This window comes from Flavobacterium aquidurense (genome assembly GCF_002217195.1).
GTDB classification, from domain to species: domain Bacteria; phylum Bacteroidota; class Bacteroidia; order Flavobacteriales; family Flavobacteriaceae; genus Flavobacterium; species Flavobacterium frigidimaris.
Genome location: NZ_MUGR01000024.1, coordinates 1 through 115,343 on the forward strand (window position 1 = coordinate 1; position 115,343 = coordinate 115,343).

A 115,343-nucleotide genomic window follows, 5' to 3' on the forward strand; every position below is an offset into this window, starting at 1 on the left:
CCAAGTTTTGCACTTCATCCGATATAGTCTCAGAGAAAGTGTTGCCGCTATTTAGGTTGTACTACTTAAAATTGTGGCTATCCTGTCACGATTAGAAATCGGGAAGGTTCTAGGTTCTGCTACAAAGACAAAAAAACGTGTTGTAATTTACAAAAGAGGGTTTTATTTCTGCATTTATTCGTTATCCTCTATTTCAGAATAGCAAAAACTGATTAACCGGTTTCTTTTTTCCAACAATAAAAACTTACTTTTGTGCCATCAATTATTAATACAATCATAATTATGTCAGATACAATCGAAAAAATTAAATGCCTAATTATAGGTTCTGGTCCAGCAGGATATACTGCAGCTATTTATGCTGCCAGAGCAAATATGAACCCAGTTTTATATCAGGGAATGCAGCCTGGTGGTCAGTTGACTACAACAAATGAAGTAGAGAATTTCCCGGGTTATGTTGACGGTGTTACAGGACCAGAAATGATGATTCAATTGCAGGAGCAGGCAAAACGTTTTGGTTCCGATATTCGTGATGGATGGGCTACTAAAGTAGATTTTTCAGGAGATATTAAAAAAGTTTGGATTAACGATGCTATCGAATTACACTGCGAAACTGTTATTATTTCGACAGGTGCGTCTGCTAAATATTTAGGATTACCATCAGAACAGCATTATTTACAAATGGGCGGCGGAGTTTCTGCTTGTGCGGTTTGTGACGGATTTTTCTATCGTAATCAGGAAGTTGTAATTGTTGGAGCAGGAGATTCTGCTTGTGAAGAAGCACATTACTTATCTAAGCTTTGTAAAAAAGTAACGATGTTGGTAAGAAGCGAAAAATTCAGAGCTTCTAAAATTATGGAAGAACGCGTTCGTAAAACAGAGAATATTGAAATTTTACTGAACCACGATACTGTTGAAGTATTAGGAGATGAGCAAGTAGTACACGCGATAAAAGCTTTGAACAAAACTACTGGTGAAGTTCTTGAAATTCCGGCAACCGGATTTTTCGTAGCTATAGGTCACAAACCAAATACAGATATTTTTAAAGATTACATCACTCTTGATGAAACCGGTTATATCGTAAATGTACCGGGAACATCTAAAACAAATGTTGACGGTGTATTCGTAGCGGGAGATGCTGCAGATCATGTATATCGTCAGGCAATTACTGCTGCCGGAACAGGATGTATGGCTGCATTAGATGCTGAAAGATATTTGGCATCTAAAGAGTAAATTTAGTTTCAGGTTTCAAGTTAGTGCTGGAAACTTTAGATCAAAAATAAAAATGTCCCATTCTTTTTTAGAGTGGGACATTATTTTTATAATAAACTTTGCGCCTTAGCGTCTTTGCAAGATTTTTTGATGACAAAGAAATTCAATCTTAGCGAATCTTGTGGTAAAATTCAAATTCCAATAACCTGAAACTTGAAACTTTTTTTTACTTTATCTTCTTCAATAATTTTGCTTCTTCAGAAAAACGGGTCAGAGTAATGGCGGGACTTCCTAAGAGAGAAAGTTCTGCTTTGTCGCCAAGTGCAATCGAAACTGTAGTTTCGGCAAGAACAGTTCCTATGGCGTAATTCTCTGCAGTAATGTTAGCGTCTTTCAAAGTGAATTTTGTTCCTGTAAAGATTGAATTGTTGTCTAAACGAATAGTTGCTTTTTCGGCAATACCTTCAATATTGGCAACGGCTTTCTGGTATAAATCACATTTGAATTTTATGGCAGATACCAATGTTTTAATAGACGAGGTTTTGCTTAGTTGTATAGTTGCATCTTCAGATTTCAAATTCAGTTCAGTTTTTGATTTGTCATCAGCAAACAATGTGAATTTTTTTGAATTTACATTCAGGAATAATTTTGAATAATCAAAAGTATTAAAAGTGATATCATCTAACTGAAGTTCCTGAATAGCATAAATTACAGCATCGTTTTTAGCAATTACTTGTTTTAGCGAGCTGGTATAAGTAACGCGAACGATCAGTTTTTTGTAAATGGTACTTTCTTTTGAAGTATATAAACGAAGTACTTTTTCTCTTAAATCCATTCCGATAATATCATGTAAATTATCGTCGGCTTCAATTTTAATTTCGTTTTTTTCTCCTTTTTCCAGGTAAATTTCTAAGTTGTCATCGGCTTCAATACCATCAAATTCTCCTACCTCTTTTATTGACGTAGTTACGATTTTAGATCCTTTTATTTTTTCTCTTCTTTGAGCAAAAGTTAGCGTCGTAACCAATAATAATAGGAGTAAGGCTGTATTTTTTTTCATTAATTCTAGATTTGATTTTCACAAATATAAAAAAATCATCCACTTTCGATGAATGATTTTTTTATATTTAACAGATAAATAGCGTTTATCCCTGGCTGATACTTCCTCCTGAATTCGAAGTTCTCTCGATTGTTTTAGGCGTAGTGTCATAATTAATACTTCCTCCGCTGCTGGCCTCTGCTTTTAAACTTACTATTGGATGCACGCTTATGTTAGCACCGCTTGAAACATCTGCCTGAATATCATTCGCTAATAAGCTTTTGGCATGAACAGTAGATCCGCTTGAAGCTGAAGTTCTGATTTTTAAAGCTTTTCCTTCTAGTTTTATTGAGCTTCCGCTGCTGGATTGACTGGTAATATTGTCATATTCTACATTAAGATTCATTGAGGAAGCACTTGACGTTTCTAAATCAATATCCTGACCCTGAAGAATTCCTGTATTTGATACAGTTGCAGCACTTGAAGCTTCTAACTTGTCAATTTTTGGCATTTTTACCGTTACTTTTTTCTTTGTAACCCTGAACGAATTGTGATTTGATTTTATGATCAGTGTTCCGTTTTCTACTGTTGTGATAATTTCTTTCTGTATATTGTCGTCAGCTTCAACGATAATTTCAGTAGAATCAGATTGTATAATGACTAAATCGATCGCATTACTTACTGATACTTTAGTAAAATCTCCGTTAACGATTCTTTTTTCAGTCGTAACATTTCCGCTTCCTTCAATTGTATTCACGTTAAAGTTACATGAGGCAAACAATAGTGCTGTAATAGTTGCAATAAGGAATTTTGTAATATGAATGATTATTTTTATCATGGCTTAGTTAATTTTGATTATAACTCCGTTTTTGTCAGTGGTTAATCTGCCGTTGGTTTTTTTTCCGTTTAAAATTTCTTTTCCATTAATTTTAACCGATACTTCATTTATACTGTCATTTTCAATAACATTTTCTTCGTCTTGATCATTATCGTCGTTTTCTTCTGATGGGCAGTTCAGGCATTTAATTTTTGAACCTTCAACTTTGTAGTTGTAATTGCCGCTAAAGTGTAAGTTGAAAAAATCATTTTCTGAGTCGTCATAATCCTGTACAGATGCATCTGGTTTGAATAATTGACCTTCCGGCAGGTATAAATACACATCAACTTCCTGGCCTCTGAATTTGTTTTTTACATCTGTAAGGAAATAATTATCCAAAACTAAATGATTTCCGTTAAGCTGAAATTTGTAATTGATCTTCTCTGCTCTTTGTTTTGCTGAGATGAATGAATTTCCTCTTGCCGTTTTTTCTATCTGAATATAAGGAGCCGCTTCATCAGTACGCAAAACATGTAAACGAACATCATTTGAATAGATTAACTGATTGTTGGCCGAATCCTGTACAAATTCAAAATCTCTGTGGTGATTCAGGTCTTTTGCATAATAATCGTTGTATCTGAATTTCACAAACAAGGTGTCTTTTGGAGTAATATTAAGTATTTTTTTCTCTACTGTTTTATTATCGTATGAAATTTCAGTTGCTTGTTTGATTCCAATACTGATCGCAATAGCTACTGCAATGATCCAAATGGCTAACAAAGTATATTTCGTGATATTGCCAATTGATTTTAAGTTTGGAGATAACAATTTGAAACCTAAAAGTGTCAAAAAGAAAAACGGAATTCCAATGGCAAAGAACATTAATAAACCAAATGACCAGATTGGATAATCAGTAAAGTTTCCTGCTTCAACAAAGTTTTGCCACGGAAAATCAATAAAGATATTAGTTCCTAAAGTAAAAACTCCAATCAGTAACATGATCAAAATACTTAGTCCTGACATGATTAAGATTACGCCTAAAAATTTAGCGAAGATTTTAAAAACCGTCATAATAAAGTCTCCAAATGAACTACTTATTCTCTCAGCTCCCGACTTTACCTGGTTTCCCATTGCATCATAATCTGCATTTTTGAATTTATCAGACAAAGATTCAATTTCTTCACGAACCTTTTTTTCAATGTTCGAAATTGTAACCGGTTCTCCTGTCATCTCAAGTTTCTCTGAGGTTGTAACCGCTTCCGGAGTTACAATCCAAAGAACAAAATAAGCTAAAATTCCAGTTCCAAAACCTGCAAAAACAAATACTAAGAATAAGATTTTTATCCATACAGCGTCAATTCCAAAATAATGCCCCAAACCGGTTGCTACACCACCAATCATACCTTTTTCTTTGTCGCGGTATAATTTTTTATGTTTTCTTGTTCCGTAGTCATTAAAAGACTGATTTGTTCTTTCTTCGTCTTCAAGGATATAATCTTCAGGTTGTCCCATTACCGTAATCACTTCATCAACATCTTTCAGTCCAACAACATGTTTGTCGCTTTTTTGTTTCTCAATTAATAATTCAGAAACTCGCATTTCGATATCTTTAATGATTTCATCCTGACCGGAAGAATTGTTTAGAGATCGTTTTATAGCGTCAAAATAGCGTGTCAATTTTAAATATGCATCTTCATCAATGTGAAAGACCATACCGCCTAAGTTAATATTTACTGTTTTGTTCATGACTTATTGATTTTGATTGGTGATTAGATTTACGGCGTCAGACAATTCTGTCCAGGTACCGCTAAGTTCGTTTAAAAATGTTTGTCCTATTTCGGTTAATCCATAGTATTTTCGTGGTGGTCCTGAAGTCGATTCTTCCCATCGATAATTAAGCAAACCGTCGTTTTTCAGCCTGGTTAGAAGTGGGTAAACAGTTCCCTCAACAACTAGTAATTTTGCGTTTTTTAAAGTGTCTAATATTTCTGATGTGTATGCGTCTTTTTCTTTTAATACTGATAAGATGCAAAACTCAAGAACACCTTTGCGCATCTGTGCTTTTGTGTTTTCAATGTTCATAATTTCATTTTGTTTTTTTTAGATTGAACAATTCGTTTTTTGATTGATGATGATTGATGATTTTGATTGATGATTGATTCCGAAACGATTCTTGTTGATTGCCTGCAAAGTTTCGGCTATAACTTTTAATTTTTTATGTCACACTGAGCGAGTCAATTGTCAGGCTCAGCGGATTCGAAGTCTTACTTTATAAAAGGAATCGTAAGCGGATATTTATATAATTCTCCGTTTGAAGTTTTTATTGAAGCATAAATGACTAAAAAGAATTCAACAAATTTTAACAATCCAAAAAGTAAAACTGCTGTTGCTCCAATACTTAATAATGCAATGTTTCCTTGAAAATCAAAATTTCTGATGAAGAAATCTTCGTTGTTAAAAACAGCTTCTATTGGAAGATTTTGAAGAAAAACAGCAATAAAAATTGGAATTGCAATTAAAGCCAGAATCAAAGTATAAAGCAAAAGACTTAACTGAAAATTTAAAGTCTGCTTTCCGTTATAATTTACAAATTCTGATTTGTCTTTATAGCTCGTCCAGATTAGAATTGGGAAAATATAATTTCCAAACGGAATAATGTACTGGCTTAAAGTGCTTAAATGCGTGAACGTTGCAATGTTCTTTTCTGATGTTGTTTCCATGATGAGTGGTGTTGTTGTTTCCATGATTAAAAGTATATAGTATTTTCTTATGCAAATATATGGTCAAAAGACAGTATCTTGTTTTGCATAGTACCTAAAATTAACAAAGTTTTAACAAATTTAAAATTTATAAAACAGCTATAATGTATTGAAAACCATTCGGAATAACTGATTTTATTGGTGTTTTAGGAAAGTAATTGCAATATATTGTGCGTGCATAGTTTTTTTGTATTTTTACATAAAAAAATAAATATCATGACAATATCAGTTTCTAAACTCAACAAATTTGTATTATTCAAATTACCATCAGCATATATTTGCGGTGTTCGTGTAAAGGCAATCGACGAAGATAGATGCGTGGTAAGTGTCAAACACAGATGGATCAATCAAAACCCTTTCAACTCCATGTATTTTGCCGTTCAGGCAATGGCCGCAGAGTTAACGACAGGAGCTTTGGTGATTTCGCAAATTCAGCAAAGCGGAAAAAAAATCTCGATGCTGGTTGCCAATAACAAAGGAAACTTTACCAAAAAAGCTACCGGAAGAATATCATTTGTCTGCAACGACGGACATTTAATTGCCGACGCTATTAAACGAACAATAGAAACAGGCGAGGGACAAACCTTCTGGATGAAATCTATCGGAACAAATGAAGAAGGAGTTCAGGTTTCAGAAATGGATTTTGAATGGAGTGTTCGTTTAAAATAGTTTTAAAGTCTTTTGCCGCGAATTTCACGAATCAGCACGAATTAATTTTTTTAAATTGAACTTTAAAATTAGTGTCAATTCGTGAAATTCGTCGCAAAAAAATAGCCATAAAAAAAATGCCTCGAATATTTGAGGCATTTTACTTTTAACACATGTTGCCATTATTTTTTAGAGCAACATTTTTTGTCTTTTTTGTCTCCTGATTTTTTAGAACAGGATTCTTTCTTTTCTTTTTCCTTTTTAGGAGCTGGTTTTGTGTCTTGTGCTTGTACACCAATTGTAAATAAAGCGATGGTTAAAACGGCAAATACTTTTTTCATTTTTTATATAATTTAATTGTTAGGTACTTATTCTTTTTTGATTTTAATATAACGGCCTTTGTGCATTTTGAAAAGACGTATGTTGATAATCTTTTTGTAAAATGTAAAAGTTATTATTCTGAGTAATATTGAGAAACCCATTTTTCAAAATCAGTTTTGTACATTTTTTGTGCATTTTCTAAAATTGAATGTGCTTCATCTGCATTATCTACAGTATTCAGATTAAAGGTTTCTTTAAGCCATAATTTGTATTCCGCCAGACCTTCACTTTCTTCGTAATCTTCATCTTTATAAAAATAAACTTCTTCATGATCAACTGTAATTTCAGTATCAAAAGTTAGTAGCTGCATTAATTCGAAGATGTTTTTTGCTGTAACATGATAACCTCCTTCATCACCAAAAACGACTACTGGCAATTCGTTTAGAGATTTATTTTCGTCATTATTCCATATTGCATACATTGATCCCGAACAGTTTGCCTGTGCAAAAGGCATTAACTTGTCTAAAAAATCAGGATTTTCAGACCACGTCGCTATTCCTGATTTGTCATCTCTGAGTAAACCAAAACCCTGAGAGTAATTTTCGAATCCCAGTTCTTCGTTTATTTCTAGAAAAAGAACTAGCTCATCTGTAATCGAATCATTAAAATTCTTTTTAAATTTTTTTATTTTCATGATTTTGAATTGAAGACTATTAAATTTTAATAATGAATTTCAAATATAAAAGGTTCCATTCTTAAAATGAGCTTATTAAAATTAAAATTATATTAGAATAAGACAAATGTTAGATCTTAATAATTCAAATTGACGCCAAATCCGACTCCCATATCGCTGTCATAATGTGTTGTTATTCCAAAGTTTCTGGCAACGATATATTTTAAACCGGCCATATATTCTTTATCAGTATTCCACATTAAATTCATTCTTAAACGTCTGGAAAGCGGAATGTCTTTTCGTTCAAATTGTATTCTTACATTACCATCAGTATAAACTTCTACCTGAGCTTTTACAAGCATTGGCAAAGTATATTCCATACCGGCGCTAAAAACCGAACGATTGTCTTTGGTATTCTTTTGACCAAAGAGATTTTGTTCCTGCTCGTCCATTCCCATTTTTCTGTAACGCCAGTCGAAACCTATGAAAGGCATGAACCATTGCATTTTTCCAATATAGCGGCCAATATGGGTTTCGGTTTCATAACCATGTTTATCATTATACCCCAATCTCCATTCGGTTCCAATGCTCCAACGCGTGTTACCCAACATTGCTTCACCATCGTTTCCGTTTGTGGCAAAATCATTTTCGGCCATAAAGTGAAACATACGGTCGTCCATTTTTAGCATTTTGTCCGCCATTTTAGGATCATGAATCAACGGATTTGGTGCCGAATTTTCATAAGTAAAAATACGTCCCATTCCCGCCATCATGTGATACAAGATATGACAGTGAAAAAACCAGTCGCCATCTGCATTTGCCTGAAATTCGATCGTATCAGTTTCCATTGGCATAATATCAATGACATTTTTTAGCGGAGAATAATCACCATGTTCGTTCAAAATCCTGAAATCATGTCCGTGCAAATGCATTGGGTGGCGCATCATCGATCCGTTGTACAATACAATCCTGACGTTTTCTCCTTTTTTGATTAAGATTTTATCGGTTTCAGAAATTACTTTGTTGTCCAGACTCCAGACATAACGATTCATATTTCCTGATAATTCGAAACGTAATTCTTTTACAGGAGCGTCTTTTGGAAGCGTTGTTATGGTTGGTGATTTCAGCATTCCATAATTCAGCGTTGTGATTTCTGCAACTTCTGTAGTATCGTTCGACATTTTCATATCGTCCATTTTCATGCCTTCCATATTATGCATCGAATGATCTTCAGTTTTTGTACCTTCTTCTTCTCCGGAAATTTCAGGATACATTACCGCATTCATGTCCATTTTGTTTAGAGACATTTTCATTCCCATGTCATTCATTTCGCCGTTCATCTTCATCATATCATTCATCATTTTCATACCTTCAAAATATTTTAATTTCGGAAGATGTGAAACGGGTTGTTTGGTTCCTTCACCTAAAAATAAAGATGCTGATCCGGTTCGGTCTTCGGCTGTAGCCAGAAAAGCAAATGATTTTTTATCTTCAGGAATCGTAACTACAACATCATACGTTTCAGAAACGGCAATAATTAATCTGTCGACTTCTATAGGTTCAACATCATTACCGTCGCTGGCCACAACGGTTATTTTTCCGCCACCATACGTTAGCCAGAAATAGCTCGAAGCACCGCCGTTTGCAATTCGCAACCGGACTTTATCGCCTGGTTTAAATTGTGAAAGCTGCTCGTCATTTTTCCCGTTAATCAGGAATTTTTCATAATAAACATCACTGACATCCATGGCATTCATGCGTTTCCATTCGTTGGTGACTTTTGTCGAAAACTGACCATGCTTAATAGCTTCAACATAACTTTGAGTGGTTCCTTTTTTTATTGCAAACCAATCATTGGCGTTATGTAACATTCGTTGCACGTTCTCTGGTTTTAGATCTGTCCATTCGCTTAAAATGACAGGAACCGTTGGTAAATCATCAATTCCTTTTCTAAAAGTCGGGTCATCTTTCTTTTTGTTGATAATAAACAATCCATACAAACCAATTTGTTCCTGCAAACCGGAATGACTGTGGTACCAATAGGTTCCGTTCTGGATAATAGGAAAACTATATTTGTGCGTTGTTCCCGGTTTTATGGGCATTTGAGTCAAATACGGAACGCCGTCTTCTTTATTTGGTAAAAATAATCCGTGCCAATGCAGCGCAGTATCTTCTTTTTTTAAATCATTGTGCACGTAAATCTCCGCAATATCGCCTTCGGTAAAAGTCAATGTTGGCATGGGAATTTGTCCGTTAATCGTAAGAGCGCGTTTCTCTTTTCCTGAAAAATTGACAATCGTATCGCGAACATGTAAATCGTAACGAACGACTTTTTGAGCTTTTGCAGTAAAGGCGATCAAAAAGACAATAAGAATAGGATATCGTTTCATATTGATTTATTAAAGGTTTAAGCTTCGCAGTCTCAAAGCATTTACAATTACTGAAACAGAACTAAGGCTCATGGCAAGCGCTGCTAACATTGGCGAAAGCAAAATCCCGAACACAGGATATAAAATTCCAGCTGCAATGGGTACACCCAAAACGTTGTATATAAAGGCAAAAAACAGATTTTGTCTGATGTTTTTCATTACGTTGTAACTTAGTTTTTTAGCTTTTACAATTCCGTTTAAGTCCCCTTTTACAAGTGTTATTTTGGCACTTTCTATGGCAACATCCGTTCCGGTTCCCATTGCGATTCCTATATTGGCTTGCGCCAAAGCTGGCGCATCGTTGATTCCGTCACCGGCCATCGCGACGATTTTACCTTCGGCTTGCAAACGCTGAATTTCCTTTAGTTTATCTTCGGGAAGACAATCGGCTTTAAAAGAACTTAAGTGCAGATGATCTGCAACAGCTTTGGCCGTATTACCATTATCGCCCGTCATCATAATCACTTCAACACCTTGTTCGATTAATTCTTTGATGGCTTTTACGCTGTTTTCTTTGATGGCATCTGTAATCGTTACATAACCCAAAACAACTTTATCTATGGCGATATAAGAAACGGTTTTGCCCAGATTTTGTTCTGCAATAATCTTGTTTTCAATGTCCTCAGCTATCGAAGCGCCAACCTGAATCATTAGTTTTTTATTTCCCAAAGCGACTTTTGAGCTGTTCACCGTTCCTGTAACTCCTTTTCCGGCAACGGCTTCAAAGTCCGGAACATCAAGTATGGTCTGGTTTTTAGCTTTAGCATAATTAACAACGGCTTGCGCCAAAGGATGTTCGCTATGCTGGTTGAGAGAAGCAATATTTTGCAGTAAGAGATTTTCATTTTGATTATCGGCATAGATTTTTTCTACAGAAGGTTTTCCCTCCGTAATCGTTCCGGTTTTATCCGTAATCAAAACATCTATTTTGCTAATGTTTTCCAGTGCTTCGGCATTTTTTATCAGGATTCCGGCTTGCGCTCCTTTACCTACACCCACCATTACAGACATTGGCGTTGCTAATCCTAAAGCACAAGGGCAAGCAATAATCAGTACGGCAATTGCATTTATTAATCCGTAGATATAAGCCGGTTCCGGACCAAATTTTGCCCAGACAATAAAGGTGATAATAGAGATGATTACGACAGTTGGAACAAAATATTTTGCCACACGATCAGCTAATTTCTGAATTGGAGCCCTGGAACGGCTTGCATCATTAACCATCTGTATAATTTGTGAAAGCAAAGTTTCTGAACCCACTTTTTCAGCAATCATTACAAATGATTTTGTTCCGTTTATGGTTCCCGCAATGACAGTATCGCCTGCTTTTTTATCAACCGGAATAGGTTCTCCGGTAATCATGGCTTCGTCGATATTGCTTTCTCCGGTAGTGATTTTTCCGTCTACCGGAATTTTTTCTCCGGGTTTTACACGAAGCAAATCTCCTTTTTTTATGTTATGAATCGAAATTACCTTATCAGTTCCGTCTTCGACCAAAGTGGCTTCTGTTGGAGCAAGTTTTAATAATGCTTTTATGGCTCCATTCGTTTGTCCGTGTGCTTTGGCTTCTAATAACTGGCCTAATAAAACCAATGTGATAATTACCGTTGCCGCTTCAAAATAAAGATGAATGGTGCCGTGATGTGATTTGAATTCAGACGGAAAAAGATCAGGAAAGAACATTCCCGCAATACTAAATAAAAACGCAACACCTGTTCCGATCCCAATTAAAGTGAACATGTTTAAGTTCAAGGTAATAATCGATTTCCAGGCGCGGACAAAAAACATCCATCCGGCATAAAAAAGTACCGGAATCGAAAATAAGAACTGAACCCAATTCCAGTTTTCAATAGACATTATTTTAAAAAGAGGATTATTCGGAATCATTTCTGACATCGAGATAATAAAGATCGGAAGCGTAAATAATACGGCAATCTTCATTTTCTTTAATAAATCAGTGTAGGTTTTATTTTCTTCCGATTCAGAAGCCTGCATTGGCACTAAATCCATGCCGCAAATGGGGCAGTCGCCCGGCTCGTCCGAAATAATTTCCGGATGCATCGGGCAGGTAAATTGCGTATTGTTTATGGCGGCTTGTGGCACAAGATCCATTCCGCAAACCGGACAGTCTCCTGGTTTGTTATAAGTTTTGTCGCCTTCGCAATGCATCGGACAATAATAAATTCCGCTTGTATTCTGTTGATGTGCTACAGGCTGGGCTTTGTTGTGTTGGTCATGATTTTCCTTTTTTTGACTTGAACAACAAGATGAAACAGGAGTTTTTGAAACATTTTTAGATGAAGTCATCTCAATAGTATAGCTTCCGGCCGCAGATAAAACTTCCTGAAGCTTTTCAGTTGCAACATGTTTTAGCATGGTAATCGTTGCCAATGGAGGATCTAATTTTACTTCGGCCTGAATTCCTTCTATCGTATTCAACGTTTTTTCGACTTTTTTACGACAGCCATCGCAAGACATTCCTGAAATTATATAGTGATGAGTCATTGTTTATGTTTTTTAAGTATTACAATGCAAAGTTGAGAAGTAACGATTACTTCGGGTTGTATAATTTTGAGAATGATTTGTAAGATTTATAAATTCTCAATTTTTAAAGTAAAGAAGTAATTGAATTTGAGTGTTATACAAAAATAATGATATTTTTACTTAAAGAATTACGTTGTACTAAAACAGCACGGTTTTTGTGTTTTTGTAGTATAAATAAAAAAGACAGATTGCTATATAGAGTAAAAGAAGAAATTGTAACCGTTGTTGTGATTTCGGCAATGGGACATTACTCAGATAAATAGAAAACGTGCTAAATTTTAGCACGTTTTTTTATAGTAAAAATTTGATTTATAAATTCTCAATCTCAATACGTTTTTTATCTTTCAATTGCTTGAAGTAAGTAGGCGTAAATCCTGTGATTTTCTTGAACTGATTACTTAAGTGTGCTACATTGCTGTAGTTTAGCATATCAGCAATTTCGCTTAACGAAAGTTCATTATAATTAAGAAGCTCTTTTACTCTCTCAATTTTCTGACTGATAAAATACTTTTCGATCGTATTATTTTCAATTTCCGAGAAAAGATTGCTAAGTGTACTATAATCCTGATTGATGTTTTTGACTAAATAATCAGACAAGTTGATTTTAAGCTCGTTGTTTTTATGATGAACCAGATCAACAATCAGATTTTTTATTTTTTCAATGGTTTTACTCTTTTTATCATCAATAAAATCAAAACCCAAATCTTGTAAGTTTTTAAGCAAAACTTCTTTTTGATTGTCTGTAATAGCATCTTGAAGTTCAATTTCTCCCAATTCTACAGAGATAGTCTGAAGTCCGAGTTTATCCAACTCAGACTTCACAACCATTTTACAGCGACCACACACCATATTCTTGATGTAGAGCGTCATATTTATTTGATGGTTTCTACCACGTTTCCGCAAGTCAGCATCGAAGAACCATAATACGGATTCTTAACTGCTTTTTCTTTACTTAACCAGTCTGCATCAGCCATTGGGCAATATTGTTTGTAAACAGCCACATCAGATTTAGAAACCTTAATTAAGTCGTATGTGTTTTTTGAAAGGGATTTGAAAGTCTCTCGTTGCTTTTTAAGATCCGTTGTATTCGAAATACTTTTAGCATCAGCGGTTAGTTTTTTTACCACTTTCATCCATGCAGTGTGTTCAGTAGTTTTTAATTTATCCATTTTTATAGCCGTAATGGCAGCCAGTAAATCTGTGGCTTTCGCCGAAGTTAGCTTGGCATCACTTTTAATCAAAGCATCTTTTACGGTAAAATAAGCATCATAAACAGATTGGAGCTGACTTGAATCCGCAACCTCGATTATAGTTGTTTCTGTTTTGATTGTATTTGCCTGAGCAAAATTTGCAGTAAATACGAATGTAATTGCTGCTGCTATCGTTGAAATTGATTTTTTCATTGTATGTGTTTTTATAGTTATAGAGATTATAAATCTTTCTCTAAGTTAAATAATTCTAATTTAAAGTTTTTATTGTGGAGACAGCTCCGTAAAATTACAGTCCTGAAGTTTTTAGAATATAATTTGTTTTTTTTCTTTGAGCCTTGTTGCCTTTGTGATAAAACCCAATTATGGCTGTCAGAAATCAGAATTATTTTATTTTTGGCGGTAACCAGATCGAAGTAAAACCATCCGAAATAGCAAGGTTTTTATAATAAGGAGTTGCTTTTTCAAAAGAGAAATTGAATAGATTATTATCGAATTCAAATTCATTTAGAGTTACTAGACTATATTGTAATCCAGAAGTGGTGCAGCCGGAATGATCACATTTTCCGTTGCAACCGTGCGGGTCTTTCTTAGAGTCGTGACTTTTTTTGCAACAGTCTTTTTGGCAAGAATCAGCAGTATCCTTTTTTGAAATTGATTTCTTTTCACACGAAGTTTTTTCTTTGACTTTTCCACATGCATAACCCGTATTTGACATCATAAAGAAGCCAAGGGTTAAAAAGAGAAATAATATGTGGATTTTTTTAGTCAATGAAAAAGCTATTTAACAATACAAATTTAAAGTTTTTTTTTAACAGCCGCTATTTATTTAAGATTTCGAATGTTATGTTTTTTTGAACTCAGTTGGTTTCATGTTTTTTCTCTTTTTAAAATAATTCGATAAGTGACTTTCGTCTGTAAAACCAAACTCATACGCAATTTGTTTAATTGGCAACTGATTGTTATGGATTCTTTTTTCAATCAAAGTCGTTCTCAAATTATGAATATAATCGCGGTAACTAATTGTGAAAGTCCTTTTGAAGTAAGCGCTAAAATACGTTTCGGCAATATTAAAATGATTGGCGATCACCTTTATCTGAACCAGTTTTGGCTGGTAAATATTCTGATGGATATAAGAGGTGATCTGTTCATTATCGATAGAATTTCCTTTCACGACAAGATTCATACCGCGCATGGTTTCTTTAATTAATCCAAAAATCGAAAGAATCTGATAAAATACAATAGGGGAGGTCGAGACATCTGTTTTACAATTATAAGCTGCAATGTTTTCGATCGTGTTTTTTAATATTGTCTTACAGGGATCATCCAGTTTTAAAACTGTTTCTTTGAGTGTTTTATCACGCATGAAACTCTCCGGAGTGTGAATTAAAAATTCATCGCAGGTAAGGTTTTGCTTCGAGTTGAAATAATTGTCAGTAAACTTAATATAGAAAAATCGGGTTGATTTTTTAATATCAAAATAATGCTCGTCTTCCGGTGAAATCACAAAAAGATCACCTGACTTGTAGGGCAATAAGTTGTTGTTCAGATGATGAACTCCGCTGCCTTTTTTGATGTAAATGATTTCATAATAGGTATGCGTGTGTGGCGGAAGGTGAAATTTTTCATCTTCAAATTCATCAATGACCAGAGTTTTGAATTGATTTAATTTCGGCATAACTTAAATTTACAAGTTTATGTCGCAAATGTACAATTTATTTTAAGCACAATCGTCTTAAATTTGCACCATAGAAAATCTATTCCTTTCTTGTAAAAACAAATGAAAAAAAGTCTTATTGCACTCTCATTAGGAGGTTTAACAATCGGTATTACCGAATTTGTTATGATGGGTTTGTTACCGGATATTGCCTCAGATATGAAAGTTTCGATTCCCGTTGCGGGATATTTAATCTCTGCCTATGCACTGGGCGTTGTTATTGGTGCTCCCTTATTAGTGATCTTAGGGAGAAATTTTGCTCCTAAAAAAATGCTTTTGATATTAGCCTTGATGTTAACGGTTTTTAATGCGCTTTCGATTATTGCCCCTACTTATAATTTTTTATTCGCATCTAGATTTCTGTCCGGATTACCACACGGAGCTTTTTTTGGCGTTGGCGCTGTAGTGGCCAGTCGTTTGGCTGATAAAGGAAAAGAAGCTCAGGCAATTGCGATTATGTTTTCCGGTTTAACACTAGCCAATTTAATAGGCGTACCAATAGGTACTTATATAGGACACCATTTTATATGGCGTTATACTTTTATATTAATAGGAGCAGTTGGTTTACTTACGTTTTTGTTTATTTCTTTATGGATGCCCAATCTTGATAAGGGTGAGACTGTAAATATGAAAACACAATTGCAGTTTTTTAAGAAAACCGAGGCCTGGTTAATCATCGGAATCACCGCCATAGGATTTGGAGGTTTATTTGCCTGGATCAGTTATATAGCTCCTTTATTAATAAATGTTTCAAAATTCTCTGCTGAAGATGTTTCGTATATATTGATTCTTGCCGGTTTGGGAATGGTAGTTGGAAACTTTTTAGGAGGTAAACTGGCAGATAAATATTCGCCGGCTCCTACCGTACTGGCCTTATTATTTGTGATGTCGATAGATTTGATTTTGGTTTATCTGTTTTCATCTAATCAATACGTTTCGTTATTTCTGACCTTCCTGACAGGTGCTATTTCTTTCTCTGTTATCGCACCAATTCAGATGTTGATGATTCGAACTGCTAAAGATGCTGAAATGATTGCTTCGGCAGCATTGCAGGGAAGCTTTAATATTGGGAATGCTTTAGGTGCCTTTTTAGGCGGATTGCCTCTGGCTGCAGGATATAGTTATGCTTCACCAAACCTTATTGGGGTTGCAATGGCTATTTTAGGTATGATCATCACTTTTGTATTAATGCAAAAGCATAAAAGTGCTTTACAGTTACAGCGTGCATAATCGCTAACTACTTCTTTAAAAAATAGAAAGCCCTTAAACGATTTTTGTTTAAGGGCTTTTTTATGCCCTGTTCTAACTTTTTTTAGTATAAAGTTTTAAAGACAGACCAATGAAAGAATATTTTGTAGGAATAGTATTGTTTTATTGTGCGCTTTAGGTTCAGTGATTTCCCAAATTATTAAAATTTGCAATAAGATTATTGTAAATTTTCCTATTATTAAATGTTAAAAATACACTTACTAATATTGCAATTACTTTTAGTGTAATCGATTGTTTTTATTCGGAAATCGCAACAATTTTAGAAATATTAAAAATATATTTAATATTTATTTGCAACTTAAATTACACATGTCGTATAAAAAAGTGCTTTTATTTTTGGTTTTTTATTTTTTTTAGGAAATTTTTATGAGTTTTGATTTTTTGTGTCAAAAAAATATTTATGTTTGTGTAATCGATTACAACTTTTTTTAAAAGACAAAAAATAAGTTCATTAAAATGACTTTAATAGCTATAATCCCTTAGCATTGTTGGATAAATGAATTTTTAGCTGTAACAGAAAAGTTGAAAGAGTAAACTTTAAATGATCACAAAAAACCACTTAAACTAAAAACTAATTAATAACTTAAACAATTAACCATGAATTTTAAAGATTTATTTAACAAGGGAGCAAATGGTTGCTTTGCAGTTGTTTTCTTATTGTGTTTACTGACGAGCCATCAAATGAGTGCGCAGAGCGTAACACTTGAGGGAACTGTTAAGGACGCTGCGGGACTGACTTTACCTGGTGTTAATATATTAGAAAAAGGAACCAAAAACGGAACTTCGACAGATTTTGACGGGCATTACAAAATAAAGCTTAGCAGTTCAAAAGCGGTATTGACCTACTCTTTTATAGGTTTTAAAACCAAAGAGATAGCCGTTGACGGAAAAACTAAAGTTGATGTTGTTTTATCTGAAGATTCAAATACACTAAATGAAGTTGTAGTTGTTGGATACGGAACAGTGAAAAAAAGCGACTTAACAGGAGCTGTATCGACTATTTCGGGTAATGATTTGAAAAAGGTTCCGGTAGCGAATGTTGCTGAAGCCTTAACAGGTCGTATTGCAGGTGTACAGGTAAGCTCATCAGAGGGGTCACCGGATGCAGATATAAAAATCAGAGTTCGTGGAGGTGGTTCTCTTACTCAGGATGCTTCGCCTTTGATTATCGTAGATGGATTTCCGGTAAACAGTATGAATGATATTTCTTCATCTGATATTGACTCAATGACAGTTTTAAAAGATGCTGCTTCAACTGCAATATACGGATCACGTGGTGCAAACGGGGTAATTCTTATCACAACAAAACGTGGAAAAGATGGTAAAATGGCAGTAAGTTTTAACATGTTCTATGGTATGAAAACCATGGCGAATCAAATTGATGTTTTGTCACCGGATGATTATACGAAGTGGCAATACGAATATGCTTTACTGTCACAAACAGGGACAAAAGTAGCTTCTGATCCAACTTCTTACACGAAGTATTTTGGAAATTGGCAGGATCAGGATATGTACAAAGGTCTAAAGGGTGATGATTGGCAAAAGCAGATTTTCGGACGCAGAGGAGAGGTGCAAAGCCGTGATTTAGGAATTAGAGGAGGAAGTAATAAGGTTAATTATAATTTTAATTATGCTCATTACGATGAAAAGGCCATTATGATAGGTTCAAACTATAAAAGAAATAACCTTTCCCTGGCTTTAAATAGTAAAATAAGTGATAAGGTTGATGTTGGTTTTACAGTGCGTTATTCAGATACTGAGATTGATGGTGGAGGTGTAAATGAACAAAACGAAAAATCTTCTTCAGATTCACGTATGCGTACGATTGTTGGTTATGCACCAATTCCAGTCTCAGGTTTGACCTCTGAAGATGTTTCCGGAGATGGCTCAGACGTATTGATAAATCCTTTGAGATCAATTTCTGATAATAATCGCCAGCAATTTCGTAAGAACTTTAATATGTTAGGAAGTTTTGGATGGGAGATTATAGACAATTTAAAATTGAAAGTAGATTTAGGTCTTGATAATTTCAATACTTTAGATTATCGTTATTATGGACGTAGCACTTACTATGTGGCAAATGCTCCAATTGGTACATTACAGGGTAAGCCGGCAATGATTATGTCAAATGGTAATGATAAACGTTTTAGAAATGCTAACACGTTAAATTATGATTTCAAAAAAATAATGGGTGCTAACCATCATTTGAATGTTCTTCTTGGACAAGAAAGTATTACATATACTTCAAATACATTAACTAATACCATTCACGGATATCCTAACTTTTTTGATTTTAATCAGGCAAAAACATTAACAACACAAGGAACTCCGCAAGCAGTAGATAATTATTACAGCCCTGAAGATAAATTATTATCATTTTTCGGACGTGCCAATTATGACTACAAAAATCGTTACATATTCTCAGCCACATTTCGTGCAGATGGTTCAAGTAAATTTTCAGAAGACAATCGTTGGGGATATTTCCCGGCTTTTGCAGCAGGTTGGAAAATTTCTGAAGAGAGTTTCCTGAAAGATGCAAGCTGGATAGATCTTCTTAAAGTAAGAGCTAGTTATGGTGAGGCGGGAAATAATAATATACCTGTTGGACAGCAAATTCAAATTTTTCAATCTACACCAACAACCTGGATCAATGGAGTTACCAGTGTTTGGGCACCTTCAAAAACAATGCCTAATCCGGATCTGAAATGGGAAACAACAGTAACTCAGAATGTTGGTTTGGATTTTGGATTTTTCAAAAATCGCTTAAGTGGTAATTTTGATGTGTATAAAAATATTACCAGTGATTTGTTAATTAATTTTCCAGTTGCGGGTTCAGGATATGATTTTCAATACCGTAACATGGGAGAAACACAAAATACAGGTTTCGAGGCTACTATAAATGTTGTAGCTATTGACAAAGCCAAATACGGATTGAACTTTTCATTCAATATGGGAATAAACAAGAATAAAATTAACTCACTAGGTGTGATGAATAATTTTGGACAGGCTACAGGTTGGGCTTCTTCACAAATTGGAGATGATTATCTAATAGCGGTTGGTTCTTCTCTGGGGACTATGTATGGTTATAAGAATGACGGAAGATATGAAGTTTCGGACTTTGATTATGTTGGAGGAAAGTATGTCTTAAAAACCGGGGTAATTCCTACTGCTACTACTTTAGTGGGAGACGGAAGTTCTCTTAAGCCTGGTGACATGAAGCTGAAAGATGTGAATGGAGATGGTAAAGTTGACCTAAACGATAAAACAGTTATTGGTAATGTTAATCCTAAAAGTTCAGGTGGGTTTGTGATCAACGGAAATGCATATGGATTTGATTTAATGGCAGCTTTTAACTGGAGTATTGGTAATGAAATATATAATGCTGATAAAATTGAATTTTCGACAGCTACTGCTTCAGGGCAGTACAAAAATCTAAATTCTACTATGGCTGACGGAAACAGATGGACGAATCTTGATCCTGTTTCAGGTCAGTTAGTAACAGATCCGGTTGCATTAACAGCTCTTAACGCGAATACGACGATGTGGTCTCCTTATATGAGAAGCGCCATATTTACTGATTGGGCAGTTGAGGATGCATCGTTTTTAAGATTGAATACTTTAACATTGGGGTATACAGCCCCTCAGATGTTTACCTCTAAACTTGGAGTTTCTAAATTGAGATTCTATCTGACTGCAAGCAATGTTTTTGTTTGGACTAACTATTCGGGTTCTGATCCGGAAGTTTCAACGAGAAGAAAAAATCCATTGACACCAGGGGTTGATTCTAGTCCTTATCCAAGAAGCAGACAAATGGTTTTTGGAATGAATCTTAATTTCTAATTTTAAATTATCACAAAATGAAACATAAATTAATAATAGCAGGATTGATAATTTCGAGTTTATTCAGTTCTTGCCAGCAATTTGAAGACGACTATTTAGATACAGATGCTCCATCGACATTAGATCCGTCTGTAATTTTCTCTGCAGCTGAACTTGCAAAAGGGGCCGTTGATGGAATTAAAGTACCGTTTGCTGAGACAAACTCTTACAGAGGACGTTTCTTACCTTATTATGGTTTAAATACAGATACAGAGTGGTATAATGCTTCTCAAACAGCAGGAGATAAGGCAGATTTGTGTGTTTATGATGCAAAGCCGGGGAATACGGAGATGAATACTACCACTAATGCTTACGCAATGATGTTTGCGGGTATTGAGCGTGCCAATGTTTGTATTAAGGGTATACGTCAATATGGAAATCCTTTGCCGGGAACAGAAATGGGACAGCTATTAGGAGAAGCTTTGACACTAAGAGCTATTTACTATGCTGATTTAATTAAGGCATGGGGAGATGTTCCGGCTCGTTTTGAACCTATTACTACTGCTACTTTATATTTGCCTAAATCAAGCAGGGATATTCTTTACAAACAATTAATTGCAGATTTAGGAGAAGCAGCAACATTGGTCGCATGGCCTAACGAGACTACTTTTACAAGTACCGTAGAACATATTAATAAGGCTTTTGTAAAAGGATTTAGAGCACGTTTGGCCTTGGCTGCAAGTGGTTATCAACAATATCCTGATGCAGTAAGAAGAAGTAATGATCCGGAACTTTCGGTAGCTAATATGTATGCATTGGCATTAAAAGAATCTCGCGAAGTAATTCAAAGTGGTTCTGCTCGTTTAGAATCTACTTTTGAGGGACTATGGAGAAAATACAATCAGGAAAATACTACTGCCGGAGGAGAATCTCTCTGGGAACTTCCTTTTGCTGATGGTCGTGGGCGTATGTTATTTACCTTTGCAGTAAAGCATACTTCTGTTAGTGATCAATTTCAGGCTAATGGTGCCAATCGTGGTGGTGTAGCTGGTCCATTACCATTTGTTTTTTACGATTATGATCCAACAGATTTACGTAGAGATGTTACGTGCGTACCTTATAAATGGGGTACTGCTGTAGCTGCAGCTCCATTTCCTATTGCTAAACAAGAGTTGGGGACTTTAGATACTTGGTACTTTGGTAAATACCGTTATGAATGGATGACACGCAGAGTTACTTCCGACAATGATGATGGAGTTAATAAAATGTACATGCGTTATGCTGAGGTACTTCTTATTGCCGCAGAAACAGCAAACGAATTAGAAGGACCCGGAGCAGCAATGCCATATTTGAAAGAAATTAGAAGAAGATCATTTCCTGTAGCAGCTCAGACTGAAAAAGTAGAGAACTATGTAAACAATTTAGGTAGTAAAGAAAGAATGTTTAATGCTCTTGTTGAAGAGAATAAATTTGAGTTTACCGGAGAAATGGAGCGCAAGCAAAATTTAATTCGTTGGAATTTGCTGAAAGCAAAATTAGATGAGGCAAAACAAAAAATGACAGAGTTATCAACTCGCTCAGGTCAATATGCCGATGTACCAGCAACTTTGTACTATAAATATAAAGCAGATAATGTGTCTCTTGATATCTACGGATTAAACAGAGGAGAAACAACAAATCCGGGAGTAACCTATACTGCTCTTGCCTGGACATGGACAGGTACAACAGCAGATGCTAAAATTGCATCGCTGTATAAACCGGGAGTTAACCCTGATAACAGACAATTCTGGCCAATATGGCAAGTGTTTATTGATGGAAGTAATGGACAATTAAAAAATGATTTTGGTTATTAAATCTTTAAAAATTAATAATAAATTATAAGTTATTATGATGAAAACAAAATATATATTTATAGGATTAATAGCCACAATACTTCTTGCAATTGGAGTTTCAGGTTGCGAAAGTTATAACGAAGAGCTATTAGACAATATAGGAAATACAAGAGAATTTTCTCCAATTGGCTTTAAAGCCATCATTAGAAACAAAACTGCAGTTGAATTAAATTGGACTTTTAAAGAAGATGAAACTGCAGATCATTATGTAGTAGAATTTAGTGCAGATGATCCGGATTTTAAAGTGATTTATAAAACATTACAAGTTACGGCATCTCAATTGCCATTAACAGTACAGCTAGAAGGAGAAACTACTTATTCTATAAGAGTAAAAGCTGTAAGTGCTGCTGGTATTGCAGATTCTAAATGGTCGGTTACCACAGCTACTACTGCATCTGAACAGATAATGTATGCTATTCAGGATGCTGATATTGATTCAAAAGTGGCTATTTTAAGATGGATTCCAGAGAGCAATGTTACTCAAATTACTGTAGTTCCGGGAAATATTACGCACACGATAACTCCTGCGGAAAAAATTGCCGGAGTTGCTACTATAACAGGACTTACGGGTGATACAGCTTATACGGCTACTTTATTGAATGGAACTAAAACAAGAGGGACAGCAGTATTTACCTCTGCTGTTGATCTAAGTACAGGTACCGTAGTTAATCCTGAAGATAATTTAAATGCAATCATAACTCAGGCAGCGCCAGGTGCAAAACTATACTTAATGCCTGGAAGTTATAAAGCCTATGTTGGTGATATAGTATTAACCAAGCCAGTTACCATTAGAGGAGCTAAAAGATATGCCAGACCATTAGTAAACGTAACTTTTACTGCGGCTGCGGGGGCTTCTGCTGTAAGTTTGATAGATTTAGATTTAGATGGTACAGGAATTACCAATGCATCACTTCTGACTGTTAGCGGAGCTTCAAGTATATACAATGATATTTTGATAAGCGGTTGTAGAGTTCATGATTATTCACGTGCTTTAATCTCTGCAAATGCAAGCAATACAAAAGTAAAATCTTTTGTAGTAGACAATAGTATTGTTACAAATGTGAATACAAATGTAGGTGCAGATTTTGTTGATTTCAGAAATACATATGTTGCTGAAATCATTCTTAAAAACAGCACATTTAATAACTGTTCAACAGCTCGTGATTTTGTTAGGGTTGATGCTGTTTTGCCAGCTAACGGTGGTTTCTCTGGTACAGGTTTAAATACGAATGTATTAATTGATAAATGTACTTTGTACAAAGTGTCTACTACAGCAGCACCAAAAAGAATATTGTACCTTCGTTTTAGTGCTAATACCTCAACAGTAAGCAATACTTTGATTGCTGAGACTACTGCAATTTATACCAATCAGGCGACTACGACAGCACCAGGATTTAGTATGACCTATTATAGCAATGCACCAGGTTTTATGGACGCAACGATTCCTTTAAATAAAGTTGATGCTACGGGAGTTTCTGTAAATCCACAGTTTACAAATGCTGCAGCAGGTGATTTTACAATTGGTAATCAAAATTTAAAAGATAATGCAATTGGAGATCCTCGTTGGATTAAATAAGAAATTTTTATAGAGTTAGTTAAAAAGGGATGCAGTTCAAAAAACTGTATCCCTTTTTTTATACAACTAAATGCTGTTATTGAGTATCAATACTATTCACAACTTCGATAAAGGTTTTAGCAAAAATGAAATCCGTTTAGATCTGTAAAAATCCGTGTGCCATTTTAGCAGAATTCTTATTCAATATTGAAATCAAATTTTTCCAGCAAACCGGCAAGCGCCGCATGCGAAACTTTTGTTCCTTTAATTTTATTTTCTGAAGGATCAAAAGTGTAATTTCTGGAAGAACGAAAATCTGTTTTCTCCAAAATACAATCCTGAAAAGTAGCATTGGCAAGGTCACAGTTTTTAAAAACAGCCAAAGACAAATCACTATTCGAGAAATCGACATCTTTAAGAGAGCAATCAATGAAGTTGGTTTTCTTCAGTTTTTTATAAATAAAAGTGGAGTAATCCAGAAGGCAATCCTGAAAATTCATTGAAAACAAGAAGCTGTTACTGGCACTAAAATCAAGTCCCATTAATTTACAACCCATAAAATTGATGTTTTTTAGGCCTGTACCTTTTAAGACAGAAAGCGAAAGATTGCAGTTTTTGAACGTACAGTCTAAAAAATCGATATAACTGAAATCACTTTTAGAGAAATTACAATTGATGAATTCGCAGTTTATAAATTCGTTGTCAGACAACTTCTGATCAGAATAATCAATAGTGTCAAAAGTTTTGTTCTGGTGCAGTGCAGCTTCCATATTAATAAGTTGAGGTTTGAAAGAAGATTTTTAAGAGCAATTTATTCTAATTCGACACAATCGAAGACTTCGTTTTTTAACACCATTTCGTTTACTTCAGAGTCGCAGTCAATCCTTAAAATATTATCACAATCTTCAAGATCAAAATTCCATAAAGCGTTTGGTAACAATTCGTCAAGTAGTGAACTGGCGAACTCTAATTTCGATTTTGTATCAACGGAAGTTTTAAAAACATAAATCATAATTTGCTATTTTTTACACGGCAAATTTCAACAAATGCTTTTTGAGTTGATAGGATTTTGCAAGCAATAATTAGGACTTATCAATCAATTTTCGGTATTGAATAGGGGTCATGCCTTCATTTTTTTTGAAAAAACGACTAAAGTAAGAATGATCCTCATGTCCTACCTGCATGGCAATTTCGCTTATAGAAAGTGACGTTTGAAAGAGTAAATATTTAGCCTCTAATAAAATGGTTTCGTCAATCCATGAAGCAGCAGTTTTGTTTGTGACAGCCTTAACAGATTTGTTTAAATGATTGGGTGTCACATTGAGTAAAGAGGCATAATAATTAACCTGATGGTAGGTTTTGATATTCTGATGAATTAATTCTCTGAATTTACTGGTAAGAATTTCTGCTGCCGAGAGGTTTTTAGCAGCTTTTACCGTATTTTTATTCATTTCATAAAACAGGGCAATCAAATACGCCTGTACAATATTGAGATTGGCGGTTTCAGTTTCTGAATACTCTGTTTGCAGCCGATTCAAAATCGTGATAATGGATGCTGCATCATTGGCTGATAAACTAACTTTTGGATTTCCGGATATTTTTAAAAAATCAAAATCATTCAATATTTCACGATTGGCATATTTTCCAATTAAAATATCAGGATGAAATTGGCACACATAACCGGTATGGGAGTTATTAATGTTTTTTATTGAAAAAACCTGACCCGCCGGTACCACAATAACTTCATTAGAAACAGTTTGATATTCCTGGTATCCTACTTTCATGGTATGACTGCCAGATGTAATAAAAAGCAAAGTATGGCAACTGTGTTTAGAAGGAGGAACGGGATATTGTAAACCCATTATTTCATCCATTTGTAAACAAAAAAAGTGATCTGAATTGGATTTAAAAAGCAAATGTACAGGATTATCCTCGCCCAAAAATTTCTCCCGGAATCCTTTTGCTTCATAAGTTTTTACCTTTTCGACTGTCTTGCTTTTCATGGTATTAATAATACAATCTAAAATCGAGTAATTTGCATAAAGCATAATGTTTTTGGTACAATTCTTCGACCACTTCGGTAATGTCGTCATTGTCCTGATACAGGCTAAAAAAAGCTTTATCTATAGTGCTGCAGCTTGCAATTTTATTATAGGTAGATCCATAACCTGAGATCGCCCGCGCGCCAGTGATATCCAGAAAATATTGCGCCTCTTCGTTGTTGAGGTCCAGAACTTTTAAATTTGCAAAATGTATAATTTTTCCTTTCATTTTTCCTTCAAAAAGTTCCGCTATTTCTTCTAAACTATAGTAATAATCATGAAGGCATATCGTATTGGCTTCACCCGGCATTACCAGATAAATGATTTCATAATCTTTAAAATTATGATCTTCATAAAGTAGCACATTCAGGCTTTCTTCCAGGCCTTCAATCGTATCGCAGGTTTTATAAATACTGGCAATACCCTGATCAATAGCAATTTCTTCCAGGTTTTTGACTACTAGAGTTTCTCTGTCATCGTCTACGTCTGGAACACCTTCGAGGCAGAAGATGAATTTTTCGTAATCCATACCATTATGTTTTCCGGTTGCTGATAAAACCTTATTTTTCCTTTCTTACAAAAGTATTTTTTATTGTTGAAAAACTGCTATCCGAAAAGTTTTTTAACGCATTTTTGACATTGAAGAAATAATCAGCTATTTGCTTTTACTATAAACACAATCTTTGATAGGAAGGAGTAGGAGTCTTCACAAGTAAAACTGTAAGGAAATTATATTTGGTGTTGATTTAACGCGGGATTGTTTCTTCGTGGTATAAAAAAAGAGGTTGTTGCTAGTGGTGACCTTTAAAAATAAAGTTATTAATTTTTAATCTGCTCTATTTAAAACTAATAATTTTTGCCACCATTTTGGTGCTGTTTTTTTTAAACTTTCAGAATAGTTAATCAGGCTGGTATCTTTTTTATTTCCGCATGCGGCGCAAAAAGAAGCTTTGGGAGTTCGGTAAGGTTTAGAACAATTTTCGCATGCTGATCCGTATAATTCAATTCTGTGATGCATGATAGCATTAGGATTTGTTTCTTCAAATCCTGTTAAATCTTTGTAATAATCAAGTAAGTCTTTGAAACGTTTCTTTCTTGTCATGCTGCATTTTCCCGTTTCAAAACCATTGCGATATAATTTGGATGCTATTTTATATTCCTCTTCATCAAGCATAGGAACTTCCATTTTACAACGCCAACACCAAAGATTTTTCATGATCTATCTTTTTAGGTTTAAAAGGTCTAAAGAATTATTTTGAATTAAATGTCTTGCTAATTTAAAAGAGTGTATTGAGATTGACTTACGGTTTTTCACATTTTGAAAACAAAAATCGTTTTTTTAATAATGATGGTATTGCGTATAAATACCTGATTTTTAATTAAAAGGAAATAAAAAAAAGCGAATTAGTCAGTGCTAATCCGCTTTTTCGTCATTATTTTACTTTAAAATGATAGAGTTTTTTTTATTAGTGAGATACTGCTTTTAAACCTACAATAGAACCAATAAGAGTTGCAATAAAAAACAGACGCCAGAAATTCGTTGGGTCTTTAAAGATTAAAATTCCAATGATTACAGTTCCTACAGCACCAATACCTGTCCATACGGCATAAGCAGTTCCAAGAGGTAAAGTTTGTGTCGCTTTCATTAAAAGTCCCATACTAATAACCAGAGAGACAAGAAAACCCGTATACCACATATACATTTCGTTTCCGGTTGCTTCTTTAGCTTTTCCCAAACACAAAGTAAAGCCAACTTCAAATAAGCCGGCGATAATCAAAATAATCCAGTTCATATCTTTTTTTGACAAAGGTTAGAAAAGGAATTCGTTAGTAATTTTACATTTGTTAAAAAATGAAAATTATTTGATATCAGCGCGAATTCTGCTTAGACTCACTTGAGAAATACCCAGATACGAAGCAATATGCCCTAATTGAACACGCTGAATCAAATGAGGATAATCGTTAAGGAGTTCTGCATAGCGTTCAGTAGCAGTACGAAACTGACGGGAGATAAGCCGTTCTTCTGTTATTACCAGCTCTTTTTCGGCAAACTTTCTTCCCCAATTGGCAATATGGATATCTTCCTCAAATAGCTTTTGCAGCTTTTCAGATTTCAATTCATACAATTCACAGGCTTCCAGAAGTTCAATATCTTCATATCCTTTCTGATGGGCAACATAGCTTTTCATGGATAAAACTGTGTCTCCTTCCTTGCCAAACCAGAAAGTAACTTCATTGTCATCCCGATTAGAATAAGCTCTCGCAATTCCTTTCCGAATAAAATAAATGTTGCTTTCAATTTTATCCGCTTTTAATAAAATATGCCCTTTCGGATAATTTATTTCAGTCACACAGTTTTGAAGTATCAGTTTTGAAGTTTCCGGCAAGAGGTATATTTGATCAAGAATTTGTTCTATTTCCATATACTATTTTATTGAAGTTTTTTTGTTTTTAGAAATGGCATTCAACGAATTGCTATAATAGCATCAAGTGATTGACGTAAAATTTCGATTGCATTTTCCATTTCTGTTTCATCTAAATGCCCAAAACCTAATCGGGTAGCGGTAAGATCTCTGGTTTGATATAAAATGGTCTTCGGTAAAAATAATCCATTTGAGGCACATTGTTTCTGAAGCTTTATCAAATTAAAATTATCCAGCCATTCTACCCAAATAGCCAAACCCCGAAGAGGCACCTTAAACTTAATTTTTCCTCTTAATTTTTCCTTCAGTAATAAAACAAAATAATCCCTGCGCTCTTTGTATATTTTTTTGTTTTTTTTCGAAAGACGATGTACTTCACCTTCCCGGATCCATTCAGTCAGAACTTGTTCTTTGATGACATCGATTCCCGGTTCGAGAATATTCTGATGCTTTTCGAGTTCTTTTATAAAGGCGGATGGAGCAGCAATAAAACCATAACCAAAACCCGCCGGTAATGACCGCCCAAATGATCCGATGTAAACCACTCTTTCGTTTGAATCTAAGGCTGCAAGAGGCAACACGGGATTGTTATCGTAATGAAAATCAAAATCGTAATCGTCTTCTATAATCACAAATCCGTAGCGATTGGCCAGTTCCAGAACTTCCATTCGTCTTTTTGCACTGAGTGAAGTTGTTGTTGGGTAATGATAATTGGATGTCAAATACAAGATCCGGATCTGATGTTCTTCGCAAATTTGTTTTAAATGTTCCGTATTGATGCCGTCTTTGTCAACCGGTATAGTTATAATTTGAGCTCCGCTATCAGACAATGTCATGTTCGAAATATAGTAACCCGGAGAAGCCACGACAACTTTATCTCCTGGTGAAATCAATAATTTTGTTACCAGATATAAGCTTATTTCATGACTGCTCGTCGTAAGTAAATTTGATATTGAAATGCGAATCCCGCGCGTCAGGTTTAAAAAATTAGAAAACTGGGTTTTAAAATTCAAATGAGAATCCGCCTGAATTTGTTCCCATGTTTTAGTGCTCTTTTGTCTTTTTAGTTTAGAAACATAAAGTCGTGCCAGAACATCGGTCTGAACCAATCGTAGATCCGGTAAACCATCATTGAACTGATAAGGCAAATCACTTGTTTCTTTTGGGTTTTCGAGAATGGTAGAATGCTTAAAAGTAAAACCGATAATGGCTTTTGATGAATTTTGACTTGCTATAGAAGTAAATTCAGCTTTATTTTTCAGTTGTTTTTCAGATAGAATAAAAGTTCCCTTATTGGGCAGGATTTCGATCCATCCTTGCAGTTCAAGATCCTGAAAAGCTTTGATGAGTGTATTTCTGTTTACGGCTAATAATTTGCATAATATGCGGGTTCCCGGAAGTTTTGTACCCTCTGGAAGTAAGCCAATCTGAATTGCTTTAATAAATTCAAAAACAATTTGCAGGTATAAAGCAGTAGCTTCCTCAGGCTTAAGCTGAATGAAACTTTTGAAAGGAATTTGAACCGGACTATCCATTTTTATAAAACTGGTACACATTAGTAGTACGGCAAGATACTACTTTTGCAAAAAATTAAAACAAATGACAAAACTTTATTTTGCTGCACTGACCTTATTTAGTGTTAGTTTACAGGCTCAGGTGCAAAAAGATACCATTAATATTGATGAAGTAATCATTCATGAAAACCGATTTAGTACGCCAATATCCAAGAAAAACAGAAATGTATATGTAATTGATAAAGCAACAATTGCAAAACTTCCGGGACGATCTGTTCAGGAAATCCTGCAATATGCCAATGGCGTTGATCTAAGGCAAAGAGGTCCTTTTGGGAGTCAGGCAGATGTAAGTGTCGATGGCGGAAGTTTCGAACAAACCGTTGTGCTTTTAAACGGAACAAAAATTATCGATTCCCAAACGGCCCATAATATGCTGAACCTGCCTATTCCGGTTGAGGTTATCGAGAGAATCGAAATTATTCGTGGTCCGGCAGCGCTTACTTACGGAATTAACAGTCTGACGGGAGCGATCAATATTATTACCAAAAAACCAACGAAGTCAGGATTTCTTGTGAATTCTTATGCAGGTTCTAATTTTGAAAAAGATACGCAGGATACCGGAGATACATTTTATGGTACCGGAATTCAGGTGGGAGGAGTTTTGAGTAAAGAGAAACAACAGCATTCGCTTTTTGCTTCTCATGACAAAAGCAACGGATACCGATACAATACCGCTTTCGAAAATAATAAAATATTCTATCAGGGTAATTATCAGCTCAATGATAAAAACGAGATTTTAAGCTCGTTCGGTTATATAAATAACGGTTTTGGTGCTAACGGATTTTATGCCGCACCGGGCGATAAGAATTCAAGTGAGGTTGTGCAGACTACTTTTGCATCTGTACAATCGAAACATTTATTATCCGAAAAATGGACGTTAATGCCAAGATTGAGTTACCGATATAATTATGATGATTATCGTTACTACGGAATTTCGAACCTCAACGCGGGAAGAAGCCAGCATTATACCAATTCATTTGCTGTAGAAGTTAATTCATCGTATAAGATGGAAAATGGCGAATTAGGATTTGGTGCAGAAGCAAGAAGTGAAGATATCAGTTCATCTAATATTGGAGATCATAATCGAGAGAATTATGGAATTTACCTACAGTACCGAACGACTTTTATCGAGAAACTTGATGTAAATTTAGGAGCCTATGTCAATTATAATTCAGATTATAAGTGGCAGGTTTATCCGGGGCTTGATGCGAGTTATGCCATAACAGATGCCTTTAAGATCATCGGAAATATTGGAACCAGCCAGCGTATTCCTTCTTTTACAGATTTGTACCTGAACCAGCGTCCGGGAAATATCGGAAATCCTAATCTCGAAACTGAAAATGCTTTTCAGAGCGAAGTGGGATTCAAATACATCAAAAGAGAGTTTACTTTTAATGCCAATTATTTCTATAGAAAAATCAACAATTTTATAGACTGGACAAGAAATGTTACTACTGAACCTTATCAAAGTAACAACTATGGCAATCTGAATACAAACGGTTTTAATTTGCGCACCAATTATAGTACGCACTTTTCTGCAAATTCAAGATTAAATATCAATTTGGCATATTCTTATTTAGATTTCAAATTTCAGGATGTTATTCCGGTAGTTTATTCTAAGTATCTGGTTTCGTCATTAGAACACCAGATAACCAATACGATAGATTTTCAGCATAAAAATTTTACGGCATTATTTGCTACCCGTTTTAGTCAGAGAGTTACAGGTCCGTCATATTGGGTAAATGATTTTAGAGTAAGTCAGGCAATCAAAAAAGTAACGGTTTATGTCGATGCGCAAAACATTTTCAATACGACTTATTATGAAGTAGGAGCAGTGCCTCTTCCTTCAAGATGGTTTAGTCTGGGAGTAAAATTTGTGACTTTCTAAGCTTGTTTATTCTTTTAAAATGATAAAATCCCTTTAATCAGTTGATGGTTAAAGGGATTTTGCTTTTTAAAAATAGATTACTTGACAGAGATAATCATTTTAGGATTAATTTTCTAAGTTTGTACAAACCTTATCGTTTAGAATTTACGTGTTATTGATAACTCCAAAAAGTACAATTTGAAAATTCCTGTTTATAATCAGAGTTCAGAAGCAGTTGGTGGTATTTATATCGCCGAATTATCTTTATTGGGAGTAGATTCAGAATCCATAAATAAATTAGGAACGCATCGCGATGATTTTTATATTTTATTTCTATTGACCAAAGGAAAAATGATCATGGAATGTGACATGATAGAGGTAAAAGCAAGTGCGTTAAGTATTGCAATAGTTAAACCTTTTCAGATTCATGCGCCAAAAATGGTTTCACCCGATGCAGCTGGATACTATATTAGTGTCGCCCCATTTTTAATTCCGAATGATTGTGCAGCTGTTTTTGAGAACCTGAAAATTACAGATCAGTTCAATAAAATTGATAAACTCGAGAAGAAGGATCTTTTGCAAACTGTTATGCTATTACATAGTTCTTTCGAAAAAGCGATTTCGAATAAAACCGCTATTGTCAATGGTCTTTTTAATGCTTTGGTTTACCGTTTTGTCAATATTTATTCAGCTTCCAATACTTCGGTATCAGAACTTAAAAATCAATCGATGCTGATTTATTCTAATTTTAAACAATTAATTTCTGATGCTACCTTTTTAGAAAGCCCGTCTTTTTTTGCTAAAAAGCTAAATATTACTACTTCACACTTAAATTATTGTGTTAATGCTTCGACAGGTAAATCCGTTACGTATTGGTTGCAAAATGCGATGATTTTAGAGGCACAGCGATTTTTGTATTATACAGAATATGATGTAAAAGAGATCGCTTTTATGCTAGGCTATGAAGACCATACTTATTTTTCGAGATTATTCAAGAAAATAACCGGCGAAACCCCTTTAGTCTTTAGGTTAAAATTCCGCGAATAGTCCAATCATCCCTATTTCTTCTGCAATCTGTTTTTTAGGTTTTAGTTTCAATTTTGCATTGAAATTAAAACATATCATTATGAATTCGATGCCTAAAATTATTGGAGATTTTATGGAACTTGCCTTTAGCAGTAAAATTTGCAAAGTAAAAGTTACCGATACTAAAATGCTGAGCCAAAATATAAAGAGAATCAGGTTCAAAGGTCATTTTCCGCACATCAATTTTAAAATTGGCCAGGCCATAATTATCAGGATTGATGATACCAATTACCGCAATTATACACCCAGTAAATGGAATAGCGAAAAAGGAACATTTGAAGTTATTTTTCATATTCATAAAAATGGTCCGGGAAGTTATTTCTTCGAAAACCTAAAGCCTGATGATCAAATAACGGTGGGAATGCCGCGAGGTTTTGAGTTTTTTAAAAAAGAAGAAAAATACCAGTTTTTTTATGGAGATGAAACCTGTATTAGTGTTTTTAAAAGTTTTAAGGATGAAATAAATGCTAATGAAAATAATTACCTCGGTATTTTAGAACTGGATCCTGATGATATGGAAGTTGCTGATAAGTTAGGTTTTTCGGTTGATATTGTTCCAAAGTCTGCCAACAAAGCTGAATTTGCAATAGAAACACTGAATAAATTAGATGCTAAAATTTGGGATTTATGGCAACACGGACAATTTTATTTAATGGGAAATGCAAAGTCTATTCAGGCGTTTAGAAAAGTCTTAAAAGAAAAAGGTGTTCTCAATAAAAAAATCTATACCCAGGCTTATTGGGTTGAAGGGAAAATTGGATTATAGTCACATAATCAAATAGTTGTAGTTCTATTGCTGAATTTTGATACAATTTAGAACAACCAATTTCAGATTTTTTGCATCATAAAAGAGTAGTTTTGAGGTGAAACAAATTTAGTTTTTTAACCACAAAAAAAGGCTCAAAATGGTACTTGAAAGAGTGATGGAGAAGTTGTCGATTTTGGCTGATGCTGCGAAATATGATGTTTCATGTTCATCAAGTCAAAGTAATCGAAAAAATAAGGATAACGGATTAGGAAATGCAAAAGGATACGGTATTTGCCATTCGTATACCGAAGATGGGCGTTGTGTTTCGTTGCTGAAAATTTTACTCACCAATCATTGCATTTTTGACTGCGCGTATTGCGTAAGCCGAAAAAGTAATGATGTAAAACGTGCCGCTTTTACCGTGCAGGAAGTGGTCGATCTTACGATTGGTTTTTACAGAAGAAATTATATCGAAGGTTTATTTTTGAGTTCCGGAATCTTTGATAATCCGGATTATACGATGGAACGTTTGGTGAGGATTGCCAAGAAATTACGATTAGAAGAAAATTTTAATGGCTATATACATCTTAAAGCCATTCCCGGAGCAAGCGATGAATTACTGCAACAAGCCGGAATGTACGCCGATCGTTTGAGCGTAAATGTAGAAATGCCAACAGAGAAAAGCCTGAAATTATTAGCGCCCGATAAAAATCATATCGACGTGATCAAACCAATGGAATATCTGAAAAATGAAATCGTTGGTCATAAGGAAGAAAAAAAACACAACTACAAAGCGCCAATTTTTGCTCCGGCAGGGCAAAGTACGCAAATGGTGATTGGTGCAACCCAGGAAAATGATATGGAAATTCTGGGAATGGCCAATTATTTTTATGATCAGATGAACATGCGACGTGTTTATTATTCGGGATATGTTCCCATAAGTTATGACACGAGGCTTCCTGCAATAGGAACTCCGGTTCCTATGATTCGTGAAAACCGTTTGTATCAGGCCGATTGGCTGATTCGGCTGTACGGATTTAATGTAAATGAAATTGTGGGTTTCGATCAGCCTAATCTGGATCTTGATATCGACCCCAAATTAGGATGGGCATTGCGCAATATGAACCAGTTTCCGGTTGATGTCAATACGGCAGATCTTGAACTCATTAAGCGTATTCCGGGTATCGGGTTTTTGAGTGCCAAAAAAATTGTCGCTGCAAGAAAGTTTAAAAAACTGGTTCCTCAGGATTTACAAAAATTAGGAATAGCCTACACGCGTGCCAAATATTTTCTGGCATTTGCAACGCCATTTCAATTACAAAAGGATTTAACTTCTATTCAAATCAAGAATCATATTTTAGATACACAAAAAAGTAAATACAAGAATGACTTTTCGAATCAACTTGCTTTATTTTAGTTAATTAAATGCAATGGGAGTAATTTTTAATGCATAGAAACATAGCCTTTGATTATTAAATAAAGGCGTTTCACTTGATTAGAACGCATATAGCTATGTGAAAGAAATATATTTCTTTTTTTGTATCCTTCTTCATATATAAAATCTATGTTTCTATGTGTTTAATATCGAGCAAACGAATAGACGAAGTAATCACAATTACGGAATAAAATTAGAATGACACAGATAATTTACGATGGAACTTATGAAGGTTGGGTTACGGCCGTATTCGAAATTTATGAATATAAATTGAAGGATATTGTTTTTGCCCAAAACGAAGCTTCTGCCGATTTGCTTTTTTCAACCAATCATATCGTGATTACCGATGAGGTAAAAGTAAAGCGCGTTTTAAGCGGATTACAAAAGCGTCTTTCGAAAAATGGATTTCAGGGTTTGTATAATGCCTTTTTATCTGAAACCAATAAGGTCGAAGAAATCATGTTTCGATATATACAATATGTATTGTTAAGTCCAGTAAATGTAGAGGATGATTTTGGCAATAATGATGTTTTAGAACTTCGAAAAGCCATTCGACTAACAGGAAAAGAAGCACATCGAATGGAGGCATTCGTCAGGTTTCAATTAACAAAAGACCAATTGTATTATGCAATCGTCGAACCGGATTGCAATGTTTTGCCCCTTATAGAAAATCATTTTAAAAGCCGTTACGCTGATCAGCGCTGGTTAATTTATGATGCCAAACGTAAATATGGTATTTATTATGATCTTAAAAGTGTTTCGACTGTAGCATTACAATTTAATACTGAAACTAATTCTTCTAAATTTTTAGCCGAAATAAGCGATGAGGGCGAAGAACTTTTTCAGGATTTATGGCGCAATTATTTCAAGAGTGTCAATATTGAATCCAGAAAAAATACAAAGCTTCATTTGCAGCATATGCCAAAACGATACTGGAAAAACCTGACGGAGAAAATTCCGGATATCAAGGGTCGCGTTTAGTAGTTAACACTTTAATAAATGTCTTTTAAAGGTAACGCAATTTTTCCTCCTCAATATCTAAATAATGCATTTGGCGTCTAATGATGGTTTCATCCAGCGTTTGATCTTCTTTGTTTTTACTGATCAGCCATTGTCTTTGCTTATTTAATAAATCGAGATAAATTACTTTAAGTTCCTGGCCTATTGCTTCATCATCAATGCCATTACTGTATTGTTCCCATTTGTGAATAAGATGTTGTAGCGAAGTATTATTTTCGATCTGATCGCTATAATTGGTTTTAAGATAATCTAAAGCAAATTCGGCTAATTCGTGACGCAGGTTATTATGAACTTCTTCTTTTGGCAGAGGATCATAAACATCTGTAAGATTGATTTTTTTTATGAAATAAGGTAATGTAAGTCCCTGAATGACCAGCGTTAAAAGAATAACAATAAAGGTGATAAACAAAATAAGATTTCGCTGCGGAAAACCGTTTCCATTATCCAAATAAACAGGTATAGATAAGGCAGCGGCCAATGATACTACGCCTCTCATTCCCGTCCATCCTAATATAAACGGAGTTTTGTAGCCGGGATTCCTGCTATCGGCAACAGTAATAAAATTTCGTGCAATAAGCGTCACAAGGACAGCACCGTAAGAAGATAAGATCCTACTGATAATTAAAACAAATGTTATCAGAACGCCATAACCAATTGCCGACGAAATGCTAACAGCCTCGACTTTAAGTCCGTTTGTAATTTGCGGAAGATCCAGGCCAATCAGCATAAACACAAAACCATTGAGGATAAAAGTAAGACTTTGCCAAACATTTACACCTTGTAAACGAGATCTGCTGCTCAAAAATCGGTGTCGGTTATTAGACAATAGTAATCCGCCACATACCACGGCCAATACACCGGAACTATGAACTTCTTCGGCAGCCAGATAAATAATATACGGGGTAAGTAATGACAAAACAATATCTACATTGGCATCCGTAGGCAAATATTTATGCGCTTTCATAAAAAGCCATCCAATTAATAAACCAATTCCAACGCCGCCAATAATCATCCAGCTAAAACTTACTGCAGCTTTATAAAATATAAATTGCTCTGTCGCTACCGCAATCATCGCAAACCTAAAAATAATCAACGAAGAAGCATCATTGAGTAAACTTTCTCCCTCTAAAATCGATGAAATAGTTTTGGGTACTTTTACAAATTTCAAAATAGCACCGGCACTTACTGCATCCGGAGGAGATACAATTCCGCCCAAGACAAAACCCAATGCTAATGAAAATCCGGGTATGATATAATTAGCAACTAATGCTACAGATAGAGCCGAGACAAAAACAACGACAAAGGCAAAACTGGTAATAATGCGTCGCCAGCGCCACATTTCTTTCCAGGAAACTGTCCACGCCGCTTCATACAATAATGGCGGCAGAAAGATAAAGAAGATAAGATCAGGTTCGATTTGTATTAAGGGAACTTTTGGGATAAAACTAATAGCCAATCCCGCCAATACCAATAATATTGGATAGGCTACTTTTATTTTATTGGCCAGCATAATCAGCAATAAAATAACAATTAAAAGGCCTAAATAAAAAGGAAAGTTATCAAGCATTCTTTTGGTTTATAAAATCTGGTTAGTCGATTTTTAGTTTAAATTTCGGTATTCGATAGGTGTGTATCCGGTATTCTTTTTAAACATTCGGTTAAAATGCTGTGGATATTTAAAACCCAGTTCAAATGCGATTTGACTAACAGATTTATCCGCGTCAAAAATGCGTTCTTTAGCTAAGGTAATTAATTTTAACTGAATGTGTTCCTGTGCAGATTTGCCTGTTTCTTTTTTAATTAAATCGCCAAAATAATTAGCAGAAAGATGCAGATGATCTGCAAAATAGCCAACAGAAGGCAATCCCGAATCTTTTGCAATTTCAGATAAAAAATATTCGTTTAGCAAATTTTCAAATTTCGATAAAACATCAGTATTGATATTTTCCCTCGTGATAAATTGTCTGTCATAAAAGCGAACACAATAATTGAGCAACAACTCTATGTTATTACTGATGATGCTTTTGCTATGTTTATCGATAGACTGGCTTAATTCATATTGTAATTTACTGAATAAATCTTTTATAATCTGCTGTTCTTTCAAAGATAAATGCAGCGCTTCATGCGAGTCATAAGAGAAGAAAGAATATTGATTTATGTTTTTTGCCAGTGAAGTCCCTCTTATCAAATCAGGATGAAAAAGTAATGTTAAGCCCGTAGATTTATAATTATCTGTATTATTAACCTCGAGTACTTGTCCCGGTGCTACAAAAACCATTGTACCATCATCATAATCGTAATTGTTACGCCCGTATTTTAGTTCACCGCAATTTCCCGCTTTTAAAAATATAGCATAAAAATTAAAATGTATTCGGGTATGATTCGGCAGTGCTTTACTATTAGAATTATCAAAAACACTTATTAAAGGATGCTGGGTTTCAACATCTTTCAATTGATTGTATTGTGTCACTTTTTCGAGTTTTATAATAGGATCCATGATGCGTCTGTGAAATTATATACACAAATATACTACTCAGATTTTTAATAACTTAGCGTGATTATGCAAATCAGTAAAAATGGTTATAATAGCAGTAATATGTATTATAGGCAACTGAGATTATTGGAGGAAATTTGTAGTATTAAAAATGTTACTAAACACATCAGATCACTATTTTTAAAAATAAAATTATGGAAAAGAGAATATTAGGAACTCAGGGTTTAGAAGTTTCTGCACTGGGATTGGGTTGTATGGGATTAAGTTTTGCTTATGGTGCCCAAATAGAGAAACAGCATGCTATAAAAATAATTAGAGAAGCCTACGAACAGGGAATTACCTTTTTTGATACTGCCGAAGCGTATGGTATTGCCAACGAAGAATTGGTAGGAGAAGCTTTAAGCCCGTTTAGAAAAGAAGTGGTTATCGCTACTAAATTTGGTTTTAAAGACGGACAGGCGTTTAACGGACAAGATAGCCGACCTGAAAATATCAGGGCTGTGGCCGAAGAATCTTTAAGACGTATGAAAACGGATGTTATTGATTTGTTTTATCAACACCGAGTAGATCAAAATGTACCAATTGAAGATGTTGCCGGAACAGTGAAAGATCTGATACAAGAAGGAAAAGTAAAATACTTTGGAATGTCTGAAGCGGGTGTGTCCTCTATTCGAAAAGCGCATGCTGTTCAGCCTGTATCTGCTTTACAAAGTGAATATTCGATTTGGTGGAGAGAACCTGAACTAGAAATTTTACCAACACTCGAAGAATTAGGGATTGGTTTTGTACCCTTTAGCCCTTTAGGAAGAGGATTTCTAACCGGAGCAATTACAGAAAGCACCAGTTTTGAAGCGACCGATTTTAGGAATAACTTACCTCGTTTTAGTGAAGAAAACAGAAAAGCCAATCAAAAATTAGTTGATTTACTATCTGCCATTGCTTCTCAAAAACAAGCAACTCCTGCGCAAATTGCATTAGGTTGGTTATTGGCGCAAAAACCGTGGATTGCACCAATTCCGGGAACAACAAAATCACACCGATTAACAGAAAATATTGGTGGAGCTTCGATTAAATTATCTGTCGAAGATATTAAAAACATTGATGATGCTTTTGCTCAAACCACGATACAAGGAGATCGATATCCTGCACAATTGCAAAAAGCGGTAGACAAGTAAAACAACAAAACCCTTAAATAATAGTATTTAAGGGTTTGCTTTTTTATGTCGTTTTAAAATCTGTTAGTTCCAGATTCCGTTCATTTCGGTCAAAATAATTGGTTTACCGTTCGTAACCACAATCGTATGTTCGTGTTGGGCCATATGGCCGCCTTTATTACCTACCATTGTCCAGCCGTCATTAAGTTCTACGGCAAGAGAAGATGAGGTTGAGATAAAAGTTTCGATGGCTACAACCGAATCCTTTTTAAAACGTCTTTGATCAAATCGGTTTTTATAATTTAATAATTCATCCGGTTGTTCGTGCAGGCTTCTGCCAATACCATGTCCTCCCAGATTTTTGATTACTTTGTAGCCTCTTTTTTTAGCTTCAGTTTCGATAAGATATCCTATTTCAGAAATCTTTACTCCGCCTTTTATATTATCTATTGCTTTTTGTAAAATATCTTTTGATGCATCAACCAATTTTTGATGTCCGTTTACATCTTCACCAATTACAAATGAACCTCCATTATCTGACCAAAAACCGTCAAGTTCTGCCGAAACATCAATGTTGATTAAATCACCTTCGTTAAGAATTCTTTTATCTGACGGAATACCATGACAAAATTCATTGTTTACACTAATGCAAGTCCATCCCGGAAAACCATACGTTAAATAAGGTGCCGATTTTGCGCCTAAATCGTTCAGGATTTTTCCGCCATAATCGTCTAGTTCCTTTGTTGTCATTCCTGCTTTGGCAAAGTTTCTCATTTCTTTCAAAGTAAAAGCTACAGCTTCACTTGCCTTTTGCATTCCTATTAATTCGGATTCTTGTTTTATTGACATGATTTTGTTTTTTCTGATGAATACAAAATTAGTTATTTTCTACCGGTTCAATGTCCATAGTTTTGATCAATCCGTCCTGAAAAGTATAAATATGCTTTACCAGTCCGTCAAAGATTAAACTGCCTTGTAAATCTTTTACATTTTGATGCACCTTAACTTCCAGGCTTCCGTTTTCTCTTTCATCAAAACCAACAGGTTCTACTTTTGGGTTGATTTCCGTCCATTGTCTTGTCCAGTATTCTTTGATTTCATCATGACCGCTTATGTAGCCGCCTTCCCAGGCTTTTGACCATTGCACATCATTTTGCATTGTCGATAAGGCGTTGTCAATGTTTCTTTCGTTAAACGCAGCATAGGCTTTCTTGATGATATCTTCGAATTGATTTGTCATGGTATTAGTTTTAAATCAAACACTATTTTTTATGAGATAAAAAGAGCTGCTTTTTATATGTTTGATCAAAAGTACAATTTTTCGTATAATTTATTGACTAGAAATATAAAAGCTATACCAAATTCTATTTCTCTTCGTCTATACCATCAACTGCAGAAATCTGATCAAGGATATTGGTTTGGTTGGGTGAGATATAGTTTTTTACTTCACTAGGAGTTTCTTTCTTAAAAAGAATGTCCAATGCATTGTAAAGTTTCAATAAAACATCTCTGTCTTCTTTTTCAATTTCTAAAGCAGTATTAAAATTAAAAACATAATTATTCGAATTGCGTACTTCTACTTTTATCGTTTTTGATGTGATTTTAAATTTAACTATATCCATTGTTTCTTCTTTTTTAGATATTTTAGATGTTTTTATGAAGTTTCTTTAAACAAAACTACAATAAAAAAACCCTAATCAATTGATGATTAGGGTTTTGTTTTTATGTAGCGAGGACGGGAGTTGAACCCGTGACCTCAGGGTTATGAATCCTAATATTAGACACGGTAATTATTTGTATCGTGTTTAGTAGTAGGCTTTTTAAAAAGCCTAATTCCGTTTTGATACGTTTTCAGCTGTTTTCGTCACTCCATTTCGTCACTCCTTATTCCTGTAATAATGGTGAAATTTGCTACCAGCAGTGTTGTCTTAGAACATTTATAATTTGAATGGCAAATATATGTAAATGTTCTTTATTTCTAAGGTAAATTAGAAATTCTTTTACTTATTCATGTTAGTGTTTTTGAGTGTTATTTTTTGTAGTAATCAATTTCGTCTCTCATTAATTTTTCAATTACTTTCCATAGGTCACCCATCTTTTTTCCTCTTTCTTCATGGTTAAGACTTTGTAATTGTTCGCCTGTATAATCAATACTATCAGATAAAGATAATTTACTTAAAACAGTTTGAAATTCATCTGTAAAATCATCTACTAAAATTTTATACTCATCAATTTTAGGCAATAATTTTTCACTAGCGACTAATCTCAATTTGTTTAATTCCTGATTCATAATCATCATAGGTTGAAGAGAGCTTTTTGTGAATTCTAGCAAATCTTGATTGAACTTTATTAATGCTCTATTTGTCCTTTCTTCGTCACCTGTTAGTATTTCTGTCATAATTTCAGAAGAAATGCCATAAGTCATTTTTGGGTCATTTCTCATTGACTTACTCATCTCGTCGACCTTATTCATAAAGTTTGAATATACTTCAAATCTTTTATCCAAAGCTTTGTCAGATTTTTGATATTTTCTATTTAGAATGAATTGAGTTATTGCCCAAATCCATCCTAATACGCCCAAAATAATTATAAAGTAATCTTTTATTTCCATTTTAATAAGTTTTGATAGATATGTTGGTGATTAATAATCATCACTTAATATCAATGAATATTCTATTTAAAAATAGCTGTTTGAAAGTCTTCATCATTAATCATTTTGTTGTTTTCAATCATGAAAATAACTAATTCAGCAAGTAAACTAAAAGAGCCGACTAATGCTTTTTCAGTTTCAGTTTCCTTAATATTAGAGCCATGAACAACTTTAGAACGCAAGCCATATAGGCTTTTGATTTCTTTAAATTTTAGTACTCTTTCTTCACCTCTTTCACGTAGTAAGGATGATATACTTAATGATAATCGATAAGTAATTTCTGTTGAAACATCAACTATGCTTTCAATTGCAGCCCAAATAATTGCAATAGCACTTTTAATATCTACACAATACCTCCAAGAATTTATTACTTCTATAGAATACCTGAATTTTTCATATTTATAAGCTAAAGTATTTGCTACTTCAAAATGCTTTTTAATCCAATCGATATCTGTATTTTCAATTTTGATTTCTTGCAGAGTTTTTAGTTGAATCATATTGACATGATAATCACAAAGCCCTGCTTGGATATTTTCAGGGTCTTTTAAATTGTTCCAAGAGCGATTCAGCAATGCAACTGAATTTATCGACGTTTTATTTCGTAAGACAAATAGTGTATTTACTAGCCAAGCTCTGTTTAAAATGTCATAGCCAAAAGTGGATTCATTTTCGGAACTAACGATTTCAAATGTATTTTGTAAATAACAAAAAGGCTCAACTAATGACCATTGTTTAAAACCTTTTGCTCCTAATCCCGCCAATTCAAATACAGATAATTTATTTATTTTTCTTATCTTTAGGTATGGCAGTAATTCTATTTCATTTTCTTCGAAATAGATACCATTTCCTAAAATGTACCATGTTCCTTTTGTTATCATCAATAGAGAATTTTATGTTAGAGGTTCACAGTATTCTTTATTTACGACCTTGTCTCTCAAAACAGCTTTATTACTAAAATTCCTTGTTATGTTTCTTACAATTTCACTATAATTATCATCATCTACCCTTTTGTAATAGAATGGTTTTATAGAGACACAATTTTTATGTTCAAAAAGTGTGCTTAAGAGTGTTCGGTCTGAATTTCCGCAAGAATGTCCAAAAATGAATATTTGGTAATCGCCACTGTTTAAAAACTCTAATAGTTTTTTGTAGTTGTCGGTTTCCAAATATTTAATAGATTTGATATTTTCAAGATAAGTATTGTCATTTAGATTTTCAATTGATTTGTAATCTTCGTCTATTTCGTCTCCAAAGCCGAAGATGACATTATTATTATCTCTACTATCTGTAGTTCCATGAATGTGAATTGTACTTTTCTCTAGTTTTTTATTTACGTTTCGTGGAAGGTCGTACCAACTCATACTATAATATAATCTTTCCGTAAAAGTGTAATTGAAGTTCAAGAATAAAATTTCGTCTGGTTGTAGGTTAATGTAATCTGTAATAGAATCGTTAAGTAGTCTTTTTCTTATGTTTTCTAAAGGGTCATTTTTTCCTATAGGAGAAATTATAGCTTGCTTTTCTTCACTTAAATCTTCGATACGAATGTTTCCAGTTTTAATACCTTTAAGGTCATCTTTTATTTTTTGATATTCTATTTCAACTAACTTGTTGATAGATGCTTCGGTAAAATCTCGTAATTTAAAATCAGAATAAATTTTATATGCAATAGATTTTTTTATATTTTTATCAATGTCACTTTTATCAAAGCTCTCGTTAAAATGGTTTTCAACGTCTTTTAAATAGGATTCTAATAATTTTTGTACCTCAGTAAAATCCGAATTTAGTTGAGAAATTTTATATGTACATTTTTCATCCTTAAATGATTCTTTTAAAAGTAAATAATATTCATTTTCTATATCGACCCAATTTTGAATTTGTTTTTTATCGTTGATGTGTTCTAGAAATTTATTTTTAAATTTTAGTTCACTTCCATGTATGGTTAAAGTAGTATTTAATTCCTCGAATTTAACAATTGAAGAAAAATATACAGGTTTTGGTAATCGAGTTAACTTAATTTCTGAATTTTCAAATGATTCCTCTTTATTTAACTTGATATCTGCTATTACTTTAAACCAATAATAAGAGATGAAGTCATTGTAGCTTGTTTTCATTCCATGAGCTAAATCAAATCCGTTTCCAATAAGTATAATTCTATTCATGATTTTGTTTTAATCAAATATATAGAATATTTTTTCTTACAATATTGAATGCTGAATTTATTTACAATAACATTTTTCTAATCTTGAGAATAGTGTTATTTGATAAATTCGTAATCGATGCCAGTTTTCTAATTGAATAATTTTTATCTTTTATTAATTCCAAATGAGATTGATTGTACTTTGATAAAAATTGTTGAGGTGTTTCACTAGTGTTTAATTGTCTCCCTTTATAAGTTCCTTTTGCTTTAGCAATTAAGATACCTTCTTTTTGTCTTTCTAGTAAAGATACTCTTTCCATTTCTGCCACATTACTTAAAACATCAGTTATCATTTTAAAGATAGGATTGGATTTGTTGTCAATCATTGAGTATAAACCAATGTTCTCTACATATACATTAATGTTAAGATTACTTAAGGTATTTAATGTTGTTTGAATGTCAAATGCATTTCTTCCTAATCTGTCGATTGAATGAACTACTAGCGTATCAATTTTTTGATTGGATATATCATTTAATAACTTGATTGCGTTAGGACGTTCGTTGAAGGGAATCGAACCACTACACTTATCAATATATTGTTTATGGTCAGATGTTAATTGTCTGTCAATATTCTGTTCTGTTGTACTAACTCTAATATATTTTGCAGTTTTCATGTTCTTTGCTTTTGTTGAAACAAAGATAATGAATTTTGTTTTATTGTATCAATTTTAGAGTTGTTATTTTTGATACATTTTAAAGTCAGTAAAACTGTTCATGTTTTAGTTGAAATTGTATGACCACTAGAGTATAATGTAAAAAAGTTACAGTTTTAATGTTCATTGAAACCTGTGAAGAATTCTTCTAGTGTAACATTCATCAACTTTAGAATTCTTATAAGTGTATTTAATTGAATATTTGCACCAGCTTCATACTTTCCATATTGAGGTCTACTTATATTGTTTTCGTATGCAAAGTACTCAGAGTTAGTGTAACCTGCTTTTTTTCTGAAATACTTTAATCTTTCGCCTACTTTTTTTAAGTAGATTATTTCTTCATTTTTTGTTTCTTTCGTAATCTCTTCGTTATTTTTTGAAGCCATTTTTTCTCTCTTTTTATAGAGCAAATCAAAAGAATGTCTTTAAATTATGTAACTCTTTATACGGATACTCTATATAAAGAGATTTATTCATATATTTGCCTGCATTTTAAATCAACCAAAAACACAAAAAATGAATAATCCATTAAAATTTATCGTAAGGGGTTCTGCTCTTGTATTTGCAATTCTTTGCTTTGGAGGCTACATGTACAGTCTTCGTATCGAAAATGAATACAGGCAAGAGCATCCAAAAACGAAGAGTCTAGAGGAGCTAAAAACATGGGCGCAGACAGAAATCATCCAAGACTATTGCGAAAGATATTCTTACGTAAAAACTATTAACAACGAAACAAACCAACAGAGAGAACTAAGTCGTGTAAATAACAGCAGATATATGTATGTACCGCAATTAGTTCGAAATGTCATTGAGGATAATGATTTACCTGACAGTTACGCTGACGAATTATTTCACTTCGTTAACAAAGAAATAGATAAATGCCAATAATCTAATCATTCTTACGGAGGTTAGAAGTATTGATAAAACCAACTTTAAACTCTTAATATTAAATTTTAAACAAATTCTATGAAAAAAAATCTACTTATAGTATCAATGGTTTTGCTTACTGCTTCACTATTTATTGGATGTTCAAGTGATTCTGCCGATTTAGATACAAATCCAGATAATTCTTTCAACACACCGACCAATCCAACCAATCCGACAACTCCAGATAATTCCAAATTATTAGCTGGTGAAATGGCATGGGGATGGGTGCTGAAAAGCAGGACTAATGATGATAATTATGATAGTAAAGATTATTTGGGAGTCAATTACTTTTTATCAGGTGGTGTATTCAAATTTTATAGCCGCTACGGCTTAGGGTCTATTAGTTCTGGTACATGGGAAATGGACAAAAATACATTAACAATTACAAAGAAAGTATACCTGCCTTATGTTCCAATCTCTTATACAATAAAATCCATTAACGACACAGAGTTGGTATTGGTGCAAAACAGTACGGGAGATACAAGTACCTACTCTAGATATTTTCCTGAGTAAGTACAGTGAAGTAAAAGCCACAATTAGTGGCTTTTTTATTTTTATTCTTCGTTGTAAATAACACTTATTGTTGCTCCTTTCGTTGATAATGATTTGCAACAAGGAGGTATTCCTATTCTATCTATTAACATTCGCATCTGTGATGGTTTAAGTAAGATTCTTTTTTTCATAGCTTCTTTTACTTATAAATATCTGTTCCTGATTTTTTTTAGAAAAATATGTGAAAGTGTTTTTAACCTATCAATGATAATGTCGATTTTTAATATAGAAAGCTAGATTTGACTAGTTGGTCTTATGAATAGATAACGGATAATGTTTTTCACTTTAGGAACCAAAAAGAACATTTAAACGATTAAGAGACTTTTTTTTCAAAAAAAAACGAAAAATATTTTTTCGAAAAATAAACTTAAAAAGTCCCTCCGAGAAAATTTGCATATTCATTGCCTCAATATGCCATCTCATTATAAAAGGAAATCTAATGGGCGGGTAACATACACATATTTAAATTATGAGAGGAGGGGATGGCTTTCTGTCGGGAGCAGGGACACCCTCCTTTGATTGGAATTTTTAAACTTGGCTCATTTTGTTGATTTTTGCAAGAATTTCATCTGTAATTATAATCCCCTTATAGTCATTTTGTTTTTTTTCGCTATGAAGTCTTTTAGTGATAGCGATGAATTTTTGAAAATCCATTGAAGTGGAATTTGCTTTACTAATAAAATCTAGTACATCATATGGTTCTTCATACCCTAATTGGCCTAAAACATCATAAACTGAAATTATGTCACCCAATTGATGTTTAGTTAGTGTACAATCATTTGATTTACTTGTATTGGTTTTTACGTTGTAATTGCTAACTTCTTCATTTGCATCCTCGTTTTGAATATAAGTCGTTGATGGAATAGTTTGACTAACTTCTCGTTTAGTTGAATCGAAGCCTTGAGTCGATGTTTCATGAGCTAAAAAGGTATAAAGTTTATCAATGTTGACAGTGATTTCATGTCCTGAAGTTCTACTTTTTTCATTGTAATCTTTGCTTACGGATTTGAAAAAGTCAAATTTGTTTAAAGATGATAAGACTGACCTTATACCACCATATTCTTTGCCAAATTTAGTAGCTAAGGTTCTATTGGTTTCAAAACAAATTTTACCAGTTCTCTGCCATCCAATTATGTAGGATACGAATAATTTTTGAGTTGAATTTAGTTTTTTTGTTGCAAGTAAATTATAATCTACTTGTAGAAATGTTTGGTCTTGATTTTGGTTCATCTTTATTTTTTTTAAGTTATTTATTTGTTGTTGTTTTTCAGCAGGCTGGTGCTGTTTTTGCAATAGGGTACGTTGTTTTTTAAACACCCTCCCGTTGCTGAATAAGCATATTATGTTGATGTAGAAGCAGGAGGATGCTGAATTAAGCTCTTTCTATTATATCATTATTAAGCTAAATAAGAATAGAAATAAGAAAAAGAACTATTACAATTATTATATAATAACAGAAAAGTTTTATTTGTTTTCTGATAATCAATTATTAAAAAGAATAATTACATTCATTTTTTATTTTCAGTATTTCAAAGAACAAACTTCAACGAGGGAGATTTTTTTTTTTTTTTAATATTTGAGTTAGGGCAGTGTTCTTCCTGTCCATTTTTATGGATACATTTTTAAATAATAAAGGTATTGATTGACCTAGCTAAGAATCATCCCAACTATTAGTTCTACCATCATGAATTTTTTATGTATTCAGATGTTGTAGAGACTATTTGCTCATTAAGTAAATAATTCTTTAATTTTTCTTTATTTGAAAGTACTTGCTCAATTTTAGACTCTGGGTTTGGGTTGAACAAATCATAACTAACTATTATTTCGTCATTTGGTTCTATTTCCAATAGATTAATTGTATCATTTACCGTTCGATGTCCCATGTGTTTAGATGCTGTAATGAAGGCTTTTTTTGTGCAGTTGTATTTTGTCACAAAATCTCTTGCCCAAGCAATTTCCATTGTATTTGATTTTAATGGTCTTAGTTTGAGTTTTAAAAGTGTATTCTTTAAAATATATTCTTCAAATTCGCTATACAGTTTATTTAATTCTCTATTTAAGCTGGTTGTCGAAAGTGCTTTTTTGGTTTTGGTGTTGATATAGATATGTGAGTCTGTTTCTAAATTGTATTTTTCGTGATTGTTTGTGAAAAAATCTTCAGTACTGTATCGTGTAAACCAACTTAAACGTAATATTTGCTTTGAGTTTTTTTTAGAATCTTCTATAATTAACTCACTATAGCAACAATCAATATTTCCATCATTAAAAAGTTCAAAATTAATAAAGTCATTCCATTTTAATTTTAGTAAGCTTCCGATTTTGAGACCTAGACATGAGCCATGAATGCACAGGAATCCGTATCCATAATCTCCTTTGTTTATTAACCAGGTTCCGAACAAAACAAGATTTTCTGTTGACCAAATTAATTCTTTATCATTTTTCATAAGTTGCTGTATTTTCATGATTACGGTGCAAAGATAGCTAAATATTTTAGATATCCTAATGTATTTTCACTTTTTTTACGAAAATACAGAATATTTATTTTAATGTTTATTGTAACTTGTTTGTTTTTAGCTGTTTATATTTTTTTATTGTTGTATTTTCATAAAAAAAGCGTAAATAGCTTTTTTACAACACAATAATTTGCTATATTTGCACTATAATTGTGAAAATACAGAAATTAATTAAATTTTAAATAATTATGATAATTATGCTTCTTATGTGCCTTCCGACTTTAACAATTGCTGAGGTTGGGAAAAAAATTAATTTAAAAGATGATGATGCAATCAGAAAGTGGTTAATATCAAAAGGTGTTACTATTCATAAAACAGGCAAATTCCGATTTGTTTTTGAAGTGGATGTGGATTGTGAGATTGATAAAATGAGAGTCTTAGAGTTGAAGAAACAGTATCCAAATGACTGGGTTGAATTATATAAAAGTATATGCAAAGACAATGCTGTTTGTGAGATGGTTGTTCGTGACCTTGGAGGTAAAATAATTAGCAAGCCAACAACTAAGGTTAAATTGAATAATAAAAGCGAGAATGAACTTTATAAAAAATATACTAAATGAAACTAAAACTTCCTAAGAATCCTCATAAAGGGATAAAGGTTTATTGTCATAGATGTAAACGAGATAATCCCACTTGTAATCATTATGATATACATAGGTATAAGGTCAAGATACATGTTATTGGTGGTGAGGGAAAAAAACGAACTAAGGTTCTAAATTCTAAAAAATATAATGATGCGGTTAAAGAAGCTATCGATTTTGAAAACGAAATAAAGGCAAGTAATTATGAAAAGATAATTGTAAAAGAAGAAGGAAATGATTATTCGGTTTTAGATGCAGTAATTCAATATCAACGTTATCTTTCGGGACAGCATAAATACGTTCATAAAATTAAAAGGGTTTCTCCTGAATATCAAAAAGAGTGTATGCGCTATTGTAAATTCTTTTTGGATAGTTTAAAAGAGGTGAGGAATTTAGTGGACACAAGAATAATAGAGGTAAATCAAAACGATGTTGCAAGATTTTATTTATGGGCTGAGAATCACTACGGAGCTAAATCATTTAATAAGTGTATGAGTGCTTTAAAAGCTTTTTTTGCCTTTTTGATTGATGTTGAAGAGATAGTAATGAAGAATCAATTTGCTGTTTATGAATCAAAATCTGTGGTGATGAAAGATGTGACAGCTTTGACAAAGGAGGAGTTTCAGGGTATTATAGATTCAATTGGGGTTGTTAGTCCCTTTCAAATTCTTGGAGGCAGAGGAGAAAGAAAAAACATGTATAAGTCTTATTTAGTTCAAGGTTTTAAATTGTTTTTGCTGACGGGGGGGAGGAGAGAAGATGTTGTTGAGTTGAGGTGGTGTAACATGTTTGCTACAATTGAAGGAGTTAGATTTTTTAAAATTGCTAATAAGAAGGTCAATAGGATAAGAAAAACAGGAGAGTATAATAAGTACATGCCAATCAATGATGATTTGTTTGAGTTGTTGCTTGAGATGGGATATGAAACAAAGAAAAATACAGATGATTATATTTTATTTCCAGAACGAAATGTAAAAGCAAAAACAATAATGGATGCTTTGTCGAAGTCTTTTTCTCATTATGTGAAAGAATCAGGGGTAGAAAAAAATGTTAGTTTAAAAAATTTAAGAAAGACTTACATAACTTGGATGCATCGAGCAATAGGTAAAAATACAGGTTTGTTAACGTCTCATAGTGGCGAAAAGGTTTTAAAAGACCACTACATTGATAGTACTGTTTTAACTGCTTTAGAAGAAGCCACATTAAGAATAAGGGTATTTGGTTAGTTGTCCTAGGGCAATAAAATATTAGCTTCTTTTGCATTATATTTGTTTTTATGAAAGCACAAAACATTTCCGAGATTATTAATCTATTATCCGACGATGACCAGTCCTTGGTGAAACCATTTTTAAAGGCTCAAATATTTGCAAAGCGTGTTGGAAATGAAGGACTTTATAGTTGGGTGGTTCAAGAGATAAAAGGTTATGAAAATGAATCTGAACTTCCTTCTTATCGGAAGGCTAAAAGTAATGATTTTGCGATTTTGAAGCAGTATGGACGATATACTAATGAACAATCATTACCATTGGCTTCTTTTTCTAGAGTTGTTCAATCTATGTTTTTGACCTATGACGTTTCTAATAGCATTAAATCTTTGGAAGAGATTGTTATGAATGACCCGAAAGGAGCTTTAAATAAGTTGTATGGGGCTGATTTATGTCAACTATTATCGAATGACCTTAAACAGCGAGGGTTAAATTTTGGTGTACATTCATTAAGAACAGAAGTACAAGTTTTTGAGTTGGCTGAAATATTGATAAATATTCGTTCGAAATTGTTAGAGCTTATGTTAGAACTAGAAGAAGATTTTCCCAATATCGATATAGAATTAGAAACTCGTGAAATAGATAAGAAAGCAGTTAATCAAACAATAAACTTTTATATGAATAAGATTAGAATCACAACAACAGGAGATGGGAATACAGTTAATACTGGAGATAATTCAACGGTTATTAATAATGCAGTTATCACAAAAAGTAATAAAGAAGAGTTAAAAAAATTTCTTACTGATAATGGGGTTTCTGATGAAGATGTAACTCATTTGGCAGAGATAATTGATGAAGAAGCATCTGGTACAACATTAACAAAATTCGGTCCAAAAGTTGGAGCATGGATTCAAATGATGATTGGTAAAGCTGTTTCTGGTGCTTGGGAGATTGGAGTTGGAGCCGCTGGTTCTGTACTTGCTCAAGGTATTCTTCAATACTATGGTTTAGCTTGAGGCTGAATTGTAGCATTATCGCCAAGATTAGTAATATTGCCATTTCCTTCAGTTTTTATTGAAATGTTATTTACGACTGTTGAGGTTGGGTTAAGGACAGAATTTAATTCTTGAAAATATTCTTTCTCATTTTTTAGCCAAATATTGAGGATTTTAATGTATTTCATTTCCTTTTTGCTATATGCTTCAAGTAGTGAAACTTGTTTTATTCTATGGGCTTCATTAATTATTTCAAGTTGATGTTTTTGTGTGTCAACTATTTTTGATGAATCAATTTTTGATAGAAAAGTTTTTGTTGTGTTTATTAAAATTTCGACAAATTCTCCATTAGTGCGGGTTTTGTACTTTGTAAGCTGAGTAAATTTGTTGTAATGGGGAGAATGCACCAAAAGGCCTAATGGAAATATTTTTTCTAATTTTTCTTTCTCTTTAACTACGCTCGGCAGAGCCTTAACCCATTTTTGATAGGTTCCGTGTAGGATATTAATATCTGTTTTGGCTTTTTTTTCTGCGCTTTTTTCGTCTTTAAAACTTTCGTTTATGAATTCAATTAGCAGTTTTCTTTTCCAGAGAGGGAAAGAGTCTTTAAAGCTATTATTTTTTAAGTAATGTAACATAAGAGAGATAATGTCACTTAGTCCAAAGGTAGGTGTTCCAAAGCTGTCAAAAATATAATCAAAATAGTCGGTAATCTCTCTAAGCCAATCTTCTTTCTCGATATTTTGGTCTAGAAAGCATTCTACATATATCCATTGTGTGATAATTTTTTCAGGGACATGGTTATAAAGTTCTTTTTTGAACCAACCTTTCTTGCTGATTTTTTTATGAAAGGCACAGCAATTAGGGAATTTCTTGAAGTTTTCAAGAGCATTTTTTTTTATTGATTTATGGAATTCACAGCAATTTGGATAATCCGTTGGTAACACAACTGTACAATGAGGTAAAGCATCAAAGCCTAAATCCCAAATATGTTCACCATCGATGGTGGTAAAATTTTTAGTAACTAAATCGTTTATAAATTTGTCACCATCATGAATATCAACGTTGAAATTACGATTTCCCATTTCCCATTAAATTAGTGTTGTTACCAGTATTTATAGTATTATCGTTTCCATCTGTAGTGATATAGTTCATGATTTTGTAGATTGTTTGGTTTACTTCGTTGTTTCTTGCCATTAATTTTGCCATGTCTATTTTGTATCCAAATTCTTTTTCTATCTCTAGCATGATATTTAAAGCATTGCTTCTTATCATAGAAAGCGCATGGTCAATTGCTCCTGTGCCTATTTTTCGTGTCGCAGAGTAAATTTCTGCATAAGGATTACCATGATGAATTTGTAGATTTTGAGTTAAATAGAAAAGAATTTCCGACTGGATAGCTATTCCTACGGTTGTTGACTTATCAGATAGTAAATGTTCCAACTCTGAAACTCCTTGGTAAAATTTAAACTTTTCAACAGCGTCACGAATTTCGGGTAAAAGTCCATCCGTGGGAATGAGGTAATTCGTTAGTTTCCACCTTCCATTCGTAAGATTGCCGTAAATGTTACATTTAGAAATTCGGTATTCAGGTAGAACATCGTTCGATTTATATCCTTCAATTTCCTTAGTTACCCAGTCGATTAACATCTTGTTTTTTAATCGTACACCGAACACTTTTACTTTTAAAAGTATTGAGGTAAGTGAGGTTGATGTGTCTGTAAGTTGCTCTACAATATCAGTAATGTCCATTCAATATAGTTTTATCCAAAATTACAAAGTAAATAATGTTATCAGATAAAAAATTGTCAACATCTTAATTGCTAACAGCGCATATGATTAAATTACTATAAAAAGCAAAGGGAATAAAGTCTACTTGTTTAAGTTGATAATATCTTTTCAAAAGAAAGTTATCCTAAAATGAATAGGTTGAATCTATAAAAAGTCACTCTTAAAAGTCACTCTAATAAAAAAGGACTTACGAAAAAACGTAAGTCCTTGTGTTTAAAGTAGCGAGGACGGGAGTTGAACCCGTGACCTCAGGGTTATGAATCCTGCGCTCTAACCAACTGAGCTACCTCGCCAAGATTGCAAGTGAACCGTGTTCCTCATTGCGGGTGCAAAGATAGAAATATTATTAAAGCTTACAAGAATAAAATGAAGAAAAAATAAATTTTTTAAAAATGCATTGTTTTTGGACATATATTCTTATATTTCCAAAAAATTAAAAGTAGCACATGGATCCAAAAATACGTTACGAAATCGAGTTTCCGATCAATTCTTCGCCGCAATTATTGTATCAATATATATCAACGCCGTCAGGTTTATCAGAATGGTTTGCAGATAATGTAAATTCAAGAGGCGAATTCTTCACTTTTATCTGGAATGATTCCCAGGAAAAAGCACGTTTGGCTTCTAAAAAAACCGGAGAGAAAGTAAAATTCAAATGGGTTGATGAAAGCAGTAAGGATACAGAATATTTTTTTGAACTGCATATCTTAGTCGATGAACTGACGAAAGATGTGTCGTTAATGGTAGTTGATTTCGCTGAAAAAGAAGAAGTAGGAGAAGCTAAACAATTGTGGGAGAATCAGATCTCAGATCTGAAACATCTTATAGGATCTGTTTAGTAAAATTCTATTTTATGCATTATATTTGCCCTGAACAAAATTCAGGGTTTTTTTATGATCAATTTTAACGGAAACATAGTAGCGCAAGACGACAATATATTAACTCAAAATCGTGCTTTTTTGTACGGAGACGGAGTTTTTGAAACACTAAAAATAGTTAATAATAAAATCTTGTTTCTTGAGGATCATTATTTTAGGTTAATGGCTTCGATGCGTGTGGTTCGAATGGAGATTCCGATGAACTTCACCATGGAATATTTTGAAGAACAGGTTTTAAGTCTTGTCAATCAAAAAAATATTTCGGCATCTGCAAGAGCCCGAATTACTGTTTTTAGAAAAGATGGAGGTTTGTATTTACCAAAAACCAATGAAGTTTCGTTTTTAATTCATGCAACAGCTCTTGAGACCGTTTCTTATGGCTTAAACACTGCTGAATATGAAGTCGATTTGTATAAAGACTTCTATGTGACCAAACAATTGTTATCGTCGATTAAAACGACTAATAAAATGATAAATGTTACCGGAAGTATTTTTGCACACGAAAATGGTCTTGCCAATTGTATTTTAGTAAATGATACTAAAAATGTTGTCGAGGCATTGCAGGGTAATTTATTTATGGTTGTTGAAAAAAAAATGATCACGCCACCAATTTCTGAAGGATGTCTGAACGGAATTATGCGTAAACAAATATTGGCTTTGGCTAAAAAAGTAGAAGGCATAGAAGTAGTTGAAGAAATAATTTCGCCATTTGATCTTCAAAAAGCTGACGAATTATTTCTGACAAATGTAATCACGGGGATACAACCGATAACGAAGTATCGAAAAAAGGAGTTTACAAGTAATCTGGCTCATTTATTAGTGCAGAAACTAAATGAATCCATTTCTGAAAATTAATTCAGATATGGATTTTCAGGTGCATTTGACCAAATAAGATAATCTCCTCCGAGCTCGATAATCTGCTCCTTCCAAAAATGGGTGGTTGACTTTCCGATAATTTTATTTTTATAGCTATTATCAGTGATGATCCACGAGTTTCCCTGCATTTCATTCTCAAGCTGATTTTCGTCCCAACCAGTATACCCTAAGAAAAAACGAATATTGTTTTTGCCAATAGATCCGTCATTTATTAAGTCTTTGGTCGATTCGAAATCACCTCCCCAATAAATCCCATTCGAAATCTCAACACTATTTGGAATCAATTCAGGGATGTTGTGAATAAAATAAAGGTTGTCCTGTTCAACAGGGCCTCCATTATATATTTTGAAAGTGGCATCGATCTCAGGAATTAAATCATTAATAGTATATTTTAATGGTTTATTAATGATAAAACCTATCGATCCTTCTTTGTTATGGTCTGCTAGTAAAATTACCGATCTATTAAAAGATAAATCTCCAATTATAGAAGGCTCGGCAATAAGCAGGTGTCCTTTTTTTAATTTTTCTGAAATCATACGGTTACAATTTTTATTAAATTTAATAATAAAATTTTTAAAAACACAAATAAAATCGTTAAACCGCATAAAAAAACCCTCCATGGGGAGGGTTTTGATTATATTATTAGTTTAGGGAACTTTCTTACTTAGTTCACTGCACCTTCTAATTCAGCTCCAGCTTTAAATTTTACTACATTTTTAGCAGCAATCTGAATAGTTTTTCCTGTTTGAGGGTTTCTTCCGTCTCTTGCAGCTCTAGCAGATACAGACCATGATCCAAAACCTACTAATGAAACTCTTCCACCTTTTTTCAAAGTAGCCCCTACGTTTCCTAAAAATGACTCTAAAGCTAATTTTGCCGCAGCTTTTGTGATTCCTGCATCAGCAGCGATAGCATCGATTAATTCTGATTTGTTCATAATAATTAGTTATTAATTGTTGGTTAAAAAAAATTGTTAATACACAAATTTAGTAGGAAATCCGTTCCTTGCAAGTGTTTTCTTTAATTTTAGCAAAAATTGTTGATAACTTGCTTTTTTTGTTCATAACGCAAGTCGTTTTCCGCTCAAAATCAGATAAAAACCCCTGTTTTACTGACCTTAATAGACCTTTGCGCTATCAGAAAAAGTTATTCCGTTTAATAATTCGGAAACTTGCATTCTCTTTTTTCCAGGTAATTGCAAACTTAAAACCTGAATAAAGGCATCTTTGACTGCAATTTTGATTTCTTTTTTACTGCTAATCAAGGTTCCAACTTCATAAGAATGACTTTCTGAAACCAGTTTTGCCTCGTATATTTTGATGCTTAATTCTTCGGTTTTGTCTTTTAAGAAACACCAGGATGCCGGATACGGGCTTAAACCGCGAATTAAATTATTAATTTCATCTCCGGATTTGGTCCAGTCGATCTTACAATTTTCCTTATTAAGTTTGTAGGCCGTTTTAATTTCAGTATCATCTTCCTGAATCGTTGTCGTTACATTTCCGCTTTCGATAACCTTTAAAGTTTCGATTACCGTTTCGCTTCCCAGTAACATCAATCGGTCGTGCAATTGTCCCGCATTTTCTTCCGGTTCGATAGCAATTTCCGAATTTAGAATCATTGCCCCCGTGTCTATTTTGTCGTCAATAAAGAAAGTAGTAACACCGGTTTTAGTTTCTCCATTAATAATAGCCCAGTTAATAGGCGCCGCACCACGATAATTGGGTAATAAAGAAGCATGAAGATTAAAAGTGCCTAAGCTTGGCATTTCCCAAACTACTTTAGGCAACATTCTAAAAGCAACTACAATTTGCAAATTGCCATTTAAGGCTTTTAATTCGGCAAGAAAACTTTCGTCTTTTAAATTTGTGGGTTGTAATAAGGTAAGGTTGTTTGCCAGGGCATATTCTTTTACTGCTGAATATTTTATTTTTTGTCCGCGTCCTGCCGGTTTGTCTGCAGCAGTTATAACGCCAGCAACATCGTAATTGTTTTTGATAATGGTATCCAAAATGCCAACGGCAAATTCCGGAGTTCCCATGAATATGATTCTCAATTTTTCCATTATAATTTTAAAGTGTATTTATTATTAGGCTGAATAGTGATGTAATTGTTTTCAAGTAATTCCTGAAGTGCCAAAATTACATCATTAGTGTCTAGTTTTATTTTAGTTTCAAGTTCTCTTGAAGTTAAGGCAGCAGTTTTTAATAAGTGAAGAATTTTATCTGCAACCGAATCGGCTTCAGTGATTTTTCCTTTTTGGGTAATGCAATAAGAGCATACGCCGCAGTTTTGATAGGTTTCTTCTCCAAAATAATCCAGGATCAATCTGTTTTTGCAGGTTTTATTGTCCTTTATATAATGAAGCACAGACAAAAGCTGGTCTTTTTTAAGCTGATTTTGTTTTTCGAGATATTTCGAAACCCTGTTTATAGTCAGGTTGTCTTCGCGTACTTCATTAAATAATATAGTAGCGTCGTTGTTTTTTGCTTTATAATCGATAATTTCTTTCTCTCTTAGTTTTTCTAAAACTACGGAAACCTGCATTTCAGTATGATTTGATTTTTTGGCAATGAGCGAAATATTAAATGGCGTTTTCATTTCATAAATTCCGGGATAAGTTCTTAGAATCGCCAGAATGATTTCTTCGTCATTTGAATTCAGGCTTGTGTATCGAATCACTTCTTTTGATTCGATCAAGAACTGCATCGTAATTTTTTCGGAAAATTCCTGAGACATTGTAATGATGCCCTGCTGATTCAAAAACTGCAAAGCATTATATGTTTTAAGAGTAGGGAAGTCATATTTCTGGCAAAAATGATTGAGTTTAAAAGAAAATGACTCGTCTAAACCTTCGCCATAAGCAATCTGAAAATAATTGCAAAGTTTGACATACATTGCATTCAGGAATTTTTTGTCCGGCAGGATACTCAAAAATTGCTGGTCCGTTTGATTACTGTCTGAAGAGTTGGTTAAAACTACTGAAAAAGCTTTTTCTCCGTTTCGTCCCGCTCTTCCGGATTCCTGATAATAATTTTCGATATTCTCGGGAAGCTGAGTATGAATAACCGTTTTTACATTGTCTTTGTCAATTCCCATTCCAAATGCATTTGTGGCTACAATAACCTGCACTTGTTCAGACATCCACAATTGCATGTTTTTATCTTTTTCTTTTGATGAAAGTCCACCGTGATAATAAGTCGCTTTGAATCCTAGTGATTGCAATTGCGTCGACATATTTAGGCATGATTTTCTGTTTCGCACATATATAATAGAAGGCTGCGGATTTTTCTTTAAGATTTGTTCTACGCGATACAATTTGTCTTCAACTTCAAAGACCATATAGGCAATATTTTTTCTTTCAAAAGATTGCTGAAAAAGTATTGGATCTTTTAATCCTAATTCCGTTTTTATGTCTTCGATAACTCTTGGGGTTGCCGTAGCGGTCAAAGCCAAAAAAGGGATCTTGGGAAAATGTTTTTTAAGTTCTGAAATTTTCAGATAGGCCGGGCGAAAATCATGGCCCCATTGCGAAACACAATGAGCTTCATCGATAGCAATCAAATTGATGGGAAGATTTTTTATGCGTTCTAAAATCCAGTCAGATTGAAGGCGCTCCGGAGAAAGGTATAAAAACTTATAGTTTCCGTATTGGCAATTGTCCAGAAGATCAATGATTTCTTCGGTATGAATTCCACCCGTAAGTGCAATTGCTTTAATGTCCCGCTTTTGCAGATTGGTAACCTGGTCTTTCATCAAGGCTACTAAAGGCGAAACCACCAGGCAAATGCCTTTTTGCATCATTGCCGGAACCTGAAAACAAATCGATTTTCCACCGCCCGTTGGCAGCAGGGCAAAAGTATCCTGACCGTCCAAAACCGAGTCAATAATCTCCTTTTGCAACGGTCTAAAACTGTCGTGTTTCCAGTATTTTAAAAGAATTTCCTGCGCTTGTGGCATTGGTAGTGTTTTAAAGTTAAAAAATTTAGAAATCAGTTTCTAGTTTTGCAACTTTAAACACCTGCCTAAATTTTATCTAAGATATAAAGAATTCTGTTGTCAACCGTATCTTTTGGTACTTCAATTAAGTCGTAGCCATATTTTTTATACGTTTCAACAAGGTGTTTCTGAATGGTTAGTGCCTGTTCAAAATTTTCGTAGCGCTCAGTATCGCACTCGTAAATTTCTTCCCAGGGTGGTAAAATAAAAGTTTTTGTGTATTTGTAATCCTCGCAGGCCTTTGTGAAATGCTCCGGATAATCATCGCCAATATAATCCATATAAGCCACAACATCAGGAATGCCGCGATCTATAAAAACTACATCATCAGGTTCGTCAAGAGCATCGTTGAATTGTTTAATGCGTCCTTCCAGCAACATTTCGCTAAACAATAAAGGCTGCTCAAGAAACAATTGGTCGATTCCCCGTTGTTGTGCTTCGAGTGTAACTTGTCTTGAGATTTCAGGATAACAGCAGTAGCCACGAGCTACCAATTCGTTAATAAGAGTAGATTTTCCCGTTCCCGGGCCACCAATGAGAACTATGATTTGTTTTTGCACTTTCTTAAAATAAAGCGCAAATTTACCTAAACTTATTGTATTTAAAAAGATTATTTTGCCTTGAGCGAATGATTTCGCAATTTTAGGTAATATCGTTGTTGCTTTTAGCTAAAACTTTGGGGTTATATTATTGCAACCGGACTAAGGTCCGGCCCTAAAAAATGAATCGTTCCTCTGGAACTCAAACAAAAAGAGTCGTAGACTCGGTAGATATTGTAGGGCTGGACTTTAGTTTATGCGGTAAGATTATGATACGGGGCAGTTGGTTGTAAGTACATGCAAGGTTTTCAAAACCTTGCCGGAAATAAAAATAAGATTGATTACTCACAAAACAAATATTTCCGAGAACCCGGACCTTTCTTTCCTGAAGGAATGATTAAATGCGATTCAAACTTTTTTCCTTTCAAAACATCATTCACAAAATCCAGTACATATTGTTTGCCATCATGAAAAAGATAACCTGAAAATTCATGTCCGCCGCCGCAAAAAGTAATTAATTCAATGTCTTTGTGTAAGTTATGCATATGATTATAAACAGCATAAGAACCAAAAAGAATCAGCCAACCTGAAGCATTTGTTGGGCAGGAGCGGTGTGAGCCAGCCGCGTACGGAACTGTATCATCATTATTTCCGTGTGCCAGTAACATCGGAATTGCTTTTTCTTTCGTGATCAAATTGATGTCCTGAATGGCACCGGAACCTCCAATGAAACCTTTGTATTTAAAGTTTTCAGGAAGATTGTTTTTATAAAGATTCATGAGTTTGTAATCCCAAAACGAAGCGTGAAAACCAATTTCGGCGCCGGCACTAATTCCTGAAATGAATATTTTTGAGGTGTCGAGATTGTATTTATTAGCATTTTCGATCAAAAAAGAAGTCGCCTGCCACATATCGCTTACGCCAATCTGGATGGCTTTTATTTTTTCGGTTAAAGTTCCTTTACAGCCAAAATCTTTTCCTTTCATATATAAAGAATATGAAATACTAGCAACCGCATAACCATTTTTGGCCATAAACATTCCAAAATCTTTCTCGCTTGTGCGTTCTCCGCCCGAAAATCCTCCGCCAAAAGCAAAAATGATTAACGGGATTTTTTCGTTGGTTTTCTTCTGAGGCAGGTACAAATCCAGATCCAGTTTGAGAGTGTCATTCTGAAAATAAGTCATTGTTTTGATTTCCTGTGCCTGAGTATTGTGAAAAGTGAGAATGGCAAAAAGTAAAAAGATGATTTTTTTCATGATAAAGTGTTTTTTGAATCGCGCAAACGCTCAAAGTCTTTTTATTCCTGCTTTTTGACTTTGTGCCTTTGCGTCTTTGCGTGCAAATTTTTCGGCAATGTTATTCAAATATAAGAGGAAATTTTACAAAGAAATAAACTTGTATAGCTTTTTTCTTTGCACCTTTGAACCTCTGTAACTTTGCGTCTTTAAAACAAAGTTTTAGAATAAAAAAAATCTAAAACCTAAAATCTGAAATCTGAAATCAAAAACGTATATTTGCTTTCTATTTTAATGTGCAAATGGAGAACGATAAAGAAAAAAACACCGCCGAATTTTACGAAAGATTAAAGGTCGAATTAGATAACTCAAATACTTGGCCTGCAGAATATTTGTATAAATTTATAATGCCTTCGGTTAACGATAATGTTGAGACAGTTGAAAAAGCTTTTGACGGTATGGGCGCGGTTATTAAAACAACAAAATCTAAAACAGGTAAATTTACCAGTGTTTCTGTAGATGTTACAATGAATAGCGCTGATCACGTGATTAGCAAATACATTGAAGTTTCTACAATAGAAGGTATAGTTTCATTATAAGTTATGGTCGAAAAATATAAAAAAGAAGTTGCGAATGACGTTGTTTTCAATTTAGAATATAATTCTGAGAGACAGCGTTTACTTATTCCGGAATATGGTCGTCATTTGCAAAAACTGATCGATCAGGCTACTATTATCGAAGATGATGAAACCCGCAACAAAGCGGCGAAATATATCATTCAGGTGATGGGAAGTCTGAATCCGCATTTGCGTGATGTACCCGATTTTCAGCATAAATTATGGGATCAGCTTTTTATCATGTCTGATTTTAAATTGAATGTAGAATCGCCATATCCAATTCCGTCGAGAGATGTATTGCAGCTAAAACCGGATGTTTTACAGTATCCGCAGAACTTTCCGAAATACAGGTTTTATGGTAACAATATCAAATATATGATTGATGTTGCCAATAAATGGGAAGATGGTGAAATGAAAAATGCATTGGTTCTGGTAATCGCCAACCACATGAAAAAATCATATCTAAGCTGGAATAAAGACACAGTAAAAGACGATGTTATTTTTGAGCATTTATTTGAATTGTCAGGAGGTAAAATCAATTTGTTGCAAAGTACAGAAGAGCTTTTGAATACAACAGATTTATTGCGTACCAATAAGCGTATGTCCAATAAAATTACACCAGCCGGACCGCCTAAAATCCAAAGTAACAAAAACAATAATAAAGGCGGAAAACCAAAGCCTTTTCAAAAAAATAATAATCAGAAATAAAAAAGGTGCTAAGATACTAAGGAGCTAAGATGCTAAGATTTTAGCTTAGAACCTCAGAATCTCAGAACCTTAGAACCTAAAAAAGATCTATGGGAATTTTTAAAATCGAGGGAGGAATTCCTTTAAAAGGAGAAATCACTCCGCAAGGAGCAAAGAATGAGGCATTACAAATTTTATGTGCCGTGCTTCTAACGGGTGATAAAGTTAGGATTAATAATATTCCCGATATTATTGACATCAATAAATTAATCACATTGTTGGGTAATTTAGGAGTAAAAATTCAACGCAATGAGCCGGGTTCGATTACGTTTCAGGCAGATGAGGTAAATGTTGGATATTTAGAAACAGAAGCTTTCAAAAAAGAAGGCGGAGCGTTACGTGGTTCTATTATGATTGTTGGACCACTATTGGCACGTTTCGGAAAAGGATATATTCCAAAACCGGGAGGAGATAAAATTGGCCGTCGCAGATTAGATACACACTTTGAAGGTTTTATTAACCTTGGAGCAAAATTCAGATACAATAGAGAAGATCATTTTTATGGAGTAGAATCTCCAAAAGAAGGCCTTACCGGAACAGATATGCTGCTTGATGAAGCATCAGTTACCGGAACAGCAAATATCGTTATGGCTGCTGTTTTGGCAAAAGGAAAAACGACAGTTTACAATGCAGCTTGTGAGCCTTACTTGCAGCAATTGTGTAAAATGCTGAACTCTATGGGAGCTAAAATTACCGGAGTTGGATCGAACTTATTGACGATCGAAGGTGTTGAAAGCCTTGGCGGATGTGAGCACAGAATCTTGCCTGACATGATCGAAATTGGTTCATGGATTGGTCTTGCAGCGATGACAAAAAGCGAAATCACAATTAAAGATGTAAGCTGGGAAAACTTAGGTTTGATCCCAAATACCTTTAGAAAATTAGGTATCACAATCGAAAAACGCGGAGATGATATTTATATTCCTGCTCACAAAAATGGGTACGAAGTAAAAACAGATATTGACGGTTCTATTCTAACAATTGCAGATGCACCATGGCCGGGATTTACACCTGACTTATTGAGTATTGTTCTGGTTGTGGCAACACAGGCAAAAGGCGATGTTTTGATTCACCAGAAAATGTTCGAAAGCCGTTTGTTCTTCGTAGATAAATTAATAGACATGGGAGCAAAAATTATGTTATGTGATCCGCACAGGGCGGTAGTTATGGGACATAATTTCGAGTCTCAGTTAAAAGCAACAACAATGTCTTCTCCTGATATTCGTGCTGGGATTTCATTATTAATTGCAGCGTTATCAGCAAAAGGAACAAGTACAATTCAGAATATTGAGCAAATCGATCGTGGATACGAACGTATCGATGAGCGTTTAAGAGCAATTGGAGCAAAAATTGTAAGAGCGTAAAAAAATATTTGCCACGAATTCTCGAATTAAACGAAGATTAAGATTGTATTTGATTGCACTACTTTTTTTAATAAAATTCGTGTAATTGAATTTTAAAATTTTCAGGTTTGTATAATTCGTGAATTCGTGGCAAAAAAAATAGTCTACATGACAGATGAACAAAAAGCTGTAAAAGCTACTATCTTTAGTATAGTTGGAAACACCTGCCTGGCCATTGTAAAAGGTCTGGCGGGTTTTTTTGGCAATTCTTATGCCTTGATTGCAGATGCAATCGAATCAACAACAGATATATTTTCGTCTTGTTTGGTTTTATTCGGAATCAAATATTCAAACAAACCGCCGGATGAAAATCATCCTTACGGTCATGGTCGTGCAGAGCCTCTAATTACCTTTTTGGTAGTTGGTTTTTTGATTACTTCAGCTACAATTATCGGATACGAAAGTATTGCTAATATTCAGAATCCGCATAATTTGCCAAAATCATGGACTTTGTATGTATTGGGAGCTATTATTGTATGGAAAGAATATTCGTTTCGTTTAGTGATGAAACGCAGTAAACAAACCAATAGTTCCTCATTAGCAGCTGATGCCTGGCACCATCGCAGTGATGCCATTACTTCTGTAGCGGCGTTTGTCGGGATTTCGATAGCGTTAATTATGGGAAAAGGATATGAATCAGCAGATGACTGGGCGGCACTTTTTGCTGCTTTTTTTATCTTATACAACAGCTATAAAATTTTCAGACCGGCGCTTGGCGAGATTATGGACGAGAATCTCAACGATGATTTAGTCGAGGAAATCCGAATCAAATCGTTAACCGTTGTTGGGATTCTGGGAACAGAAAAATGTTTTATCCGTAAAGCAGGAATGAAATATCATGTCGATCTTCATGCGATTGTGTCGGCTAAAATTTCGGTAAAAGAGGGGCATGATTTGTCACACAAATTACAGGATACCTTAAAAGAAAAAATACCTCAATTGGGGAATGTTCTGATTCATATTGAGCCGGATGATTATCACTGAGAAAGAGGCTGAGGTTCTAAGATGCTAAGTCTCTAAGTTTTTTTTGATTATAAAATTACAAATCCGTTTATTCTTTATAGAGTGAGCGTTTTTTTTTATAATAGCTTGTCATTTCGAGCAAAGTCCAGAATTTCTCAAAGCATATTCCTTTGTACTTCTGAAGCTTTGTATCTAATCTAACACATTCAAAATCTTCAATCCGAACACAACACCATTTTGCTGAATTCCGCCTTGATACGAATGCACATAATCTAATCTGAATATTTTGAATTTTCCAAAACCCAGATTGTCTAAACCAACGGTAAATTCAGTATAAGGCTTTCTGTCCGGAATGGCCAAGGAATGAAACCCAAGATTCATGGTTGATTTTAAAAGATTCAGCAAGGGGATTTTATTCATGATAAATCCGGTGTCGTTGTGCTCTAAGTGCATTTCAAAGTAACTATCATTCGTACTGTTTGCGTAATACGGCATTAGGTTGAAAACGTTTAGATAACGCTCACTTGTGCCAATATGAGTCTGGTTTCCGTTGAAATGTCTGTAATCGATAAATGAAATGTTTTCTGCATTAAAGAATTTTCCGGCTCTTAAATTCATTCCTAAAGTTCCTTTATTGCCTAAAGATAAATCGTAAAGAACAGAAGCTCCAAGTCGTTCAAATTCATATTTTTTCTCGCTTGCGGCAAATGCTTTTTCGAACGCTAAAAATACGGTTGGATACTTTTCATCTTTAATATTATATCTTCCGTCAGGTCTTGAAATGTATTTATTCCCAAAGTTGATTCGGGTACTTATTGCTGCTTTAAACAAATGATGGGTATCAAAAGCCGGTGTAGTAAAATCATTTGGTGCCAGAGGATTATTAGAGGAGTAGACATCATCTCTTTTAAAGAAAGAATAATCGGTAGTATTATAAAGCGGTTTTCGCTGTTCGTATGCTACTTTTCCCACCAGATTTACGCCGTTCAGAATGTTTTGTGAATAGTTGACCTGAGCATATTCCAGATTGTACAACTTCATATAATTGTCCTTAAAAAACAAAGAACTTATAGAATTGATCAACTTACTGATTGGTTCGAAACTATTGAATTGCGCGACTTTTATTCCTCCCGAAACTCCAATAGTGGCGTAGTTTATATTGTTGAATTTATGACTGAATTCTCCAACAGCACGAAAACGCTCATCTGAAAAACCGTAGTTAAAAGTAGTACTTATCGAAGTGCTTTTTCCCTGTTCTTCATTCCACTTTTTAAAAGAAAAACCGGAATCCAGATTAAATCCCTGAACGGTATTAAAACTTAGTGAAGTGATATTTAGTAATCCTTTATAATCAAATGAATATTTTTTGAAAGTATTTTTGTAATCGTACCCCATTAAAATATCAGTAAATTTAAACTTGTTGTTTTTTGCATCAATCGAATCTGTATACTTTTTTGATTTTCTAATGGTTTGCAAACTGTCTTTTTTGTTATAATCGGTACTTTCTTCAATTGTTAGCGGAATGGGTCTGATTTGATTCCAGAAAGCATCATCTTTTTTATTTGCATTAAGTTCAAAAGCCACAACTTCATTTCCGAAAGTTTTCTTTTCAAAAGAAGTAGGGAACTCATAATTAGAATATACATAATTGAATTTTCCGGAAAATTTAACGCCAAATATACCAGCATTGAAATCCAAGGTTTGCGCATTTTTTGTCCAGATTTTATTTTTCGAATTGTAACTAAAGCTTTGTTTTAAAGTCATTGCTTCAGTAAATTCATTTTTCATTCGGTATCCTTTTATGTTCAGATCTATGGCATAAATAGCAAAACTATCGTCGACAATATAAAGGTAGCCTTCAAAAACAGGTTCTTTGTCGCGTTTAGGAATGACTTTGATTTTATAAATCTGTTGGTTGTTGTCGTCATAAAAACTCCCTTCAAGTTGGTATTTGTAATAGCTGAAGGCATTATCTGCAATAGGCGAGATCATCTTGACATCAAAGTCCAGCGTATTGTCGTAAAAATCATAAGTCGACAATGAAGCAGTGTTATAGCTATAGCCTTTATTATTTCCTGAGATTTTAGAAGCAATAATTTTCTCTTTTAATTTGTCCGGTTTTTCGAAGATGATTTTCGATATGGTTTCAGATAAATATAGAATCCCTGTTCCTGTAGAATCAAGATTAGATGCCATATCAGGACCAAGATCTACTTTTTTGCCCAGAATTTTTTTAGGCAAATCCTTGACTTTAAACATTCCTTTCGAATAAAAATCAGCTGTGTATCGTGCCGTTTTATCTGAGTTATTTTTTTTGTTTGCAATGGCACTTTTTATGATGGCGATTGCAGGGTTGTTTTTAGGATCAATGACCACTTCGTTTAATGCGAAGCTTTCCTCAGGCATTTTTACATCCAAAGTAATTGTTTTCGAATCCGAAGAAATAGTTCTCTTTTGTGTTTTGAAACCCAAATACTGAAAAGTAATTTTGTTCTTACCGGGTTCTTTTACGTTAAGCTGGTATTTTCCCTGTTCGTTAGAAGTGGTTCCGCTATACGTGTTTTCTTCAAATACAGAAACAAAAGGCAACGGGTTCCCTTTTTCGTCAGTAATGGTTCCCTTTATTTGGGCAAAATTGGAGATCGAAAAAAATAAAAAGGCAAGTAAAGTATAGTTTTTCATGAAAGTGGTTTCTCTCACAAAAATAGAATAACTTAAAAACGAGCCTATTAATAATTTGTTAAATTGTAATTGTAGGTTCAACGTCCCGATCCCGAAACTTTGGGACGGCAGAAGATCATTTTTTCTTTGAACTTTTTACAGAAAAGACTGAATGGCTAATTCGTAGCTTTTTAATCCAAAACCTAGAATAACCCCTTTTGCATTTCCGGACAAATACGACTGATGCCTGAAACTTTCGCGGGCATAAGTATTCGAAATGTGTACTTCGATAACAGGAGTTGTAATCGCTTTCATGGCATCGCCCAAACCAATTGAAGTGTGAGTATAAGCGCCAGCATTCAAAATAATTCCGTCATACTCAAAACCGTATTCCTGAATTTTTCCAATCAATTCGCCCTCAATATTACTTTGGTAGTAAGAAAGTTCGATATTTGGGAATTTCGTTTGCAATGTTCCAAAATAATCTTCAAAAGTCTGGCTTCCGTAAACTTCCGGTTCTCTTTTTCCTAATAGATTCAAATTGGGGCCGTTGATTATAGCGATTTTCATATTTATATTATTTTGAAAAAACAGTTAGACTTTTTAAACCATACAAGTGATATAAGCTTAATCAATCTGATTTCCTGTATTATTTTGTATTGATAGTGAAATTGCAATCCATAGTGATATTTTAATTAAGTTTTGCAATTGTCATTGAACTTGGTAAAAATAAAAAAACCGTTCTAATTAATAGAACGGTTTTTATAAAAGTATGTGATATATTTTTTAGAACAACATGATTCCAGCTGAAAGTTGGAATACAGAGTTTTTAAGGTCAGCTTTAGAAGAAACTTCAGTTAACCCAAAACCATAACGCCCTTGAATAAAGATACCTTCAGTAATCTTTAAACCAAGTCCTGCATTAATTGCAAAGTCAAAAGTTTTAGGATCCTGAACGTCAAATTCTTTCTTGTTGCTTACCAGGAATGATGCCTGTGGACCTACTTCTAAACTTAGGGATTTTGTTACATATATTTTAGCCATTACCGGAATAGCGATATATCCTAGTTCATTTTTAAATTCTCCAAATGCATTTTTGTATCAAGCTCCTTGAGTAGAATATAAAAGTTCAGGTTGAATAGAAAATTTCTCTAATAATTTAACTTCAGCAATTAAACCAGCATGATAGCTTGTAATACCGTCTTTGCTATAGTCTATTCCACTAAAACTTGCATCTCCGGTCTGATTCGCAAAGTTAACCCCTGCTTTTACTCCGATTTTTAATAATTGTGCCTGAATTGTAGCTGATGTTGCCATGAACAGAACAGCCGCTAAAATTATTTTTTTCATAAAAGTGTTTTTTAAAATTTGGTATTTTTTATATGTTTCTATTAGTCAAAACTACATTATTTTAATTTTATTGTTTTATATCCTGCTTTAAATAATTAATAAAAATCTCACTCATTTGTGTTTTTTTTATGTGTTTTTCTACTGTTTTAAACTTAATCTATTGAAATCCAGTCTTTTATTTGTAATCAAATTCTGTCTTATTTTGATACATTTCGATTTTATTGTGTACTTGTTTTAACAAGTATAAGATTAGTTTTGCTGGATAATAAATAAAACATAAACATGAAAAAAATTATTTTAACTGCTATTGCAGTATTAGGTTTTACGTTTGCAACGCACAAACAGGTGGATTTGCTAAAGGAGATGTATTTGTTTCAGGATCGTTAACTCTGGCTTCTGAAAAAACAGGTGATGATAAATCAACAATTTTCGAAATTGAGCCAAAGGTTGGTTACTTCGTAACTGAAAACATTGCTCTTGGTGGAAAATTAGGTTACAGATCAGTAAAAGATGTATCTGATGCTTTTAAGGTTGGTGCTTTTGGAAGATATTATTTTACTCCTGTTTCCTAGTTTTCAGTATTTGGTCAGGCAGGTCTTGATTATAGCAATATAAAAGATAAAGTGTCTGATGCCAAGGCAAATGAATTTGGTGTAAATGCAGGACTTGGGTTAAGCTATTTCTTATCGAATCATTTTGCTATCGAAGTAGTATGGGCTGGTTTAGGGTATAGAGTAAGTGATAACGGAGGTGAAGGTGCAGATAAAGCTAATATTTTCGATTTTGGTTTTGATTTAAGAGCTGTACAGTTTGGAGTAGTTTACAAATTCTAATTTATTTAGTTAATTAGTTTTTTAAGTCTTCCTCTTTTGAGGAAGGCTTTTTTGTATTTGTTTGATATGTAACAAATTGTCATTTGGCGTTTGTTTTTTTTAATAGGATTTAATCTCTAGTTACTACTTTATTTGTTAAAATAAAAATAATCTTTTAGGAAGTAAATTTTTATATTTGAATATTAAATTTAACCAATACTTTTAATATGAAAAGAATTATTTTAGCTGCTATAGCAGTAATGGCATTTGGATTTACTAATGCGCAACAAACAAGATTTGGTGTAAAGGGAGGTCTTAATATTTCAACTGTAGTTGGTGGAGATGTTGACGATACTAAATCATTAGTTGGTTTTCACGTTGGAGGCTTTGCAGAAATCAAAGTTTTTGATAAATTCTTTATCCAACCGGAACTTTTATATTCAGCTCAAGGAACTAAGGTTGATGGTCCTTTAGGAGGTGATGCAGATCTTAAATTAAACTATTTGAATATTCCGGTTTTAGCGAAATATTATATTGTAGATAAATTTAGTGTTGAAGCAGGTCCGCAATTAGGGATTTTATTATCCGCAAAAGCAGAAGGTCAGGATATTAAAGATTATACAAGATCGGTAGATCTAGGTTTTAATATAGGTGCAGGATATAATTTTACTGACAATCTTTCAGTAGGGCTTCGCTATACTATTGGTTTGTCACCTCTTACTGATAAGGATATTGACAATTCAGATGATTAGTATGATAGTGCTAAAAATAGTAATCTTGCATTATCTCTAGCTTATAAATTCTAATTTTTCTTAAAAGAATATTTTAAAGCCTTCCCTGATCTGGAAGGTTTTTTTATGTCTAAAAATGTTTTACTTTGTAGCTATGAACTGGAACCGCTATATAAAAGATTATCAGTCGTATTTGCGAATCGAAAGAGGATTGTCGAAAAACACAATCGAGAACTACGGTTTTGATATCGAACGGTTGTGTCTTTTTTTAGAAACGAATCAAATTGAAGTTTCTCCCTTGAAAATTTCAGATGAAACCGTGCAGCAATTTATATATGCGGTTGCTAAAGAAGTGAATCCACGTTCGCAGGCACGAATTATTTCAGGTTTAAAAAGTTTTTTTGGTTATTTGGTGTTCGAAGATTATAGAAATGATAATCCGCTGGAATTAATCGAAACTCCAAAAACAGGTCGTAAACTCCCGGATACATTATCAGTTCAGGAAATAGATTCCCTTATCGCAGCTATAGATTTAAGCACGAATGAAGGCGAACGAAACCGTGCAATTATAGAAACATTATACGGTTGCGGACTTCGGGTTTCGGAATTGGTTTCGCTAAAAATTTCTGATTTATTTTTTGACGAAGGATTTATTAAAATTACGGGAAAAGGAAACAAAGAACGTTTTGTGCCAATAGGAAAATTTACCCAAAAATACATACAGATGTATCAAAAAGATGTTCGGGTAAATCTAATCATAAAAAAAGGTTTTGAGGATACGCTGTTTTTAAACCGAAGAGGAAGCCAGCTCACGCGGGCGATGATTTTTACCATTATAAAAGATCTTGCGGTAAAGATTGGTTTGAATAAAAATATCAGTCCGCATACCTTGCGTCATTCTTTTGCAACTCACTTACTCGAAAATGGTGCTGATTTAAGATCGATTCAGTTAATGTTAGGTCATGAATCGATTACAACTACGGAGATTTACGTGCATTTAGACAGAAGTTTTTTAAAAGAAGTAATGCATTCTTTTCATCCCAGAAAATAATTTTGTGTGAAGACCTGTCGTTTTAGGTGAAAATTTAATATATTGTGTAATATTTTTTGTTAATCAGTAAATAAGAGAGATATAAATTAGGTCTTTTTTTGTTCTTCTTTGTTGAGAAATTATTTAAAATAATTGAATCTACATAAATAAGTGATATATGGTTTTTGATTTGTATGGAAATGAGAATTGCTTAGAGGTAAATAATTTTTACAGAAAGTTGTTTGCGGAAATGCCTGATTTACTTTTTCAGTTTATTATTGATTGTGATAACAATTACGCTTTTCCTCTTGTCAGTAAATCGGCTGATGAAATTTTCGAGCTTACTACTGATATGTTTTCAAATAATCCTAAACTAATTATTTACGATAGGATTTATCCTCAGGATCGTGATTTCTTTTTTCAGTCCCTCGTCAAAGCACGAAAAGACGTAATTCCGTGGGATATCGAATTCAGGGCCGTTTTGCCTAAGAAAGGATTGCGCTGGTTTAAAATTTCTTCTAAAACGGAACTGGCGGAGAATGGTTGTGTGAGTTTTTATGGACATGTCTCTGATATTACAGAATTAAAAGACAAAGAAGAAAAACTTCGTATATCTGAAGAACGTTTTCAGTTTGCTCTTGAGGCGGGTACAGCAGGAATCTGGGATTGGGACATGGTGACTAATAATGTCTTTTATTCGTCTTTATCATTAAAAATTTTAGAATTAGAATCAACAGATATTTTTGATGATCCGGAACGTTGGGACAAGATTGTTCATCCGGATGATTTGCCAAAATATTATTCAGATATTCAGGAGCATTTTGATAATAAAATTCCATATTATGAAAATTATCACCGCGTAATGACTTCAAACGGGAATTATAAATGGATTCTGGATCGCGGAAAAGTGATCAAAAGAGACGAAAATGGTAAACCATTACGAGTAATAGGAACGCACACTGATGTTTCTTTGCAAAAAGAAAAGGAGTTGGAACTCTTAAAAACAATGAAATTATACAGTGATCAAAATAGCCGACTGGTTAATTTTTCGCATATTGTTTCGCACAATCTAAATACTCAGGCGGGCAATATAAAATCTATTTTAGATTTTATTGATGCCGATGTAGAGAAACAAACGGTCAGCGAAATGCTGGAACATCTGCGAACAGTTTCTAATGATCTTAATGATACAATAGCAAATCTAACGCAAATTGTAAAAACACAGAGTAATATTAATATTGCAGTTGTGTCGTTACGACTTTGCGATTATATCGACAAGACAATCTCTGCAATCAAAGGATTTGACAAGCAAAAGAATGTAACGATAATCAACAACGTTCCGAAGTATGTGACTGTCAATTTTAATCCGGCGTATATGGAGAGTGTGTTGTTGAATTTTACAACCAATGCAATAAAGTATGCGTATCCTGATCGTGATCCGGTTATTGTTTTTGATTTTGCAATTGAGCCGGAAGGTTACAAATCATTAAAAATTACAGATAACGGTTTGGGGATAGATTTAAGTGTTTATGGTGAGCTGTTATTCGGAATGTATAAAACGTTTCACAAACACCAGGAAGCCCGCGGAATTGGTTTGTATATCACCCGAAATCAAATTGAGGCGATGAAAGGAAGTATTTCTGTTGAAAGTGAAGTTGGAGTAGGGACGAGTTTTAAGATTGTCTTTAATGATATTTAAAACAGCAATTTTAGATATATATCTATAAAACAACAAAGGCTATCTGAGAAGATAGCCTTTGTTGTTTTTATGTAAATTGAGATTACTTAGCGATATTAACCGCTCTTGTTTCTCTGATTACTGTTACTTTTACCTGACCCGGATAAGTCATTTCGGTTTGAATTTTTTGTGAAATTTCAAAAGATAAGTTTGCTGCATTGTCATCAGAAACTTTTTCGCTTTCTACAATTACACGAAGTTCTCTACCAGCCTGAATTGCGTATGCATTTTTTACGCCGCTAAAACCGTAAGCTACTTCTTCAAGATCTTTCAAACGCTGAATGTATGAATCCAGAACCTGGCGTCTTGCGCCTGGTCTTGCGCCTGAAATAGCGTCACAAACCTGAACGATAGGAGAAAGTAATGATTTCATTTCGATCTCATCGTGGTGAGCTCCAATTGCATTACAAACTTCTTCTTTTTCACCATATTTCTCCGCCCATTGCATACCTAATAATGCGTGAGGAAGATCACTTTCAGTATCCGGAACTTTACCGATATCATGAAGTAATCCTGCTCTTTTAGCCAGTTTTACGTTTAAGCCCAATTCGGCTGCCATGATACCACAAAGTTTAGAAACTTCTCTCGAGTGTTGTAATAAGTTTTGTCCGTAAGAAGAACGGTATTTCATTCTACCTACAACTTTGATCAATTCTGGGTGTAAACCGTGAATTCCTAAGTCGATAACGGTACGTTTACCCACTTCGATAATCTCGTCATCAATTTGTTTGGCTGTTTTAGCAACAACTTCTTCAATTCTTGCCGGGTGAATACGTCCGTCAGTAACTAATTTGTGCAATGCCAGACGGGCAATTTCTCTACGAACCGGATCAAAACAAGAAAGGATAATAGCTTCCGGTGTATCATCAACAATGATTTCTACTCCTGTTGCAGCTTCAAGAGCCCTGATGTTACGTCCTTCACGACCAATAATTCTACCTTTTACATCGTCAGATTCAATATTGAATACTGAAACGCAATTTTCAACTGCTTCCTCAGTACCAACTCTCTGAATAGTATTGATGATGATTTTCTTCGCTTCTTGTTGCGCTGTAAGTTTAGCCTCTTCAATAGTATCCTGAATATGAGACATTGCTTTGCTTTTAGCTTCGGCTTTTAATCCTTCTACTAATTGTTCTTTTGCTTCTTCGGCAGAAAGTCCTGAGATTACTTCAAGCTGTTGCAATTGACTTTTGTGTAGTTTGTCAACTTCAGTTTGTTTTTTGTCTAAAACTTCAATTTTGTTATTGTATTCCTGAGTTTTAGCTTCAAAATCATCGTTTACTTTTTTAGCTTTAGAAAGCTCATTTGATATTTGAGATTCTTTATCGCGTACTCTTTTTTCTACTTCTGCTACTTTTTTATCACGAGCTAAAATAACTTGCTCGTGTTCAGATTTTAATTCAATAAAACGCTCTTTCGCTTGAAGGATTTTGTCTTTTTTGATGTTTTCGGCTTCTAAATTAGCATCTTTTAAAATTGAAGAAGCTTCTTTTTTTGCGTTCTTGATTAGATTAGAAATATTGCTCTTTTCGATAATTTTAGCGATTGCAAAACCTGCTGCAATCCCTATAATACCTGAAATAATGATCGTTATGATGTCCATGTTTGTTAAAATTTATATATAAAAAAAAGCCTACATTAATTGCTTGAATAAACTCGTAAAGACAAGTTTTGAGCTAACTCACTGTTCAAGTTTCCAAGCCGAAGCATGGCATACTATAGTAGCGACGATTTGCTCATTCTAAATTGTTAGTGTTGAGTTTACCAATTGTGAACTAATGTAGGCAGTATCTTAGTTGTTGTAAAGAACGTTTAATTTTCGAGATATTGATCTAATAGCGAATTTAATCTTTTAATTCTTTCGATGGTTTCTTCGCCATCGATTGCGTTATCAATTTGTTTTTGTTCTACTTGTGATGCAAATTGCAGGGCACACATAGCCAGAACATCTTGTTTGTCACGAACCGCGTAACTTTCTTCGAATTGCTTGATCATAGCATCAATTTTTTTAGAAGCACTTCTAAGTCCTTCTTCCTGACTAGGTTCAACCGTTAATGGGTAAACTCTGTCTGCGATTGATATTTTAATTCTAAGCTTTCCGTCCATGTCTTTCTAGTCTGATAGTTGTGCTATACAGTAATCGATTTCGCGAATTAATGAATTTATTTTAAGCTTTGTCTCTCTCTTGTTATTGTCGCTGCCAAGTAATGAATTGGCGATCTTAAGTGTTTCGTATTGCTTCTTCAAAGCCTCCATTTCTTCAGATTGTTTCTGGATAATTTGCGCAGCTTTGTCTAGTTCTAATCGTAAAACCTGATTGTTTTTTTCCAAACCTTTTGATTTCTCAAAAAGCTTTTCAACTTTATATTCAAGAGTATCAATTATTTCTGCAATTACACTCATTGTAAAATCCTATTCATTACTTAATCATACAAAGTTAGTATTCCTTTTTATTAATGCAATTTTTTATCGATTTTTTTACATTAAAAATAACCAAATAAATGAAATTCAATCAATTGTATTTTTGTAGCTTTATACTCGGTTTTGGCTTCTTAATTTTTTATCTTAGCAAAAATGTTGCATATGAAATTCTCACTACTTACCCTGTTCTTTTGTCCGTTTATTTTTGCTCAAACCCAATATCCTAAAGAGGATTTCCGCGCACCGCTTGATATTCCGATGCAACTTTCCGGTAATTTCGGAGAGTTGAGACCCAATCACTTTCATGCTGGTTTCGATTTAAAAACCAATCAAAGAGAAGGATTAAGCGTACATGCAATTGCAGACGGATATGTTTCCAGAATCAAAATTTCGACTTTCGGAAACGGAAAATGTATTTATATAACACACCCAAACGGATATACTTCAGTCTACGGACATTTGCAAACTGCCGTTGGTCCAATTCAGGATTATGTTAAAAAAACGCATTATAAAGAACAGTCTTATGAGATAGAAATGTTCCTGAAACCAAATGAGTTGCCGGTTACAAAAGGGCAAATAATTGGACTTTCAGGAAATACGGGTTCTTCTGAAGGACCACATTTGCATTTTGAAATTCGCGATAGTAAAACCGAATTTGTTATTAATCCGATATTCTTCGGATTTGATAAAAATATAAAAGACACTAAAAAACCTACTATTTCGAGTGTGTATGTTTATCCACTTGATAATTCGACCGTCAATCAGTCTAAACAGCCTTTGCTGCTGAATGTGGCGCTTCAAAAAGATGGAACTTATCTGGCGAGTAAAGTAAAGGCAAATGGAAAAATTGGTTTTGGAATTTCTGCAGTAGATTATGATAATGTTTCGTTTAATAAAAACGGGGTTTTTAATGTCTCTACTTTTTTTAACGGAATTCAGAATTATAATTATCAATTCAATACCTATTCCTTCGATGAGATGAGATATGTAAATGCTTTGGTTGATTATGGACGGTATAAAAAATCGGGTCAGCGTGTTCAGAAACTTTTCATGAAAACGCCTTTTGCTTTGAGCATTATTAAAACCGATTCTCTTCGTGGTATTATTCCGGTCACGCCAAATTTAGCTTCGACATACAGAATTGAAGTTTCTGATTATTTCGGGAATTTAAGTTCTGTTACAGTTCCAATAGAATATGATGCTGCGACACCAATTGTAAAAGCAGTGCCTGTAACGTCAAAATATTTTATTAAAATCAATAAAGATGCTAATTTCGAGAAAGATAATATGTCGGTGTTTTTTCCTGCAGGAACTTTTTACGATGATTTTAATTTGAATTTTGATGTCAAAAACAACCGAATTTACATTCACGATGATACTGTTCCGGTGCATTCTAATTTTACCATAACAATTAAAGATGATTCATATCCGGAAGGGTTGAGAGAGAAACTTTTTATTGGAAGGTTTAGCGGAAACGGCTCTGGTTATAATGGTACAATCAGAAAAGGAGATGTTTTTACAGCCAAATCAAAAATATTGGGACAATTTGGCCTGGTGCTGGATACCATTGTACCCACTATTAGAATCGTAAAACCAATTCAGGATAAATGGATCAGTGATCAGAAAAAAATTGAGTTTGTTATTAATGACGCTTCATCCGGAATTAAATCTTATAATGGTTATCTGAACGGAAAATGGATTTTGTTTGAATATGAAAATAAGACAAAAAAAATTACCCATACTTTCGATGATGCACTGTTAGCGGAAGGAGCGAATGATTTAAAAATTGAAGTGATTGATAATGTAGGAAATTCTGCTATCTTTGAAACTCATTTTTTTAGAAGCCAACAAAAATAAAAACCAAAGCGCTTGAATAATAGCAGGATAATATTCGTTTTTCTCTTTTTATGCATTTCTTGTGTTTCATTTGCTCAGCAAGCTCATATTAAAGGCGTTATTTTAGACAATCAAAATCGTCCCGTAGCAGATGTTAATATTACATCTTTGGGAAAAACAACGCAGTCAGATGTAAATGGTTTTTTTGAAGTTGACGTGCCTTCGAATAAAAAAACATCGTTGGTTTTTACGCATATTTCATTAAAAATGATGAGTCTGACAGTGAGTTTAAAGCCAAACGAAGTTTTTGTTTTTAATCCTGTAATGAGTAATTATCAAGAGCAGATGGGAGAGGTTTTCGTGTCTTCCGGAAATAAAAAACGTGTTCAGGGAATTGCGACTATTGATGCAGCTACTATCAAGAAAATTCCCGGAGCCAATGCGGGAATAGAAAACATCCTGAAAACATTACCCGGCGTGAATTCAAATAATGAACTCAGTACGCAATATGCAGTCCGTGGGGGAAATTACGATGAAAATTTAGTGTATGTAAACGAAATTGAAGTCTATCGTCCGTTTTTAATTCGATCCGGACAGCAAGAGGGATTGAGTTTTACAAATACAGATTTAGTTCAGAATGTTGATTTTTCGGCTGGAGGATTTCAGGCCAAATTTGGAGATAAATTATCTTCTGTCCTGGATATTACGTATAGAAAACCAACTCAGTTTGGAGCTTCTTTAGAGGCAAGTTTACTTGGCGGCAGCGTTGCAGTTGATGCGGTTTCTAAAAATAAAAAATGGTCTTCCGTAACCGGTGTCCGTTATCGAAATAATAGTTTGCTGGTGAATAGTCAGGATACACAAACGAATTATACGCCTTCTTTTGCTGACATTCAGACGAATATCAATTATGATATTTCGAATAAATGGCAGGTGAGTTTTTTAGGCAATATTTCTCAGAATAAATACTTGTACGAACCTTTGACACGTGAGACGAAATTTGGAACTATAGATAAACCAATGTCGCTTGCAGTGTATTATGAAGGAAAAGAAAGGGATCAGTATGATACTTATTTTGGCGCTTTGAAAACCACTTATAAGGTTTCGAATGATTTTACGTTAAAATTTATAGGTGCATTATTCCATACAATAGAGCAGGAGCATTTTGATATTTTGGCACAATATCGCTTAGGAAATCTAACCGAGGAAGGATCGGATCAGGTCGATTTTACGCGCGGAATTGGTTCTCAGCTCAATCACGCCAGAAACGATCTTGATGCGTTGATCGCAAATGCAGAAATTAAAGGTTTTAAAGAATGGAAAAATGACAGCCAGTTAGAGTTTGGTTTAAAATATACCAGAGAATCTATTCGTGACAGAATTGTAGAATGGGAAATGATCGATTCGGCAGGATTTTCTATCAATCCTCCAATTGTTAATTTGCCTAAAAATAACCAGCCTTACGAACCTTATATCGGACCGCTTTTGCCGTATCAAAATGTTCGTGCCACAAACTTCAATACGATTAACAGATTTTCAGGTTATGCACAATACAATAAAAAATCAGCGATCGGGTCAAATCAGGTTTGGTACAATATAGGAGCACGTTTTCAGAGCTGGAATGTTTCCGGAGCAGCCGTTGAAGGGAAGGATCAAATTGTTTTTAGTCCGCGTGCGCAATTCGCGATAAAACCGGATTGGGATATGGATATGATTTTCAGGCTTTCGGGTGGATTGTACCATCAGCCGCCATTTTACAGGGAACTTCGTGATCTGGATGGTGTTGTGAACCCGAATGTAAAAGCACAGGAATCCGTTCATATTGTTTTGAGTAATGATTATAATTTTAAGATATGGAACCGTCCCTTTAAATGGGTTACGGAATTGTATTATAAGTCACTCTCGGATGTAAATGTATATTCGATCGATAATGTCAGGATCCGTTATATCGCCAATAATAATGCAAAAGCTTACGCGCAGGGGATTGATTTTAGACTGAACGGCGAATTTGTACCCGGAACGGAATCCTGGATTAGTTTTGGTTATTTGAAGACTGAAGAAAATTATGCTGACAAAGGATATATTGCAAGGCCAACAGACCAGCGTTTGAAATTTGCGATGTTGTTTCAGGATTATATGCCCAATATCCCGAGTGTGAAATTATACCTGAATCTGGTGTATAATACAGGTTTGCCAGGCGGAGCTCCGGCATATTCTGATCCTTATCTGTATCAGGGCAGGCTGAATGATTATCGTAGGGCAGATATTGGTTTTGCTAAAGTTTTTGTAGATAATAGTACCAAAGTAGCGAAAGCAAAATGGTTGAAGAATTTCAAAGAATTATCTGTTGGATTGGAGATTTTTAATGTTTTTAATAATCAAAACGCAATTACCAATACCTGGGTTCGTGATGTCTATTCTAAAAATCAATATGCGATTCCAAATTATATGACTTCAAGAGTTTTTAATGTGAAGCTAAATGCGAGGTTATGATGGAAAAACGTAAAAGACGAAAGAAAATTTTTTATGTGCCGGGATTGATTTCGTTGGTTTTTATACCTGTTTTATGTTTGGTTTTCTGGTATAAGACAGATGCTTTTAAAGAAGAAAGTTGTATTAATATCTCGTTTCCCGGAGAATCTCTTACTAAGCCAAATTTGTTGTCTTTTAAAAGAAATTATCAGGTTTTTAGTTTCAATAGTTCTGAGGTTGCATTGCATAAAGATTTAAGGAATCTTCAGGTTGCTTTAAAGAAATTAAATCGTGAAAATGATACGATAAATGGAGTTCGGATTCATTTAGGTAATAAAATGAAGTATGAAGTTTATATTAGGCTTCTGGATATTTTTGCAATTGAAGAAATGTCAAATTTCGAACAATATAATAATGATTTTTTTGTTGTAATGGTACCAAAGCCAAAGTATGATAAGAATTTACGAAAAATCGTTCCTATTACATGTGGTTATTGGGAAGCCAATAAAGAATTTTTCTTAAAAGAAGAGAAAGAAAAGCAGTTTCAATATGTTTTGGCGCTGTATAAAAAGTATTGGTTTATTTTTCTGGGTTATCTTGGCATCGTATTTCTGAATATCTTTGCCCTAGTAAAATTCAATAAAAGTAGATAATACAATCAAAAATACTATATTTGATATTCTAATATAATTAGCATAAATGAAAAATTCCTTAAAATATATAGCCTTAGCAATCATCGGAACATTAGTGAGTTGTAAAGATGAAGTGCAGAAACCAAAAGTAATTTATGATGGTGCTAATAAAACAAGTGTTGTAGCGAAAACGGATTCAACGCAGGTTGAAGTGGCAGATTTACCCGTTCAGATGACCGGAACTAATTATTTGATTCATCCTGTTGGTGATTTACGTGTTTTTGAAAAAGGAACTAAATCACGTTATGGGTCTTCGAGTGTCAATGATGTGAGTTTTACGATTTCTAATTTAGGCGAATTTGAAATTACGGGATATTTGCAAAACCTGAAATTTCAAAAGGTAGATTCAGATTCTATCCGACCATTAACCGATAAGCCGGCTTTGATATTGACTGCTACATATTTAAAATCAGTTGCAGACAAAACTCAAAACCAGGTTATGGTATATACTTTGGCGGATGCAGATACAAATAAAGATGGTAAAATTGACAGCAGTGATATTAAAACGTTGTATTTGAGTAGTATCAGTGGTGAAAATTTCACTAAAGTTTCTGAAGACTTTCAGGAATTAATAGATTGGAGCTTGATTGAATCTAAAAATCGTTTGTACTTTAGAACAATCGAAGATACCAACCAAAACGGGCAATTTGATAAAAATGATGTTTTGCATTATAACTACATTGATTTAGCTTCTAAAAAATGGGAAGTAAAAAGTTACAAACCTATCTAAGCTACTAAGTTGCTAAGATTTTAAAATAAAAGAAAAAGCCCTTTAAAAATTAACTGATTTAATTTTTAAAGGGCTTTTTCTTTTTATAATAAAAAAGAGCCGTAAGGCTCGATCCATATTGTAGAGCCGGACTTCAGTCCAGTTTGTATTAACGGTTAAAAAAAAAAGAATTTCGTTGTAATCAACATAAATCCGTTGGCACTACAATATAAATCATTTTAATTGGTGTAATCGGTGGCAAAAAAAAACTTAGAATCTTATTAGCTTAGGAAAATCTAAATCAATATATCGCTTTCCAGATCAGATTTTTCGATTTCAAAACCAAATCCTAAACGTTCTACCAATTCGATTACCAGTTTTTTGTACCAGTTTTCAGATTTGGGATGAATGTATATCTTTTCAATCAGTTGTTTAAGGTCTACATTGATTTTTAAGCCGTCATTTAATTTTATGGTACTTTTAGAAGTATCAGTAATAATGCGGACTTCACGCTCGTACTGAAAGCTTTTTCGTTTAAATAAAAACGGGAAGAACGAATCATCAAACGGAATATATTCTTTTTTGTAGTCGATATAATTAACCTCGCCAATATACTGATCAAAGTTGTTCTCCGGATTCAATGCTTTCTGCAGTCTTCCAATAGTAGACTGAATGGCTAATCCTTCGCTGTTTTGTGTAAAAATCTGCCACATGGCAAATGATTCATATTCGTTAATATGCCAGCTGCTTATGGCGACTTTCTCGCGATGTGTCTTATAGTAGTTTAAGAAGTCAGGATTGTCATTGGCCAGTTTTTTAATCTCTTCATAAGTTGGCTCGCTAAAAGTGCCTTCGTACTGATCTTCGAATTTATCAGAACGCGACATGAATAATTTCTTGGACAATAATAAATCGAGGAATTTAGATAAGTCTAAGTATTTCCAAACAATGGTATCCGGATCATCGGGAAGCTTTATATTCTGATTGTTGAGATACATTTTTTTTGTTTTAAGATTTATGCTAAAAAAAAAATAGCCACAGATTAGAAAGATTAAAATGATTTATTTCGTTAAAAAAAGAATCTGTGTTAATCTGTGTAATCTGTGGCTAAAAGTATGTTTTCTTTTATCTACGATTCAAAAGACTGCATGGTTACCAGTTTGTTGTAGGTTCCGTTGTGCGCAATCAACTCTTCGTGAGTTCCTTGTTCTACGATTTTTCCTTTTTGCATCACAACGATTTTATCTGCTTTCTGAATAGTTGAAAGTCGGTGAGCAATCACAATCGAAGTTCTGTTCTGCATCATATTCTCTAATGCCACCTGAACAAATTTTTCGCTTTCAGTATCCAATGCCGATGTTGCTTCATCCAAAATCATGATTGGAGGATTTTTTAATACAGCTCTGGCAATCGATAGACGTTGTTTTTGCCCGCCTGAAAGCTTGTTTCCGCTATCACCAATATTGGTATAGATTCCTAAAGGTAAATCCTTAACAAACTCAAAAGCATTCGCAATTTTCAAAGCTTCAATGATTTCGTCATCTGTAGCATCTAATTTTCCTAACGAAATATTTGCTTTTATAGTATCGTTAAACAAGATGCTGTCCTGAGTTACTAATCCCATCAGGCTGCGAAGCGATTGTAAATTCATGTCTTTGATGTTAATGCCATCAATAGAAATTGTGCCGTCATTTACATCGTAGAAACGCGTCAATAAGTTAGCAATCGTACTTTTTCCACTTCCGGATTGCCCCACAAGAGCAACCGTTTGACCTTTTTTAATGGTAAGTGAAAAGTCTTTTAAAACCGTTTCGTCTTCATATTTAAAGTTCACATTCTGAACGCTGATGTTGTCATCAAAAGACGTTTTTTCGATCGCATTTGGTTTAGATACGATAGTGTTTTCTTGTTCAAGAACTTCAAGAACACGTTCTGCTGCGGCATTACCTCTTTTTACTCCGTAAGAAGCTTTAGAGATTGCTTTTGCGGGCGTTAAGATGTTGTAAGCCAGTCCCATGTAAGCAATAAATGAAGGGCCGCTTAATGTTTTGTCAATCAAAACCATTTGTCCGCCGTACCATAATAAAATGGCGATAACCGTAATTCCCATAAATTCACTTGCCGGAGAAGCTAAGTTTTGGCGATTGCCAATTGAATTTGATAAATTGAAAAATCGTTCTGTTGAATTTTGAAAAACGGTGTTAAAATAATTTTCAGAATTGTAGCCTTTTACCACTTTCAGTCCGCCAATAGTTTCTTCGATAGTAGATAAAAAAGCACCTTGTTCCTCTTGCGCTTTTGTAGATTGTTTTTTAAGCTGTTTTCCGATTAATGAAATGATGTAGCCAGAAATCGGAATAAAAATAAAAACAAATAACGTTAGTTTCGTACTGATAAGCAGCATTGTTGTTATAGTGAAAATTATCGTTAAGGGTTCTTTTACGATAAGTTCTAATATGGCTAAGAATGAGTTTTGAACCTCATTGACGTCAGCAGAAATTCTTGAGATAACATCTCCTTTTCTTTTCTCAGAATAAAATGCCAAAGGCAGTTCAAGTGTTTTTTTGTACATAGCATTTCGCATGTCTTTTAAAACGCCATTTCGTAAAAAAGTGATGAAAAACATCGCCAGATAATCTGCTAAGTTTTTTAATAAGAAGATCGAAATTATAATGGTTACCATGATGGCTAAAATAAAACCCGGATCATGATCACCTTTTGTTGTGGTGATGTAATAGCTCAAATAATCTTCACCGTATTTCTGGAGTTTTAAAATTCCATGGTATACAGGTTTTACTCTGTTCTCTTTTGTCTGGTCGAATAAAACCTGAAGCATTGGTATTAAGGCCACAAACGAAAGTGTGCTAAAAAGTGCATACAGGATATTAAAAAATATGTTTAAGAACGCATACTTTTTATAGGGATATATAAAAGGAACTATTTTTTTGAAATTACTCATTTATTATGGATGTTATTTTCTGCTATGGCAATGGCTCTTTCGAGTTTTTCCAGCAATAATTTTTTTTCTGGTAATTGGGTTAAATAAGCGGAGACTTTAATTTGTTCGTCATTGTCCAGCATTAAATAATTAATTTGTTCAGGAGATTTCTCACTACACAAAATTAATCCAATTGGTTTGTTTTCGCCTTCTTTTTGTTCGTTTTTCTCCAGCCAATGAAGATAGAGCTCCATTTGGCCTTTGTATCCGGCTTTAAATTTTCCTAGTTTTAGGTCTATGGCAACCAATCTGCGTAAGCCCCGATGATAGAAGAGTAAGTCGATATAAAAATCTTCATCATCAATTGTTATTCTTTTCTGGCGTGCAAGAAAGGCGAATTCACTGCCCATTTCAGTAATGAAATTTTGTAATTGAGCCAGAATAGAGCTTTCCAGATCTTTTTCAGAATAGCTGTCGTGAAGTCCCAGGAAATCTAAAAAGTAAGGATCCCGAAAAGTTAAATCAGGACTAATTTGTTTTTCGTTTTTTAATGACGTCAGATCATTCAGGATGGTTGCTTCGGGCTTTTTGCTAATGGCAGTTCTTTCAAAAAGCATACTGTCAATGCGCTCCTGTAAAGTTCTCACGCTCCAACGTTCATGAACGCTCATTTGAATGTAAAACTCGCGTTTGACGTTACTTTCAATTCCTAATATTGAATACAAGTGTGACCAACTCAATTGTGCAGACACTGTCTGCACAATTGTATAGTCTTGAAAAACAGTGCTTAGCTTTATGAAACTATGTATATTTCTTTTGCTAAATCCCGTTCCATATCTTTTTGATAATTCTGAACTTAAGCTTTGAATTGTTTTCTTCCCATAATCGGCACGATCATTTTTTAGAATTTCTTCATTAATGGTCTTTCCAATTTTCCAATACAACAGCGTTAATTCCTGATTCACCGTTTTGGCAACAAAATGACGGGTGTGATCTATTAATCCTATAATGGAATTTAATAGTTCAGGCTGATCATTTGTTTCCGGTTTATCACTCATTCTTTATTATTTCAATTGCATTCCTGCAATGATGTTTTGTATTTTTTCGTCTAAGAAACTTTCAGCGGCATCAAAATTAGCAACGGAGTCTAATTCTGCATTTACACTAATGTAGAATTTAATTTTAGGCTCCGTTCCGCTTGGTCTTGCGCAAATTTTAGAACCATCCTCAGTATAATAAATCAATACGTTAGATTTCGGAATCTCCATAGTTGATTCTTCTCCGGTCAATAAGTTTAAGGCGATCGATGATTGATAATCTTCCACCATAATTACACGTTGTCCGCTGATTTCTTTCAAAGGGTTTTCGCGTAAATCAATCATCATCTGATTAATTTCCTGCAAGCCTTCCATTCCTTTTTTCGTCAAAGAAACCAAATACTCTTTATAGAAACCATTTTCAACATAAAGTTGCAAAAGTTCTTTGTAAACACTGCTTCCTGCCGCTTTTGCCTGAGCTGCAACTTCGCAGATCAATAAAGTAGCCGCAACAGCATCTTTGTCTCTGACAGCATCGCCTACCATAAAACCAAAGCTTTCTTCACCACCTCCGATAAATTCGAGTTCCGGAAAATCCTTGATCATTTTAGCGATCCATTTAAAACCGGTCAAGCCAACTTTGCATTCAACACCATAACTTGTGGCCAGTTCCATCATCATTGGTGTCGATACTATTGTAGAACCTACGAATTGTTTTCCGTTGATTTTGCCTGCTTTTTTCCATTGTTTCAATAAGAAAGAAGTCATTAGAATCATGGTTTGATTTCCATTAAGTAAAATCATTTTGCCATCATTATTTCTAACGGCAACACCAAGACGGTCGCAATCAGGATCAGTTCCTACAACAATATCAGAATTGGTTTTATCTGCCAAGGCCAAAGCCATCGTCAAAGCTTCCGGTTCTTCGGGATTTGGTGATTTTACCGTTGGGAAATCCCCATTTGGCTCTGCCTGTTCCGGAACAATATGCACGTTTGTATAACCTGCTTGTGATAAAGTATCAGGAATTGATTTTATAGAAGTTCCGTGCAGCGAAGTAAAAACAACCTGTAAGTCGTCTTTGGCAGCAGCCGGAGTACTAAAACTTGCATTTTCGATAGATGATTTTATAAATGCTTTGTCGATTTCAGTATCAATATATTCAATCAGCTTCTCGTTAGCGTTGAATTTGATTTTATCATAATCTAAATTTTCGATTACATTAATAATTGCAGCATCTTCAGGAGGAACAATTTGTCCGCCATCTTCCCAATAAACTTTGTATCCGTTGTATTCCGGCGGATTATGGGATGCGGTAAGTACGATTCCGCATTGGCAGCCTAAATATTTAAGAGCAAAAGATAATTCAGGAGTAGGACGCAAATCCGAAAATAAATAAACATGAATTCCGTTTGCAGAGAAAACATCAGCAACCACCTTGGCTAAAGTATTACTGTTATGGCGGCAATCGTAAGCAATAACTACTTTTAAAGGTTGATTTGGAAAAACCTGATGTAAATAATCAGACAATCCCTGAGTGTTTTTTCCAAGTGTATATTTGTTGATTCTATTGTTTCCAACGCCCATAACACCGCGCATTCCGCCAGTCCCGAATTCCAGGTTTTTATAAAAACTTTCCTCAAGTTCCTTTGGCGATGTAGTCATTAATTCCTTAACCGCAGCTTGTGTATCGTTGTCAAATGTAGGAGTTAACCATTCGTTTACAGCATTTAGGATATTAGGTGCTATATTCATCATTCGTATCTTTTTATATTTAAAATAATAATAATTTTCAGGAGCTATTCCTGCTATCATTCCAATCTTTTTTATCCGCAGTGGCAGATAAAAAAGGATTTTCCCTTCTATCAGGGCTAGGGCTTCGTGTTAGAAATTAACCTCTCGGGCAACTTTGTAACGGGCTTCGTTGTTTTTAGTTCTCAAAATGATCTCTCCGAGAAAACCGGCCAGAAACAATTGAGTTCCTAAGATCATTGTTGTCAAAGCAATAAAAAACCAAGGATTGCTGGTGATTAAACTATATTTCATTCCGTTGTACATATGGTATAATTTCGAAATTCCGATATAACCCGCCAATAGAAATCCAATGATAAACATTAAAGAACCCATTGCGCCAAATAAGTGCATTGGTCTTTTTCCGAATCGGGACAAAAACCAAATCGTAATCAAATCCAGAAAGCCGTTTATAAAACGTTCCATTCCAAATTTGGTTTCACCATATTTACGGGCCTGATGAATAACGACTTTTTCACCAATTTTATTAAAACCGGCATTTTTTGCCAAAACCGGAATGTATCGGTGCATTTCGCCCGAAACTTCGATGTTTTTTACAACTGTATTTTTATAGGCTTTCAATCCGCAATTAAAATCATTCAATTCAACTCCGGAAGTTTTTCTGGCCGCCCAATTGAATAATTTAGACGGAAGGTTTTTCGCCACAACAGAGTCGTAACGTTTCTTTTTCCATCCTGATACCAGGTCAAACTTTTCTTTGGTGATCATTTCGTATAATCCGGGAATTTCGTCCGGACTATCCTGCAAATCGGCATCCATTGTAATGATAACATCACCTTGCGCTTTTGCAAAACCAGCGTGCAAAGCCTGTGATTTTCCAAAGTTCTTCATAAAACGAATTCCCTTTACATTGGGGTTTTCGTTAGAAAAACTTTCGATAATGTTCCAAGAATCATCTGTACTGCCATCATCTACAAAAATGATTTCATAAGAGTAATTGTTAGATTGCATCACTTTAATAATCCACGAATAGAGTTCTTTTAGTGATTCCTCCTCATTTAGAAGCGGTATTAGTATAGATAAATTCATTTAATTTTTTATAAACTTTGAGGATTGTTGTTCTTTATAATTGCTCCTATAAGAGATGAATATAATAATCCAAAGAATGAGTACATAACAAGTGTTACAGGGAAAACAATAAACGGGTTCATGAATTTCTTGATCATTTCGACTCCCATCTCCATTTCTTTGGCCGTCATTTCAGGATTTTTAGCCAGCATTCCTTCTTTCGAAATGTCAATCATTTCGTTTATGAACTCAGGGAAAATGAAATTAAATATAACACTAAACGCTGCATAGACAAAAGCAGCAACAAATGTAATCGAAATTCCAATTTTTAAACATTCACTGAAAGAAATGAAACCGTTATTGACATTTTTCTTATAGTTAGTACAACCTATATATATAAACAGGATTGGTAAAATAAGATAGTTGGCTATGTTTACAATTGATCCGGCACTAGAATTTACTAGTGATTTCATCCCAATTACATACATAATAACGAATTCTAAAACCATGATGACGCCAAACAAAACACCATATATAATTGATGATTTAGCAGGAGAAGTATTTTTTTCCATAAAACGATGATTTATTAATCCACAAATATAGCAATTCCCAATATATTGAGAGAGAAAAAAAGCTTTTTGAATTTTGCTAAAAAAAGTGTACTAAATGTTTGTTTATTAAAAAAGAATTGTAAATTTGCACACTCAAAAATAATTAAATTTTTAAACAAAAAAAGAGTATCCTTTGTTTACACCTTTTTCTAACCACGAAAAAGCTTCAAAATGAAAATGCTCTAAACAATAAATAAAAAGAAAAGATGAAAAAAGGAATTCACCCAGAAAATTACAGATTAGTTGCATTTAAAGACATGTCAAATGATGACGTTTTTATCACTAAATCTACTGCAGATACAAAAGAAACAATTGAAGTTGACGGAGTTGAGTATCCAGTTGTAAAAATGGAGATTTCTAGAACATCTCACCCTTTTTATACTGGTAAATCTAAACTTATCGATACTGCAGGACGTATTGATAAATTCAAAACTAAATATGCAAAACACGCTAAATAATAAAAGCTGTTTTTACTTATATAAAGCCTTCCAATCGGAAGGCTTTTTTTTATGTATTTTTTCTCCATTTTAATATTAATTTAGTAAAGAATGCGTTTTATGAAACAAATAAAATATTTGTAACTTTGATCCCGATAACCAAATCAAGATTTTAACAAGTTTCCAAATTTAATATTTATGAATTACATTCTTTTTGACGGTCCCGTCCGGAATGCTTTGTTACCTTTCACTTTTACACGACCTGTTGCTGATATTTTAATCGGAATAATGACAATTCGCCAGAAATGGGAAGCGCGTTTAGGTTCGACCATAACAACTATTACCGAAGATTACTTATCAGCCAAATTCCCGATGGTGGAAATGGAAGAAAACGTGATGATCAATGCGGCATATTTACCAAATGATATACTTGCAGAATTAGTTTCTGATTTAAAAGAAAATCAGGCCATTTTTAAAGGCGATGATGTGATCGCTTTTTTTACAACAGAAAATCAGGAAGAAGTAGATTTTGATTCTTACGAAATCATTCAATATAACGGAGATGCTCTGACTGTAGAACATACCTGGGATATCTTTTCTAAAAATGATGCGGCAATTCGTGAAGATTTTATTTATTTGACCGAAGACAGAAAATCGCAGCCAATACCGAAAAGTGTAAATGTTATTGCACCTGAAAATGTGTTTATTGAAGAAGGGGCAAAATTAGAATTTGTTACCCTGAATGCTTCAGGCGGACCTATATATATAGGTAAGAACACTGAAATCATGGAAGGAACCGTAATTCGCGGCCCTTTTGCTTTGTGTGAGAATGCATCAGTAAAATTAAATGCTAAAGTGTATGGAGCGACAACTGTTGGTCCAGGATCAAGAATAGGAGGAGAAGTTAAGAATTCAGTTCTGTTTGCCAATTCAAATAAAGGACATGATGGATTTTTAGGTGATTCTGTTTTGGGAGAATGGTGTAATATCGGTGCAGATTCTAATAACTCAAACCTGAAAAATAATTACGAAGAAGTAAAATTATGGAGTTATGAAACAGAAGGTTTTGCTAAAACCGGACTTCAGTTTTGTGGTTTAATGATGGGAGATCATAGTAAATGCGGAATTAATACGATGTTTAATACCGGAACTGTAGTAGGAGTGAGTACTAATATTTTTGGAAGTGGTTTTCCTCGCAATTTTGTTCCTAGTTTTTCCTGGGGTGGAGCAGCGGGTTTTACCACTTATGTAACTAAAAAAGCGTTTGAAACTGCAAAATTAGTTATGGGAAGAAGAAATATAGATTTCGACGAAACAGAATCAGCCATCTTAGAACACATTTTTGAGGAAACTAAAAAATGGCGAAAAGACTGACTTAATTAGATAATAAGTCAGTTTAATAATGAGATAATATAGCAAACCCGATAAGTTTTTAAAACTTATCGGGTTTTGTTTGTGCATTTTTTGCCACAGATTATATGATTAAAAAATATTTTTTTGAAAAGGCTATATTTTTTTTAGAGAAATAATCAGTGATAATCCTTTAATCTGTGGCTGAAAATATTATGTAAAGTCTTTAAGTTAGATACTATTTATCGAGTTTGGTAAAATCTCCTTTTAAGTTGAATTTTAATTCTAAACCGTTGCTTAGTTTTGTTTCATAACCAAAAGTTCCTATTTCTATCTTGGTTATTTTTTCTTTAGGAAAATTAGTTTTTACATACGAAGCAATTTTTTTCGGGATAATAGAGGTGGGGATTTTAGCGCCTTTTCCATCTACTTCTTTCCAGTTTCCTTTTTTGTCAAATTCAATTTCTAGTTTGTTATCAAATTGAACGTTATATTCTGTAGAAAGAATTTCTTTGTCTTGTAGTACGTAACTAGGTTTTTTTGATCCAAAGTGAGTCTTTAAAAAAGTTTGGGCATTTGCCGGCAAAGCTTCTTTTTTAATTACTGTTTTTTGTGCATTTGCAGAAAGCCCAAATAGTAATCCTGCAATTAGGCAAATGGTCAGGTTTAATTTCGTTCTCATATTTTGCTGATTTTTAAATTCTTATACAAGGTATAATTAAATTTTGAAAATATGTAGGAATATTGGCGTAAATTAAAATACCAAATGGTTTCTGATATTATTCAGGTCTTATGTGCTGGTAACGTGCTTTGTAATTTGTTATTTTATTTGAAGATAACATAGTAAAAAAAGAAAAGCCCCGATATTAAAATTCGGAGCTGTTGAGATTATGTAATTGCGTTTTTTAGTTATCGATTCTAAGAAAATTACCCTGAAGATCAAAAACTAAATCTATGTTATTAGAAAGTTCTACTTCAATAGTTGTTCTTTCATTATCTATAGAAGTCACAAATTGACTGGGATAATTTGTTGTTACATACGTTTGTATTTTTCCCGGAACTAATTCAACTGGAACTGCCTGATGATTTCCGTCTATATCAATCCAATTTCCATTAATATCAAAATCAATTTCGAAATTATTGCTTAGTTTAACATCATAAATAGATCCGTCGTTATCGGCAACATTCTGTTTTTTTATGAGCGCATAAGTGGTGTTAGGAAAATAAGTGGTAACGAATGTATCTGCAGATTTTGGTAAATCAGTTACATTAATTACAGATTCGTTATTGTCATCGTCGCTATCGCATGATGTAATGGTCAATAAAAGTGATAAAGCGATAAAACCGGTTAAAATTATTTTTTTCATGATGGTATTATTTGATAGATGTTGTTTAATTATCGATTCTTAAAAATTGGCCTTTCGAGTTAAATTCCAGTTCTATATTATTACTTAAATCTACTTCGTAACCCCAGGATCCTTTATCGATTTTAGTAACTGTTGTATTGGGGAAATTTGTTTTTATGTAGGTTGCAATGTTTTTAGGAATTACAGTAACAGGAATTGTTTGATGGTTACCATCTACTTCCTCCCAATTTCCTTTTCCGTCAAATTCTACTTCAATGTTGTTTGCAAATTGAACTTTGTAGTCTTTAGAGAAAGTTTCTTTATCCTCGATTATAGAAGTCGGTTCTTGTCCTGCAAAATGAGTTTTTAAAAAAGTTTGTGCATTTGCCGGTAAAGCAGCTTTTGTTATCACTGATTTTTGCGCATTTGCTGAAAGTCCAAATGTTAATCCTACGAGTAAGCATGCAGCCAGATTTAATTTCGTTTTCATAATTGTATGTTTAAATTCTGATACAAGTGTATAACCTGAATTTGGAAACAATTAGGAAAAATAGAAAAACACTACTTTTTGGGAAAAATAATTTTGAATTGATGATTATTTTGAAACAGATATTCGATCTTAATAGAATAATTATTGATGATCGATTTTACGATCGATAACCCTAAACCGGTAGATTCGTTTGTGGTAGTATGACGGTAGAATCTATTAAAGATAACGTCTGAATTTAAAGGGGAATTATTCCCGCTATTCGAGAGTGTGATTTCATTTTTATCGATCATGAAATTCACAAAGCCATTATGATGATTGTGTATTAAAGCATTCTTTAATAGATTACTGATCAAAGCAATTGCCAGGCCTTTATTCATCTTAAAATATAAAGTGTCATTTTCGGTAACTGTAATTTTTACTTCTTTAAAATCGGCCAGATCAGAATAGTCGTCTGTTAGGACTAAAATGAGTTCGTTGAAATTAATATTTTCTTCTTCAGAAAATTGCTGGTTTTCTATTTTAGATAGCATTAATAAAGATTTGTTCAATCTCGTTAATCGGTTTAAGGTATCCGTAATTTTACCTATTTCCATTAATTGTTCATCGGCAAGCACACTATTTTCTGCAAATAATTCAAGTTTGTTGATGCTAATGGCCAAAGGCGTTTGCAATTCATGAGAAGCATTTTCTATAAATTGTTTCTGACTCGAATAAATAGATTCATTACGATTGAGCATTTTTTCGACTTCTTTTTCCAGAATGTTAAATTCGTCAATAGGAGAATCGATTGCTTTTAGTTTACTTCCGGTTCCCAGTTTTATTTCTTTAAGATTTTCTAAAATGATATAAAATGATTTCCATATTTTTTTTAATAACAAATGATTAACGGCCAGAATGCTAATAACAAGCATAACATATAAACCTATTAATGCCAGAAATAAATCTTCGAGTAGTTCATCTTCTTCAACAATTGAGGCCTTTATAATCAATTCATAAGGATTTCCTTTATTGTCATTAAAAACAGTTTTTAAGGTTCGAATCGGTTCATTGTCATTATCGTATTCCATAAATTCTTTTGAGGTCGAAAATTCTTCTTTGTTAGAATATTGTCCCTTAGGTAAAGGTCTTATGGTAAATTTATTAATTCCAAATTCAGGAGAATTCAATAATTCCTGATTGGCAAAAGCATGGCGAATGATAATGATTTTAGAGTTTTTTAAATCATCATCAATATTGTCATATACTTCATCTAAAATCAGCACATAAAAAATACCTGCCCAAATGGGAATTACAAGCAATAATGTTATGGCCAGATAGCGAAGAGTGTAGTTTTGTAATTTCATTAATTCATTTTGTAACCAATACCGTAAACTGCCTGAATATCAACTTCGGCATCACTTTCTTTTAGCTTTTTTCGTAAATTTTTAATCTGCGAATATACAAAATCTAAATTGTCTGCCTGATCTGTATGGTCGCCCCAAACATATTCTGCAATAGCGGTTTTATTTATAAGTCTGTTTGGATTGATAATGAAATAGTAGAGCAAATCAAATTCTTTTCGGTTCAAAACCAGCTCTTTATTGTCTATCGAAACTGTCCTTTGTTCCGGTGAAAGCGCTACGTTTTTCCAGACAATCAAATTGTCTCCATTATGATTGTTTCTTCTAATGGCTGATTTGATTCTGGCATGCAATTCAGATAAATGAAAAGGTTTACTCAGGTAATCATCCGCACCCAAATCCAGTCCTTTCACTTTATCATCAACAGCATCTTTTGCCGAAATAATAATCACGGCACTTTGTTTTTTTTGTCTTTTTAGTTCTTGTAGTAAATCAAGTCCGTTTCCGTTTGGGAGCATGATATCAATTAAAATACAATCATAATCATAAGCACCCAATTTGTCTAGTCCTGAAATATAATCATAAGCAGTTTCTACAATATATTTTTCTTTTTCAAGTGATTGCTGTACCACTTCACGTAAACCAGCTTCATCTTCTATTATTAAAATTTTCATGTTGTGCCTGTTTTATGTAGTTCAAATGTATGAATAGAAGTTCAAAATAAAATCTTGTTTCTGGAAACATTTGGGAATTTTGACAGACTTCTTAGATTGTTGGATTTTTAGACTTCTTAGATTTTAAAGTGTACCGCTTAATGTTTCGTCTTTTTTTTGATAATTTCTAAAAGTCTAGGAAGTCTAACTCTCTAAAATCTTGAATTCTAATTGCCACATTCTCTAATTAAATCTATCTTTGCACCTTCAAAAAAGCACTTGCTAAGAAATCTAATACTCTAAGCAGTCTAAAAATCTAAAAATCTAAATGATTACAGTTAACGATATTTCGGTTCAGTTTGGTGGAACTACATTATTTAGCGATGTTTCTTTTGCTATAAATGAAAATGATAAAATTGCCCTTATGGGTAAAAATGGTGCGGGAAAATCGACACTTTTAAAAATTATTGCAGGACAGAGCAAACCTTCTACCGGAAGTATCTCGGCTCCAAAAGAAGCTGTTATCGCTTATTTGCCTCAGCATTTGTTGACCAAAGATGGTTCTACAGTAATGGAAGAAGCATCGAAAGCTTTTGGTGAAATTTTTAAAATGAAAGCTGAAATCGATGAAATCAATGAACAATTAACGGTTCGTACAGATTATGAAAGTGATGCTTACATGAAATTGATCGAAAGAGTTTCTGACTTAAGTGAGAAATTTTATGCAATCGAAGAAGTAAATTACGAAGCTGAAGTTGAGAAGATTTTAGTAGGTTTAGGTTTCGAACGTGAGGATTTTACGCGTCAGACTTCTGAATTTTCAGGAGGATGGAGAATGCGAATTGAATTGGCGAAAATCTTACTTCAAAAACCGGATTTAATATTACTGGATGAGCCAACCAACCACATGGATATTGAAAGTATTCAGTGGTTAGAAGAGTTTTTGATCAATTCAGCAAAGGCAGTTGTGGTAATTTCGCACGACAGAGCATTCGTAGATAATATTACGAATCGTACGATCGAGGTTACAATGGGAAGAATTTACGATTATAAAGCGAAATATTCCCATTACTTAGAATTAAGAAAAGACCGTCGTATACACCAGCAAAAAGCCTACGATGAGCAACAAAAAATGATTGCTGATAACAGAGCTTTTATTGATCGTTTCAAAGGGACTTTTTCTAAAACAGACGCGGTTCAGTCTCGTGTTAAGATGTTAGAGAAATTGGTTATTGTGCAGGTTGATGAAGTAGATAATTCAGCATTGAAACTTAAATTCCCTCCGGCAGCACGTTCCGGTCAATACCCTGTTGTGGTAAAAGAGCTTTCTAAATCATACGGAGATCATGTTGTTTTTAAAGATGCTAATGTGGTTATCGAAAGAGGTGAAAAAGTAGCTTTTGTAGGTAAAAATGGAGAAGGTAAATCGACTATGATCAAAGCGATCATGAAAGAAATTGGTATCGATGAAGGAAGTGTTGAAATTGGACACAATTCTCAGATTGGATATTTTGCCCAGAATCAGGCTTCTTTATTAGATGAAAATGCTACCATTTTTGAGACTATTGATGCTATTGCGGTTGGAGATGTGCGTACCCAAATAAAAAATATTCTTGGAGCCTTTATGTTCCAGGGTGATGATATTACCAAAAAAGTAAAAGTACTTTCTGGAGGTGAAAAAACGCGTTTGGCAATGATTAAATTATTGCTGGAACCTGTGAACTTATTGATTCTGGATGAGCCTTCAAATCACTTAGATATGAAGACTAAAGATATTATCAAAGATGCGCTGCGTGATTTCGACGGAACTTTGATCTTAGTTTCTCACGACCGTGATTTCCTTGACGGCTTAGCGACTAAAGTTTTTGAGTTTGGAAACAAGCGTGTCAAAGAACATTTTGAAGATGTTGCCGGTTTCCTTGCACATAAAAAAATGGATTCGATGAGAGAGATTGAAAAGTAATTTCAAATCAAATAAAAAAAACGGTGTAAGGAATTAATCTTAGACCGTTTTTTTATGGAGTAAATGAAGAGTTTAGACCTCTTTTAAAACACTTTTTTTCTTAAAATATAGAGCGATATATGCCGCAATTGAGCAGATGAAACCTATAATAATCATGTTCCAGACAGGTGTAGTGGTTTGAGAAAAAGTTCCGTCCTCAATAATCAGGATCCTAAAAGCTTTCAGGAAATGAGTCAGGGGAATCACGTTGGCAATTGCCTGAACGGCTTGAGGCATTTGGCTTAAAGGCCAGGTAAAACCACTTAAGATAAAACTTGGCGTTGCAATTACCATTAAAATTTCAGTGGCCTTTAATTGATTTGGAACTAAAATACTGACCAGAATACCAATAAAAGAAACGGAAAGCACAAAGATTCCGGCTATAAAGGTGAGCGGAAGTAAGTTTTCATAAAAAGGGAGCCTGAACCATAAAGTAAAGAGCCAGTAAATAAACCAGATTCCAAAACTCATTAACATATAAGGAATAATTTTTACAGCCAGAAGTTTTAATATAGAAGGACATCTATTTACTAAATCCTTAAAAGTTCCGTTTTCGAATTCAGAGGCAAAAGAAAGAGCCAGTCCCAATAATAGTACTTGTTGTAAAACGGTTGCCAAAACGCCCGGCCATAGAAAGTACATATAATTAGTGCTGCGGTTGTATTTTTTTATAAAAGTAGTTTTGAAAGGTTCATATTGCGAGGCAAGCAAATTTTCGGGGATACCTTGTTTTCTTAACGTTTCAATCTGAACACCTGCTTTTAATGTTCCCAGACAAACCTGTATCGCTGTCGACGCATAATTGGCCGTTAAAACATTGGATGTGTTGACTATGGTAGTAATTTCAGGATATCTTTTTGTCAGGGTCATTTTTTCGAAACCTTTCGGGATCATAACAACGCAGGCCGCTTCTTTTTCGATAGCAATTTTAGAAAGATTATTCTGGTCGTATAAAATCGATGCAATAGATAAGACTTCATTATCTTCGAACATTTGAATTGCTTTTGAGCTTAATTCAGATCTGTCCTGATCAATAATGATTATAGGTAAATCAGTTACTTTTCCTTTGCCGTAAACATATCCTAATAATACGCCATAAAGTATAGGTGCGCCAATAAAAAGCAATCGGAGGACTTTATTGCTCCAGAATAATCTGAATTCCCGTTTAAGCAATGAAAAGAAATTTTGCATAGTTAAAGAGATAAGGTAACGGTTGTTTTTGTAATAAGATCTTTTGTCTGGTCACTGTTGGAAGGTGTTATTTTCATTTCGAATAAACTTTCCTGCATTTCGTAATCCGGGTACGCGGTGGCTATATTTCCATAAGCTCCCAATTGTTTTATTGTAGAAATAGTTCCTTTAATATCTTCTTTTTTGTAGGGAACATGAACGGTAATTTCCTGTCCTTTTTTGAATTTTGCCAATTGGTTCTCTGCAATTGTAAAACGGAAATAAGTACTATTGGCAATATAGCCATTAAACAAAGTATAGCCGGGTAGTGCTAGTTCGCCCAGATTTAGAGTAATGGTTTCTATACTCATGTTTTGTGGGGCAATGATATAGCGTTCTTTATCAGCGGTTTCTACTTCCTGCAATGCGCCAAGAGCTCTGTCCTGTTGTCCCAAAGCCATTGTTTGCTGTTCGATACGAGCTCCTTTTTTGGCATCATCTAATTCGGCAATGACGGCATTGTATTGCGCTTGTGCTCCTTGATATTTGGCAAAAGTCTCGTCATAAGTTTGTTGTGAGATTAGAGAGTCTTTAAGCATATTGTTCAATCGTCGGATTGATTTCTGAGCAAATTTATATTGCTCCTTTAATCCCATTTTTTTAGCTTCAAGCTGTTTGATCTGGTTTTCTGTTGCTCCTTTTACAGCCATTTTGTATTGTGCTTTTGCAGAGATGACAGCTCCTTCGGCCTGATTTTTTTTGGCATCTACTTCCGGAATATCAAGAATGGCAAGTGTGTCTCCTTTCTGGGCAATATCACCTTCTTTGACAAAGATTTTCAGGATCTTGCCCGGTATTTTGCTTACAACCGCAATTTGTTCTTTTTCTATTTTTCCCTGAATTACATTTTCTTTTTTAGCTTTTTGGCAGCTTATAAAAATGAAAATTAAACTGATTGTCATAATTGCTTTTTTCATAGAACAGAACTTTTATTTGGATAGTTTTTTTGATAAATCGCCAGTGACGATTATGGTTTCAATGGCTGCTAATCGTTGTTCGATTAAAGTTGTCGTTTTATTTACAGAGGCTTTATACGAATCGTTTTCGGCTTCAAGGCGTTCAGATATATTGATCAGGCCTTCTTTGTACTGTTTTATGGCTAAATTCAAATTATTAGCGGCTACTTTCTCCTGTTGTTGGGTAATATCAATTTTTTGAGTAAGAACACTATAATCAACCAGGTTTTTTTCCAGGAGCAATTCCAGTTTTTCCTTAGTGTCATCAATCTGGTTTTGTACCTGTTCGACATTTATTTTGGCTTCGTGTACTTTGTGTTTTCTTTCAAAACCGGAAAATACTTCCCATTTCATAGCGGCACCAACCACCCAGTTGTTGCTTATTGTTGCTTCATTTAATCCTAAATATAATGCTTCGTTTATTCCTGTAATTATCGGTGTTGTGGCATTGGCATCAAATAAACTCGAATAAGAAACTCCTCCAAATGCTCCCAAAGTGGGCAGATAAGTACCTTTTTCTTTCTTTAATAAATATTCGTAGGCAGTTTTAAACGATTCCAGTGCTTTTATTTCCTGCTTATTTTGAGTGCTTAATTTTTCATCAGCAATTAAATAGGGAGTCAGGTTGTACTTAACATTTTCTATTTCGGTAATAGAGTAACCTGTCAGGTATTGGATTTTTTTATACACTAATTTTCGTTTTCCATCGAGTTCAATCTTTTTAGATGCCAATTCAAGAGATGCCAGCTTTATTTTATCACGGTCATACGGAATTGCAAGTCCTTGTTCTATTGCCTTTGTAACACGTTTGGTTTCTGTGTCAAGTCTTTTTTCGCTTTCCTTTATTAGTCTGTCGATTTCTTTTAAAAGTTCTAATTGATCAAAAGTATTAATGACATCTTTTGTAATTGCATCTTTCTCAGATTCTTTTAAGAATACGGTTCCTTTCATTTTTTCATGTACTGCCTTCGCTCCGTTTGGAATTTGCATACCACTGAACAAGACTGTTTTTGCCATTACGCTTCCGTTAAAAATGTTACCGTAATTTTTAAAAGCTGTTTTTCCGTCAAATAAAGGATAATTCACAATCGGTATGGTAGCCGTTGGAAGATCGACTGTCAGCTTATTATCAAAATAAGTATACAATGCACTGGCTTCTACAGTTGGGATATATTTGTTCCAGACTCCTTTTTCCTGAAGGTTTAATTTTTCAATATCCAGGTCTTTGTTTTTTAAGGAAGAACTTTTTTCTATAGCTTTATGAATAGCGTCTTCAAGAGTTGGTGAGATTTCTATCTGAGCATATCCGTAAGTTAAGAAAAAGAAGAAAAATAAAATAGGTAGATGTTTTCTCATTGTAATTTTTGTTTCTATTATATGATAAATCGTAAACAGATTTTTGTAAGATATTACAAGCGGAACAAGTGTATGTGAAATACGGTTATCTACAAAGTTAAACATATTAGTCTTACAATCTGCCTTTATAAAAAGGAAATAGAGGGTTGAATTGAAACTTTTACAGCGAAAAGAGAAAGATATTTGATGTTGATGCACTTTATGTGTTTTTTTTATATCTTAGTAGGAATATTTCTAAATTAACTACTTATTAACATGAAAAAAAGAGCCTTCTTTTTAGTTGTTGTGTTGACTGGCTTATTTAGTCTTCCTGTTTTTTCTCAAACAGATAATGAGCCGGTTGCTTTAGGTTTGCCTGGAGATAACCTTAATTTGTATGCAGTTTTAGATATTTTTCAGAAATCTAAAACTTTAGAAGATTTTGAAAAAGCCTTAAACGATCCGGACAATAAGGTTAATAATTTAGATTTAAATAACGACGGAGAAATCGACTATATTGAGATCGAAAGCCATAAAGAAGGCAATACACATGTAATTGTGCTTCAGGTAGCAGTAAATAATAACGAAACGCAAGATGTAGCAGTTATTGAAGTTGATAAAGATAAAAAAAACAATGTTCACGTTCAGGCTATTGGTGATGAAGATTTATATGGTAAAAATTATATTGTAGAGCCTTCCGGCAGTGCTTCGGGAACACCAAATCCGGGATATACGGGAGGCAGTACTGTCATTGTAAATAATAATACAACCAATAACTATACTACTACAACTACAAGTCCGGGTTATGTAAGCGCGAGTGTTAGTGCATGGCCGGTTATATTATTTTTGTTTTCTCCAGTGTATGTAGCCTATCGCTCTCCTTGGCATTGGGGATATTATCCTCCGTATTGGCGTCCTTGGCGTCCCGTTTATTACCATGATTATTGGGGATATCACGGACATTACTACAGAAGTCCGTATTACCGAAGAACTGCTGTTATAAGAAATCCAAGGTATTATAATAATTATGCTGCCAGAAGAAATACATCAGTGGTTGTTAGGGACAACCGTACTAACGGACGTTATAATACGACCTATAATGGCAGGGATTATAAAAGACCGGCTCCTGTGACAAGACCGTCAAGGCCCGGAAATACAACCAGGCCAACGACGCGCCCTACAAATCCGTCGACGAGACCTGGAAATACGACGCGTCCTACTAATCCATCGACAAGACCTGGAAATACGACGCGTCCTACGAATCCGTCAACGAGACCCGGAAATAACACCAGACCAACGACGCGTCCGGTGACACCGACTAATCCATCAACGCGACCAGTTGTGAGGCCAGCGCAGCCTGTAACAAGACCAGCTACGCGTCCAGTTACTCCAACTGCTCCGTCTACACGACCTGCTGTTAGGCCAACTGCTCCGTCTGCACGTCCTGCAACACAGCCCACAACAAGACCAGCAACTCCCAGACCTGCTTCAGGAGGTTCAAACAGGAGATAGGTATAGGGAGTTGTGTTGTTGAAGTGCCGATATTGAATAATTTCTAATGGAAAGAGCTTATGAATAAATCTTTACTAATAAAAATAGTTTTTGTTTTTTTAATAGCGCCGCTCTTTATAAATGCTCAAACTAATAATACAACTGCGCCTGAAGATTCCGGAAGTGCTGTTAAATATCCGCAATTTCAGTTCAAAGGACTTATACAGGCAAGATACTTGGAAAGTTTTGGAACAAATGTAGATGTTTTGGGAGCGCATCATTCAACGGGCGAGGTTACCCAAAGTTCGTTTGATATTAAAAGAATGCGTGTTGGTCTTAATACTAAATTAAGTAACACCACTGAAGTTGTAATTTTAGTAAATCTGGCTGATTTTAAATCTGATCCTAAAGGGAAAGTACTTGAAAACGCTTACGGAAAATATACTTTTAGCAGATATCTCGCTTTAACCGGAGGACAATTTCGTCCTGCATTTGGTATTGAAGAATTGGTTCCGGTAGATATTATAAAATCATTTGACTTCTCCAATCAATATTATGAATTTGGAAAGAATGGCTGGACGAGTTTTCAGATTGGTGCTTCTGCAAACGGAAGTTTCGATATTGGTAAAAATCCTGTGAGTTATGCGATTTCAGTTTTAAACGGAAACGGAAGAAATCAGGAAATGGACAATGACAACGGGAAACAATATGCAACAAGATGGGTGTTTGAATTGTCGAAACGCTATAAGATAAATTTAGGATTAAACGGAGGAATCGGAAAAAGAGCAGATCAGAAAGTATTTGCTTTAGGTGCTGATATCACAAGTGATTTTAAACTGACGGACAGGTTTATTTTTGATTTGCAAATTGAATATAAGCAAGGAACCAATCAGAACCTGTATTTCTCTTTGCCGGCAGATGCGAGAACGCCAAATGTTGATGATTATCAAATGCGCGGGATTTATTTTTTGCCTAATCTGAGATATGTTGTCGATTATAAAAAATTGACTTCTCTGGAGCTGTCCTGCCGTTTTGAATCTTTTGATAATAATTTTAAGGTAAATTCGAATGTGAGAAAAACCTATACGCCAATGATCAGTCTTGAATTTGGTAAAGCGTATTTAGGGCGTATAGAAATGGGATTTGAGTTCGACAGATACAATAAAAATATTCCTGATACATCGTATTATAATGATGATTTGTTTCTTATTCAATTACAACTCCGACTTTAATCTAATTTAATATCTGTTCTTATGAAAGAAGTAAAAATTCCTCAAACCTTAATAACGCTTGCAGTTGGAATTGCAATTTGGTTGATTCCTGCTCCGGATGGTGTAAAAATTGAAGCATGGCACTTATTTGCCATTTTTGTTTCGACTATCTTAGGGATCATCTTGAAAGCTGCTCCAATGGGTACAATGTGTATGATTGCCATTGCACTAACGGCTTTTTCACAAGTTTTGGCTCCCGGTGAAGCCGGAAAGTCAATTACTTTGGCGCTTAGAGGTTTTGGAGATAAAGTGATTTGGCTCATCGGAATTTCATTTTTTATTGCGAGAGGATTTATTAAAACAGGTTTAGGAAACCGAATTGCTTTTTTATTCATTAGAGTATTTGGCAAGAGTTCGCTTGGTCTGGCGTATGGTTTAGGTTTGGCTGATTTGGTTTTAGCCCCTGCCGTACCAAGTAATACCGCCAGGGGAGGGGGGATTATTTATCCTATTATGAAATCTATGGCGATGAGTTTTGGCTCGATGCCCGATCAGCCTGAAACACACAGAAAATTAGGTTCTTATCTTACATTAAGCAGTTATAATGCAAATCTAATTGCTTCGTCTATGTTTCTTACCGGGACGGCGAGTAACCCAATGTGTCAGAAGTTTGCCCTTAACTTAGGAATTAAAATCAGTTGGATTTCCTGGGCAACGGCGGCTATCGTTCCGGGTTTGGTTGCTTTTTTTGTGATTCCGCTTGTATTGTATAAAATTTATCCGCCGGAACTAAAGAAAACCGGGGATGCGCCACAAATCGCCACTCAAAAACTGAAAGAAATGGGTCCAATCACCCGTAACGAATGGTTGATGTTGTTGACTTTCTTTATTTTATTATTCCTTTGGATGACAGGAGATTTGTTTTCTATAGACGCGACAACAACAGCATTTATTGGTTTGGTAATTTTATTGCTTACTTCTGTTTTAACCTGGGAAGACGTAAAAGCTGAAAAAGGTGCCTGGGATACTATTGTTTGGTTTTCGGTTTTGGTAATGATGGCAAGTTCGCTCAATGAACTTGGTTTTATTGGTTGGTTCAGTAATTTGGTAAAAGCAGAAATAGGCGGATTAAGCTGGCAAATGGCTTTTCCAATTATTATACTGGTGTACTTTTTCAGTCATTATCTTTTTGCAAGTGCAACCGCACACGTCGCAGCGATGTATGCGGCTTTACTTGGTGTTGGAATTTCGTTAGGAATCCCTGGATTGTTATTGGCTTTTATGCTTGGTTTTGTAGGGTCACTTTACGGAACCTTAACACATTACGGACACGGTCCGGCACCCGTTTTCTTCGGGAGCGGCTATGTTGATCTAAAAAGCTGGTGGGTCAAAGGTTTGGTCACCGGAGTAACAATGTTGCTTATTTACATGGTCATCGGTGGACTTTGGCTGAGACTTATTGGTTATTTTTAAAAATTAAATTCTAATTCCGGGAGGAAGTAATTCCTTGTAGACTGGGTTTTTTTTGATAAATAATACAATTCTGGGATGAATAGGCATTAGTTTGAATTTCTTTTCGATGATAATATCCATGATGTTTTTAAGTACTACATCAATTAATGCCTGATTGTCAAAACCTTCAGGGGAGTTGATTTTAGTTAGAAAGATTTTTTTCTCCTGAAATGAATATTCAACAGAAAGTAATCCTTCGGGGACTATGGTTTCAAATTGTCTTGCAAAAGTGTTGTCTTTGATTTCCATAGTTTCAATAGGTTCCATATTAGTCATGTTTTTTGGGGTATTGGATTAAAAAATAATAGAAAAAGAACGTTAACAGCACTATCTGAAACATCTTGGAATGATGTTTAGATAATGATTATCATGACTACAAAGGTAATCATTTGATTTTCAATATAAAATTATTTTTTGAAACCGCTACACGGCTGGGGTTTCCGTGTTTTTTATGGTTTTATTTCGTTAGAAAAACATTTATGGTGTAACATTTGTAGTGTATATTACTAAAAAAAGTAATTTTAGCTTGTAATTAAAAACTTAACCGTAATTCTTTTTCTGACAAATGAGTAAAATCCCTGTTTATTTTATGCCTGGTCTGGCTGCCAGTCCGGCTATTTTTGAAAGAATCAAATTAGATGAATCTGTTTTTGAAATGTGTTTGTTGGAATGGGAGATTCCACATCCAAAAGAGTCTTTATCGGATTATGCATTGCGAATTACAAAAAAAATCAAACATGAAAATCCCGTTTTAATTGGGGTTTCTTTTGGGGGGATTTTGGTTCAGGAAATGGCAAAACACATTCAGGTGCGAAAAGTAATTATTATTTCGAGTGTGAGAAGTAATGCTGAATTTCCGAGAAGAATGAAAATCGGAAAAACCACAAAAGCATACAAGCTGATTCCGATGAAGCTGATTTTAAATATCGAAAATCTTGCAAAATATTCTTTTGGAGAAAAAGTAAATAAGCGTATTAAGTTATACGAAAAGTTTTTAGCGGTTCGGGATCTCAATTATTTGCAATGGGCGGTTGAATCTGTTATTCGCTGGGATCGAAGTGAGATCGATGCAGCTGTAGTTCATATTCATGGCGATCAGGACGATGTTTTTCCTATAAAGTATATTAACAGCTGTATTGTAGTAAAAGGCGGCACTCATATCATGATTCTCAATAAATACAAATGGCTGAATGAGAATCTGCCTTCGATCATCTTAGAGGATTAGAAATCTTTAAGATCCCAAATCCCAATTATTTAGGGATTCGATACCTTTTTAAAAGTTTTAAAACTTTGACAAAGATTTGCGTACAAGACAAAAAAAATCCCAAATGCCATTAATTGGAATTTGGGATTTTGATATTGTAACTTGAAAATGATATTGTAATTTAAAGAAATCTAGATTTTCTTCATTTGATCTTTCATCATTGTGATTTGTTCTTTCAGCATTCCTTGTTTGTCTAATTTCTTAGCTTCGTTTAGCAAGTTGGTTGCTTCAAGTTTTCTGCGGCGTGACATTGCAACTCCGGCAAGGTTTAATTTTGCCACTGCTAAATCCATATCCATTGATAGTCCAAGTTCGATTGCTTTCTTGAAATGTTTCTCGGCCTGGTTGATATTGGTTTGAGATAACATGATTCCGTGAAGATAATTAAAATATCCTTGTTGTTTTCTAACTAAAGCTGCTTCCGGATTTTTGATGTATGCCAGCCATTTTTTAGCGCCTTCGAAGTCTTGTTTTCTTAATTTAAGGAAGGCTAAAAGGATAAATTCATTTTTAAAGTAAAGAAAAATTGGAATTGCCGTCAATAAAAGAAGGAATATTCCGTTCCCGATATTACTCTCCGTAAATTGCCAAACGCCTGCGACTACTAGAAGTCCGGCCAAAATAAGTTTAATATTCTTATGAAACATAATAGATGTATATTTGTGATTGCAAATATAGTAAAATGAATTAAAAATATTTTTATTAAAGTACTTGCCAGAAAAAAAAGTCTTTGTATATTTGCACTCGGTTTTAGAATAAGGTTATTGTAAAACAAAAAAAGAGATATTAGATACCATTTTAAAGATACAAAGCAATGAGCAAAAGAACGTTTCAACCATCGAAAAGAAAAAGAAGAAATAAGCACGGATTTATGGACAGAATGGCTTCTGCGAATGGAAGAAAAGTTCTAGCGCGTAGAAGAGCAAAAGGAAGACATAAATTAACTGTTTCTAGCGAGCCTAGACACAAAAAATAATGTTTCTATAAACATAAATAAGGCGTTACTTTTTTTAGTATCGCCTTTTTTTATACCTTGTCATTAAATTTTTTGCAACGTTCTAGTTTAGAATGAGCTACGAATGTTTTTTATACGATATTATAACTACACAATACAAATAAAATGCCTAAAGACACATCAATAAAATCAGTTTTAATAATAGGTTCAGGACCTATTGTTATTGGTCAAGCTTGCGAATTCGATTATGCAGGCTCTCAATCTGCACGTTCTATTCGTGAAGAAGGAATTGAAGTTATCTTGATCAACTCAAATCCAGCGACTATCATGACCGACCCAACAATGGCCGATCACGTATATTTGAAACCTTTAACTACAAAATCGATTATTGAAATTCTAAAAGCACATCCACAAATTGATGCTGTATTACCTACAATGGGTGGGCAAACAGCATTGAATTTATGTTTGGAAGCTGAAGAAAAAGGAATCTGGCAGGATTTTGGAGTAAAATTAATTGGAGTTGATGTCAATGCAATTAATATTACAGAAGACAGAGAGCAGTTTAAACAGCTTTTAGAAAAAATAAATGTACCAACTGCACCTGCAAAAACGGCTACTTCATACTTAGAAGGAAAAGAAATTGCTCAGGAATTTGGTTTTCCACTTGTAATTCGTCCTTCGTTTACACTTGGAGGAACCGGAGCGGCTATTGTTTATAAAAAAGAAGACTTTGATGAACTTTTGACTCGCGGTCTTGAAGCTTCACCAATACACGAAGTTTTGATCGACAAAGCTTTGATGGGTTGGAAAGAGTATGAGTTAGAACTTTTAAGAGATAAAAATGACAATGTTGTAATTATCTGTTCGATCGAAAATATGGACCCAATGGGAATTCATACCGGAGATTCGATTACAGTTGCACCAGCGATGACTTTATCTGATACAACTTTCCAGAAATTACGTGATTACGCGATCCTGATGATGCGTAGTATCGGAAACTTTGCAGGAGGCTGTAACGTGCAATTCGCAGTTTCACCAGACGAAAAAGAAGATATCGTAGCGATCGAGATCAATCCTCGTGTGTCTCGTTCGTCAGCATTGGCATCTAAAGCGACTGGTTACCCAATTGCTAAAATTGCTTCTAAACTGGCTTTAGGATACAACTTAGATGAATTGCAAAACCAAATTACAAAATCAACTTCGGCTCTTTTTGAACCGACTCTTGATTATGTAATTGTAAAAATACCACGTTGGAACTTTGATAAATTCGAAGGTGCTGACAGAACCTTAGGTCTTCAGATGAAATCTGTTGGTGAAGTAATGGGAATTGGACGTTCGTTTCAGGAAGCGTTACACAAAGCAACCCAATCTCTTGAGATTAAGAGAAATGGTTTAGGAGCTGACGGAAAAGGATATAAAAACTACGAAGAGATTATCGAGAAACTAACTTTTGCAAGTTGGGATCGTGTTTTTGTAATTTATGATGCTATTGCAATGGGAATTCCGTTGAGCCGTATTCATGAAATCACAAAAATTGATATGTGGTTCCTGAAACAATACGAAGAACTTTATACTTTAGAAAAAGAAATTTCGAATTATAAAATTGATAATCTTCCTAAAGAATTGTTGCTTGAAGCGAAACAAAAAGGTTTTGCTGACAGACAAATTGCTCACATGTTAAATTGTCTGGAAAGCGAAGTGCATACTTTGCGTATGGATAAAAACATTAACCGTGTGTTTAAACTGGTTGATACTTGTGCAGCGGAGTTTAAAGCAAAAACACCTTATTACTATTCTACTTTTGAGGCAGAAATCGAAAAAGCGAATGGTGAGCGTTATGTAGATAATGAAAGTGTTGTAACAGATAAAAAGAAAATCATAGTTCTTGGTTCAGGACCAAACAGAATTGGACAAGGGATTGAATTCGATTATTCTTGTGTGCACGGAGTTTTGGCTGCAAAAGAATGTGGTTACGAGACTATCATGATCAACTGTAATCCTGAAACGGTTTCGACTGATTTTGATACAGCTGATAAATTATACTTTGAGCCGGTTTTCTGGGAGCATATTTATGACATTATTCAGCATGAAAAACCAGAAGGTGTAATTGTTCAGTTAGGTGGACAAACGGCTTTGAAACTGGCTGAAAAATTATCTAAATACGGAGTAAAAATCATCGGAACTAGTTTTGATGCGCTTGACTTAGCAGAAGACAGAGGTCGTTTCTCAGATTTATTGAGAGAATTGAATATTCCTTTCCCACAATTCGGAATTGCTGAAACAGCTGACGAAGCTTCTGCTCTTGCAGATACTTTAGACTTCCCGTTATTGATTCGTCCTTCTTATGTTTTAGGAGGTCAGGGAATGAAGATTGTAATCAACAAAAAAGAACTTGAAGAACACGTAATCAACTTATTGAAAACGATTCCGGGAAATAAATTGCTTTTAGATCATTACTTAGCCGGAGCAATCGAGGCAGAAGCAGATGCAATTTGCGACGCTGATGGTAATGTTTACATCATAGGAATTATGGAGCACATCGAACCTTGCGGAGTTCACTCTGGAGATAGTAATGCTACTTTGCCTCCTTTTAACTTAGGAGAATTCGTGATGCAGCAAATAAAAGATCATACTGTAAAAATCGCAAGAGCGCTAAAAACAGTTGGTTTAATCAACATTCAGTTTGCGATAAAAGACGATACGGTTTATATTATCGAGGCGAATCCAAGAGCTTCAAGAACGGTTCCGTTTATTGCAAAAGCATACGGAGAGCCTTATGTAAACTACGCTACGAAAGTAATGTTAGGACACAATAAAGTAACTGACTTCGACTTTAATCCACAATTGAAAGGATATGCAATCAAACAGCCGGTTTTCTCTTTCAGTAAATTCCATAATGTAAATAAAGCATTAGGACCAGAGATGAAATCGACAGGAGAAAGCATCTTGTTTATTGATGACTTAAAAGACGATCAGTTCTACGAATTGTATTCAAGAAGAAAAATGTATTTGAGTAAATAATCTCAAATTCTGACATAAAAAAAGCTTCAATGAAAATTGGAGCTTTTTTAGTTTTCAGGAATTGCTTAACTGTTTAATTCATTAAAGTTTTGATCCAGTTTCTTGATTAATTTCAGGTATAGTATTTTGTATAGCAGCCAAACTGAGTACGTGATCACGGAAAGAAATACAATTAAAATGCAGTAAAAAATAAGTTGAAAAATAAACGGACTGTTTTGTGAATTATTATGGCTGATGAAGTTTTGATAAGAAGAATTACTATTTAAATATAAATAAGCGAAGACAATAGCGTTGAGATTAAAAATAATTAAGCTAACATAGATATAGTTGTAAACTGATTTTCTTGTTTTTAAGATGTTTTTTGATAATTCATTAAGGTTTGAATGGGCATTGATTTTTTTAAAGTTGAGGTAGAATTGTATTATAAAAAAAATAAAAATGGCATAATAAGAATAATCCAAATATACCATTATCTTGGTATTCTGAACATCCAGTATTTCTTTGGTAAAAAATTCTTTTCCGTCTAAAAAGAACGGAAGGATAGAAAGGGCAAATTCTATTAAGCTAATGATGAAAATTCTTTTGACTATAGAATTTGAATTCAATTGTATTATTCTTCTTAACTCGAGATCTTCAATATAAGTGTTTGCATTTATATTATTCCATGCTATTTTTAAAACATTCAGATGATTCTGGCTCTTCATAAACTAATCTTTTTTGATTAGTCTCTTTTTCTTTGTAAAGTTACAAAGCAAAAACACAATCTATTTAGCTCAGAAGGTTTTAAAAGATAAAGAAACGTTGAGGGAAATATTAAAAAATAAACCGTATAATAAAGGCAATTGATTTATTTCAGGTCCGGGTATAAAAAAAGCTCCAATTACTTGGAGCTTTTTGTGGTTAATTTGGAAGTTGGTTTAGTTAGTGTTTTTAAAATTATTCGTTTTGGCTGAATGACATATTATCTCTGGTATTTTTTTGTACCGAAATAGCACCAAAAAGGGCTAATAAAAAAGCAAATGCATAAAAACCTTTTTCACTAGGAAGGATGGTTGCATTCCAAAGACCGACAGCTAATAATACAATTGATAATAAAGTTCCGAACCAGCAAATTCCGTAGTATATATCTGTAACCGGAAGTTTTTCAAGTCTGTCTCTAACACTTTTTTGCAATGAAACTACCGCGAAAAGGCCAAACATTAAAACGGTAAAATAATATCCTTTTTCATTGAGTAACATTTCGGCTCTTGCAAGTCCAACAATGTATCCAACCATTCCTGCTCCAAGAGCTACCCAAGATGCCGCTATAAAGGCATTCGATGTTTTTTGTACCATGTTTATATTAAATTTATTTATATTTCGAAAAAATTCCTGAATCTGTCGCGGTCCAGTAACAGCATTTTTGGCCACTGGCTTTTAAGGCGCTATTCGCCCAGGTATTGCAAGTATGAAACAAGCTATAACTTCCGGTAGCTTCATAAAAAGCATCGGATTTACCATAAATGGCATCCGTTTTTATGTTGAGGAAATTTCCTGATGCATCTTTCTGAAAACTTTGGGAGATATACCTGATCAAGCGATCGTATTGTTCTTTACTAATCATCATTTTTTTGCAGTCGGCACCTTCTCTTAAGCTTTTGTAATAGGTCGCATGAATCGCAGTTGTGCTTAATCCTGATGCGGCTTTGAATGCAACTGATGCTTTTAAGTCTGACCATTCCGGTGTTTCGAGATAGAAACCTTTGTCTCCCCAGCCCATTGCCAGATATTTATAAGTAGAATCGGCAGCTTTTGTATTGGCAAATTTTACCTGCTGGCTCCAGTCAATCTGATCATTTTTAGTGGGCATAACAATATCAGTATGCACGCCATTGGTTAAAATATAAATTTCGACTTCAGGTTTTGTGTTTGGTTCTTGATCTACTGTGATTTTAGAAAGGGAAAACACAGCTATTAGATATATTAAAATAAGTCCAAAAAGTACAAGGAATATTTTAAGTACAATTTTTAATGCTTTTTTCAATGAAGATTAGTTTTAAGCTAGAGTTAGTTATTTAGTAAGGTTTAAATTAATAAACTTATTTGGTTGGGTACAAATATAATTAAATTACACTCGGATCAAAATAAAAAGAAAAAACATTGTGCAGTATAATCTTTCAAATGTTTGTAGGGAAATAGGGGGTTAATTCAGGTGTTTTTTGAGTCAATATTTATGTTTTTTTTTGTTTTTATAAAAAAGGGAAGCATAAAAAAAGCCCCATAATTATGGAGCCTTCTCGTTTTTAAAGTAAGATAGATGTTATTGTTTAATCAATTGTTGCAAAGGTTTCAGTTGTTCCATGTCTATTTTTGATTCTCTCAAAACAGACATTAAAGTCATGATGTTGTTTGGGTTCATGTTTTTTCCTAATACCCGAACTACTGCAAAACCGCTTTCTTTTTTATTGGCGAACACCACAAACTCTTCGATGTTGTCATCAGTACCAACATAGCTTATTGATGCACCGTCTTTACCTGAGCCAAAACTCATCAATTGCTGGTATTTTGGATTTTTCAGAATGGCTTTGACTTTGGTTTTTTCTGTTTCAAACTCTGCCTGATTTTTGTCACTTGATTTAAAAGCCAGAATGTTCATTTTGTCAAATGATTTCAGGGCTTCATTTTGCTCAGCAGATAATTTTGTTTTGTCTACGTTCAAAATACCAGGCGAAACATCGACGGCAATAAAATTTTTATTGTCTGTATTTTCTACAAAATATTTTTGCAGTGAAGGTTCAGAATTACAGCTTACCAGAGTTACTACTAATAAAAGGGCGGAGGTAAAAACGTTGATTTTCATTTTATTTTTTGCCTTTAGAGGCCTTTTTTAAATCAGAACCACCAGGAAGCTGCATTTTATCGGTAAGTACTGAAATTTCGTTGATATCAAAATTACCTGTTAGGGATAACAAAACTGTCTCGTCGTTTTTAGCGCCGTCAATAAACATTAGCAATTCTTTTACCTGAGAATCAGTAGCACCTGATTTTACTGATATCCTTACGTTTCTGCCACTGTCATTTACTCGCATTAATTCTTCTAAACCGGCAGATTTTACATATTTGTCAGCAGAAGCTTTCATGTCAGCTTCAATTTTAGGGTTCTTGGTTGTGAAGACTTTTAAGTAATCTAATTTTTTAATCAGACTGATATATTGTTGTGTTTCTTTGTCTGAAGCATCAACTTTTACTTTGCTCATTAAGTCAAACATTTTTTTGTTTACAATTACGGATGTTACGTCATCCTGGCCATCAAATTTGTCAAATGCTCCCTGAGCATAAAAAGCGTGGCTAACGAATGCAAAAACTAGTGTTATGATGAAATTTTTCATTTTATTTAATTTATTGTTTAAAAATTTTGTTTTTAGATTGTTCGTATTCTTTAATGTATTGTACACTTTCGATACCTACATTGACATTGTTTGATAATAAGGCCAAAGCTTTTTGCGTTGCGGCAAGTGCTTCTTCAGGATTATCATAGGTTCCTAATTCTGATTGCGCCACAACCGGAGCTGTGTTTTTTTCGCTCGTGTAAAAATAGGTTCCAATTCCCAGTAAAACAACAGCCGAAGCCGCAATTGATAACCACGCTACATTTCGTTTCTTAGTTTGTAATGGTATTGCTTCGCCAGTTCGAGCAAAGCTCTCGGGTTCCTGCGTCGATTTTTGTTCTTTTACCTGAGTGAAATAACCAAACATAGGTTTGTACTGCTCTAAATGCTGCGCAACATTTGGTGAAGAAAAATACGCTTTTAATTCTTTTTCTTCGGCAATAGTCGTTTCTCCCTGAAAGTATTTTTCTAATAGATCTTCTATTTTATTGAATTCCATAACCGTGTGTATTAAGCATTGATTCTCTTATTTTTTTTCTCGCTCTCGAAAGTGCTACCCGAATAGCCGTTTCATTCATGTTGACAATTTTCGCAATTTCATCAAATTCATATTGTTCAACATCGCGTAACTGAATTAATATTTGCAGCTGTTCAGGCAACTGATTTATAATTTTCTCTACCCATTCTAAACTATTAGAATCTTCTAATTTTTTATCTAATAAGGGTTCCCGGTCTGTATAATTATTATGAACAATTTTAAGGTTTCCGGCTCGTTTTGATTTTAACTGATCGAGACAATAATTTTTTGTCATTGTCATGGCAACAGCTTCAACATTGTTATAATCGCTTAAATTCTCTTTCTTGTTCCATAATTTTACCATTACTTCCTGAGTCGCATCTTCGGCCTCTTCGGTACTGGTTAATAATCTTTTTGCCAGACGAAAAACTTTGTCTTTAAAAGGATTTATTAATTCTATAAACACATTTTGATTCATAAAATTTGTTGGTTTTTCGTTGGTTAGTCGTTAGCTTATATAGTCAAGACGAAGCACTATTATTTTTGTTACAGGAAGATGTGTAAATTTTATAACAAAAAACACTTTAAATTTATCATACTTAAAACTAAAGATACTATTTTTACGTTAGTACTACATAGATACTCCCTATATGAAAACAATATTAAAAAGCGTACTGTTATTATTTCTACTTGCATTTTCTTTGCAATCTTGTGAGGATCAGGATGATGTTGAGTCTCCTGCAGGTTTGCAGGTAAATGATTTTGTATGGAAAGGACTAAATCAGTTTTATTTGTGGCAGGCTGATGTGCCTAATTTAGCTGATGATCGTTTTAATAACCAGGAAGCTTTAAATTCTTTTTTAAGAGGGTATTCTAAACCAGAAGATTTATTTCAGGATTTGTTGAATAAACCAATTAGTAAATTCCCTAAAGGTCAGGCAATTGATCGTTTTAGCTGGATCGTTCCTGATTATAGTGTTTTGGAACAAGAACTGCAGGGAACGACAAAAAATAGCGGTGTAGATTTTAGATTAAGCTATAAACCGGGAAGCACAACTAACTTAGTGGGCTATGTACGTTATATTATTCCAAATTCTGATGCTTCAACTAAAGAGATCAAACGTGGAGATCTTTTTACAGCTGTAAATGGGACTCAATTGACAGTTTCAAATTATCAGGGACTTTTGGCTGCTGATAGTTTTACTTTAAATATGGCTTCTTATAATGGAACTGATTTTGTTTCTAACGGAAAAACAGTTTCCCTGGTTAAAACAACTTTAAACGAAAATCCTGTTTTTATTAATAAAGTAATTCCATCAGGAAGTTCAAAAATTGGTTATCTGATGTACAATGGCTTTTATGCCAATTATGACACGCAGCTTAATGCAGCTTTTGCTGAATTGAAATCGCAGGGAATTACAGATCTTATTTTGGATTTAAGATATAACGGAGGAGGTTCTATACAAACTGCAACACGTTTGGCCAGTATGATTACAGGTCAATTTACCAGTAAGATTTTTGCCAAGGAAAAATGGAATGCAAAAATTAATGAGTTTTATGAAAGTGAAGATCCGGAATCTCTTAACAACAGGTTTGTTGATAAAATAGACGGAGCGGCAATTAATAGTTTAAACTTGTCTAAAATATACATTATAACAACAAGCGGTACGGCATCTGCGAGTGAATTAGTGATCAACGGACTGGCACCTTATATTTCAGTAATTCAGGTAGGGGAGACTACTGTTGGAAAAAACGTAGGTTCGATAACTTTATATGATTCTCCAACTTTTGGAAAAGCGAAAAGAAATCCGAATCATAAATATGCGATGCAGCCTTTGGTTTTGAAAATTGTAAATGCAGCGGACTTTGGTGAATATACTGATGGATTAAAACCGACTGTCGAACAATTGGAGCACTTTAGTAATTTAGGTGTTT

General features: G+C 34.1%; 110 protein-coding genes, 1 tRNA gene and 1 pseudogene (1 of these 112 running past the window's edge). 41 read left to right on the forward strand and 71 right to left on the reverse strand.

Annotation, left to right across the window (positions count from 1 at the left end):
- Positions 1 to 282: 282 nt before the first annotated feature.
- Complete coding sequence (gene trxB, locus B0A67_RS12300; RefSeq protein WP_072958727.1) at positions 283 to 1,230, forward strand: thioredoxin-disulfide reductase; 948 nt, start codon at positions 283 to 285, stop codon at positions 1,228 to 1,230.
- A gap of 205 nt (positions 1,231 to 1,435) precedes the next feature.
- On the opposite strand, the gene B0A67_RS12305 is transcribed toward trxB, so the two are convergent.
- From B0A67_RS12305 to B0A67_RS12325, 5 genes are all read right to left on the reverse strand, one after another.
- Positions 1,436 to 2,269 (reverse strand): GIN domain-containing protein, encoded by an 834-nt coding sequence (locus B0A67_RS12305; protein WP_072958730.1) that lies wholly within the window; start codon positions 2,267 to 2,269, stop codon positions 1,436 to 1,438.
- A gap of 85 nt (positions 2,270 to 2,354) precedes the next feature.
- Positions 2,355 to 3,086, reverse strand: a complete 732-nt coding sequence (locus B0A67_RS12310) for a head GIN domain-containing protein (protein ID WP_072958734.1) — start codon at positions 3,084 to 3,086, stop codon at positions 2,355 to 2,357.
- 3 nt (positions 3,087 to 3,089) lie between these two features.
- Positions 3,090 to 4,811, reverse strand: coding sequence for a PspC domain-containing protein (locus B0A67_RS12315; RefSeq protein ID WP_072958739.1), 1,722 nt, complete (start codon positions 4,809 to 4,811; stop codon positions 3,090 to 3,092).
- Between the two features lie 3 nt (positions 4,812 to 4,814).
- Positions 4,815 to 5,147 (reverse strand): PadR family transcriptional regulator, encoded by a 333-nt coding sequence (locus tag B0A67_RS12320; RefSeq protein ID WP_008464689.1) that lies wholly within the window; start codon positions 5,145 to 5,147, stop codon positions 4,815 to 4,817.
- A gap of 182 nt (positions 5,148 to 5,329) precedes the next feature.
- Positions 5,330 to 5,809 carry a DUF4870 domain-containing protein gene (locus B0A67_RS12325; RefSeq protein WP_084074526.1) on the reverse strand — a complete coding sequence of 160 codons (480 nt, stop codon included), beginning with the start codon at positions 5,807 to 5,809 and terminating at the stop codon, positions 5,330 to 5,332.
- Positions 5,810 to 6,040: 231 nt separating this feature from the next.
- On the opposite strand from B0A67_RS12325, the gene B0A67_RS12330 reads away from it, so the two are divergent.
- Complete coding sequence (locus B0A67_RS12330; RefSeq protein WP_072958742.1) at positions 6,041 to 6,493, forward strand: DUF4442 domain-containing protein; 453 nt, start codon at positions 6,041 to 6,043, stop codon at positions 6,491 to 6,493.
- A gap of 161 nt (positions 6,494 to 6,654) precedes the next feature.
- Here the strand turns inward: B0A67_RS12330 and B0A67_RS24985 are convergent, their stop codons facing one another.
- From B0A67_RS24985 to B0A67_RS12370, 8 genes are all read right to left on the reverse strand, one after another.
- Positions 6,655 to 6,813 (reverse strand): hypothetical protein, encoded by a 159-nt coding sequence (locus tag B0A67_RS24985; RefSeq protein WP_207557335.1) that lies wholly within the window; start codon positions 6,811 to 6,813, stop codon positions 6,655 to 6,657.
- A 113-nt stretch (positions 6,814 to 6,926) separates the two neighbouring features.
- Positions 6,927 to 7,487 (reverse strand): hypothetical protein, encoded by a 561-nt coding sequence (locus tag B0A67_RS12335; protein WP_072958745.1) that lies wholly within the window; start codon positions 7,485 to 7,487, stop codon positions 6,927 to 6,929.
- Between the two features lie 116 nt (positions 7,488 to 7,603).
- Entirely contained in the window at positions 7,604 to 9,856 is a 2,253-nt protein-coding gene (locus B0A67_RS12340; protein WP_072958748.1) for a multicopper oxidase domain-containing protein, read from the reverse strand.
- A 9-nt stretch (positions 9,857 to 9,865) separates the two neighbouring features.
- Positions 9,866 to 12,400: a heavy metal translocating P-type ATPase gene (locus B0A67_RS12345; RefSeq protein WP_072958751.1), complete on the reverse strand. Its 2,535-nt coding sequence runs from the start codon at positions 12,398 to 12,400 to the stop codon at positions 9,866 to 9,868.
- Between the two features lie 348 nt (positions 12,401 to 12,748).
- Complete coding sequence (locus tag B0A67_RS12355; RefSeq protein ID WP_072958754.1) at positions 12,749 to 13,309, reverse strand: AraC family transcriptional regulator; 561 nt, start codon at positions 13,307 to 13,309, stop codon at positions 12,749 to 12,751.
- Between the two features lie 2 nt (positions 13,310 to 13,311).
- On the reverse strand, positions 13,312 to 13,842 hold the full coding sequence (locus tag B0A67_RS12360; RefSeq protein WP_072958758.1) for a DUF3347 domain-containing protein: 531 nt from the start codon (positions 13,840 to 13,842) through the stop codon (positions 13,312 to 13,314).
- A gap of 190 nt (positions 13,843 to 14,032) precedes the next feature.
- Positions 14,033 to 14,368 carry a hypothetical protein gene (locus tag B0A67_RS12365; RefSeq protein ID WP_084074528.1) on the reverse strand — a complete coding sequence of 112 codons (336 nt, stop codon included), beginning with the start codon at positions 14,366 to 14,368 and terminating at the stop codon, positions 14,033 to 14,035.
- Between the two features lie 123 nt (positions 14,369 to 14,491).
- On the reverse strand, positions 14,492 to 15,325 hold the full coding sequence (locus tag B0A67_RS12370) for an AraC family transcriptional regulator (protein WP_072958765.1): 834 nt from the start codon (positions 15,323 to 15,325) through the stop codon (positions 14,492 to 14,494).
- 102 nt (positions 15,326 to 15,427) lie between these two features.
- Between B0A67_RS12370 and B0A67_RS12375 the strand changes: the two genes are divergently transcribed.
- The 4 genes from B0A67_RS12375 (at position 15,428) to B0A67_RS12390 (ending at position 23,920) form a co-directional block, all read left to right on the forward strand.
- On the forward strand, positions 15,428 to 16,594 hold the full coding sequence (locus B0A67_RS12375) for an MFS transporter (RefSeq protein ID WP_072958768.1): 1,167 nt from the start codon (positions 15,428 to 15,430) through the stop codon (positions 16,592 to 16,594).
- Positions 16,595 to 17,230: 636 nt separating this feature from the next.
- Entirely contained in the window at positions 17,231 to 20,473 is a 3,243-nt protein-coding gene (locus B0A67_RS12380) for a SusC/RagA family TonB-linked outer membrane protein (protein WP_072958771.1), read from the forward strand.
- 17 nt (positions 20,474 to 20,490) lie between these two features.
- The gene (locus tag B0A67_RS12385) at positions 20,491 to 22,305 is read left to right on the forward strand and encodes a RagB/SusD family nutrient uptake outer membrane protein (protein ID WP_072958775.1); all 1,815 of its coding nucleotides are present in this window, start codon (positions 20,491 to 20,493) and stop codon (positions 22,303 to 22,305) included.
- 34 nt (positions 22,306 to 22,339) lie between these two features.
- Positions 22,340 to 23,920 carry a DUF5123 domain-containing protein gene (locus tag B0A67_RS12390; RefSeq protein WP_072958778.1) on the forward strand — a complete coding sequence of 527 codons (1,581 nt, stop codon included), beginning with the start codon at positions 22,340 to 22,342 and terminating at the stop codon, positions 23,918 to 23,920.
- Positions 23,921 to 24,096: 176 nt separating this feature from the next.
- Here B0A67_RS12390 and B0A67_RS12395 read toward each other — a convergent pair whose 3' ends face one another.
- The 8 genes from B0A67_RS12395 to B0A67_RS12430 form a co-directional block, all read right to left on the reverse strand.
- On the reverse strand, positions 24,097 to 24,669 hold the full coding sequence (locus tag B0A67_RS12395) for a pentapeptide repeat-containing protein (protein ID WP_072958781.1): 573 nt from the start codon (positions 24,667 to 24,669) through the stop codon (positions 24,097 to 24,099).
- 41 nt (positions 24,670 to 24,710) lie between these two features.
- Entirely contained in the window at positions 24,711 to 24,911 is a 201-nt protein-coding gene (locus B0A67_RS12400) for a hypothetical protein (RefSeq protein WP_072958784.1), read from the reverse strand.
- A 70-nt stretch (positions 24,912 to 24,981) separates the two neighbouring features.
- Positions 24,982 to 25,902, reverse strand: coding sequence for a helix-turn-helix domain-containing protein (locus B0A67_RS12405; protein WP_072959334.1), 921 nt, complete (start codon positions 25,900 to 25,902; stop codon positions 24,982 to 24,984).
- Positions 25,903 to 25,906: 4 nt separating this feature from the next.
- A complete protein-coding gene (locus tag B0A67_RS12410) occupies positions 25,907 to 26,470 on the reverse strand; it encodes a DUF6642 family protein (RefSeq protein WP_072958787.1) in 564 nt (187 codons plus the stop codon).
- A gap of 297 nt (positions 26,471 to 26,767) precedes the next feature.
- Complete coding sequence (locus B0A67_RS12415; protein ID WP_072958790.1) at positions 26,768 to 27,157, reverse strand: hypothetical protein; 390 nt, start codon at positions 27,155 to 27,157, stop codon at positions 26,768 to 26,770.
- A 250-nt stretch (positions 27,158 to 27,407) separates the two neighbouring features.
- The gene (locus B0A67_RS12420; RefSeq protein WP_072958793.1) at positions 27,408 to 27,734 is read right to left on the reverse strand and encodes a DMT family transporter; all 327 of its coding nucleotides are present in this window, start codon (positions 27,732 to 27,734) and stop codon (positions 27,408 to 27,410) included.
- A 66-nt stretch (positions 27,735 to 27,800) separates the two neighbouring features.
- Complete coding sequence (locus B0A67_RS12425) at positions 27,801 to 28,364, reverse strand: Crp/Fnr family transcriptional regulator (protein ID WP_072958797.1); 564 nt, start codon at positions 28,362 to 28,364, stop codon at positions 27,801 to 27,803.
- A 41-nt stretch (positions 28,365 to 28,405) separates the two neighbouring features.
- Positions 28,406 to 29,899 (reverse strand): aminotransferase-like domain-containing protein, encoded by a 1,494-nt coding sequence (locus tag B0A67_RS12430; RefSeq protein WP_072959338.1) that lies wholly within the window; start codon positions 29,897 to 29,899, stop codon positions 28,406 to 28,408.
- A gap of 64 nt (positions 29,900 to 29,963) precedes the next feature.
- Between B0A67_RS12430 and B0A67_RS12435 the strand changes: the two genes are divergently transcribed.
- From B0A67_RS12435 to B0A67_RS12455, 5 genes are all read left to right on the forward strand, one after another.
- Positions 29,964 to 31,826, forward strand: a complete 1,863-nt coding sequence (locus tag B0A67_RS12435; RefSeq protein ID WP_072958802.1) for a TonB-dependent receptor plug domain-containing protein — start codon at positions 29,964 to 29,966, stop codon at positions 31,824 to 31,826.
- A 177-nt stretch (positions 31,827 to 32,003) separates the two neighbouring features.
- On the forward strand, positions 32,004 to 32,852 hold the full coding sequence (locus B0A67_RS12440; RefSeq protein WP_084074530.1) for a helix-turn-helix domain-containing protein: 849 nt from the start codon (positions 32,004 to 32,006) through the stop codon (positions 32,850 to 32,852).
- 79 nt (positions 32,853 to 32,931) lie between these two features.
- The gene (locus tag B0A67_RS12445) at positions 32,932 to 33,657 is read left to right on the forward strand and encodes a siderophore-interacting protein (protein WP_072958809.1); all 726 of its coding nucleotides are present in this window, start codon (positions 32,932 to 32,934) and stop codon (positions 33,655 to 33,657) included.
- 139 nt (positions 33,658 to 33,796) lie between these two features.
- On the forward strand, positions 33,797 to 35,056 hold the full coding sequence (locus tag B0A67_RS12450; protein WP_072958812.1) for a putative DNA modification/repair radical SAM protein: 1,260 nt from the start codon (positions 33,797 to 33,799) through the stop codon (positions 35,054 to 35,056).
- A 216-nt stretch (positions 35,057 to 35,272) separates the two neighbouring features.
- Positions 35,273 to 36,055, forward strand: coding sequence for a TIGR03915 family putative DNA repair protein (locus B0A67_RS12455; RefSeq protein ID WP_072958815.1), 783 nt, complete (start codon positions 35,273 to 35,275; stop codon positions 36,053 to 36,055).
- 25 nt (positions 36,056 to 36,080) lie between these two features.
- Here the strand turns inward: B0A67_RS12455 and B0A67_RS12460 are convergent, their stop codons facing one another.
- Both B0A67_RS12460 and B0A67_RS12465 read right to left on the reverse strand, forming a co-directional pair.
- Positions 36,081 to 37,661 carry a Na+/H+ antiporter gene (locus B0A67_RS12460; RefSeq protein ID WP_072958818.1) on the reverse strand — a complete coding sequence of 527 codons (1,581 nt, stop codon included), beginning with the start codon at positions 37,659 to 37,661 and terminating at the stop codon, positions 36,081 to 36,083.
- 33 nt (positions 37,662 to 37,694) lie between these two features.
- The gene (locus tag B0A67_RS12465; protein WP_072958821.1) at positions 37,695 to 38,591 is read right to left on the reverse strand and encodes a helix-turn-helix domain-containing protein; all 897 of its coding nucleotides are present in this window, start codon (positions 38,589 to 38,591) and stop codon (positions 37,695 to 37,697) included.
- Positions 38,592 to 38,782: 191 nt separating this feature from the next.
- Here B0A67_RS12465 and B0A67_RS12470 point away from each other — a divergent pair, with 191 nt between their 5' ends.
- Positions 38,783 to 39,763, forward strand: coding sequence for an aldo/keto reductase (locus B0A67_RS12470; protein ID WP_072958843.1), 981 nt, complete (start codon positions 38,783 to 38,785; stop codon positions 39,761 to 39,763).
- A 63-nt stretch (positions 39,764 to 39,826) separates the two neighbouring features.
- Here the strand turns inward: B0A67_RS12470 and map are convergent, their stop codons facing one another.
- The 8 genes from map to B0A67_RS12510 all read right to left on the reverse strand — a co-directional run bounded on the left by map (position 39,827) and on the right by B0A67_RS12510 (position 45,631).
- Entirely contained in the window at positions 39,827 to 40,591 is a 765-nt protein-coding gene (gene map / locus B0A67_RS12475) for a type I methionyl aminopeptidase (RefSeq protein ID WP_072958846.1), read from the reverse strand.
- A gap of 28 nt (positions 40,592 to 40,619) precedes the next feature.
- Positions 40,620 to 40,982: a nuclear transport factor 2 family protein gene (locus B0A67_RS12480; protein WP_072958849.1), complete on the reverse strand. Its 363-nt coding sequence runs from the start codon at positions 40,980 to 40,982 to the stop codon at positions 40,620 to 40,622.
- 124 nt (positions 40,983 to 41,106) lie between these two features.
- Complete coding sequence (locus tag B0A67_RS12485; RefSeq protein WP_072958853.1) at positions 41,107 to 41,364, reverse strand: hypothetical protein; 258 nt, start codon at positions 41,362 to 41,364, stop codon at positions 41,107 to 41,109.
- Between the two features lie 407 nt (positions 41,365 to 41,771).
- Positions 41,772 to 42,353, reverse strand: coding sequence for a hypothetical protein (locus B0A67_RS12490; protein ID WP_072958856.1), 582 nt, complete (start codon positions 42,351 to 42,353; stop codon positions 41,772 to 41,774).
- 62 nt (positions 42,354 to 42,415) lie between these two features.
- Complete coding sequence (locus B0A67_RS12495) at positions 42,416 to 43,270, reverse strand: HEPN domain-containing protein (protein ID WP_072958859.1); 855 nt, start codon at positions 43,268 to 43,270, stop codon at positions 42,416 to 42,418.
- A gap of 12 nt (positions 43,271 to 43,282) precedes the next feature.
- Complete coding sequence (locus B0A67_RS12500; RefSeq protein WP_072958861.1) at positions 43,283 to 44,554, reverse strand: AbiH family protein; 1,272 nt, start codon at positions 44,552 to 44,554, stop codon at positions 43,283 to 43,285.
- Positions 44,555 to 44,615: 61 nt separating this feature from the next.
- Entirely contained in the window at positions 44,616 to 45,206 is a 591-nt protein-coding gene (locus B0A67_RS12505; RefSeq protein WP_072958864.1) for a recombinase family protein, read from the reverse strand.
- 155 nt (positions 45,207 to 45,361) lie between these two features.
- Complete coding sequence (locus tag B0A67_RS12510; RefSeq protein WP_072958867.1) at positions 45,362 to 45,631, reverse strand: helix-turn-helix domain-containing protein; 270 nt, start codon at positions 45,629 to 45,631, stop codon at positions 45,362 to 45,364.
- Positions 45,632 to 45,761: 130 nt separating this feature from the next.
- On the opposite strand from B0A67_RS12510, the gene B0A67_RS12515 reads away from it, so the two are divergent.
- Together B0A67_RS12515 and B0A67_RS12520 are read left to right on the forward strand one after the other, a co-directional pair.
- On the forward strand, positions 45,762 to 46,133 hold the full coding sequence (locus B0A67_RS12515) for a hypothetical protein (RefSeq protein WP_072958870.1): 372 nt from the start codon (positions 45,762 to 45,764) through the stop codon (positions 46,131 to 46,133).
- Between the two features lie 78 nt (positions 46,134 to 46,211).
- On the forward strand, positions 46,212 to 46,685 hold the full coding sequence (locus B0A67_RS12520) for a hypothetical protein (RefSeq protein WP_072958875.1): 474 nt from the start codon (positions 46,212 to 46,214) through the stop codon (positions 46,683 to 46,685).
- A 567-nt stretch (positions 46,686 to 47,252) separates the two neighbouring features.
- On the opposite strand, the gene B0A67_RS12525 is transcribed toward B0A67_RS12520, so the two are convergent.
- Positions 47,253 to 48,017: a hypothetical protein gene (locus tag B0A67_RS12525; RefSeq protein ID WP_123887386.1), complete on the reverse strand. Its 765-nt coding sequence runs from the start codon at positions 48,015 to 48,017 to the stop codon at positions 47,253 to 47,255.
- A 389-nt stretch (positions 48,018 to 48,406) separates the two neighbouring features.
- The gene (locus B0A67_RS12530) at positions 48,407 to 49,168 is read right to left on the reverse strand and encodes a hypothetical protein (RefSeq protein WP_072958881.1); all 762 of its coding nucleotides are present in this window, start codon (positions 49,166 to 49,168) and stop codon (positions 48,407 to 48,409) included.
- 257 nt (positions 49,169 to 49,425) lie between these two features.
- Here B0A67_RS12530 and B0A67_RS12535 point away from each other — a divergent pair, with 257 nt between their 5' ends.
- From B0A67_RS12535 to B0A67_RS12545, 3 genes are read left to right on the forward strand one after another with little or no spacing between them, the layout of a single operon-like run.
- Positions 49,426 to 49,797 carry a hypothetical protein gene (locus B0A67_RS12535; protein WP_123887387.1) on the forward strand — a complete coding sequence of 124 codons (372 nt, stop codon included), beginning with the start codon at positions 49,426 to 49,428 and terminating at the stop codon, positions 49,795 to 49,797.
- Positions 49,794 to 51,044, forward strand: a complete 1,251-nt coding sequence (locus B0A67_RS12540; RefSeq protein WP_072958888.1) for a tyrosine-type recombinase/integrase — start codon at positions 49,794 to 49,796, stop codon at positions 51,042 to 51,044. Before B0A67_RS12535 ends, B0A67_RS12540 begins: the two co-directional genes overlap by 4 nt.
- 50 nt (positions 51,045 to 51,094) lie before the next feature.
- A complete protein-coding gene (locus B0A67_RS12545) occupies positions 51,095 to 52,039 on the forward strand; it encodes an AbiTii domain-containing protein (RefSeq protein WP_072958891.1) in 945 nt (314 codons plus the stop codon).
- Here B0A67_RS12545 and B0A67_RS12550 read toward each other — a convergent pair.
- The 3 genes from B0A67_RS12550 to B0A67_RS12560 form a co-directional block, all read right to left on the reverse strand.
- Positions 52,024 to 53,103, reverse strand: coding sequence for a hypothetical protein (locus B0A67_RS12550; protein WP_072958895.1), 1,080 nt, complete (start codon positions 53,101 to 53,103; stop codon positions 52,024 to 52,026). The genes B0A67_RS12545 and B0A67_RS12550 overlap by 16 nt on opposite strands.
- On the reverse strand, positions 53,090 to 53,770 hold the full coding sequence (locus tag B0A67_RS12555) for an AbiTii domain-containing protein (RefSeq protein ID WP_072958898.1): 681 nt from the start codon (positions 53,768 to 53,770) through the stop codon (positions 53,090 to 53,092). Before B0A67_RS12555 ends, B0A67_RS12550 begins: the two co-directional genes overlap by 14 nt.
- Positions 53,771 to 54,028: 258 nt before the next feature.
- Positions 54,029 to 54,102, reverse strand: a tRNA-Met gene (locus B0A67_RS12560).
- A 153-nt stretch (positions 54,103 to 54,255) separates the two neighbouring features.
- On the opposite strand from B0A67_RS12560, the gene B0A67_RS12565 reads away from it, so the two are divergent.
- On the forward strand, positions 54,256 to 54,648 hold the full coding sequence (locus tag B0A67_RS12565; protein ID WP_026984135.1) for an START-like domain-containing protein: 393 nt from the start codon (positions 54,256 to 54,258) through the stop codon (positions 54,646 to 54,648).
- A 54-nt stretch (positions 54,649 to 54,702) separates the two neighbouring features.
- Complete coding sequence (locus tag B0A67_RS12570) at positions 54,703 to 55,542, forward strand: aminotransferase class IV (protein ID WP_072958901.1); 840 nt, start codon at positions 54,703 to 54,705, stop codon at positions 55,540 to 55,542.
- Here B0A67_RS12570 and B0A67_RS12575 read toward each other — a convergent pair.
- The 6 genes from B0A67_RS12575 to B0A67_RS12600 all read right to left on the reverse strand — a co-directional run bounded on the left by B0A67_RS12575 (position 55,539) and on the right by B0A67_RS12600 (position 61,360).
- Positions 55,539 to 56,099, reverse strand: coding sequence for a YqgE/AlgH family protein (locus tag B0A67_RS12575; RefSeq protein ID WP_072959341.1), 561 nt, complete (start codon positions 56,097 to 56,099; stop codon positions 55,539 to 55,541). The genes B0A67_RS12570 and B0A67_RS12575 overlap by 4 nt on opposite strands.
- A gap of 128 nt (positions 56,100 to 56,227) precedes the next feature.
- Entirely contained in the window at positions 56,228 to 56,500 is a 273-nt protein-coding gene (locus B0A67_RS12580) for an HU family DNA-binding protein (RefSeq protein WP_017498096.1), read from the reverse strand.
- Positions 56,501 to 56,680: 180 nt separating this feature from the next.
- Entirely contained in the window at positions 56,681 to 57,628 is a 948-nt protein-coding gene (fmt, locus tag B0A67_RS12585) for a methionyl-tRNA formyltransferase (protein WP_072958904.1), read from the reverse strand.
- Positions 57,628 to 59,523, reverse strand: coding sequence for a RecQ family ATP-dependent DNA helicase (locus tag B0A67_RS12590; protein ID WP_072958907.1), 1,896 nt, complete (start codon positions 59,521 to 59,523; stop codon positions 57,628 to 57,630). The genes fmt and B0A67_RS12590 overlap by 1 nt, the downstream gene beginning before the upstream one ends.
- 65 nt (positions 59,524 to 59,588) lie before the next feature.
- Positions 59,589 to 60,122 (reverse strand): AAA family ATPase, encoded by a 534-nt coding sequence (locus tag B0A67_RS12595; protein WP_072958911.1) that lies wholly within the window; start codon positions 60,120 to 60,122, stop codon positions 59,589 to 59,591.
- Between the two features lie 320 nt (positions 60,123 to 60,442).
- Positions 60,443 to 61,360 (reverse strand): alpha/beta hydrolase family protein, encoded by a 918-nt coding sequence (locus B0A67_RS12600; protein WP_072958914.1) that lies wholly within the window; start codon positions 61,358 to 61,360, stop codon positions 60,443 to 60,445.
- Positions 61,361 to 61,641: 281 nt separating this feature from the next.
- On the opposite strand from B0A67_RS12600, the gene B0A67_RS12605 reads away from it, so the two are divergent.
- From B0A67_RS12605 to B0A67_RS12620, 4 genes are all read left to right on the forward strand, one after another.
- Positions 61,642 to 61,938 (forward strand): DUF493 family protein, encoded by a 297-nt coding sequence (locus tag B0A67_RS12605; protein ID WP_072958918.1) that lies wholly within the window; start codon positions 61,642 to 61,644, stop codon positions 61,936 to 61,938.
- 3 nt (positions 61,939 to 61,941) lie between these two features.
- Positions 61,942 to 62,664: a DUF4290 domain-containing protein gene (locus B0A67_RS12610; RefSeq protein ID WP_072958921.1), complete on the forward strand. Its 723-nt coding sequence runs from the start codon at positions 61,942 to 61,944 to the stop codon at positions 62,662 to 62,664.
- An 89-nt stretch (positions 62,665 to 62,753) separates the two neighbouring features.
- Positions 62,754 to 64,067 carry a UDP-N-acetylglucosamine 1-carboxyvinyltransferase gene (gene murA / locus B0A67_RS12615; RefSeq protein WP_072958925.1) on the forward strand — a complete coding sequence of 438 codons (1,314 nt, stop codon included), beginning with the start codon at positions 62,754 to 62,756 and terminating at the stop codon, positions 64,065 to 64,067.
- A 147-nt stretch (positions 64,068 to 64,214) separates the two neighbouring features.
- Positions 64,215 to 65,090 (forward strand): cation diffusion facilitator family transporter, encoded by an 876-nt coding sequence (locus tag B0A67_RS12620; protein ID WP_072959343.1) that lies wholly within the window; start codon positions 64,215 to 64,217, stop codon positions 65,088 to 65,090.
- 171 nt (positions 65,091 to 65,261) lie between these two features.
- Here B0A67_RS12620 and B0A67_RS12625 read toward each other — a convergent pair whose 3' ends face one another.
- The 3 genes and pseudogenes from B0A67_RS12625 to B0A67_RS25470 all read right to left on the reverse strand — a co-directional run bounded on the left by B0A67_RS12625 (position 65,262) and on the right by B0A67_RS25470 (position 69,080).
- Complete coding sequence (locus B0A67_RS12625; protein ID WP_072958928.1) at positions 65,262 to 67,751, reverse strand: DUF5686 and carboxypeptidase regulatory-like domain-containing protein; 2,490 nt, start codon at positions 67,749 to 67,751, stop codon at positions 65,262 to 65,264.
- A gap of 135 nt (positions 67,752 to 67,886) precedes the next feature.
- Positions 67,887 to 68,300, reverse strand: a complete 414-nt coding sequence (gene aroQ, locus B0A67_RS12630) for a type II 3-dehydroquinate dehydratase (protein ID WP_072958931.1) — start codon at positions 68,298 to 68,300, stop codon at positions 67,887 to 67,889.
- Between the two features lie 216 nt (positions 68,301 to 68,516).
- A pseudogene (locus tag B0A67_RS25470) lies at positions 68,517 to 69,080 on the reverse strand (porin family protein).
- A gap of 623 nt (positions 69,081 to 69,703) precedes the next feature.
- Here B0A67_RS25470 and B0A67_RS25195 point away from each other — a divergent pair.
- The 4 genes from B0A67_RS25195 to B0A67_RS12655 all read left to right on the forward strand — a co-directional run bounded on the left by B0A67_RS25195 (position 69,704) and on the right by B0A67_RS12655 (position 73,352).
- The gene (locus B0A67_RS25195; protein ID WP_242670957.1) at positions 69,704 to 69,913 is read left to right on the forward strand and encodes a hypothetical protein; all 210 of its coding nucleotides are present in this window, start codon (positions 69,704 to 69,706) and stop codon (positions 69,911 to 69,913) included.
- A 206-nt stretch (positions 69,914 to 70,119) separates the two neighbouring features.
- A complete protein-coding gene (locus tag B0A67_RS12645; protein ID WP_072958934.1) occupies positions 70,120 to 70,644 on the forward strand; it encodes a porin family protein in 525 nt (174 codons plus the stop codon).
- A gap of 133 nt (positions 70,645 to 70,777) precedes the next feature.
- Positions 70,778 to 71,674, forward strand: coding sequence for a site-specific tyrosine recombinase XerD (gene xerD, locus B0A67_RS12650; protein WP_072958937.1), 897 nt, complete (start codon positions 70,778 to 70,780; stop codon positions 71,672 to 71,674).
- 157 nt (positions 71,675 to 71,831) lie between these two features.
- Positions 71,832 to 73,352, forward strand: a complete 1,521-nt coding sequence (locus B0A67_RS12655; protein WP_072958940.1) for a sensor histidine kinase — start codon at positions 71,832 to 71,834, stop codon at positions 73,350 to 73,352.
- An 82-nt stretch (positions 73,353 to 73,434) separates the two neighbouring features.
- Here B0A67_RS12655 and rny read toward each other — a convergent pair whose 3' ends face one another.
- The 3 genes from rny to B0A67_RS12670 all read right to left on the reverse strand — a co-directional run bounded on the left by rny (position 73,435) and on the right by B0A67_RS12670 (position 75,797).
- Complete coding sequence (gene rny / locus B0A67_RS12660) at positions 73,435 to 74,997, reverse strand: ribonuclease Y (protein ID WP_072958943.1); 1,563 nt, start codon at positions 74,995 to 74,997, stop codon at positions 73,435 to 73,437.
- Positions 74,998 to 75,206: 209 nt separating this feature from the next.
- Complete coding sequence (locus B0A67_RS12665; protein WP_056246511.1) at positions 75,207 to 75,500, reverse strand: cell division protein ZapA; 294 nt, start codon at positions 75,498 to 75,500, stop codon at positions 75,207 to 75,209.
- A gap of 6 nt (positions 75,501 to 75,506) precedes the next feature.
- Complete coding sequence (locus B0A67_RS12670) at positions 75,507 to 75,797, reverse strand: hypothetical protein (RefSeq protein ID WP_072958946.1); 291 nt, start codon at positions 75,795 to 75,797, stop codon at positions 75,507 to 75,509.
- 180 nt (positions 75,798 to 75,977) lie between these two features.
- On the opposite strand from B0A67_RS12670, the gene B0A67_RS12675 reads away from it, so the two are divergent.
- From B0A67_RS12675 to B0A67_RS12690, 4 genes are read left to right on the forward strand one after another with little or no spacing between them, the layout of a single operon-like run.
- Entirely contained in the window at positions 75,978 to 77,672 is a 1,695-nt protein-coding gene (locus B0A67_RS12675) for a M23 family metallopeptidase (RefSeq protein WP_072958949.1), read from the forward strand.
- A gap of 12 nt (positions 77,673 to 77,684) precedes the next feature.
- Entirely contained in the window at positions 77,685 to 80,144 is a 2,460-nt protein-coding gene (locus tag B0A67_RS12680) for a TonB-dependent receptor (RefSeq protein ID WP_072958952.1), read from the forward strand.
- Positions 80,141 to 80,776 carry a hypothetical protein gene (locus B0A67_RS12685; protein WP_072958955.1) on the forward strand — a complete coding sequence of 212 codons (636 nt, stop codon included), beginning with the start codon at positions 80,141 to 80,143 and terminating at the stop codon, positions 80,774 to 80,776. Before B0A67_RS12680 ends, B0A67_RS12685 begins: the two co-directional genes overlap by 4 nt.
- Positions 80,777 to 80,822: 46 nt before the next feature.
- Positions 80,823 to 81,545, forward strand: coding sequence for a hypothetical protein (locus tag B0A67_RS12690; RefSeq protein ID WP_072958959.1), 723 nt, complete (start codon positions 80,823 to 80,825; stop codon positions 81,543 to 81,545).
- A gap of 275 nt (positions 81,546 to 81,820) precedes the next feature.
- Here the strand turns inward: B0A67_RS12690 and B0A67_RS12695 are convergent, their stop codons facing one another.
- The 6 genes from B0A67_RS12695 to B0A67_RS12720 form a co-directional block, all read right to left on the reverse strand.
- Positions 81,821 to 82,522 (reverse strand): DUF2971 domain-containing protein, encoded by a 702-nt coding sequence (locus B0A67_RS12695; RefSeq protein ID WP_072958964.1) that lies wholly within the window; start codon positions 82,520 to 82,522, stop codon positions 81,821 to 81,823.
- Positions 82,523 to 82,653: 131 nt separating this feature from the next.
- Positions 82,654 to 84,483 carry an ABC transporter ATP-binding protein gene (locus tag B0A67_RS12700; protein WP_072958968.1) on the reverse strand — a complete coding sequence of 610 codons (1,830 nt, stop codon included), beginning with the start codon at positions 84,481 to 84,483 and terminating at the stop codon, positions 82,654 to 82,656.
- Positions 84,480 to 85,520 carry a PDDEXK nuclease domain-containing protein gene (locus tag B0A67_RS12705; protein ID WP_072958971.1) on the reverse strand — a complete coding sequence of 347 codons (1,041 nt, stop codon included), beginning with the start codon at positions 85,518 to 85,520 and terminating at the stop codon, positions 84,480 to 84,482. Before B0A67_RS12705 ends, B0A67_RS12700 begins: the two co-directional genes overlap by 4 nt.
- Before the next feature lie 6 nt (positions 85,521 to 85,526).
- Positions 85,527 to 87,254 (reverse strand): phospho-sugar mutase, encoded by a 1,728-nt coding sequence (locus B0A67_RS12710; RefSeq protein ID WP_072959346.1) that lies wholly within the window; start codon positions 87,252 to 87,254, stop codon positions 85,527 to 85,529.
- A gap of 129 nt (positions 87,255 to 87,383) precedes the next feature.
- Positions 87,384 to 88,340, reverse strand: coding sequence for a glycosyltransferase family 2 protein (locus B0A67_RS12715; RefSeq protein WP_072958975.1), 957 nt, complete (start codon positions 88,338 to 88,340; stop codon positions 87,384 to 87,386).
- Between the two features lie 8 nt (positions 88,341 to 88,348).
- Complete coding sequence (locus tag B0A67_RS12720; RefSeq protein WP_072958978.1) at positions 88,349 to 88,891, reverse strand: DUF4199 domain-containing protein; 543 nt, start codon at positions 88,889 to 88,891, stop codon at positions 88,349 to 88,351.
- Positions 88,892 to 89,136: 245 nt separating this feature from the next.
- Between B0A67_RS12720 and B0A67_RS12725 the strand changes: the two genes are divergently transcribed.
- Complete coding sequence (locus tag B0A67_RS12725) at positions 89,137 to 89,388, forward strand: type B 50S ribosomal protein L31 (RefSeq protein ID WP_072958980.1); 252 nt, start codon at positions 89,137 to 89,139, stop codon at positions 89,386 to 89,388.
- 177 nt (positions 89,389 to 89,565) lie between these two features.
- The gene (locus B0A67_RS12730; RefSeq protein ID WP_072958983.1) at positions 89,566 to 90,741 is read left to right on the forward strand and encodes a GlmU family protein; all 1,176 of its coding nucleotides are present in this window, start codon (positions 89,566 to 89,568) and stop codon (positions 90,739 to 90,741) included.
- Positions 90,742 to 90,955: 214 nt separating this feature from the next.
- On the opposite strand, the gene B0A67_RS12735 is transcribed toward B0A67_RS12730, so the two are convergent.
- From B0A67_RS12735 to B0A67_RS12755, 5 genes are all read right to left on the reverse strand, one after another.
- A complete protein-coding gene (locus B0A67_RS12735; RefSeq protein WP_072958988.1) occupies positions 90,956 to 91,399 on the reverse strand; it encodes a PepSY-like domain-containing protein in 444 nt (147 codons plus the stop codon).
- 223 nt (positions 91,400 to 91,622) lie between these two features.
- Entirely contained in the window at positions 91,623 to 92,084 is a 462-nt protein-coding gene (locus B0A67_RS12740) for a PepSY-like domain-containing protein (RefSeq protein ID WP_072958991.1), read from the reverse strand.
- 25 nt (positions 92,085 to 92,109) lie between these two features.
- Entirely contained in the window at positions 92,110 to 92,553 is a 444-nt protein-coding gene (locus B0A67_RS12745; RefSeq protein ID WP_072959349.1) for a PepSY-like domain-containing protein, read from the reverse strand.
- Positions 92,554 to 92,624: 71 nt separating this feature from the next.
- Positions 92,625 to 93,896 carry a sensor histidine kinase gene (locus B0A67_RS12750; RefSeq protein WP_072958994.1) on the reverse strand — a complete coding sequence of 424 codons (1,272 nt, stop codon included), beginning with the start codon at positions 93,894 to 93,896 and terminating at the stop codon, positions 92,625 to 92,627.
- A complete protein-coding gene (locus B0A67_RS12755) occupies positions 93,896 to 94,567 on the reverse strand; it encodes a response regulator transcription factor (protein ID WP_072958997.1) in 672 nt (223 codons plus the stop codon). The genes B0A67_RS12750 and B0A67_RS12755 overlap by 1 nt, the downstream gene beginning before the upstream one ends.
- Positions 94,568 to 94,874: 307 nt before the next feature.
- On the opposite strand from B0A67_RS12755, the gene B0A67_RS12760 reads away from it, so the two are divergent.
- Entirely contained in the window at positions 94,875 to 96,509 is a 1,635-nt protein-coding gene (locus tag B0A67_RS12760) for an ABC-F family ATP-binding cassette domain-containing protein (protein WP_072959000.1), read from the forward strand.
- A gap of 72 nt (positions 96,510 to 96,581) precedes the next feature.
- On the opposite strand, the gene B0A67_RS12765 is transcribed toward B0A67_RS12760, so the two are convergent.
- From B0A67_RS12765 to B0A67_RS12775, 3 genes are read right to left on the reverse strand one after another with little or no spacing between them, the layout of a single operon-like run.
- Entirely contained in the window at positions 96,582 to 97,739 is a 1,158-nt protein-coding gene (locus B0A67_RS12765) for an ABC transporter permease (protein WP_072959003.1), read from the reverse strand.
- A 2-nt stretch (positions 97,740 to 97,741) separates the two neighbouring features.
- Positions 97,742 to 98,695: an HlyD family secretion protein gene (locus B0A67_RS12770; RefSeq protein ID WP_072959007.1), complete on the reverse strand. Its 954-nt coding sequence runs from the start codon at positions 98,693 to 98,695 to the stop codon at positions 97,742 to 97,744.
- A 12-nt stretch (positions 98,696 to 98,707) separates the two neighbouring features.
- Positions 98,708 to 100,090, reverse strand: coding sequence for a TolC family protein (locus tag B0A67_RS12775; RefSeq protein ID WP_072959352.1), 1,383 nt, complete (start codon positions 100,088 to 100,090; stop codon positions 98,708 to 98,710).
- Between the two features lie 255 nt (positions 100,091 to 100,345).
- On the opposite strand from B0A67_RS12775, the gene B0A67_RS12780 reads away from it, so the two are divergent.
- From B0A67_RS12780 to B0A67_RS12790, 3 genes are read left to right on the forward strand one after another with little or no spacing between them, the layout of a single operon-like run.
- Positions 100,346 to 101,581: a hypothetical protein gene (locus tag B0A67_RS12780; protein ID WP_072959011.1), complete on the forward strand. Its 1,236-nt coding sequence runs from the start codon at positions 100,346 to 100,348 to the stop codon at positions 101,579 to 101,581.
- Positions 101,582 to 101,640: 59 nt separating this feature from the next.
- Positions 101,641 to 102,792, forward strand: a complete 1,152-nt coding sequence (locus B0A67_RS12785; RefSeq protein ID WP_072959014.1) for a porin — start codon at positions 101,641 to 101,643, stop codon at positions 102,790 to 102,792.
- Positions 102,793 to 102,813: 21 nt separating this feature from the next.
- Positions 102,814 to 104,244 (forward strand): anion permease, encoded by a 1,431-nt coding sequence (locus tag B0A67_RS12790; RefSeq protein WP_072959017.1) that lies wholly within the window; start codon positions 102,814 to 102,816, stop codon positions 104,242 to 104,244.
- A gap of 3 nt (positions 104,245 to 104,247) precedes the next feature.
- Here the strand turns inward: B0A67_RS12790 and B0A67_RS12795 are convergent, their stop codons facing one another.
- Positions 104,248 to 104,532 carry a GNAT family N-acetyltransferase gene (locus B0A67_RS12795; RefSeq protein WP_072959355.1) on the reverse strand — a complete coding sequence of 95 codons (285 nt, stop codon included), beginning with the start codon at positions 104,530 to 104,532 and terminating at the stop codon, positions 104,248 to 104,250.
- 316 nt (positions 104,533 to 104,848) lie between these two features.
- Between B0A67_RS12795 and B0A67_RS12800 the strand changes: the two genes are divergently transcribed.
- Positions 104,849 to 105,508 carry an alpha/beta hydrolase family protein gene (locus B0A67_RS12800; protein ID WP_072959020.1) on the forward strand — a complete coding sequence of 220 codons (660 nt, stop codon included), beginning with the start codon at positions 104,849 to 104,851 and terminating at the stop codon, positions 105,506 to 105,508.
- Between the two features lie 170 nt (positions 105,509 to 105,678).
- On the opposite strand, the gene B0A67_RS12805 is transcribed toward B0A67_RS12800, so the two are convergent.
- The gene (locus B0A67_RS12805; RefSeq protein ID WP_072959023.1) at positions 105,679 to 106,194 is read right to left on the reverse strand and encodes a hypothetical protein; all 516 of its coding nucleotides are present in this window, start codon (positions 106,192 to 106,194) and stop codon (positions 105,679 to 105,681) included.
- A gap of 167 nt (positions 106,195 to 106,361) precedes the next feature.
- On the opposite strand from B0A67_RS12805, the gene rpmH reads away from it, so the two are divergent.
- Complete coding sequence (gene rpmH, locus B0A67_RS12810) at positions 106,362 to 106,523, forward strand: 50S ribosomal protein L34 (protein ID WP_008464848.1); 162 nt, start codon at positions 106,362 to 106,364, stop codon at positions 106,521 to 106,523.
- A gap of 144 nt (positions 106,524 to 106,667) precedes the next feature.
- Entirely contained in the window at positions 106,668 to 109,523 is a 2,856-nt protein-coding gene (gene carB, locus B0A67_RS12815; RefSeq protein WP_072959026.1) for a carbamoyl-phosphate synthase large subunit, read from the forward strand.
- A 65-nt stretch (positions 109,524 to 109,588) separates the two neighbouring features.
- On the opposite strand, the gene B0A67_RS12820 is transcribed toward carB, so the two are convergent.
- The 7 genes from B0A67_RS12820 to B0A67_RS12850 all read right to left on the reverse strand — a co-directional run bounded on the left by B0A67_RS12820 (position 109,589) and on the right by B0A67_RS12850 (position 113,886).
- Positions 109,589 to 110,227, reverse strand: coding sequence for a hypothetical protein (locus B0A67_RS12820; RefSeq protein ID WP_072959029.1), 639 nt, complete (start codon positions 110,225 to 110,227; stop codon positions 109,589 to 109,591).
- A 232-nt stretch (positions 110,228 to 110,459) separates the two neighbouring features.
- Positions 110,460 to 110,858 carry an inner membrane protein YiaA gene (gene yiaA / locus B0A67_RS12825; RefSeq protein WP_072959032.1) on the reverse strand — a complete coding sequence of 133 codons (399 nt, stop codon included), beginning with the start codon at positions 110,856 to 110,858 and terminating at the stop codon, positions 110,460 to 110,462.
- 13 nt (positions 110,859 to 110,871) lie between these two features.
- Positions 110,872 to 111,546: a TIGR02117 family protein gene (locus B0A67_RS12830; protein WP_072959035.1), complete on the reverse strand. Its 675-nt coding sequence runs from the start codon at positions 111,544 to 111,546 to the stop codon at positions 110,872 to 110,874.
- Between the two features lie 276 nt (positions 111,547 to 111,822).
- Complete coding sequence (locus B0A67_RS12835; protein ID WP_072959038.1) at positions 111,823 to 112,362, reverse strand: DUF4252 domain-containing protein; 540 nt, start codon at positions 112,360 to 112,362, stop codon at positions 111,823 to 111,825.
- A 1-nt stretch (position 112,363) separates the two neighbouring features.
- Positions 112,364 to 112,891: a DUF4252 domain-containing protein gene (locus B0A67_RS12840; protein ID WP_072959358.1), complete on the reverse strand. Its 528-nt coding sequence runs from the start codon at positions 112,889 to 112,891 to the stop codon at positions 112,364 to 112,366.
- Positions 112,892 to 112,901: 10 nt separating this feature from the next.
- A complete protein-coding gene (locus tag B0A67_RS12845; protein WP_072959042.1) occupies positions 112,902 to 113,390 on the reverse strand; it encodes a hypothetical protein in 489 nt (162 codons plus the stop codon).
- Entirely contained in the window at positions 113,377 to 113,886 is a 510-nt protein-coding gene (locus B0A67_RS12850) for an RNA polymerase sigma factor (RefSeq protein ID WP_072959045.1), read from the reverse strand. The genes B0A67_RS12845 and B0A67_RS12850 overlap by 14 nt, the downstream gene beginning before the upstream one ends.
- A 172-nt stretch (positions 113,887 to 114,058) precedes the next feature.
- Here B0A67_RS12850 and B0A67_RS12855 point away from each other — a divergent pair, with 172 nt between their 5' ends.
- Positions 114,059 to 115,343, forward strand: partial view of a S41 family peptidase gene (locus tag B0A67_RS12855; RefSeq protein ID WP_072959050.1) — the 5' portion only. It continues 188 nt past the right edge of the window; 1,285 of the gene's 1,473 nt are visible here — the first part of the coding sequence; it begins with the start codon at positions 114,059 to 114,061; its stop codon lies beyond the right edge, outside the window.

Bases quoted from the DNA above. Each gene is read 5' to 3' on its own strand.
- trxB (WP_072958727.1), top strand. From the start codon at position 283: ATGTCAGATACAATCGAAAAAATTAAATGCCTAATTATAGGTTCTGGT.
- B0A67_RS12305 (WP_072958730.1), bottom strand. From the start codon at position 2,269: ATGAAAAAAAATACAGCCTTACTCCTATTATTATTGGTTACGACGCTA.
- B0A67_RS12310 (WP_072958734.1), bottom strand. From the start codon at position 3,086: ATGATAAAAATAATCATTCATATTACAAAATTCCTTATTGCAACTATT.
- B0A67_RS12315 (WP_072958739.1), bottom strand. From the start codon at position 4,811: ATGAACAAAACAGTAAATATTAACTTAGGCGGTATGGTCTTTCACATT.
- B0A67_RS12320 (WP_008464689.1), bottom strand. From the start codon at position 5,147: ATGAACATTGAAAACACAAAAGCACAGATGCGCAAAGGTGTTCTTGAG.
- B0A67_RS12325 (WP_084074526.1), bottom strand. From the start codon at position 5,809: ATGGAAACAACAACACCACTCATCATGGAAACAACATCAGAAAAGAAC.
- B0A67_RS12330 (WP_072958742.1), top strand. From the start codon at position 6,041: ATGACAATATCAGTTTCTAAACTCAACAAATTTGTATTATTCAAATTA.
- B0A67_RS24985 (WP_207557335.1), bottom strand. From the start codon at position 6,813: ATGAAAAAAGTATTTGCCGTTTTAACCATCGCTTTATTTACAATTGGT.
- B0A67_RS12335 (WP_072958745.1), bottom strand. From the start codon at position 7,487: ATGAAAATAAAAAAATTTAAAAAGAATTTTAATGATTCGATTACAGAT.
- B0A67_RS12340 (WP_072958748.1), bottom strand. From the start codon at position 9,856: ATGAAACGATATCCTATTCTTATTGTCTTTTTGATCGCCTTTACTGCA.
- B0A67_RS12345 (WP_072958751.1), bottom strand. From the start codon at position 12,400: ATGACTCATCACTATATAATTTCAGGAATGTCTTGCGATGGCTGTCGT.
- B0A67_RS12355 (WP_072958754.1), bottom strand. From the start codon at position 13,309: ATGACGCTCTACATCAAGAATATGGTGTGTGGTCGCTGTAAAATGGTT.
- B0A67_RS12360 (WP_072958758.1), bottom strand. From the start codon at position 13,842: ATGAAAAAATCAATTTCAACGATAGCAGCAGCAATTACATTCGTATTT.
- B0A67_RS12365 (WP_084074528.1), bottom strand. From the start codon at position 14,368: ATGATGTCAAATACGGGTTATGCATGTGGAAAAGTCAAAGAAAAAACT.
- B0A67_RS12370 (WP_072958765.1), bottom strand. From the start codon at position 15,325: ATGCCGAAATTAAATCAATTCAAAACTCTGGTCATTGATGAATTTGAA.
- B0A67_RS12375 (WP_072958768.1), top strand. From the start codon at position 15,428: ATGAAAAAAAGTCTTATTGCACTCTCATTAGGAGGTTTAACAATCGGT.
- B0A67_RS12380 (WP_072958771.1), top strand. From the start codon at position 17,231: ATGAATTTTAAAGATTTATTTAACAAGGGAGCAAATGGTTGCTTTGCA.
- B0A67_RS12385 (WP_072958775.1), top strand. From the start codon at position 20,491: ATGAAACATAAATTAATAATAGCAGGATTGATAATTTCGAGTTTATTC.
- B0A67_RS12390 (WP_072958778.1), top strand. From the start codon at position 22,340: ATGATGAAAACAAAATATATATTTATAGGATTAATAGCCACAATACTT.
- B0A67_RS12395 (WP_072958781.1), bottom strand. From the start codon at position 24,669: ATGGAAGCTGCACTGCACCAGAACAAAACTTTTGACACTATTGATTAT.
- B0A67_RS12400 (WP_072958784.1), bottom strand. From the start codon at position 24,911: ATGATTTATGTTTTTAAAACTTCCGTTGATACAAAATCGAAATTAGAG.
- B0A67_RS12405 (WP_072959334.1), bottom strand. From the start codon at position 25,902: ATGAAAAGCAAGACAGTCGAAAAGGTAAAAACTTATGAAGCAAAAGGA.
- B0A67_RS12410 (WP_072958787.1), bottom strand. From the start codon at position 26,470: ATGGATTACGAAAAATTCATCTTCTGCCTCGAAGGTGTTCCAGACGTA.
- B0A67_RS12415 (WP_072958790.1), bottom strand. From the start codon at position 27,157: ATGAAAAATCTTTGGTGTTGGCGTTGTAAAATGGAAGTTCCTATGCTT.
- B0A67_RS12420 (WP_072958793.1), bottom strand. From the start codon at position 27,734: ATGAACTGGATTATTTTGATTATCGCCGGCTTATTTGAAGTTGGCTTT.
- B0A67_RS12425 (WP_072958797.1), bottom strand. From the start codon at position 28,364: ATGGAAATAGAACAAATTCTTGATCAAATATACCTCTTGCCGGAAACT.
- B0A67_RS12430 (WP_072959338.1), bottom strand. From the start codon at position 29,899: ATGGATAGTCCGGTTCAAATTCCTTTCAAAAGTTTCATTCAGCTTAAG.
- B0A67_RS12435 (WP_072958802.1), top strand. From the start codon at position 29,964: ATGACAAAACTTTATTTTGCTGCACTGACCTTATTTAGTGTTAGTTTA.
- B0A67_RS12445 (WP_072958809.1), top strand. From the start codon at position 32,932: ATGAATTCGATGCCTAAAATTATTGGAGATTTTATGGAACTTGCCTTT.
- B0A67_RS12450 (WP_072958812.1), top strand. From the start codon at position 33,797: ATGGTACTTGAAAGAGTGATGGAGAAGTTGTCGATTTTGGCTGATGCT.
- B0A67_RS12455 (WP_072958815.1), top strand. From the start codon at position 35,273: ATGACACAGATAATTTACGATGGAACTTATGAAGGTTGGGTTACGGCC.
- B0A67_RS12460 (WP_072958818.1), bottom strand. From the start codon at position 37,661: ATGCTTGATAACTTTCCTTTTTATTTAGGCCTTTTAATTGTTATTTTA.
- B0A67_RS12465 (WP_072958821.1), bottom strand. From the start codon at position 38,591: ATGGATCCTATTATAAAACTCGAAAAAGTGACACAATACAATCAATTG.
- B0A67_RS12470 (WP_072958843.1), top strand. From the start codon at position 38,783: ATGGAAAAGAGAATATTAGGAACTCAGGGTTTAGAAGTTTCTGCACTG.
- map (WP_072958846.1), bottom strand. From the start codon at position 40,591: ATGTCAATAAAACAAGAATCCGAATTAATAGGAATGCAAAAGGCAAGT.
- B0A67_RS12480 (WP_072958849.1), bottom strand. From the start codon at position 40,982: ATGACAAATCAATTCGAAGATATCATCAAGAAAGCCTATGCTGCGTTT.
- B0A67_RS12485 (WP_072958853.1), bottom strand. From the start codon at position 41,364: ATGGATATAGTTAAATTTAAAATCACATCAAAAACGATAAAAGTAGAA.
- B0A67_RS12490 (WP_072958856.1), bottom strand. From the start codon at position 42,353: ATGGAAATAAAAGATTACTTTATAATTATTTTGGGCGTATTAGGATGG.
- B0A67_RS12495 (WP_072958859.1), bottom strand. From the start codon at position 43,270: ATGATAACAAAAGGAACATGGTACATTTTAGGAAATGGTATCTATTTC.
- B0A67_RS12500 (WP_072958861.1), bottom strand. From the start codon at position 44,554: ATGAATAGAATTATACTTATTGGAAACGGATTTGATTTAGCTCATGGA.
- B0A67_RS12505 (WP_072958864.1), bottom strand. From the start codon at position 45,206: ATGAAAACTGCAAAATATATTAGAGTTAGTACAACAGAACAGAATATT.
- B0A67_RS12510 (WP_072958867.1), bottom strand. From the start codon at position 45,631: ATGGCTTCAAAAAATAACGAAGAGATTACGAAAGAAACAAAAAATGAA.
- B0A67_RS12515 (WP_072958870.1), top strand. From the start codon at position 45,762: ATGAATAATCCATTAAAATTTATCGTAAGGGGTTCTGCTCTTGTATTT.
- B0A67_RS12520 (WP_072958875.1), top strand. From the start codon at position 46,212: ATGAAAAAAAATCTACTTATAGTATCAATGGTTTTGCTTACTGCTTCA.
- B0A67_RS12530 (WP_072958881.1), bottom strand. From the start codon at position 49,168: ATGAAAAATGATAAAGAATTAATTTGGTCAACAGAAAATCTTGTTTTG.
- B0A67_RS12535 (WP_123887387.1), top strand. From the start codon at position 49,426: ATGATAATTATGCTTCTTATGTGCCTTCCGACTTTAACAATTGCTGAG.
- B0A67_RS12540 (WP_072958888.1), top strand. From the start codon at position 49,794: ATGAAACTAAAACTTCCTAAGAATCCTCATAAAGGGATAAAGGTTTAT.
- B0A67_RS12545 (WP_072958891.1), top strand. From the start codon at position 51,095: ATGAAAGCACAAAACATTTCCGAGATTATTAATCTATTATCCGACGAT.
- B0A67_RS12550 (WP_072958895.1), bottom strand. From the start codon at position 53,103: ATGGGAAATCGTAATTTCAACGTTGATATTCATGATGGTGACAAATTT.
- B0A67_RS12555 (WP_072958898.1), bottom strand. From the start codon at position 53,770: ATGGACATTACTGATATTGTAGAGCAACTTACAGACACATCAACCTCA.
- B0A67_RS12565 (WP_026984135.1), top strand. From the start codon at position 54,256: ATGGATCCAAAAATACGTTACGAAATCGAGTTTCCGATCAATTCTTCG.
- B0A67_RS12570 (WP_072958901.1), top strand. From the start codon at position 54,703: ATGATCAATTTTAACGGAAACATAGTAGCGCAAGACGACAATATATTA.
- B0A67_RS12575 (WP_072959341.1), bottom strand. From the start codon at position 56,099: ATGATTTCAGAAAAATTAAAAAAAGGACACCTGCTTATTGCCGAGCCT.
- B0A67_RS12580 (WP_017498096.1), bottom strand. From the start codon at position 56,500: ATGAACAAATCAGAATTAATCGATGCTATCGCTGCTGATGCAGGAATC.
- fmt (WP_072958904.1), bottom strand. From the start codon at position 57,628: ATGGAAAAATTGAGAATCATATTCATGGGAACTCCGGAATTTGCCGTT.
- B0A67_RS12590 (WP_072958907.1), bottom strand. From the start codon at position 59,523: ATGCCACAAGCGCAGGAAATTCTTTTAAAATACTGGAAACACGACAGT.
- B0A67_RS12600 (WP_072958914.1), bottom strand. From the start codon at position 61,360: ATGAAAAAAATCATCTTTTTACTTTTTGCCATTCTCACTTTTCACAAT.
- B0A67_RS12605 (WP_072958918.1), top strand. From the start codon at position 61,642: ATGGAGAACGATAAAGAAAAAAACACCGCCGAATTTTACGAAAGATTA.
- B0A67_RS12610 (WP_072958921.1), top strand. From the start codon at position 61,942: ATGGTCGAAAAATATAAAAAAGAAGTTGCGAATGACGTTGTTTTCAAT.
- murA (WP_072958925.1), top strand. From the start codon at position 62,754: ATGGGAATTTTTAAAATCGAGGGAGGAATTCCTTTAAAAGGAGAAATC.
- B0A67_RS12620 (WP_072959343.1), top strand. From the start codon at position 64,215: ATGACAGATGAACAAAAAGCTGTAAAAGCTACTATCTTTAGTATAGTT.
- B0A67_RS12625 (WP_072958928.1), bottom strand. From the start codon at position 67,751: ATGAAAAACTATACTTTACTTGCCTTTTTATTTTTTTCGATCTCCAAT.
- aroQ (WP_072958931.1), bottom strand. From the start codon at position 68,300: ATGAAAATCGCTATAATCAACGGCCCCAATTTGAATCTATTAGGAAAA.
- B0A67_RS12645 (WP_072958934.1), top strand. From the start codon at position 70,120: ATGAAAAGAATTATTTTAGCTGCTATAGCAGTAATGGCATTTGGATTT.
- xerD (WP_072958937.1), top strand. From the start codon at position 70,778: ATGAACTGGAACCGCTATATAAAAGATTATCAGTCGTATTTGCGAATC.
- B0A67_RS12655 (WP_072958940.1), top strand. From the start codon at position 71,832: ATGGTTTTTGATTTGTATGGAAATGAGAATTGCTTAGAGGTAAATAAT.
- rny (WP_072958943.1), bottom strand. From the start codon at position 74,997: ATGGACATCATAACGATCATTATTTCAGGTATTATAGGGATTGCAGCA.
- B0A67_RS12665 (WP_056246511.1), bottom strand. From the start codon at position 75,500: ATGGACGGAAAGCTTAGAATTAAAATATCAATCGCAGACAGAGTTTAC.
- B0A67_RS12670 (WP_072958946.1), bottom strand. From the start codon at position 75,797: ATGAGTGTAATTGCAGAAATAATTGATACTCTTGAATATAAAGTTGAA.
- B0A67_RS12675 (WP_072958949.1), top strand. From the start codon at position 75,978: ATGAAATTCTCACTACTTACCCTGTTCTTTTGTCCGTTTATTTTTGCT.
- B0A67_RS12685 (WP_072958955.1), top strand. From the start codon at position 80,141: ATGATGGAAAAACGTAAAAGACGAAAGAAAATTTTTTATGTGCCGGGA.
- B0A67_RS12690 (WP_072958959.1), top strand. From the start codon at position 80,823: ATGAAAAATTCCTTAAAATATATAGCCTTAGCAATCATCGGAACATTA.
- B0A67_RS12695 (WP_072958964.1), bottom strand. From the start codon at position 82,522: ATGTATCTCAACAATCAGAATATAAAGCTTCCCGATGATCCGGATACC.
- B0A67_RS12700 (WP_072958968.1), bottom strand. From the start codon at position 84,483: ATGAGTAATTTCAAAAAAATAGTTCCTTTTATATATCCCTATAAAAAG.
- B0A67_RS12705 (WP_072958971.1), bottom strand. From the start codon at position 85,520: ATGAGTGATAAACCGGAAACAAATGATCAGCCTGAACTATTAAATTCC.
- B0A67_RS12710 (WP_072959346.1), bottom strand. From the start codon at position 87,254: ATGAATATAGCACCTAATATCCTAAATGCTGTAAACGAATGGTTAACT.
- B0A67_RS12715 (WP_072958975.1), bottom strand. From the start codon at position 88,340: ATGAATTTATCTATACTAATACCGCTTCTAAATGAGGAGGAATCACTA.
- B0A67_RS12720 (WP_072958978.1), bottom strand. From the start codon at position 88,891: ATGGAAAAAAATACTTCTCCTGCTAAATCATCAATTATATATGGTGTT.
- B0A67_RS12725 (WP_072958980.1), top strand. From the start codon at position 89,137: ATGAAAAAAGGAATTCACCCAGAAAATTACAGATTAGTTGCATTTAAA.
- B0A67_RS12730 (WP_072958983.1), top strand. From the start codon at position 89,566: ATGAATTACATTCTTTTTGACGGTCCCGTCCGGAATGCTTTGTTACCT.
- B0A67_RS12735 (WP_072958988.1), bottom strand. From the start codon at position 91,399: ATGAGAACGAAATTAAACCTGACCATTTGCCTAATTGCAGGATTACTA.
- B0A67_RS12740 (WP_072958991.1), bottom strand. From the start codon at position 92,084: ATGAAAAAAATAATTTTAACCGGTTTTATCGCTTTATCACTTTTATTG.
- B0A67_RS12745 (WP_072959349.1), bottom strand. From the start codon at position 92,553: ATGAAAACGAAATTAAATCTGGCTGCATGCTTACTCGTAGGATTAACA.
- B0A67_RS12750 (WP_072958994.1), bottom strand. From the start codon at position 93,896: ATGAAATTACAAAACTACACTCTTCGCTATCTGGCCATAACATTATTG.
- B0A67_RS12755 (WP_072958997.1), bottom strand. From the start codon at position 94,567: ATGAAAATTTTAATAATAGAAGATGAAGCTGGTTTACGTGAAGTGGTA.
- B0A67_RS12760 (WP_072959000.1), top strand. From the start codon at position 94,875: ATGATTACAGTTAACGATATTTCGGTTCAGTTTGGTGGAACTACATTA.
- B0A67_RS12765 (WP_072959003.1), bottom strand. From the start codon at position 97,739: ATGCAAAATTTCTTTTCATTGCTTAAACGGGAATTCAGATTATTCTGG.
- B0A67_RS12770 (WP_072959007.1), bottom strand. From the start codon at position 98,695: ATGAAAAAAGCAATTATGACAATCAGTTTAATTTTCATTTTTATAAGC.
- B0A67_RS12775 (WP_072959352.1), bottom strand. From the start codon at position 100,090: ATGAGAAAACATCTACCTATTTTATTTTTCTTCTTTTTCTTAACTTAC.
- B0A67_RS12780 (WP_072959011.1), top strand. From the start codon at position 100,346: ATGAAAAAAAGAGCCTTCTTTTTAGTTGTTGTGTTGACTGGCTTATTT.
- B0A67_RS12785 (WP_072959014.1), top strand. From the start codon at position 101,641: ATGAATAAATCTTTACTAATAAAAATAGTTTTTGTTTTTTTAATAGCG.
- B0A67_RS12790 (WP_072959017.1), top strand. From the start codon at position 102,814: ATGAAAGAAGTAAAAATTCCTCAAACCTTAATAACGCTTGCAGTTGGA.
- B0A67_RS12795 (WP_072959355.1), bottom strand. From the start codon at position 104,532: ATGGAAATCAAAGACAACACTTTTGCAAGACAATTTGAAACCATAGTC.
- B0A67_RS12800 (WP_072959020.1), top strand. From the start codon at position 104,849: ATGAGTAAAATCCCTGTTTATTTTATGCCTGGTCTGGCTGCCAGTCCG.
- B0A67_RS12805 (WP_072959023.1), bottom strand. From the start codon at position 106,194: ATGTTTCATAAGAATATTAAACTTATTTTGGCCGGACTTCTAGTAGTC.
- rpmH (WP_008464848.1), top strand. From the start codon at position 106,362: ATGAGCAAAAGAACGTTTCAACCATCGAAAAGAAAAAGAAGAAATAAG.
- carB (WP_072959026.1), top strand. From the start codon at position 106,668: ATGCCTAAAGACACATCAATAAAATCAGTTTTAATAATAGGTTCAGGA.
- B0A67_RS12820 (WP_072959029.1), bottom strand. From the start codon at position 110,227: ATGAAGAGCCAGAATCATCTGAATGTTTTAAAAATAGCATGGAATAAT.
- yiaA (WP_072959032.1), bottom strand. From the start codon at position 110,858: ATGGTACAAAAAACATCGAATGCCTTTATAGCGGCATCTTGGGTAGCT.
- B0A67_RS12835 (WP_072959038.1), bottom strand. From the start codon at position 112,362: ATGAAAATCAACGTTTTTACCTCCGCCCTTTTATTAGTAGTAACTCTG.
- B0A67_RS12840 (WP_072959358.1), bottom strand. From the start codon at position 112,891: ATGAAAAATTTCATCATAACACTAGTTTTTGCATTCGTTAGCCACGCT.
- B0A67_RS12845 (WP_072959042.1), bottom strand. From the start codon at position 113,390: ATGGAATTCAATAAAATAGAAGATCTATTAGAAAAATACTTTCAGGGA.
- B0A67_RS12850 (WP_072959045.1), bottom strand. From the start codon at position 113,886: ATGAATCAAAATGTGTTTATAGAATTAATAAATCCTTTTAAAGACAAA.